This window comes from Pseudomonas sp. TH39(2020), assembly GCF_016650715.1.
Classification (GTDB): Bacteria; Pseudomonadota; Gammaproteobacteria; order Pseudomonadales; family Pseudomonadaceae; genus Aquipseudomonas; species Aquipseudomonas mandelii_C.
The window spans coordinates 330,408-441,170 of the sequence record NZ_JAEKFF010000006.1 but is presented as its reverse complement, the minus strand read 5'-3'; the positions used below and the strand labels follow the sequence as shown (position 1 = coordinate 441,170).

The window sequence follows — 110,763 nt, the reverse complement described above, 5'->3', positions numbered from 1 at the left end:
GGCCTCGTAGCCGTCGATGATCGGTAGCCGGCAGTCCATCAGAATGGCTTCAAAAATCAAACTCTCCGCACTGCGTACTGCCTGGGCGCCATCGGTGGCGACGCTGACAGTAAAGCCCAGACTGCGCAACATTGCTTCGATGACCGTCTGATTGACCGGATTGTCTTCCACCAGCAACACGTTGCGCCCTTCGCCATCACCGCTGCCGGTCGGTATGCGCGGCGCCAGTACGGGCAGCGTCTGTTTATAGAGCGCCAGCGGGATTTCCAGGGTGAACACCGAGCCGCGACCTTCCTCGCTCTGGGCGCGCAATGTGCCGCCCATGCGTTCAGCCAGCGTGCGAGCAATCGGCAGGCCCAACCCGGTGCCACCGTATCGCCTCGAAATAGAACTGTCGGCCTGCTGGAAGGCGTTGAACATCAATTCCAGGCTTTCAGCCGAGATACCAATCCCGCTGTCGCGCACCGTGCAGGTGAACCACAGCAGTTCGTGATCCAGCGACTGCCATTGCGGTTCGATGCTGACGCGGCCCTGTTCGGTGAATTTCAGCGCATTGCCAATCAGGTTGACCAGGATCTGCCGGATCCGCGTCGGGTCGCCCTGCACCTGCAACGCGCGCATGTCGTCCGGGATCGACAGCGCCAGGTCGAGCCTACGTTGCACGGCGCTGTGCGAGAACGACTGGGCGCAACTGCCGATCAGGTCTGCGAGGTTGAATGGAATGTGCTCCAGCTCCAGTTCCGAACGCTCGATGCGCGAGAAATCGAGAATGTCGTTGATGACTTTGAGCAGGTGTTCGGTGGACTCCGAGGCAAGCGCCGCGTATTCGACCTGCTCCTCGGTCATCTCGGTGGTTTCCAGCAGTTGCAGCATCCCCAGCACGCCATTCATCGGCGTGCGCAGTTCATGGCTCATCATCGCAAGGAAATCGGATTTGGCGTTGTTGGCCTTTTCCGCTTCCTCGCGAGTCTGAATCAACTGCGCCATCGCTTGATGCTGTTCGCGACTGGCTAGTTCGAGCCCGTTGGCGAGGTTGTTGATGTGTTGCGACAACGCGCCCAGTTCGGTGTCGTCGACGATCGGCAGCGGCGTTTTGTAGTCGCCGTCCTGAATCGCCTTGACCGCGTTGCCGATGTCGCGGATCGGTTGCGACAGGCTGCCGGCCAGGCGCCGGGCGAGCAGAAAAGTGAACAACAGGGCGAACAGCGCCAGGATCCCGGCCTTGAGCAGGATTTCCTGCTGACGCTGGCTGAAGGCGTCATTGGACAGGCCGACGATCACCCGGCCCAGATAATCCTCGGTGGGCGCCGTGTTGGCGACGCGGCTGCCCTGCAGGAAATCATTGTGCAGCGGGATTCGTTGCAGCCGCACCGGGGCCTGGAACACTTCGACCTGGTGCGAGCGGTTGTAGGTTTCCGACGGTTGCTCGACGTACACCAGAATCCGGTTGGCGCTGTCCTGGACTTCCAGAAAGCGCACATTGGGCGTGGCCAGAGTGGCCTTGAGCAAACTGTCGAGCACCTCGTTGTTGCCCGAGATCACCCCGTATTCGGTGGCCGGCGCCAGTTGGTTGGCGATCAGTTGCCCAGTGTGATTGAGCTCCTGACGCAGGTCCTGGATCCGCACAAAGGTGAAGAAACTGATCAACAGCAATGTCAGCAACAGGGCAGGGCCGAGGCTGATAATTTGTGTGCGGGTGTTGATGTCCCAACGGCGACGGAAGGTCATGGGCGGTTTTCTCCTTCGGCCAACTGTGTTGCGACAGACGCTTCATTCATCTGTTCAATCCCTAATGAACGAGCCACTTGCGGGTTGCTTAAGACTTTGAAGCGTTGCGGGTAGTGCGTGCGTGGCCACGTGGCCGGTGGCCGGTCGAGCAGTTCGTCGAGCATCGCCAGCCAATCACTCTGATCGCTGTAGGTGCTGGCCAAGCTCCCGGCCCTGACGAACCCGGCGTTAGGGCCGATCAGCGCCAATTGCCGTGCATAGCTGCTGAGCAACAGGTTTTTCGCGGTTTTCGGGTTGTACAGATCCGGGTCGTCGAGGCCCAGCAACACGTCGCTGTTCTTCAGCAAGGTCTGCAGCGGCCGGCTGTCGTTGGTGTTATCCCAGCGCTCGGTGACCACCTCAAGGCCCAGGGAGTGGGCGGCCTGATGCAATTCTTTCAAAAGGAATTCGCTGTGGCTGTCGAAGAGCACGCCGACCCGTTTGGCCTGAGGCAGCAGCAGTCGGGTCAGGCGCAATTGTCGTTCCAGGGGCGGATCGCTCCAAAGCAGGCTGAGGTGTGGGGGCAGGGTGGCGCCCAGATGCTGGCGAGCTTGCAGGCGGCTGATGCGCAGCACTAGCGTCGCCGGGCCCTGAGTGTCTTGCAGGCGCCAGTCGAGGCTCGGCAGGTCGAGCAGAATCAAACGGGTGCCGGCGGGCAGTTTGCCTGGCGCCGGCAGGCTGGCCAGTGGCTGGAAGCGCACGTTATCGGCAGGCCGCAAGGCGCTCAGGGCCTGGGTGAAGGATTGCATGCCCGGGCTGTCCTCGGCGCCGGTCAGCAAAATGTCCGCGGCGGTGGCCTCCAGGCTGCTCAGCAGTCCGGCAAACACCAGGCACAACCCGGCCAGCAGGCGGCCAAGAATTGGCGTCTTGCGTGACGGGCTATACAGCATCTTAGAACGCCAGCTCTGCGCTGAAGTAAAGCACCCGGCGCTCGTCGTAGTTGTTGTCGACGAAGGTCGTGGGCTGGCTGTCGAGGCGTTGCTGGAGCACACCGGCCAGTTCCAGGCTCGTCTTGCCCAGGCCGATGCGTTTGGCGATGCGCGTGTCGACCCGTTCGAAGCGGTAGCCGTTCAGGGCATCGTCACCATAGTAGAAGAGCGCGCTGTTCCAGCCGTGGCCCCAGTTGTGCAGCCAACCGGCGGAACCGCTGTTTCGAGCGGTCTGTTGTGCATCCTGCGGGTTGCTCGCCTCGGCATCGACGTAGGCATACGTCAGACGCAGGCGATCGGCGCTGCTGATTCTCCAGTCGAGCTGGGTTTCTGCCCCGGAGAAGCGGGCGCTGTTTGAGTTGCTGGCGATGTACTGATTGTTGCGCAGCGGTTCGCTGATCATCCCGGTGATTTCGTCGTAGAACAGCTTCACATCGACCGCCAGCCCCACTTCGGCAAAGTAGCCGTTATAGCCCAGCTCCCGGGAGCGCATGTGTTCCTGTTCGAGGTCGCCGGGGCCACGGGTCTTGACGAAATAACGGGCACTGGACTGGCCATAAGCGCTGGGCCGCAGGTTCTTTACCTGATAGCTCCAGTTGACGTTGTTCTCGAACATGTCCGGCGAGCGGGTGGCTTCCGAGTACACCGCTCGCAGGCCATGGCGTGGGTTGATCAGGTAGTTGACCGCCACCCGGGGGGTGAGCGAACTGCCGATCAATTGCGTGTCTTCGAACATCGCGCCGCCCTGCAGCAACCAATGCTCGGTGGCGCGCCACTCGAGTTGGCCGAACGCCCGCCAGGTGGTGTCGTCGAGGGTGCCATTGAAGTAGGTCTCGGAATCTGCCCGGTCGTAACGATAGTTCATGCCGCTGACCAGCCGCAGACTGTCGGACAGGCTGAGGGTGTCCTGTAATTCAAGGTCGTAGCGCGATTCCCGGGTGCTCTGGTCAATATCGCCACAGAGGGTTTGCCGGGCGCCGTTTCGCCATTGGTCGAGCACTTGATTGGCCAGTGCGCGCTGGGCCGGATCACCTGCGGGCGCGCCGGGGCCGGTGTAGCGCTCCATGTTGCGCGCCAGGTGTTCGGTGTAATTCGGGTTGAGCTGCCAGAGTTCGGTCAACTGCGGGCTGAACGAAACCTCGGCATCGCAGGCACGCCAGGTCTGCTGACGATCCCAGTGCTGCGCCGAGCCCTGAATGTAAAGGCTGTGATCGGGATTGATGTCGAGGTTCCAGCGCAGCGAGCCGGCGTAGTCCTTGGCGATGACGTCGGAATTGTTCCCCGCAGCCGTAATCCCCGAGAAGACCGGGCGGTAGGTATACGGACGCTGGTTGCTCCCGTCCTTGGCATTCAATTGCCAGTCAATGCTCTGGTTTTCAGTGAGCGTCTGGCTGACGGCGAGGTTGAAGCGGTTCAAGCGGCGGCTGTCGCGGTAGTCGGCGCCATTGCGGTCCGAGTCGAAGCCGTCGTCTTGTTGGCCGGACAGTGACAGGCGCAGGTCGCCGCTGTCCCAGCCCACGCCCTGGCTGGCGTAAAAGTCGTCGATGCCGCGCTGCCCACGGGTGACTTTCATTCGCGTGCCGTGGCTGTCGGCCGGGTTGCGCGTGATGATGTTGACCACCGCCATCAGCGCATTGGCGCCATAGCTGACGGTGTTCGGGCCGCGGAAAACTTCGATGCGTTCGATGTCTTCCAGGGCCACCGGAATGTCACTCCAGTCCACCGTGGCCAGGCCTGCGCGGTACACCGAGCGGCCATCGATCAACACTTGCAGGCGTCGCGCTTCGGTCGCATTGGTGCCGTGATAGTTCACCGCTGCCTGGTTGCCGTTGATGTTGCCGACCATCATTCCCGGCACCAGTCGCAGCAACTCACTGATGTCCCGGGCGCCGCTGGCGTTGATCAGTTCGCTGTCGATCACCGTCATGCTCCCCGGTACCGCGGCCGGCGACTGCTTGAGTCGCGTCGCGGTCAATACTTGCGGCAGCGGCTCGCTGTCGAGGAACAAGTCGTCGGCGAGTAATGGCGAGCTGAACATCAGCGCCAGTACCAGCGGCGAGCGAGGTGATGGAGAGCCAAACGACACAACACATCCTTGATAGCGAACAATTGGCGCGCATGTTAACCGAGCGCAATGACTTTTCCAGTCACGTTGTGGGCATTTTCCTCGGTTTTCTTGGTCTTCTTCCTACAAGTGTCGGTAATTGATGCGGGGGCTGGCCGCCACTGGGCCGCTCCGTATAATGCCGACATCGCCACTGGTATGGATTAACGGATTGCATATGACTGAACAGCGCCCAATTGCGGTCCTGGGAGGCGGAAGTTTTGGTACCGCCGTGGCTAATCTGCTGGCCGAGAACGGGCATCAGGTCCGGCTGTGGATGCGTGACCCCGAGCAGGCCGAGGCCATTCGGGTCAATCGCGAGAACCCGCGTTACCTCAAAGGCATCAAGATTCTGCCGGCCGTGGAAGCGGTCACCGACCTGCTGGCCACTCTGCAAGCCTGCGACCTGTGCTTTGTCGCCCTGCCGTCCAGCGCGCTGCGCTCGGTATTGATGCCGCACGCCGAACGTTTGAGCGGCAAATTGCTGGTGAGCCTGACCAAAGGCATCGAAGCCCACACCTTCAAGTTAATGAGCGAAATCCTCGAAGAGATCGCCCCGCAAGCGCGCATCGGCGTGCTGTCCGGGCCGAACCTGGCCCGTGAAATCGCTGAACACGCGCTGACTGCCACGGTGGTCGCCAGCGAAGACGAAGAACTCTGCCAGCGGGTCCAGGAGGCGTTGCATGGCCGGACCTTTCGCGTGTACGCCAGCGCCGACCGCTTCGGCGTGGAGTTGGGCGGGGCGCTGAAAAACGTTTACGCAATCATCGCCGGCATGGCGGTGGCGCTGGGCATGGGCGAAAACACCAAGAGCATGCTGATCACCCGGGCGCTGGCGGAAATGACCCGCTTTGCGGTGAATCAGGGCGCCAACCCGATGACCTTCCTCGGTTTGGCGGGCGTCGGCGATTTGATCGTCACCTGCTCGTCGCCGAAAAGCCGTAACTACCAGGTCGGATTCGCCCTCGGCCAGGGTTTGAGCCTGGAAGATGCCGTGACGCGCCTGGGCGAAGTCGCTGAAGGCGTGAACACCCTCAAGGTGCTCAAGGCCAAGGCTCAGGAGGTGGGCGTGTACATGCCGCTGGTCGCCGGGCTGCATGCCATCCTGTTCGAAGGGCGCACGCTGGAGCAGGTGATCGGTCTATTGATGCGTGCCGAGCCGAAAACCGACGTCGATTTTATTTCCACCAGTGGTTTCAACTAGGCATCAGGGAGAGCGAGACATGAACGATCCGAAAACAGAAGCCAAGTACGAATCCATCCTGCTGCGCGTGTTGTGGATGATCGTCTACGTGCTGGTATGGCAAGTGGCGCAATTCATCCTCGGCGCCGTGGTGTTGGTCCAACTGATCTATCGTTTGATCTATGGCGCACCAAGCGCCAGCGTGATGAACTTCGGCGACAGCCTGAGCCAGTTTCTGGCGCAGATCGGTCGATTCGGCAGTTTCCACAGTGACCAGAAGCCCTGGCCGTTCGCCGACTGGCCGACGCCGCGTACACCGGAAGGTGAAGCGCCGCACGCTGTGGCGCCGGCACCACACCCGGCCCGAGATGAGGAGCCCAAGCTATGAAACTCTGGATACTGCGTCATGGTGAAGCCGAGCCACACGGCAAGCGTCCTGATTCGGAGCGGGCACTGACCGCCCATGGTCGTGAAGAAGTGCTGCGCACTGCCGCCGAGCTGGCCGGCAAGCCGCTGACCGCGATCTATGCCAGTCCTTACCTGCGAGCGCAGGAGACCGCAGAAATTGTGCGTACAGCGCTGAATTTCGCGCCGGAGATTCGCACCGTCGACTGGCTGACTCCCGACAACCGCCCGCAAGCGGTGGCGGAGCAGTTGGTGTCTGTGGATCACGCGTTGCTGGTCAGTCATAACCCGCTGGTGGGCAACCTGTTGGGTTACTTGCAGCACGGCCATGTGCAAGACCCGGAAGCGGTGAAAACCGCCGGCCTTGCAGAACTTGAAGGTGATTTGCCGCTGGCCGGCGCGATGAAACTCAACGGCATCAAGCACCCGTAAAATAGTCAGCCGAGCAACTGCTTGGTTGGCTACGCTTGCTCCAGACCAAAAATAAAGGAGCGAGTCGCATGCCTGCTGCTTTTCGTTTGCCGCTGGACGTCTTCTACGAGCGTGAGGCCCGTCATCCTCGCCAGCGCTTTCTGGTCCAGCCCACGGGCGGCGGACAGGTCGAGACCCTGAGCTGGGCCGACGTCGGTCACCAGGCGCGCTGCGCCGCGCATTGGCTGCGCGCACGCGAACTGCCCCAAGGCAGCCACATCGCCCTGATCTCGAAAAACTGTGCGCACTGGATCATCGCCGACCTGGCGATCTGGATGGCCGGTCATGTGTCGGTGCCGCTCTACCCGAACCTCACCGCCGAGACCGTGGCCCAGGTCCTTGAACACTCCGAAGCGGCCCTGGTGTTCATCGGCAAACTCGATGACTGGCCAGGCATGTCTCGCGGGGTCAGCGCCGATCTGCCGACAATCAGTCTGCCGTTGCATCCGCCTGGTACTTTCGACTACAGCTGGGCCGATCTGCAAAAGAGTTCACCGATCCAGGACGATCCCAAGCCGTCCGCCGACCAGTTGGCGACCATCATTTACACCTCCGGCACCACCGGCATGCCCAAAGGCGTGATGCACAGTTTCGCCAATCTGGGGTTTGCCACCACTCGCGGCACGCAGTTGTTTGGCTTGAGTGAGTCGGATCGGTTGCTGTCCTACCTGCCGCTGTGCCATGTCGCCGAGCGGATGTTCGTCGAGCTGGCGTCGATCTACACCGGGCAAACGGTGTTTTTTGCCGAGAGCCTCGACACCTTCCTGACCGATTTGCGCCGTGCGCGACCGACCGCGCTGTTCGGTGTGCCAAGGATCTGGACCAAATTCCAGATGGGCGTGTACAGCAAGATCCCGGCAAAGCGCCTCGACTTCCTGCTCGGTCTGCCGATCATCGGCAAGCGGGTCGGCCACAAAGTCCTGGCCGGGCTTGGGCTGGATGCCTTGCGCATCGCCTTGTCCGGTGCCGCGCCAGTGCCGCAGACCTTACTGCTGTGGTACCGCAAACTGGGGCTGGATGTGCTGGAGGTCTACGGCATGACCGAAAGCTGCGGCTATTCGCACGTTGGCCTGCCGGGCCAGAACAAACCCGGCTGGATCGGCAAGCCCTGCCCGGAGGTCGAGGTGCGGATCGCTGAGTCGGGCGAGGTCATGGTGCGCAGCGGCGCGACCATGCTCGGGTATTTCAAGGAGCCTGAGAAAACCGCCGAAACCATCACCGAAGACGGCTTCCTGCGCACCGGCGACAAGGGCGAGGAGGACGCCGAAGGCAACCTGCGCCTGACCGGGCGACTGAAGGAAATATTCAAGACCAGCAAAGGAAAATACGTTGCTCCGGCACCGATCGAGAATCGTCTGGCGGAGCATTCGCGCATCGAGCAGGTGTGCGTGGTGGGCGATGGCCTGAGTGCGCCGCTGGGTTTGTGCGTGCTCTCGGCGGTCGGTCAGCAGGACGCCAGCGGAACGGCGCGGGCGGGCCTGCATTCAAGCCTGGAAAAACTGTTGGAGGAGGTCAACGGCGTCCTCGACAAACACGAACGCTTGCGTCGATTGGTGGTGGTCAAGGACAGCTGGGCGGTGGAAAACGGCTTTCTGACGCCGACCCTGAAGATCAAACGCAACATGATCGAAGCCGCCTACGGTGCCCGCTTCGAAGAATGGAGCGAGCGCAGCGAAGCGGTGCTGTGGCAGGATTGAGTCACGAATAGAACCAACAAAGGAAAGCAACAATGAGTCTGTGGCGTACCACTCCCAACGTCGAGCAGTTGAACGCAATCCAGAAAAACACCATCGGCGAAGTGCTGGATATTCGCTTCGAAGCCTTCGACGAAGAGTCTCTGACCGCGAGCATGGTCATCGACCACCGCACTCACCAGCCTTACGGCTTGCTGCACGGCGGCGCCTCGGTGGTGCTGGCCGAAACGGTCGGCTCGATGGCCAGTTACCTGTGCATCGACGCCAGCAAGTTTTATTGCGTGGGCCTGGAAATCAACGCCAACCATCTGCGCGGCTTGCGCAGCGGACGGGTCACGGCGGTGGCCAAGCCGATTCACATTGGCCGCACGACGCATGTCTGGGATATCCGTTTGACCAGCGATGAGGGCAAGGCCAGCTGTGTGTCGCGGTTGACGATGGCGGTGGTGCCGTTGGGTGAAAATCCGCCCGCCCGCTGAGAGTGTGTTTCTTCAATTAGATCCACCCCTAACCCTCTCCCCACAGGGGCGAGGGGACTGACCGAGTTGTTCCTGGAGCTACATCGACCTGAAATATTAAGTCGTACTCAGAGTTTGAAAAGCTTGAAGATCTGCTCCCTTTCCCCCTCTCCCCCGTGGGGAGAGGGCTGGGGTGAGGGGTGGATCTTGAGGCTTGCACCAGACTCAGAACATCCACAGTCTCGCATTCCCCTTGACCGGACTGTCATCACTCCTGTCACTTACAGTCATTGCTGTAGCCGCCAGTGTTACGGACAATCAACCCTTGTTTTCGTTGATGGATCACCGGTATGTCGCAACAGATATTTTTCGCCCACGCCAACGGCTTCCCCTCGGGCACCTATGGCAAGTTGTTCGCGGCGCTGGCGCCCGAGTATCAGGTGACGCATCTGCAGCAGCACGCCCATGACCCGCGTTTTCCGGCGGACGACAACTGGTACAACCTGGTCGACGAGCTGATTCATCACCTCAAGCAGCAACCGGAACCTGTGTGGGGGGTCGGCCATTCCTTCGGAGGCGTGCTGCATCTGCACGCGGCGTTGCGGTGCCCCGAGCTCTATCGCGGCGTGGTGATGCTTGATTCGCCGGTGCTGACCCGCGCTGATCAATGGGTGATCCGCGCCGCCAAACGCTTCGGTTTCATCGATCGCCTGACCCCGGCCGGCCGTACGTTGGGACGTCGGGAAGAGTTCGCTGATCTGGAAGCTGCACGCGTGTATTTCGCCGGTAAAACCCTGTTTCGCGGCTTCGACCCGGAATGCTTTGACGCTTACCTGCAACACGGCTTGCACAAGGTGGGCGACACGCTGCGCCTGCGCTTCGACCCGGCCACGGAAATCAGTATCTACCGCGGCGTGCCGCACACCAGTCCCGGCCGCGCACGGCAATTGAAAGTGCCGCTGGCGGTAGTGCGCGGGCACAAGAGCCGGGTGGTGATGCGTCATCACGCAAGCCTCGTGGGGCGCTTGCCGCTGGGCGAATCCCTGACCATGCCCGGCGGCCACATGTTTCCCCTCGAACGTCCCCAGGACACGGCCACGCTGCTGAAGAATCTGTTCAGCCGTTGGGAAGGTCGCCGCCAACAGGATTGCGCATGAGCAACGTCGTTGAAGAAGTTCGCCTGAGCCTGCCGCATATCGAGTTGGCAGCGCACCTGTTCGGCCCCGAAGACGGCATGCCGGTGATCGCCTTGCATGGCTGGCTGGACAACGCCAACAGCTTCGCCCGGCTGGCGCCGAAGCTCAAAGGCTTGCGCATCATCGCACTGGACATGGCCGGTCACGGTCATTCCGGGCATCGGCCGACCGGTGCCGGTTACGCACTGTGGGACTACGCCCATGACGTGCTGCAAGTGGCCGAGCAATTGGGGTGGAAGCGCTTTGGGCTGCTGGGGCATTCCATGGGCGCGATCGTTTCGCTGGTGCTGGCCGGTTCGTTACCGGAACGCGTGACCCATCTGGCGTTGATCGACGGCATCATTCCTCCTACAGACAAAGGCGAAAACGCTGCCGAACGGATGGGCATGGCCCTGCAAGCGCAGCTGGATTTGCGGGAGAAGCGCAAACCGGTTTACAACACCCTCGACCGGGCTATCGAGGCGCGCATGAAAGGCTTGGTAGCCGTCAGTCGCGAAGCCGCAGAACTGCTGGCCCAACGTGGATTGATGCCGGTGCCGGGCGGTTATACCTGGCGTACCGATAACCGACTGACATTACCGTCGCCGCTGCGTCTGACCTCTGAACAGGCGATGGCCTTCGTCCAGCGAGTCAGTTGTCCTGCAAAACTGGTGGTGGCTGCCGACGGCATGCTCGCCAAACATCCCGAGTTGCTGGAGCGTCTACCCTTTAGCCGTGAACAGCTGCCTGGCGGCCATCATTTGCACCTGAATGACGAACCCGGCGCCGACCTTGTCGCAGACTGTTTCAATCGGTTCTTCGCCGTTCCTTGACTTGCGCCGGGCAACTGTCGAGGCTGGGCGGGTTGAAATGGGAGACAACCATGATAGATCTCTACACTGCTGCGACCCCGAATGGCCACAAGGTCTCTATCGTGCTCGAGGAACTCGGCCTGCCCTACACGGTGCACGCCTTGAGTTTCGACAAAAAGGAACAGAAGTCCGAGGGCTTCCTCAAGATCAATCCCAATGGCCGGATTCCGGCGATTGTCGACCGCGCCAACGGCGATTTCGCCGTGTTTGAATCCGGTGCGATCCTGATTTACCTGGCTGAACTGAGCGGCAAACTGCTGCCAAAAGACCCCAAGGGGCGTTCAGTGGTCCTGCAATGGCTGATGTTCCAGATGGGTGGAATCGGCCCGATGCAAGGCCAGGCCAACGTGTTTTTCCGTTATTTCCCGGAGAAGCTCCAGGGCGCCATCGATCGCTATCAACATGAAACCCGCCGCCTCTATGAAGTGCTCGACACGCGCCTGCAAACCGTGGAGTTTCTGGCCGGTGAATACAGCATTGCCGACATCGCCACTTATCCGTGGGTCCGTGGCCATGAGTGGTCGGGCGTCGAGGTCGACGGTTTGCCGGCCCTGCAGCGCTGGATGGCAACCATGGAGGCGCGTCCGGCGGTACAGCGCGGTTTGCTGGTGCCTGAGCGCATCGATGACGCCAGTATCATCAAGGGTGCCCAGGCCATGCTGATCCGATGAGTCTATCCATGCGTTCACTCAATCTTCTGGCGCTGTGTTGTTTCAGTCCCCTGTTGTTTGCCGCTGATGTCCCGGGCAGTCAGGACCTGCTGATCGTGCCGCGTATGGCCGATGCGCAGATCGTCGACTATCGTCCAGTCGCCGAACTTGAGCGGATCTATCCATTGGGTTCGATCCGCAAAATCAGCGGCCAGCTGCGCTTTGACGGCCAGGTCGCTGCCCGAGGGCAAACCACTTCGGTAACCTACGAGTTGCCACCGGAGCATTCCTCCACCGAGGCCTTCACCGCCGCTCGTGAAGCCTTGCAGAAGCAGGATGCCGAGTTGCTGTTCTGGTGCCAGGCCCGTGATTGCGGCGAAAGCAGCCTGTGGGCCAATGATGTCTTCGGCAATGCCAAGCTCTATGGCGCTGATGATCAGCAAGCCTTCTTGCTGTTGCGTCTGGCGGCCCCACAGGACAACACGCTGGTGGCGCTTTACAGCATCACGCGCGGCAATCGCAAAGCTTATCTGCACGTCGAACAGTTCGACGCCGCTGCGCCGCTGGGCGATTTGCTGCCGACCTCTGCAACCTTGCTTCGAGAGCTCAAAAGCACCGGTGAGCTCGATTTCCCCAAATTGACCGGCGATCCTGACGATACCTGGCTACGCCTGATCTCTCGTGGGCTGAATCTGGACACCACGTTGCGGGTCAGTGTTTCGGGGCCGAAGGCCGAAGCCTGGCGTCAGGCACTGATCGGGCAGGGTGTGCGTACTGCCAGGATGGAAGCGGGTAGCGTCGAAGGTGCAGGCTTGCACATCCAACTGTTGCGATAAGCTTTATCAGGCGAACGTACACGCTGCGTTCGCCTACTCTTTTGCGGACTGACTTTTTTCGAGATTTAGATGATCAATAACGATCGGCTGTTGGTGCAGATCCTGCTCCTGGTGCTGTTTGGCGCGAGCTTCTGGGTGATGGCGCCGTTCTGGTCGGCGCTGTTCTGGGGCGCGGTGCTGGCATTTGCCAGTTGGCCGCTGATGCGTTTGCTGACCCGTTTGCTTAATGGTCGTGAATCGCTGGCGGCGGCTTTGCTGACGCTGGGCTGGATGTTGCTGGTGGCAGTGCCATTGGTCTGGCTGGGGTTCAACCTCGCGGACCATGTGCGCGATGCCACGGCGTTCATCAAGGATGTGCAGGTCGACGGGCTGCCGGAAGCGCCGATCTGGCTGGGCAGTATTCCCTTGGTGGGCGAGCGGCTGGTGGGGGTCTGGAACAGCATCGATCAGCAGGGCGCGGCGATGATGCTGGCGGTCAAACCTTATCTGGGTCAGGTCGGCAATTGGTTGCTGGCGCGCAGCGCGCAGATTGGCGGCGGGATTCTTGAGCTGACGTTGAGTATCGTCTTCGTGTTCTTTTTCTACCGTGACGGGCCGCGTCTGGCGGCGTTTGTCCACGGGTTGCTGGAACGTCTGATTGGTGACCGTGCCGCGTATTACATTGAATTGGTGGCGGGCACGGTGCAGCGGGTGGTGAACGGCGTGATCGGGACGGCGGCGGCCCAGGCGGTTCTGGCGTTGATCGGGTTTTTGATTGCCGGGGTACCCGGGGCGCTGGTGCTGGGGATCGTGACGTTTTTGTTGAGCCTGATTCCGATGGGGCCGCCGCTGGTGTGGATTCCGGCCACGGCCTGGCTGGCCTGGAAGGGCGAGTACGGGATGGCGGTGTTTCTCGGAATTTGGGGGATGTTCATCATCAGTGGCGTCGACAACGTGCTCAAACCGTACCTGATCAGCCGGGGCGGGAATTTGCCGTTGGTGATTGTCCTGCTCGGGGTGTTTGGCGGGCTGATTGCCTTCGGGTTTATTGGCTTGTTCATCGGCCCGACGTTGTTGGCGGTGGCCTACAGCCTGCTGAACGACTGGAGCAAGAGTCAGGCTCGGGTTGAGGATCGCCGGCCCTGAGATTTTTGTTGGGGCTTAGGGCCTCTTCGTCGGAACGCCGCCCGGAGCAAGCTCGCTCCCACATTGATTTTGTATCGATAACAAATTATGTGATCAATGCAGATCAACTGTGGGAGCGAGCCTGCTCGCGATGCTTTTGACTCAGGTCGCGACGTTCAGGTACTTACCCACGGTCGCCACGTTGTCGAGCGAGTACTGCTTGCTCAGGTTGGCGATCATTTTGTTCAGGGCTTCGGTCACGTTCGACTGATCGGTGGAGCTATCGGTGTTTCGCTCGCGGCCGGCTTGCAACGCCGCTTTCAACTCGTCGCTGCTGACGCCGCCATTACTGTCGCTATCCAGCACTTTGAGCAACGCGGCGCTGGTGTCGGTGTTGGTCGATGAGGTGCTGCTGGTCTGCAACGCGCTGGTCAGTTCGGTGGCGCTGACACTGCCATCGCTGTCCGCGTCGAGTTGGCTGAACAGTTCTTCGCTGGACACTTGTTGAGGTGGCGGCGGCGGAGGGGCGAGGCTGGCGGCGAGTTCGTCCTGGCTGACGGAGCCGTCTTCGTTCTTGTCCAGAGCCGAGAAGATTTCTGTGCTGTCGGCGCTGCTGCCGGCGCTGGTCAAGCCGTTGCTCAGTTCATCGCTGCTGATGGCGCCGTCCCCGTCGGCATCCAGGGCGCTGATCAGCGCGTCAGCCAGTTCGGTGTTCGGTGCCTGGTCCCGTGGCGGTGGCGGTGGAGGGGCCATCGCGGCCATCTCTTCACTGCTCAGGCTGCCGCTTTCGTCGCTGTCCAGGTCGGCGAAATTCTTGCTCAGGCTGACCAGCAGACCGTCGTCGGTTTTCTGCGACAGGGCGCTCTTGAGTTCATCCTGATCCACCGCACCGTCGCTGTTGCTGTCGAGTTTGGCGAGCAATTCTTTCTGAAATTGCTGGCTGCGGGCGGTGCTGGTGGTGGTGCTGTTGGTGCTGGTATAGCTCGTATAACTGCTGACGCTACCGATCATTGCGCTCACTCCTTGGAATGGATAACCGGTGGGTGCACCGGCTTATGCAGCCTCAAGGGGCAAGTTGTCGTGGGTATGTGAAATTTGTACCGAGTGGTACACAGAACACGAGGGGGCCGTGTAGCAGCTGGCGAAGCCTGCGTTCGGCTGCGCAGCAGTCGTCAATTTTCCTCCTCGATAAATCTGAAAGAACGCAGCGCTTGATTTCACGACTGCTGCGTCCGAACGCAGGCTTCGCCAGCTGCTACACCGATCGAGGTAAGCGGATCACTGCGGTCAAACCGCCACCGGGGGTTTCTTCCAGGCTCAACTGCCCACCCAGGCGTTGGGCCGCCTCGCGGGCGATGGTCATGCCCAGTCCGACGCCACCGGAGTTGCGGTTGCGCGATCCTTCCAGACGAAAGAATGGCTCGAACACGGCTTCACGTTTATCCGCCGCAATACCCGCCCCATGGTCGATAACCCGGATCACCAGGGATTCGCGCGTGTCTTCGAGCGTAATCATTGCCTGCCCGGCATACCGCAGGGCATTGTCCAGCAGGTTGTTGATGCACGAGCGCAAGGCCATCGGCTGCACTTGCAACGGTGCGCAGTGGCCGCTGGTCAGAACATCGGCGCCCTGGTCCTGGGCGTTTTCACTCAGGGATTCGACCAGCGCCTGCACATCCATCCATTGCAGGGCCTCACTGGTGCGCTGCTCGTGCAGGTAGGTGAGCGTGGCATCGAGCATGCCAATCATATCGTTCAGATCCTGACGCATCTGGCCTTGCAGTTTGTTGTCGTCGATCTGCTCCAGTCGCAGCTTGAGCCGCGACAGCGGCGTGCGCAGGTCGTGGGAGACGGCGCCAAGCATCCGCGAGCGTTGCTGCACTTGTTCACGAATGCGTTGCTGCATCTTGTTGAAGGTGTGTGCCGCTTGCCGTGCTTCCCGTGGGCCGGACTCATCCAGAGGCGGGCTGTCGAGGTTTTCGCTCAGTCGCTCGGCAGCATCGCTCAGGCGCTGGATCGGCCGGCTCAGCAGTTTGGCACCGTACCAGGCGGCGATGATCAGCGAGACCAGCTGAAAAGTCAGCGGCACCAAGGGGCCGCCGAACCACGGACGCGGCGGCCGATTTCCGAAGCGCGGGTCCATCGGCGGGCGCTGTCCCTCGAAGTTTTCGGAAAACCCCGGCGGCGGAGGGGGCGGCGGCGGGCCGTAATAGTGAAACCAGAAAAACGCCAACAAGTGCGCCAGGATGATCGCCACCAACAGCATGCCAAACAGGCGGCCGAAGAGCGTATCGAAGCGCGCACGCATCAGCCGATGTCTCTGGCGTCGAACAGATAACCCTCACCGCGAACGGTTTTGATCAGTTGGGGGCTTTCGGGTCGTCACCGAGTTTCTGGCGCAGGCGCGAGACCAGCAAGTCGATGCTGCGATCAAAGGCTTCGATCGAGCGACCGCGAGCGGCATCCAGCAGTTGTTCGCGGCTGAGTACCCGGCGCGGACGTTCGATGAACACCCAGAGCAAACGGAACTCGGCGTTGGACAGCGGCACCACCAGGCCGTCGGCAGCGATCAACTGACGCAGCACGCTGTTCAGGCGCCAGTTGTCGAAACGGATGTTCGCCCGTTGTTCGGTGCGATCGTCGCGTACCCGGCGCAGGATCGTCTGGATGCGCGCCACCAATTCTCGCGGTTCGAACGGCTTGGCCATGTAGTCGTCGGCGCCCAGTTCCAGGCCGATGATCCGGTCGGTGGGTTCGCAGCGGGCAGTGAGCATCAGAATCGGGATGTCCGATTCGGCGCGTAGCCAGCGGCACAGTGACAAACCGTCTTCGCCGGGCAGCATCAGGTCGAGCACCACCACGTCGAAATGCTCCGCTTGCAGCGCCAGGCGCATCGCGGCGCCATCGGTGACGCCGCTGGCGTGGATGTTGAACCGGGCCAGATAGTCGATCATCAGTTCGCGAATCGGGACGTCATCGTCGACGATCAGGGCGCGAATGCTCCAGCGTTTGTCGTCGCCGGGCGCTTTTTGATCGTCGTTCACAGGTGCGTGGAGGTTGTGCATGCGTGCGTTCATCTGCCAGGTAGGCTGCCAACCACAAAGATGGGCTGCGAGGTTGTGGTTTCAGCATAGGCGTCCGGCCCGGAGGCGGGAAGTGCTGTAAGGACGTGTTGCGGCTGCCGAAGGTAACGTTGAAGGGTGTTGCAGGCGTGTCATGTGTGTATCTGACTCGACACAATGGGCGCAAGGGCTAGTCTTGCTTGAGCCGCCTCGACGAATTACCGATCATCGGGTCCCGCAGAGGCGCTGGTTCCGCTACAATGCGCGCCGATTTCGACCTGCCTGAGAGCCCACTCATGTCCGCCTGCCAGACTCCTATCATCGTCGCCCTGGATTTCCCCACCCGTGACGCCGCACTGAAGCTGGCCGATCAGTTGGACCCGAAGCTGTGCCGGGTCAAAGTCGGTAAAGAACTGTTCACCAGCTGCGCTTCGGAAATCGTTGGCACCCTGCGTGACAAAGGGTTCGAAGTGTTCCTGGACCTCAAGTTCCATGACATCCCGAACACCACCGCCATGGCCGTCAAGGCGGCTGCGGAGATGGGCGTGTGGATGGTCAATGTGCACTGCTCCGGTGGTTTGCGCATGATGGCCGCGTGCCGCGAAGTGCTTGACCAGCGCACCGGTCCGAAACCACTGCTGATCGGCGTGACCGTGCTGACCAGCATGGAGCGTGAAGACCTGGCGGGTATCGGTCTGGATATCGAGCCGCAGGAGCAAGTGTTGCGCCTGGCCGCGTTGGCGGAAAAAGCCGGGATGGACGGTCTGGTGTGCTCGGCCCTGGAAGCCCATGCCCTGAAATCGGCGCACCCATCGCTGCAACTGGTCACTCCGGGGATTCGTCCAGCGGGAAGCGCCCAGGACGACCAGCGCCGCATTCTGACGCCGCGTCAGGCGCTGGATGCCGGTTCCGATTATCTGGTGATCGGCCGTCCGATCAGCCAGGCGGCGGATCCGGCCAAGGCTTTGGCAGCCGTAGTCGCCGAACTGGCCTGATCAAACACTGAAAATTCAAATGTGGGAGCGAGCCTGCTCGCGAAGACGGAGTTTCAGCCGACATCAATGTTGACTGATACACCGCTTTCGCGAGCAGGCTCGCTCCCACATTGGTTTTGTGGTCATTTCAAATATCGGGTTAAACCTTCAACACCAACTTCCCGAAATTCTCGCCGCTGAACAATTTCATCAGCGTCTCCGGGAACGTCTCCAGTCCTTCAACAATATCTTCCTTGCTCTTGAGCTGCCCCTTGGCCATCCAGCCGGCCATTTCCTGTCCGGCGGCGGCGAACTGCGCGGCATAGTCCATCACCACAAAACCTTCCATCCGCGCACGGTTGACCAGCAGCGACAGGTAGTTGGCCGGGCCTTTGACCGCTTCCTTGTTGTTGTACTGGCTGATGGCGCCACAGATCACCACCCGCGCCTTCGTGGCCAGGCGACTCAACACCGCGTCGAGGATATCGCCGCCGACGTTATCGAAATACACATCGACGCCTTTCGGACACTCGCGCTTGAGGCCGGCCTGGACGTCTTCGTTTTTGTAATCGATGGCACCGTCAAAACCCAGTTCGTCGATCAGGAACTGGCACTTGTCTGCGCCCCCGGCAATGCCGACTACCCGGCAACCTTTGATCTTGGCGATCTGCCCGGCAATGCTGCCCACTGCACCGGCCGCGCCCGACAGCACCACGGTGTCGCCAGCCTTTGGCGCGCCGACATCGAGCAGGGCGAAATAGGCGGTCATCCCGGTCATGCCCAACGCCGACAGATAGCGCGGCAGAGGCGCCAGTTTCGGATCGACCTTGTAGAAACCTCGTGGCTCGCCGAGGAAGTAATCCTGCACACCCAGGGCACCATTAACGTAGTCCCCGACCGCGAAGCCCGGATTATTCGAGGCAACGACTTTGCCTACGCCCAATGCGCGCATCACTTCGCCGATACCGACCGGCGGGATGTAGGACTTGCCCTCGTTCATCCAGCCACGCATGGCCGGGTCCAGGGACAGGTATTCGTTTTTTACCAGGATCTGACCCGCAGCCGGTTCGCCGACCGGTACTTCTTGATAGGTGAAGGTCTCGCGGGTCGCCGCGCCCACCGGACGTTTGGCGAGCAGGAACTGGCGATTGGTCTGGGTAGTCATGACAGGCACTCAAGATGAATGAAGACTTGTTGATAGACCTTCATGATCGATGCCGCAAGTTTGGCTGATGCGGCGAATGCATATCGATCCAGTGCAGTGATAGTCGAACCGGCGGTTTTATCACTGCCACTCATGGGCGACCAACCGGCCTTCTGATAGTGCTGCCGCGCCGCAGGCCCTTGTGGCTAGATTGCGAACACGCGATCCCCCGCATCTTCTCTTTGAGGACATAACAATGAGCATGACGTTTTCTGGCCAGGTCGCCGTTGTAACGGGCGCCGCCAATGGCATTGGCCGCGCGACCGCCCAGGCATTCGCTGCTGAAGGCTTGAAAGTGGTAGTGGCCGATCTGGACGCGGCGGGTGGCGAGGGCACGGTAGAGCTGATTCGTACCGCTGGCGGTGAAGCCACCTTCGTGCGCTGCAACGTCACGCTGGAAAGCGATGTAAAAAATCTGATGGACGAGGTGGTCAAAACCTACGGCCGTCTCGACTATGCCTTCAACAATGCCGGCATCGAGATCGAGAAAGGCAAACTGGCCGAAGGCACGGTCGATGAGTTCGACGCGATCATGGGCGTCAACGTCAAAGGCGTCTGGTTGTGCATGAAGTACCAGTTGCCATTACTGCTGGCTCAGGGCGGCGGTGCAATCGTCAACACCGCATCGGTAGCCGGCCTCGGGGCTGCGCCGAAGATGAGTATTTACGCGGCGTCGAAACATGCGGTGATCGGCCTGACCAAATCGGCGGCCATCGAATACGCCAAGAAAAAGATTCGGGTGAACGCGGTGTGTCCGGCAGTGATCGACACCGACATGTTCCGCCGTGCCTATGAAGCTGACCCGAAGAAAGGCGAGTTCGCCAATGCCATGCACCCCGTCGGGCGCATCGGCAAGGTCGAGGAAATTGCCAGCGCGGTGCTGTACCTGTGCAGCGACGGCGCAGAGTTCACCACGGGGCATTCACTGGCGGTGGACGGTGGCGTTACGGCGTTCTGAAACCAGGCACTGCAACGTAGGAAAAAAACCCGCATTTGTGCGGGTTTTTTTTCGGTTCCCTAAAGGGGTCGGCCAATGTGTTTCAAATGGTTAGAACCGAGGGTTTTGGCGGCGTTGTCGCACAGCTGATCGACCGCTCTTGTGATTAACTGTTTCCCGCAAAACGGACAGGAGTTTGCTTGCTCATGGAGTTGAGAATCGATCGACAGGCAATGGTGCCGGTCGTACAGCAAATCGTTGATGCGCTAGCCTGCTGGCTTCGCCGTGGCGAGATGCCGCCGGGGACGCGTTTGCCTTCCGTGCGGCAAATCGCCCGGATCAATTTGCTCAGTCAATCCAGCGTCGCTGAGGCCTGTGAGCGTCTGGTGGCTCAAGGGGTGCTGTCGTCGCGTCATGGCGCCGGTTTCATTGTCGCGATGCCAGCGCTGGCCGCTCAGGGGCAACAGGATTGCCGCTGGTTTGAGGGGGCAGAAGTGAAGCAGGGCGGCACCTCGGGCGAGCTCAAACTGGGGTGTGGCGGACTGCCCGAGAGCTGGCGTGAAACTGACGACCTGAGCTACGCGATCCGTCAGGTCAGCCGCACCGATATGGCCGGCCTGTTCAACTACAGCACACCGCTGGGCCTGCCAGCCTTGCGCCAGCAGATCCACAAACGCCTGAAACATATGGATATCGTGGTGGAGGAAAACCGGATCCTGACAACGGCGGGGGCCAGTCAGGGGCTGGACCTGATCGTGCGGACCTTGTTCAAGCCAGGTGATTGCGTGGTAGTGGAAAATCCCGGTTATTCCTTGCTGTTCGACCTGCTCAGATTGCATGGGGTCAGCATGATCGAGGTGCCGCGAACCCCGCGCGGGCCGGACATTGAAGTGCTTGAGGCGCTGCTGGTTAAGTACAGGCCCTGCGGGATCTTCATCAATAGCTTCTATCACAATCCCACTGGCAGCAGCCTGGCGCCGGCGGTGGCGCAGCGGGTTCTGCAACTGGCCAAAACCTACGGCCTTCTGGTGATCGAAGACGACGTCTATGCGGATTTTCACAGCGGCCCCGGTACGCGCCTCGCTGCGTTGGGTATCGATGACAACGTGATCTACGTCGGCAGCTACTCCAAAACCCTCAGCAGCTCGTTGCGAGTCGGTTTTGTAGTGGCCGGCGTCGGGGTTATTTCGCGGCTGGCCGAAGTCAAGATGATCAGCAGCATGGGCGCTTCACGGTTTTGCGAGTCGGTGCTGGCAAGCCTTTTAGCCAGCGGTGCCTACCGCAAACTGGTCCAGCGCCAGCGCCAGCGTTTGAGCAATGACAGGGAGGCTGCGTTGCAAGTGCTTGAAGACGCCGAGTGGGAGGTGTTTGGCAAGCCCGTCGGTGGCTTGTTCATCTGGGCGAGATCGCGGATGTCCGACTACGCTCAGGTGCGCAAACAAGCCCAGCGCTTCGGTGTCCTGTTGTCTTCTGCGACGGCATTCAGTCCCACCGCAGAGGCCAGTGACTGGCAGCGTATCAATGTGGCCTATGCCTGTGATCCGCGAGCCCGGGCGTTTTTTCAGGCTACCGCTCGGGATCGACCTCAAGCGTTCTGAAAACGACGTGAGCGTAGCTTTTTGCCATTATTCCGACGCCAGAGACTTGTGTTGATACAGGCCCGTTGCGAATCTGCGTCAACAGACTATGTCAGGGGACTAAGTGCAATGATTTCGGCCGTGCAAGGACGTTTTGCCAACCTCGGTATGGCGAAAAAACTGGGTGTCGGGTTTGTACTGGTGCTGCTGTTGACTGCCTTGGTGGCGGCCATCGGCGTATGGTCCCTGCAAACCATCAGCCTGCGCTTTGACGGGCTCAAGCAGATGTCGTCGCTCAACAGCGGTTTGCTCAAGGTGAGACTGCTCGAGCAGGAATACGCCTTGCACGGCAACCCGAAAACCGCTGATGCGCTGCGCGAGGGCGTTGACGGCCTGATCGCTCTGGCAACCCAACTGAAAGCGGCGTCTACGGCCAACGTGCCGGTGATGAATGACGTCGAGCAGTCCCTGGGGGCTTACCGCAAGGCCTTCGACGAGTTCGTCTCGCTCAGCCAGGCCAAGGACCTGGCACTGGAGATGGCCAGTTGGTCGGTGTCCAGCGTGGCCAACAACCTCGACGTGCTGCAGGCCGGGCTGGCCGATGACGGCGCTTATAGCTTGAAGGAATCCGAAGGCAAGGACGGTGGGCAGTTCATCGAACAGGCCAATCAGGTCAGCCAGGTGTCGCGGTTGATGTTGCAAGCCTTGAACGAAGCGCGTGTGCGCCTGGACCTGAGCCGCAAGGGCGACGACAGCGCAGGGCAGGGCAAGATCGAGCAGGCCGACCAGGCACTGACCCAGGCCGAGCAGCTGAAAACCACGGTCAAGGATGAGGGTTACCAGACGGTCCTCAATGAAGTGGTCGGGCACATTGGTGGATTCAGCGAAAAACTCGCTGAGTACACCGGCCTGCTGGCGCAGGAAAAAACCGTTTATCAACAGCTGCATCAGCGCGCCACTCAGGTGGTGGAACGGGTGGATCAGGCCTATGTCGCCGAAGACCAATCGATGCAGGCGGAGCTGAAAAAGAACTCGCTGCTGATCATTGGTTCCTCGGCGCTGGCGCTGCTGGTCGGGCTGATTGCGGCCTGGGTGATTACCCGGTTGATCGTGGCACCGCTGCGCAGTGTGATCCGTGTTGCTCAACAGATTGCTTCTGGCGATTTGAGTGCGACGGTTGAAGTGACCCGTCGTGATGAGATCGGGCAGCTGATGCAGGCCATGCAGCAGATGGGCGCAGGGCTTAGCAGTATTGTCAGCGGTTTGCAGGCCGGTATCGAACAGTTGGCCAGTTCAGCGCAGTCACTGTCGGCGGTGACCGAGCAGACCAATCTTGAAGTCAGCAGCCAGAAGGAAGAAACCGAACAGGTTGCTACCGCGATGAATCAGATGACCGCCACTGTGCACGACGTTGCGCGTAATGCGGAGGAGGCCGCTCAGGCAGCGCAGACGGCGGACGGCAAGGTTGAAAGTGGTCAGCAGGTGGTGCGCCAGAGTATGGCGCGGATCGAACAGTTGGCGGATTCAGCCACCTCGGCCAGTTCGAGCATCGAAAGTTTGAGTGCGGAAATCCAGAACATCGGCACGGTGCTGAGCGTCATCAAGAGTGTCGCCGAGCAGACCAATCTGTTGGCCCTCAACGCCGCGATTGAGGCGGCTCGAGCCGGCGAGCAGGGCAGGGGTTTTGCGGTGGTGGCCGATGAAGTGCGGGCACTGGCCAAGCGTACTCAGCAATCGACCGAGGAGATTGAACGACTGGTGAGCGCCTTGCGTTCGGCGGCTCGGTCTTCTGTTCAGCAGATTCAGAACAGTGGCGAGCTGGTGAAGCTGGCGGTGAGTGATGCGTTGCAGACTGAGAGTGCGCTGGGGAGTATCGCAGCGGCAGTGTCTTTGATTCAGCAGATGAACCAGCAGATCGCAGCAGCTGCCGAGGAGCAGAGTTCAGTGGCTGAGGAGATTAATCGCAGTGTCACGAGTATTCGGGCCAGTGCGGATCAGTCTTCGTTGGCGATGCAGGGGAATGCGGCTTCCAGTATTGAGTTGGCGCAGTTGGGGGTTGAGTTGAAGGGGATGGTGGGGCACTTTCGGCTCTGAGGTGGGAGCTATGTTTTGTTGACTGAGTACATATCCGTTGCTGCGGTAACGGCCACTTAGGGTTTCGCCCTTACGGCGACTCACTTTTTTTACAAGCGCCTAAAAAAAGTAAGCAAAAAAACGCTCGCCCCGAGCGTCCGGCCCCTCGCTTAGGCTCGGCGTTCCTTCGTTCCGGTATCCATCCGGGGACACTGCCCTCCGGTCTGCTTCGCGACGACCTACATGCAGCGTGTTCGACTGCGTCGAACGGCGCTGCGCGCCACTCCCCGGATGCACACCTCCACTCAGCCTCCCGAAGGGGCGGGCAGATCAAGATCAAGAGCTGCAGGCGAGCTAACGCTCGGCCTGTTGAGTGGTGAGGGGCGAAAGGCGTACGCCGATCCCCTGTGGGAGCGAGCCTGCTCGCGATGGCGGCCTGATAGCCGATGGGTGTACACGCCAAACTCAACGCAAAAAAAAAGCCACCTGTTCAGGTGGCTTTTCTGCTTTTTGTGATCAGTCGTAGATCACTTTTTTCTTCCAGTCCGCATCGGCCTCGACGTCTTTGAGGCCTTCGGTCAGCTGATTCACTTCGCCTTCTACCGGGGCGATGTTGTCCATGACTTGTGCGTTGGCGCGAGCCAGGAGTTTTTCCAGGTATTCCAGTTGTTCGGCGTAGACCTGGGGGTCCTGTTGTTTGCGCAGGTATTGCACGCCGCGTTCGAATGCCAGGCGGGCCTGGCCGGGCTGGTTCTGTTGCAGGGCGTGCTGGCCAAGGTTGTTGAAGAACTCGATGTGCAGCAGGACCAGGATGTGGCGAACTTCGCGGATCCAGCGTTTGGCTTCGTTGGTTGGCAGGAAGCCGTCCTGTGCGGCACGAGTGATTTGGCCGTGCAGGGCTTCGAGCAGGAAGCGTACGTCTTTGGCTTTAGCTTCGGTCTGGATCGGTGCTGGCGGGTTGTTGACCGGGATCGATTCGCCTTGGCCAACCAGGGCGCTCAGTTCGCCAATCCGTGCCTTGAGGTTGGAGCTGGTTTTTTCCAGATGGAGCAGGCGTTGGCAGACGTTCAATTCCAGACGGGTCAACAGCAGCTTGAGTGCCGGTGTCATCAATTGGCCGGGAAAGGTCTCGGTGATTTCGCCGCAACGACGCAGACGATCGTTGAGCTCAACTTTGGCGCGGGCCTTTTCCAGCTTATTGTTTTCCACCACATGGTTCATGTAGCCAATGGCGATCAATAGTGCGATCCCGGCTACGACTAGCAGGGTGATCATGAGTGGTGTCACCGGTAAGACCTCTTTATGGGGTTCGCGTGCGAGTGTAGTGGCTTGGCATTGGGACGCATAGCGCCACTCAGCGAGTTGAATCGGCTACTGCACTGCCTGTATCGGCCGCGTTCCTGCTTATATAAGTAATAGCGTGCGAGGTGCACATTGCCATCATCTTTGGCGTGGGTGGACTATAACGTCTTGGCGGGTGTCAGAATATAGGCGTCAAACGCCGGGCGACGGAAAAGCCCGATTAGTGTCTGAAAGCGGGGCGAAGTCATTGATTTAAATAAATTTATATCTGGGGGTTGACGCCCCCTCAATCCATCCATAGAATGCGCGCCACTTACAGCGTAAAGCACACAGCGAAACGCGGTAGGGAGTGAATGTTGTACGTGTGTCCCCTTCGTCTAGTGGCCTAGGACACCGCCCTTTCACGGCGGTAACAGGGGTTCGAGTCCCCTAGGGGACGCCATATGCGGGAATAGCTCAGTTGGTAGAGCACGACCTTGCCAAGGTCGGGGTCGCGAGTTCGAGTCTCGTTTCCCGCTCCAATTTTAAACAGCGTTGCTTTCGGGCAGGGCTGAGTGAAACCAGAACCGGTATCTTCGGATACGGATTTGGGCACTGAAATACACACCATGTGTTTCAGTTAGCGTGTCCCCTTCGTCTAGTGGCCTAGGACACCGCCCTTTCACGGCGGTAACAGGGGTTCGAGTCCCCTAGGGGACGCCATTTGCGGGAATAGCTCAGTTGGTAGAGCACGACCTTGCCAAGGTCGGGGTCGCGAGTTCGAGTCTCGTTTCCCGCTCCATATTTAACAAAACCGCCGCTCAGCAATGAGCGGCGTTTTTGTTTGTGCGTCTTTCATGAAAAAACAAAAAAAGGACCTCCGGGTCCTTCTTTGTTTGTGTTGCATTCAAGACGATCAAAGAATCGGACCCGCCAAAATAGCGGGTCCGAATAGGGCGTCAGAGTTTCGGCAACTGCCCAATGCGCCCCATCATCTCGGTCACGATCTGAAGATCCAGCAGGAACTGGTCGACAGTCTTGAACTCGTTGTCAGTGTGGCCGGTGTATTTGACTTCGGGCCTGGCCAGGCCGAACTGCACGCCGTTGGGCAGCTCATGGACCGAGGTGGCGCCAGCGGAGGAACCGAATTTGTGTTCCATGCCCAGGTTTTCAGTGGACACGGCCAGCAGGGCCTTGACCCATTCGCCCTCGGGGTTGCGGTACATCGGCTCGGCGATTGAGTAGTCGAAGGTCGCCGTAACGTGAGTTCTCTCGCTCCAGGCGCCAATCTTTTGAGCAATTTTTGCCTTGAGCGCTTCCGGGGACTCACCTTTCGGCACCCGCAGGTTGACCGCGAGCTTGAAGACTTTGTCATCCATCGCGACATAGGTCAGGGAAGTGGTAAGCGGTCCCATGAAGGCATCGGAAAAGCCGACCGCCAATTTGCCACCCAGGTAGTCCAGCCCCCAGTTGTCGGCGGCGTAGCGAGCAGCATCGGTAATGTGGTTGTGCTTGAGTGCAACTTTTCCGTCGAGGCTGTGGATGAGGTCCAGCATCCTGGATACCGGGTTAACGCCTGACTCGGGCTCGGAGGAGTGGGCCGAAACGCCGGTGACCGTCAGCTTGACGTCCTTGCCGACGACCTTGGCGGTTACCTCGAAATTGCCGCCGTTGCGCTTGGCATAATCGCTACCGGCCTTCTGCAGGCTGGCGGCTAACTTGGCAGGCTTGTCACTCAAAAGGGTGACGACCGATGTCGACGGAATCTGGTTGGTGGCCATGCCGCCCGTCATCGATATGATTTCAGCGCCCTTGCCCTCTGCCTTGCGCTTGGCGAAGTTCGCCATGACAGTGCCGTAGCCTTTCTCGGCAATCACAACCGGGTAGCCACCATCCAGCGCCAGGTTGTAGTTGGGTGTCGGATTGTTTTCGAAGTAATAGGGGATGGCGTCGCCGGTGGTTTCTTCGGTGGTGTCGACCAGCAGCTTGAAATTCCTGGCCAGCGGCAGCTTCTCTTCCTTGATGACCTTCATGGCATAGAGCGACACCACGATGCCGTTCTTGTCATCCTCGGTGCCCCGGCCATACAGGCGGTCGCCGATCAGAGTGACCTTGAACGGATCAAGTCGGGTGCCGTCTTTCAGGACCCAGTTCTCCGGCGTCACGGGCACCACGTCGGCATGCGCGTGAATGCCCACGACTTCATCGCCGCTGCCTTCCAGGGAGATCTCATAGACGCGATTGTCGATGTTTCGAAAGTTCAGGTTGAAGGCTTGGGCAAGGCTCTTGATCTTGTCGGCGATCTTGATGAATTCGGGATTGTCGTGCTGGGCCACACCGTCCACGCGGAAGGTCGGGATTGCCACCAGCTCGCGCAGAGTCTCGGTGGCGGCGCTGCCGTACTTCACGCGTGCATAGAGGCCGAGCAGGCGATGGATCTCGTTCTGCTGTTCTGAAGAAAGGGTCTTGTTGTCGAGAAAGGCACTGATAGCCGGGCCGAGGTCGTCGGTTTTGCCAAGGTCGCTTTTGGCCAGGCCTCCCAGGAACTGCCTGAAATCCGTTACCGATGCATCGCTGAAGGTCTTGAGGATTGCCGCGCTCTGTTGCGGGGTGATGTTAGCGTGCGCTGTCAGGGTGAACGACGAAAGGCTGGCCAGTATCAGGGTCGACGCGGCCAGGTGCTTGAGTGAGAAATTCATTGCTGGGGGCATTCCTTTGCAGGCGTGTGTGAGAAGTTTCTGATCGATGGGACAAGAAAACGTTCCCAAGCTAACACCCCGAGTGAGCAGTACGGGAGTCCCTGAAGTGAGATCTGTCGCACAGAAATGTAAAAGCGACGCAGAAACGAAAAAGGCCCGCCAGTCGACTGAGCGGGCCTTTTGCGTGGGCGCAGGTTTTACATCGATAGAATCAGGCGCCCCGCGAACAGGATCAGAATCACCCCCATGGAGCGTTCGAACCAGTGCCCCATGCGCATAAACAGCAGCCGTACCCGGGCACTGGAAAAGAACAGCGCGACGATCACAAACCACAGCGCATTCACAAAACACATCCAGATTCCGTAAAGCGCCTGGATCTTTAGTGGCGTTGTGGCGCTGATGATGGTGGTGAAGATCGCCAGGAAAAACAGTGTGGCTTTCGGGTTGGTCGCGTTGGTCAGGAAACCGGTGGTAAATGCCTTCAGCAACGTTTGTTCTACGACCGGTTCGTCAGGCTTATCGCCTTCCAGTACGGTCTTGGGCTTGCTGCGCAACAGGCTGACACCGAGGTACAAAATGTAAGCGCCACCCACAACCTTGGCCACCGTCAGCAGCCAAGGCGTTGTGTGCATCAGCGCGCCGACGCCGAGCAAGGTGTAAAGCACATGCACCGAAATGCCCGCGCCGATGCCCAGTGCCGTACAAATCCCGACCAGTCGGCCGAAACGCACGCTCTGACGGATGGTCACTGCGAAGTCCGGTCCGGGTGCAACCACGGCCAGAAAGTGAATAGTCGCCAGCGCCAGAAACTCGCCCAGGTAATTCGAAAGCATCTCAACTCCAGAAAGTAAGGGGTGAAGCATTGCCGCGATAGCCGACAAAGAACGAAAGGCTCAAGCGCGGATCAGCCACACCCGGTGTCACCGAGTGCATGCAGCGCGAATTGAACATGATGAAATCACCCGGTTCGGGAAGAATCTCCAGGGTCGGAGTCCCGAGCAGAGCCGGATCGATTCCGTAACTGTCGCCACGCATTTCGTCGAACTGGTCCGGGGAGATGTCGTGGTCCCACATCTGCAGTGCACCGCCTTCGGCGGGCATGTTCAGGTAAACATTGCAGGCGAACTGCGCTTCCAGGCTTTTGGCCTGGTAACTGTCCGGGGCGTCCTTGGCGAAAATGTCGTGGTGGGCCAGAAAACAGATCCCGGGTTTCACCACCCGGGACAGTCCGACATACATCTTGCGACCGTACAGATTTTCCAGGTGCGCACCCGCCGGCCAGGACTCGTCGAGCATGCAGCGCAGGGTGTCGACGGGGGACGAATAGGGCGCACACCGGTTGCGCAATTCCGCAATGTTGCGGGTGGCGCGATCGAAATAATCTTCGATCAGCAGCGGCTGGTTTTCCGCTTCATAAAACGCCATGCCGATGCGACCGATGCTCGGCGCATTGATATAGCCTTCGAAGCCCGGGGCGAGGATCTTGTCGCCAATCTGAATCGCCAGCGGCTTGGGCAACAAGCCTTTGACGCGGATGGCGAGCACTTCTTCGTTGGCCAGCTTTTTTATGCACGTCTCATCGAGACGCTCGACGTCAAGCATCATGTCTTAGGTCCATCTATCAGATAGTCAACAGAACCCGCGACCGCAGGTTCCCCCGGCGTCAGGCGATGACAGGAACGGCATCGCCCAAATGCTCAATCCACGCTGTAGTGGACTGACAGCGTTCCCTTCTTCAGTGAAAGGGACGTGATCGTGACCGTGCCCAAATCCTTCAGGCTGCGTACATGGGTGCCGCCGCAGCCGTAGGCGGGCAGTTCACCGAAACCGATTTCCCGGGCGCCTTCACGCAGCGACGTCAGGCGCGGCAGATCATTGGCGATCCACTGCTCGATGCCGTGCAGAATCATCTCGGCATCAACCTCTTTTGCCGACTCTGCCGGTTTGAATTGCACGCGTCCTTCACCCGGCCAGTGATGAGCCTTGATTGGCATCCAGCCCAGGGCCTGGACGAAATGGCCGATCAGGTGGCCGAAGGAATGCATGCGTGAATTGAACTGGCGGCGTTGTTCGTCGACACGAATCTGAGTCATGCCCGGTTTTACCGGATGGTCGACGAAATGAATGATCCGGTCCGGATCCTGAACAACCCGCAGCACCCGGCTTTCGCCGATCCAGCCGGTGTCAAAGGGTTGTCCACCGCCTTGGGGATGAAACAACGTGGCGCGCAGCACCACGGCAAATTCGTTCTCGTGGGGCGTGCAATCCAGGACTTCCACATTGGCCTTGAGGTCATCACTATGGAAAAAGAGGCGAAGCGTCATATTCCATGCCCTTATTAACAATTCTATTTTTTATTATATGAAGCGTGGAATTGCGTGATAATCCGTTCAAACATCAAAGGACTGTTGCGCTGTGAGCATAAATCTCCCACTACCGCTGCTCGGTGAAATGGCGATCTTCGTCAAGGTTGTCGAGACCGGCAGCTTCTCCGAGGCCGCTCGCCAATTGGGTTCTTCTCCCTCGGCGGTCAGTCGCAGCATTTCGCGCCTGGAGAAGGCGCTCGCCACCCGTTTGCTGCAGAGAACCACGCGCAAGTTGCGCTTGAGCGACGGTGGGGAAGAGGTGTTCAAGCGTTGCCAGGAGATGGTCAGCGCAGCCAAGTCGGTGATGGAAATCAGCGGCCAGTTCACCCATGAAGCGGAAGGACTGGTGCGCGTCAGTGTGCCGAAGGCGGTGGGGCGTTTTGTGATTCATCCGCATATGCCGGAATTTTTGCGTCGCTATCCCAAAGTGGATGTGGAGCTGTTGCTTGAGGACCGCCAGGTGGATTTGATCGACGACAACGTTGATCTGGCGATTCGTATTACAGATCGGCCACCAGCTGGACTGGTCGGGCGGCAATTGCTGACCATTGATCATTTGCTCTGTGCAACGCCGCAATACCTGGCCGAACACGGCACACCGACCCATCCCCACGACTTGCTCAACCACAGCTGCATCTACCTGGGCGAAACCCCGAGCGATGCACGCTGGAAATTCAAGAAAGGCACCAAGGCTGTCACCGTTGGCGTGCGCGGACGTTATGCAGCCAATCACACCGGTGTGCGGTTGGGCGCAGTGTTGCAGCACATCGGGATTGGCAGCCTGCCGTACTTCACCGCGCGTTATGCGCTGGAGCAGGGGCTGATCGTGCAGGTGTTGCCGGATTGGACCTTTCTGGCGTCATACCACGGCGGTGCCTGGCTGCTGCATTCACCAACCCGTTATTTGCCACCGAAGTTACGGGTGTTGATCGACTATCTGGTGGAGTGCCTGGAGAAGGAGCCGACGCTGAGCAAACCGGGTAAGCCGAGTGCGTTGGGAAAAGTCGCTGCGCAGTATGAGTTGCCCGAGAGTGATGGGTTGCTCTGACGAGCCTCATCGCGAGCAAGCTCGCGATGGCGTCAGCCAAGCCACTACATCTTTCGGCAATGCCAAAAAAAGGCCCGCATGAATCACCATGCGGGCCTTTTGCATTTCTGACCGAGGATCAGTGCTTGCTGTCGTCTTTCGACATCGCCAGCAGCTGTTTTTCCTGGTTCCAGTCGAACGGTTCGTCGTTTTGTTCAGCTTCGAAACGACGTTCTTCCAGCGCCTGGTACAAGTCGATTTCATCGTCGGGCATGTAATGCAGGCAGTCACCGGCGAAGTACCACAGCAGGTCGCGCGGGACCAGGTGGGCGATTTGCGGGTAGCGGGTGATCACCTGGCACAGAATGTCCTGGCCCAGGTATTGGCTTTCGATCGGGTCGACCGGCAGCAACGCACGCAGTTCGTCGAAGCGCTCCAGGAACAAGGCATGGCTTTCTTCGGGAACCTGTTCGGCCTCACCTACGGCGACCAGGATGCTGCGCAGGTGGTCGAGCAAGACAAGATGATCGGCAACGACATTGGACACGAGATAAGTCCTCAAGAGCAAAACGGGCGCGGGAGTATAAAGCGCCCGCGCCCTTTTTTACAGGTAGAAGGCACATGGCAGCGGGATCAGCGGACCTTTCCTTTGCCCAGCGCCAGTTCCTTTTTGTCGAAATCATCGACATCAATCACCTTGCGTCGCGCCGCTTCAGCATCACGCAGGGTCTGTGCTTCCACGGGCTGCAACACGCCAGCCTCCAGCGCGGTGTCGATGATGTGTTCCCCGGCGACCGCTTTGACCTGACCGCTTTTGAGTGCGACATGCAGCTTTTTCTGCAGCGGTTGCGCGGCACTCAGCAGGTTACACGCATGTTGCAGGGCGCCGACCGGGTCATCAGTGGATTGCGGCCGGTAGCAACCGCCGAGCAACTCTTCCAGAGTCGGATCGCCCTTGGCGCGGCCGATCACCGCCGCCACTTCTGCGCCGAGTTTGTCCGATGGCCCTTTGTGACGACGACCGAACGGGAACACGATCACCCGCAACAGGCAACCCAACACCTTGTTCGGGAAGTTGGTCAGCAGTTCATCCAGCGCTCGTTCCGACTGACCCAGGCTTTCTTCCATGGCCCAGGTAAACAGCGGTGCCATGTGCTCCGGTGAATCGAGGTCGTGGTAACGCTTGAGTGCGGCGGAGGCGAGGTACATGTTGCTGAGCACATCCCCCAGACGTGCCGACAGACGTTCGCGTCGTTTCAATTCGCCGCCCAGCAGCATCATGCTCAGGTCGGCGAGCATGGCGAACGCAGCAGCCTGGCGATTGAGGGCGCGGAAGTAACCCTGGCTGAGCTTGTCGCCTGGCGCGTGTTCGAAGTGACCGAAGCCAAGGTTCAGCACCAGCGTGCTGGCGGCGTTACTCACGGCGAAACCGATGTGTTTGAGCAGCAGGCCATCAAATTCGGTGAGGGCCTGATCCTTGTCTTCACGACCGGCGAGGGCCATTTCCTTAAGTACAAATGGATGGCAGCGAATCGCGCCCTGACCGAAAATCATCAGGTTGCGCGAGAGAATGTTCGCGCCTTCCACGGTGATGAAAATCGGCGCGCCGTTCCAGCTGCGACCGAGGTAGTTGTTCGGCCCCATGATGATTGCCTTGCCGCCATGAACATCCATGGCGTGGCTGATGCACTCGCGGCCGCGTTCAGTGAGGTGGTACTTGAGAATCGCCGACAGCACCGATGGCTTCTCGCCCAAATCCACTGCATTGGCCGTGAGCATCCGCGCCGCGTCCATCATCCAGGCGTTGCCGCCGATACGCGCCATCGCTTCCTGAATACCTTCGAAGGCCGACAGTGGAACATTGAATTGCTCACGGACCTGAGCGTACTGACCGGTCACCAGACTGGTGAACTTGGCGGCACCGGTGCCGACCGCTGGCAACGAAATCGAACGTCCGACTGACAGGCAGTTCATCAGCATCATCCAGCCTTTGCCGATCATTTCCTGGCCGCCGATGAGGAACTCCAACGGTACGAAGACATCTTTGCCAGAGTTCGGGCCGTTCATGAATGAAGCGCCCAACGGCAAGTGACGGCGGCCGATTTCGACACCGGCGGTATCGGTCGGGATCAACGCCAGACTGATCCCCAGGTCTTCCTCTTCACCCAGCAGGTGATCCGGGTCGTAGGCCTTGAACGCAAGGCCGAGCAGGGTGGCGACAGGGCCAAGTGTGATGTAACGCTTTTCCCAGTTCAGGCGCAGGCCCAAGGTTTCCTTGCCTTCCCATTCACCTTTGCAGATCACCCCGGTGTCGGGCATGGAGCCGGCATCAGAGCCGGCCAGGGGGCCAGTCAGTGCGAAGCACGGGATGTCATCGCCGCGTGCCAGTCGTGGCAGGTAGTGGTTGCGTTGCTCGTCGGTGCCGTAATGCAACAGCAGTTCAGCCGGGCCCAGGGAGTTGGGGACCATCACGGTAGAGGCAAGGTCGCCGCTGCGGGTCGCCAGTTTCATCGCCACTTGGGAATGGGCATAGGCGGAGAAACCTTTGCCGCCAAACTCCTTGGGAATGATCAGGGCGAAGAAGCCGTTTTCCTTGATGTAGGCCCAGGCTTCGGGAGGCAGGTCCATGGTTTGACCGATCTGCCAGTCGCTGACCATGGCGCAGAGTTCTTCGGTCGGGCCGTCGATAAAGGCCTGTTCCTCTTCGCTCAACTGTACTTTTGGATAGGACAGCAGTTTGTTCCAGTCCGGGCGACCGCTGAACAGTTCACCGTCCCACCACACCGTGCCGGCATCGATCGCATCGCGTTCGGTTTGCGACATCGGCGGCAGGGTTTTCTGGAACCAACTGAACAGCGGCGCGCTGAAATATTTACGGCGCAGGTCTGGCAGCAACAAGGGCGCTGCAACAGCCGCGATCAACACCCAGAAAACCAGCAGCAACCAGCCTGGCGCGCGGCTGAAAGCGCCCATCGCCACCACGTAAACGGCAACGACGCACAGGGCGGGCAGCGGGGCGACACGACGGTGGGCTAAATAAGCAATCCCGACAACCAGAACCAGTATCCACAACAGCAGCATATTTAATCCTCCGTGAAACCAGGGCAAAACCAACTTTCAGAGCTTAGACGGCATCCGCAAAACAGGGTGGTCAGAGCGATGTGATTGAATTCGTGGGAAACCATGGATGAGTTTTGTAGGCCCGGTGGGCAACAGGCCGGGGAAATCGTTCGTTGGGCGGGCGGCAAAGCGTCCATGTTTGGCCGAAACGTCGTTATCTCTGTGCTGAACGTGTCGCTAGACTCGTGGCTTCCCCAGGAGATTGTTCTCATGCACGAGTATCTGAGTCCCGGCCGCTTCATCGATAGTGACCACCCGTCGGTGGTGGAGTTCGCCGAAAAACATCGCGGCAGCCGTCGCGATCCTCTAGAGCAGGCGATCAATCTCTATTACGCCGTGCGCGAAGCCGTGCGTTACAACCCTTACACCTTCAGTCGCGACCCGGATACCTTGCGCGGCAGTTATGCGCTGGTAGCGGGGGAGAGTTATTGCGTGCCCAAAGCCACGCTGCTGGCAGGTGCAGCCCGGCATTGCGGGATTCCCGCGCGGATCGGTCTGGCGGATGTGCGCAATCATTTGTCGACGCCGCGGTTGCTCGAGTTGCTCAAGAGCGACGTGTTCGCCATGCACGGTTACACGGAGCTTCACCTGAACGGCCGCTGGGTCAAAGCCACGCCAGCGTTCAACCAAGGCTTGTGCGAACTGTTCAATGTCGCACCACTGGAATTCGACGGAATCAACGACAGCGTTTTCCATCCGTTCAATCTCGACGGCGAGCAACTGATGGAATACCTGATCGACCACGGCCAGTTCACCGACGTGCCTGAAACGTTCTTTTTCGAGCACCTGGAGAAGTGCTATCCGCATCTGTTCAGCGACACACTGCCTGCGCTGCTGGGTGACATGCAGAGCGATTTGAGTCGCGCCTGATCCGGCGTATGCTGCCTGCGCATTCATCCATAAAGAGGCGGTCATGCTGAAGATCTGGGGTCGGAAAAACTCGTCGAATGTCAGAAAACCGTTGTGGGCCGCCGAGGAGCTGGGCCTGGCTTATGAAGCCATTGATGCGGGCGGCGCCTTTGGAGTAGTCGATACGCCGGAGTACCGCGCGATGAACCCCAATGGTCGCGTGCCGGTGATTGAAGACGAGGGTTTCGTGCTGTGGGAATCCAATGCCATCGTGCGTTACCTGATGGCTCGCCACGCCAACGGCACGGCCTGGTATCCAGAGGATCTGCAGTCCCGGGCTTCTGCCGACAAGTGGATGGACTGGACCACTTCAAGTTTTGCCGGGCCGTTCCGCACGGTGTTCTGGGGCGTGTTACGTACGCCGGAAAGTCAACAAGACTGGCCCGCAATCAACGCCGCGATCAAGGAGTGCGATGGCCTGCTGTCCATGGCCGATCAGGCGCTGGCGACCCAACCCTACCTGTCCGGCGATGAGATCGGCATGGGCGACATTCCTCTGGGCAGTTTCATTTATGCCTGGTTCGAGATGCCGATCGAGCGCGCACCGCAGCCTCATCTGCAAGCCTGGTATGCACGCTTGAAACAGCGTCCGGCGTATCAGAAAGCGGTTATGACCGCGTTGACTTAATACTCACTATCGACACACTTGACTGTACTTGTGTGGCGGCGACAAGCACCATTGCGCTCGTGCGCCGTGGTTGTATTAGTCGCCGCCCGCCCTTATTTGTCCCTTTCTTCCCTTCTTGGTGCGTAAATCCGATATGAGTTCCGCTCTGTCCATCCGGCAGCTAACCAAAACCTACGGCAACGGTTTCCAGGCCTTGAGTGGTATCGATCTGGACGTCGCCGAAGGTGACTTTTTCGCCTTGCTCGGCCCTAACGGCGCTGGCAAATCCACGACCATCGGCATTCTCTCGACCCTGGTGAACAAGACCAGCGGAACGGTGAATATCTTCGGTCACGACCTGGACAAGAATCCTGCAGCACTCAAGCGCTGCATCGGCGTGGTGCCCCAGGAATTCAACTTCAACCAGTTCGAAAAAACCTTCGACATCGTCGTGACCCAGGCCGGTTACTACGGCATCCCGCCGAAAATCGCCAAGGAACGCGCCGAGCAGTACCTGACCCAACTCGGCCTGTGGGACAAGCGCGATGTGCCGTCGCGTTCACTGTCCGGTGGCATGAAGCGTCGCCTGATGATCGCCCGTGCGCTGGTTCACGAACCGCGCCTGTTGATCCTCGACGAACCGACGGCGGGTGTAGACATCGAACTGCGCCGCTCGATGTGGACGTTCCTCACAGAGCTGAACAAGAAAGGCATCACTATCATCCTCACCACCCACTATCTGGAAGAGGCTGAGCAGTTGTGCCGCAACATCGGCATCATCGACCACGGCACCATCGTCGAGAACACCAGCATGAAACAGTTGCTCAGCCAACTGCATGTGGAAACGTTCCTGCTCGACCTCAAAAACACGGTGAACGTCGCGCCGCAGTTGCTCGGTTACCCGACCAAGTTGCTCGACAGCCACACGATTGAAGTTCAGGTCGACAAGGCCATGGGCATCACCGCGCTGTTCACCCAATTGGCGCAGCAGAACATCGAAGTGTTGAGCCTGCGTAACAAAACCAATCGCCTCGAGGAGTTGTTCGTGTCCCTGGTGGAGAAAAATCTGTCGAAGGTGGCGGTATGAGTTCGGAGCTGCAACCCAACCTCGTTGCCCTCAACACCATCGTTTACCGAGAGGTCAAACGCTTTACCCGGATCTGGCCGCAGACGCTGCTGCCGCCGGCCATCACCATGGTTCTGTACTTCGTGATCTTCGGCAATCTGATCGGCCGGCAGATCGGTGACATGGGTGGTTTCACTTACATGGAGTACATCGTGCCGGGGCTGATCATGATGTCGGTGATCACCAACTCCTACGGCAACGTGGTCTCGAGTTTCTTCGGCAGCAAGTTCCAGCGTTCCATCGAAGAATTGATGGTGTCGCCCGTGTCGCCGCATACGATTCTGATCGGCTACACCCTGGGCGGCGTGCTGCGCGGCTTGATGGTCGGGATCATCGTGACCCTGCTGTCGCTGTTCTTCACCCATTTGCAGGTGCATCACCTGGGCGTGACCATTCTGGTGGTGGTGCTGACGGCGACGATCTTCTCGCTGCTGGGCTTCATCAACGCCGTGTTTGCGCGCAACTTCGATGACATCTCGATCATCCCGACGTTCGTGCTGACACCGCTGACCTACCTGGGCGGGGTGTTCTACTCGATCTCCTTGCTGCCACCGTTCTGGCAGACCGTGTCCCTGGCCAACCCGGTGCTGCACATGGTCAACGCCTTCCGTTACGGCATTCTTGGCGTTTCGGACATCAGGATCAGCGTGGCCATCACCTTCATGCTGGTGGCGACCGTGGTGTTGTACATCGGTTGTGCGCGGTTGCTGGTCAGTGGTCGCGGGATGCGCACGTAATCGCGCACTGCTCAATCAGAAACGGCACCTCAGGGTGCCGTTTTTTTATTCTTGCCCCCGTCGTTTCTGGCGCCGCCGCCACTGCCGCCCCACCCACCAGCGCCAGTACATCATGGTCAGGCAATAGGCGAGCGCGCCGAGCACCAGTCCCGTCACCACCGAACCGAGCAAAAACGGCTGCCAAAGAGTCGAGAGTTCGCCGCTGATCCATTCCCAGGTCAGCTCGTCCGGCAAATGACGGGTGGGAACGTCCATCAGCCAGGCACCGGTCTGGTAAGTGCAGAAGAACACCGCCGGCATGGTGATCGGATTGGTCAGCCAGACCAGGCTGACCGCAATCGGCATGTTTCCGCGCACCATGATGGCGAGAATGGCGGCGACCAGCATCTGCAACGGAATCGGCAGGAACGCCGCGAACAGACCCACCGCCATGGCCCGTGCGACGGAATGGCGGTTGAGGTGCCAGAGGTTCGGGTCATGCAGCAGGGTGCCGAGAAAGCGTAAGGACTTGTGTTCCCTGATGCTGGTCGGGTCTGGCATGTAACGTTTGAATAAGCGCCGGGGCATAAGGCTTCTCGGTCGGTTAAGGCGGCAAGTATGTCTGGATTCTATGAGCCGCCCATTCAGACTTTGTGACAATTAATAACGATGCCTGTGCGGTTTGCCGGCTATGCCTAGGTGGGGACTCTCAAGGACGGGCGTATGCGCACAGGGATGATGGCGCTGGCGTTGGGTCTTTTGATCCTGCGTTTTTTACCGGTATTACCGCCGGTCTGGTTATGGATAGTGCTGCCGGTCATCGGTTTGATGTTGCTGCCGTTTCGCAGCTATCCACTGGCTTTTTTGCTGTTCGGTTTCAGTTGGGCAGGCGCGAATGCACAGTGGGCGCTGGATGATCGGCTGCCGATGAGCCTCGATGGCGAAACCCGTTGGGTTGAAGGTCGGGTGACGGGATTGCCCCAGAACAATGAGGCCGTCGTGCGTTTCGAGTTGGCGGACGCCCGGTCGCGACGCAGCAAGGTGCCGCAACTGCTGCGCCTGGCCTGGTATGACGGGCCGCCGGTCAACAGCGGCGAACATTGGCGACTGGCGGTCAAGTTGAAGCGTCCTGCGGGGCTGCTCAATCCCCATGCCTTCGATTACGACGCCTGGCTGTTGGCGCAACGCATCGGCGCTACCGGGACGGTCAAGGCTGGCGAGCGGCTCAAGGAAGCCCAATGGGCCTGGCGCGACGGCATCCGTCAGCGCTTGCAGTCCGTGGATGCCCAGGGGCGAGCGGGAGCGCTGACGGCGTTGGTGCTGGGGGATGGCGCCGGACTGAGTCGCGAAGACTGGCAGGTGCTGCAAGACACCGGCACCGTGCATTTGTTGGTGATTTCCGGACAACACATCGGGTTGTTGGCAGGGCTGGTGTATCTGTTGATCGCCGGGCTGGCCCGCTATGGCCTGTGGCCGAAACGTTTGCCTTGGCTGCCGTGGGCCTGTGGACTCGCGTTCGCGGCCGCTCTCGGTTATGGGCTGCTGGCCGGTTTCGAGGTGCCTGTGCGGCGGGCCTGCGTGATGATCGGTCTGGTGCTGTTGTGGCGCCTGCGATTTCGTCACCTCGGCGCCTGGTGGCCGCTGTTGCTGGCGCTCGACGGTGTTTTGCTGCTGGATCCGCTGGCGAGTCTGCAACCGGGTTTCTGGCTGTCGTTCGCGGCGGTAGCGGTGTTGATCTTCACCTTCGGTGGTCGGCTGGGCCCATGGCGTTGGTGGCAAACGTGGACCCGCGCCCAATGGCTGATCGCGATTGGTCTGTGCCCGTTGCTGCTGGTGCTCGGGTTGCCGATCAGTCTCAGCGGGCCGGTGGCCAATTTGCTCGCGGTGCCGTGGATCAGTCTGGTCGTGCTGCCTCCGGCATTGCTGGGTACGTTGTTTTTACCCCTTCCTTATGTGGGCGAAGGGTTGTTGTGGTTGGCAGGAGGTTTGATCGACCTCTTGTTCAAGGGCCTGACGCTGATGGCCGGGTACTTGCCCGCGTGGGTACCGGTGGCCATCCCGTTATGGATATGGGCACTTGGCACACTCGGTGCCTTTCTACTATTGATGCCTCGAGGTGTGCCGTTTCGCTCGTTGGGTTGGCCGATGCTGCTGTTGCTGGTTTTTCCACCCAGGCAGGTCTTGCCTGAAGGCATCGCCGAAGTCTGGCAGCTGGATGTCGGCCAGGGTTTGGCAATCCTGGTGCGCACCCGTCATCACGTACTGTTGTATGACACCGGGCCACGTTTCGGCGATTTCGACCTGGGCGAGCGGGTGGTGCTGCCGACCTTACGCAAACTGGGGGTGGAGGGGCTCGATTTGATGCTGATCAGCCATGCTGACGCCGATCATGCGGGCGGCGCCCGGGCCGTTGCCAATGGCTTGCCGGTGAAACGGGTGGTCAGTGGCGATCCCCTGGCGCTGCCGGTCGAGTTGCAGGCAGAAGGCTGCGAGAGCGGCAAGCAATGGGGCTGGGATGATGTGAGGTTCCAGCTCTGGCAATGGTCTTCGGCCAGCGACAGCAATCAAAAATCCTGCGTTCTGCAGATAGAAGCCAACGGTGAGCGTCTGTTATTGACCGGTGATATAGACGCCGCCGCCGAGCGGGCACTGCTCGACAGTCCACTGGCCGTCACCACCGATTGGTTGCAGGCGCCGCACCATGGCAGTCGCAGTTCATCTTCCATGGCGTTGCTTACCGGGCTGCAACCCAAAGCAGTGTTGATTTCCCGCGGTCAGGGAAATTCATTCGGTCATCCCCATCCCACGATCATGGCGCGCTATCGAAAGCGCGGCATATCGATCCATGACAGCGCCGAACAGGGTGCCATCCGTCTGCAACTGGGACGCTTCAAGCCACCATGGACGATGCGTCAAGAACAGCGTTTCTGGCGCTCTGCGCAATGACTCCGTGTGATTAACGCCCGACCGGATGCGACATCGCGGTTTTCGGTGCGCCGACCCCCTATGTTAGAGTGGCGCACTTTTTCGAGGGGACTGACACTGTGTGGGAATTAGTCAAATCCGGCGGCTGGATGATGCTGCCGATCATTTTGAGTTCCATCGCGGCAATGGCGATTGTCGCCGAGCGTCTCTGGACCCTGCGAGCCAGCCGTGTGACCCCGGAGCATTTGCTCGGGCAAGTCTGGGTCTGGATCAAGGACAAACAACTCAATAAAGAAAAACTCAAGGAACTGCGCGCCAACTCGCCGTTGGGCGAAATCCTGGCGGCTGGCCTGGCGAACTCCAAGCATGGTCGCGAGATCATGAAAGAGTGCATCGAAGAGGCTGCCGCGCGGGTCATCCACGAGCTCGAACGCTACATCAACGCGTTGGGCACCATCGCCGCCATGGCCCCGTTGCTGGGTCTGTTGGGTACGGTGCTGGGCATGATCGACATTTTCAGCGCGTTCATGGGCACGGGCATGGGCACCAATGCTGCGGTGCTGGCCGGCGGTATTTCCAAGGCCTTGATCACCACAGCTGCGGGCCTGATGGTCGGTATCCCGGCAGTATTCTTCCACCGGTTCCTGCAACGCCGGGTCGATGAGTTGGTCGTGGGCATGGAGCAGGAAGCGATCAAACTGGTCGAGGTGGTACAGGGTGACCGTGATGTCGACCTGAATGGGGGCAAAGCGTGAAATTCCGCCGCAAACCGCGGGAAACGGTAGACATCAACCTCGCGTCGCTGATTGACGTGGTGTTTATCCTGCTGCTGTTTTTCGTGGTCACCACCACCTTTACCCGTGAAACCCAGTTGCGCGTTGATCTGCCGGAAGCGGTCAGCGGCTCGCCTGCCGAAGACCAGCAGGTCAAACACCTGGACGTTGCCATCAATGCTGAAGGCGCATTCTCGGTGAATAATCAGGTATTGCCCAAGAACGACCTGGCGACGCTGATGGATGCGTTGCAGAAAGAATCCAGTGGCGACACCAACCTGCCGCTGTCCATCAGCGCCGACGGCAAGACTCAGCATCAGTCCGTCATTACCGCCATGGACGCCGCCGGTAAACTCGGTTTCAGCCACCTGCGCATGACCACTGTCGAGGCGGCGCCGCCCGCGCCCTGATGGCCATGTCCGATCGCTTGCTCGCCGCGTGGTACCAAGGTCATCCGGCCCTGAAGCTGTTGCAGCCGCTGGAGTGGTTGTATCGGCGCGTGGTCAATAACAAGCGCAAGCGTTTTCTGGCGGGAGAGGGCGAGATCTATCAACCGCCGGTGCCGTTGATCGTAGTGGGTAATATCACCGTCGGCGGCACCGGCAAGACGCCGCTGATTCTGTGGATGATCCAGCACTGCCAGCGCAGCGGTTTGCGGGTCGGCGTGGTCAGTCGGGGTTATGGCGCCAAGCCGCCGCAATTGCCGTGGCGGGTTGAGGCGGATCAAAGCGCCGATACCGCAGGCGACGAACCGCTGTTGATCGTCCAGCGCACCGGCGTTCCGTTGATGATCGACCCCGACCGCAGCCGTGCCGTCAAAGCGCTGCTGGCGAGTGAGCCGCTGGACCTGATCCTGTCCGACGACGGCATGCAGCATTACCGTCTGGCCCGGGACCTTGAACTGGTGCTGATCGATGCCGCCCGAGGTTTGGGCAACCAGCGCTGCCTGCCCGCAGGGCCGTTGCGTGAGCCGGCCGAGCGCCTGCAAAGCGTCGACGCGGTGCTGTACAACGGTGCCGATGCCGATCGCGACGGCGGTTTTGCCTTCCAGCTTCAACCCACTGAACTGGTCAATCTGCACAGCGGAGAGCGGCGTCCCCTCGACCACTTTCCCGCTGGCCAGGCGCTGCATGCCGTGGCCGGGATCGGCAATCCGCAGCGTTTCTTCACAACCCTCGAAACGCTACACTGGCAGCCAGTCCCGCATGCGTTTGCCGACCACGCCGAATACAGCGTGCAGGTCTTGAATTTCACACCGTCATTGCCGTTGGTGATGACCGAAAAGGACGCGGTGAAGTGCCGTGCCTTCGCCGCCGCCGATTGGTGGTACCTGGCGGTCGATGCTGCGCCATCACCGGCCTTCGTGGCCTGGTTCGATACGCAGTTGATGCGCCTGTTGCCGGCTCGTCTTTTGCCTTAAATCCATTTATCCAGGGAATGCTCATGGACACCAAATTGCTCGATATCCTTGCTTGCCCGGTCTGCAAAGGCCCGCTCAAGCTCAGCGCCGACAAAACCGAGCTGATCAGCAAGGGCGCAGGTCTCGCTTACCCGATTCGCGACGGCATCCCGGTGATGCTCGAAACCGAAGCCCGCACCCTGACCACCGACGAGCGTCTGGATAAATGACCACAGCCTTTACCGTTGTCATTCCATCGCGTTACGCCTCCACCCGCTTGCCGGGCAAACCGCTGCTGCTGATCGCCGGCAAGCCGATGATCCAGCACGTCTGGGAACAGGCGAGCAAAAGCACTGCCCAGCGCGTGGTGGTTGCCACTGACGATGCGCGCATCGTCGAGGCCTGCAACGGGTTTGGCGCTGAAGTGGTGCTGACCCGCGAAGATCACAATTCCGGCACCGACCGCTTGGCCGAAGTCGCCGCGAAACTGGGCCTGGCGCCCGACGCCATTGTGGTCAACGTTCAGGGTGACGAGCCGCTGATCCCGCCGAGTGTGATCGATCAGGTTGCCGCCAACCTGGCCGCCCACACCGAAGCGCGCATGGCCACGCTGGCCGAGCCGATCGAAGACGTGGAAACCCTGTTCAATCCCAACGTGGTCAAGGTTGTCAGCGACCTTAATGGTCTGGCGCTGACCTTCAGTCGTGCCACGTTGCCGTGGGCCCGCGACGCGTTCGCCAAAAGCCGCGAGCAATTGCCGGAAGGCGTACCCTATCGCCGCCACATCGGCATCTATGCCTACCGCGCCGGTTTCCTGCATGACTTCGTCAGCTGGGGCCCGTGCTGGCTGGAAAATACCGAATCCCTCGAACAGCTGCGTGCCCTGTGGCACGGCGTGCGGATTCACGTCGCGGACGCGCTGATCGCACCGCCGACCGGCGTCGATACCGTCGAAGACCTTGAGCGCGTTCGTCGCCTGCTGGAGGCCTGATGCGGGTTTTGTTTGTCTGCCTGGGCAACATCTGCCGGTCACCCACGGCCGAAGGCGTGCTGCGACACAAACTGCGCGAAGCGGGGCTGGCCGATCAAATCGAAGTCGCCTCCGCGGGTACCGGTGACTGGCACGTCGGCAAGGCCCCGGACAAGCGCAGTCAGGCGGCGGCCAGGCTGCGCGGTTATGACCTGTCCGCTCAGCGCGCCCAGCAAGTGTCCCGCGCCGATTTCGCCACCTACGACCTGATTCTGGCGATGGACCACAGCAACCTGCGCAACCTCAAGGCCTTGCAACCGGCCAAGGGCAAAGCCGAGCTGGATCTGTTCCTGCGTCGCTACCAGTCGGAAATCGATGAAGTGCCGGATCCGTATTACGACGGCGACCAAGGCTTTGAGCAGGTGCTGGACCTGATCGAGCGCGCCAGTGATTTGCTGGTGATCGAATTGAAGGGACGGTTATGAGTTTGCAGGTGCATGCCCAGGTTTCGCTCAAGCCGTTCAACAGCTTTGGTGTCGACGTTCAGGCCCGGCTGTTTGCCGAAGCCCACAGCGATGCCGACGTGCGTGAAGCCCTGGCTTATGCGCTGGAACATGACGTGCCGCTGTTGGTGATTGGCGGTGGCAGCAACTTGCTGCTGACGGCCGATATCCAGTCGCTGGTGCTGCGCATGGCCACCCGCGGGATTCGCATCCTGAGCGATGACGGCAGCAAGGTCGTGATCGAAGCCGAGGCCGGCGAGCCTTGGCATCCGTTCGTGCAGCACACCTTGGCGCAGGGTTTGTCGGGGCTGGAGAACCTCAGCCTGATTCCCGGCACCGTCGGTGCGGCACCGATGCAGAACATCGGCGCCTATGGTGTGGAGATCAAGGACGTGTTCGCCGGCCTGACCGCGCTGGATCGCCAGACCGGCGACTTGCGGGACTTCACCCTGGAAGAATGCAACTTCGCCTACCGCGACAGCCTGTTCAAACAGGAACCGGGGCGTTGGTTGATCCTGCGGGTTCGTTTCATCCTGGACCGCGCCGCACACCTGCATCTGGAGTACGGCCCGGTGCGCCAGCGCCTGACCGAGCAAGGCATCGATCATCCGACCGCCACCGATGTCAGCCAGGCGATTTGCAGCATCCGCAACGAAAAGCTTCCGGACCCGGCAGTACTCGGCAATGCCGGCAGCTTCTTCAAGAATCCTTTGGTGCCAGCGGCGCTTGTCGCGCAACTCAAAGGTGAATACCCGGATCTGGTGGCGTACGCGCAACCCGACGGGCAGATGAAACTGGCGGCGGGCTGGCTGATCGAGCGGGCCGGCTGGAAAGGTTTCCGTGACGCCGATGCCGGCGTGCATAAATTGCAGGCGTTGGTGCTGGTCAACTACGGCAACGCGACAGGTCTGCAATTGCTCAACCTGGCGCAACGCATTCAGAAAGACATTTCAGAACGTTTTCATGTCGACTTGGAAATGGAGCCCAATCGGTATTGAGGCTACGCTTTCAAGACTGATCTCAAAGCCCTGCACACGTTTAATTGTGCAGGGCTTTTTTGTTAATGCTGGGTTAACTTAGCCACCTAACGATGCAAACGTTTGCTCCACCAAGGCCCGATGCAGACGCTACCGTCCGCATAAGAGAGCCTCATTAGCCTGAGCCGATCTGCGTGATGCCAACCGCCAACCCCAGGCGGCAGATTGCTCGACCCCATAACCAATAACTATGCGGGCGTGCCCATGATTACCCTGAAGCTCAATGGTCAAGACCATCAACTCGATGTCACCGAGGACATGCCGCTGCTCTGGGCGATCCGCGACGTGGCCGGTTACAACGGCACCAAATTCGGCTGCGGCATGGGCCTGTGCGGTGCCTGCACCATCCATATCGAAGGCGCCCCGGCGCGCAGTTGCATCACGCCGATCGGTTCGGTGGTCGGCCAGAACGTCACCACCATCGATAACCTGCACGCCGACCCGGTCGGGCAAGTCGTCCAGCAAGCCTGGCTCGACACCGCTGTGGCCCAGTGCGGTTTCTGTCAGGGCGGGCAGATCATGTCCGCCACGGCGCTGCTCAAGACCAACCCGAACCCCAGCGACGAACAGATCGAAGAGGCAATGGTCGGTAATATTTGCCGCTGCGGCACCTACAACCGCATCAAGACCGCCATCCGCCAGGCATCCACTCACCTGAAGGAGGCCAAGGCATGAGCCAGTTACCGAATGATTTCGCGCTGAGCAACCTCAGTCGTCGCGGTTTCTTAAAAGGCGTTGGCGCCACCAGTGCGCTGGTACTGGTGGCGAGCTGGGGCTGGCAAGACGCTTTCGCTGCCGAGAAAGAGAAGAAATTCGGCGCCGATGGCATGCCCAACGGCTGGATCGACGATCCCAAGGTATACGTCAGCATCGCTGCTGATGGCACGGTGACTGTGGTCTGCAACCGTTCGGAAATGGGCCAGGGTGTGCGCACCAGCCTGACGATGGTGGTGGCCGATGAGCTGGAAGCCGACTGGGCGATGATGAAGGTGCAACAGGCGCCGGGCGACGAAGTGCGCTTTGGCAACCAGGACACCGATGGCTCGCGCAGCATGCGCCACTGGTACGAGCCGATGCGTCGCTGCGGTGCTGCCGCGCGGACCATGCTTGAACAAGCGGCTGCCGGACAGTGGAAAGTGCCGGTCAGCGAATGCCACGCGCAACTGCATAAAGTCATTCACCAACCGACCGGTCGTGAACTGGGGTACGGCGCCTTGGCCGCCGCTGCTGGTGCGTTGGCAGTGCCGGCGCGTGACAGCCTGCGACTCAAGCAGCCGTCGGAGTTCCGCTACATCGGCAAGGAAGGCACCAAGGCCATCGACGGTGCCGACATCGTCAATGGCCGCGCCATTTACGGTGCAGACGTCCATTTCGATGGCATGCTCTACGCCACCATTGCGCGCCCTGCGGTGTATGGCGGCAAGGTCAAGTCCGTCGACTCCAGCGCCGCGATGAAAGTCCCGGGCGTGATCAAGGTCGTGCAGATCGAAGGTCATCCGCTGCCGTCGGAGTTTCAGCCGTTGGGCGGCGTGGCCGTGGTGGCCAGCAATACCTGGGCCGCGATCAAGGGCCGCGAGGCGTTGAAAATCGAGTGGGATGATGGTCCTAACGCCAGTTATGACTCAATCGCCTACCGCAAGGAAATCGAGGCAGCCTCCCTCAAACCCGGCAAAGTGGTGCGCAATACCGGCAACATCGACGAAGCCATGGGCAGTGCCAACAGCACGCTCGAAGCGTCCTATTACCTACCGCACCTCACGCAAGCCCCCATGGAACCGATGGTCGCCATCGCCCGTTTCAAGGACGGCGTGTGCGAAGCCTGGGCTCCAAGCCAGGCCCCCCAAGTCACTCGCGAACGCATTGGCGAGCGCCTCGGGATTCCGTTCGATAACGTCACCTTTAACGTCACCTTGCTGGGCGGCGGTTTCGGGCGTAAATCCAAACCGGACTTCATCATCGAAGCGGCCATCCTCGCCAAGGAATTCCCCGGCAAAGCAGTGCGGGTGCAATGGACCCGTGAAGACGACATCCACTGCTCCTATTTCCACACGGTGTCGGCCGAGTACCTGAAAGCCAGCCTGAACAAGGACGGCCTGCCGTCCGGCTGGTTGCACCGCACCGTGGCGCCGAGCATCACCGCGTTGTTTGCGCCGGGCATGAACCACGAGGCGGCCTTCGAACTCGGCATGGGTTTCACCAACATGGCCTACGCGATCCCCAACGTGCGCCTGGAAAACCCGGAAGCAGCGATTCACACACGCGTCGGCTGGTATCGCTCGGTGTCGAACATTCCTCACGGTTTTGCGATTCAAAGCTTTGTCGATGAGTTGGCGCACAAGGCCGGCCAGGATCCGCTCAAGTACCAGATCAAATTGCTTGGCCCGGACCGGCAGATCGATCCGCGCACCTTGAGTGAAGAGTGGAACTACGGCGAATCCCCCGAGCGTTATCCGATCGACACCGCGCGGATGCGCACGGTGCTGGAAACCGCCGCCAAAGCCGCCGGTTGGGGCCGCGAGTTACCCAAGGGCCGAGGTCTGGGGCTGGCGGTGCATTACAGCTTCGTGACTTATGTGGCGGCGGTGATCGAGGTCGAAGTCAAAGACGACGGCACGCTGATCGTGCACAAGGCTGACATCGCCGTGGATTGCGGCCCGCAGATCAACCCCGAGCGGATTCGCTCGCAGTTCGAAGGCGCCTGCGTCATGGGCCTGGGTAACGCGGTGCTGGGGGAAATCAGCTTCAAGGACGGCAAGGTCCAGCAGGACAACTTCCACATGTACGAAGTAGCGCGCATGTCCCTGGCGCCGAAGGAAGTTGCGGTTCATCTGGTCACACCATCGGGTGATGTGCCATTGGGCGGTGTCGGTGAGCCGGGCGTGCCACCGATTGCGCCAGCACTGTGCAACGCAATCTTTGCCGCCACCGGCAAGCGCATCCGCAACCTGCCGGTTCGCTATCAGCTGCAAGGTTGGCAGAAGGCGCAAGCCTGATGGACAGTGTCGATCTGAACGTCCTGCGCAGCGTGCTCGAATGGCGCCGCGCCGGTCAGCGGGTGGTGTTGTACAGCGTGGTCCAGACCTGGGGCACCGCGCCGCGGGCACCTGGCGCCATGCTGGCCTTGCGTGAAGATGGTGTGGTGATTGGCTCGGTGTCCGGTGGTTGTGTCGAAGACGATTTGATTGCCCGGCTGCATGACGGTCGTATTCCAGCCGATGGGCCGCCGGTGCAATTGATCACTTACGGCGTCACCCGTGAGGAGGCGGCACGCTTCGGTTTGCCGTGTGGCGGCACCTTGCGCCTGACCGAGGAGCGGGTCGGTGACCCGGCGTGGGTTGCCGAATTGCTGGCGCGCTGCGAGGCGCACGAAATCGTGGCTCGCTCGCTCAATGTCGAGACGGGTGAAGTCATGCTGCAACCGGCTGACAAGACTGATGTGCTGACGTTCGATGGCAAGACGTTGCGGGCCATTTACGGCCCGCGTTGGCGGCTGTTGCTGATCGGTGCGGGGCAGTTGTCCCGTTATGTCGCCGAGATGGCACGTTTGCTGGATTTCGAAGTGCTGATCTGCGATCCGCGCACCGAGTTCGTTTACGGCTGGGAAGAGCAGCACGGGCGATTTGTTTCGGGCATGCCCGATGACGCGGTGCTCAGCATCCAGACCGACGAACGTACGGCCATCGTCGCACTGACCCACGATCCTCGCCTCGATGACATGGCGCTGCTCACGGCTTTGGACTCTAAAGCGTTTTATGTCGGTGCGCTGGGCTCCCGGGTCAACAGCTTGAAGCGCCGGGAAAACCTCGCTCAACTAGGCTTGTCACAAGGGGCTATCTCTCGGTTGCACGGCCCGATCGGTTTGCACATTGGCAGCCACACACCGGCGGAAATCGCCTTGTCGCTGCTGGCCGAAATCGTGGCGATCAAGAACGGCGTCGAACTGAAGCAGAAGAAGCTGTTGCAGGAGGTCGTATGAGCGAACCTATCGGCGTCATCGTGTTGGCGGCGGGGCAGGGCAGTCGGTTTCGACAGGAGGCCGGTGCCGAGAGGGACAAGCTGGTGGCGGATTGTACGGGGCGCGAGGGTGCTATTCATTCAATGATCGAGCAAGTGCTGGTGAATTTGCCAGCTTCCCTTGAGAAGCGCGTCCTGGTGACCACTGTGGATCGACCGCAAGTGATTCGCATGGCCAAGGCCTATGGCTGCGAGATTGTGCTGATCGAATCGACCGGCATGGGCGACAGCATCGCGGCCGGGGTGGCGGCGTGTCCGCAGCTCAGTGGCTGGCTGATTGTGCTGGGGGATATGCCGTTCATCCTTCCAGCGAGCATTGAACGGGTGGTGGCGGAGATTGCTGATGACGCCGTCAGTGTTCCGGTGCATCAAGGCGAGTTTGGGCATCCGGTGGGATTTGGGCGCAGCTTTGGTCCGGCGTTGATGGCGTTGTCCGGTGATCGAGGTGCCAAGGCGTTGTTTGCGCAGGCGAGAGTAGTCGAGGTGGCGGTGGACGATCCCGGGGTGTTGTGGGATGTGGATGTGCCTGAGAAGCTTGTTTACCCGTAATGATCGTTCCCACGCGGAGCGTGGGAACGATCAACAGCGTGGGAACGATCGGAAGACATAAAAAAAGCCCCGCCTGGATCACCAGGCGGGGCTTTTTAGTGGCCGATGGAATCAGACGAGAGGTTTAGGCTCGTGTTCTTTTTCCAGGGCTTGCTCGTGTTGCTCTACCGCGTCCTGAACGGAGCGCGGTGCTTCGTCGATCACCGATTCAACGGGTTCGGCAGCAGTGACTTCAGCAGCCGGGGCAGGTGCTGCCTCGACGACTTCAGCGACAACCAGTGCTGGTTCGACAGCAGCCGGAGTAGCAGCGGCAGCCAGTTCAGCTTCTTTCTGCAGACGCTCGGCTTCACGCTTGCGGCGACGCACTTCACGTGGGTCGTTCGGCGCACGGCCACTTGGCGTCAGGGCGCTGACAGGGGCAGCTTCGACTTCCGGTGCGGCCACTTCGGCAACAACCGGCGCTTCAACCACCGGAGCAGGCTCGGCAGCAGCAACCACTGGCTCGGACACCATGGCCTCGGCTTCTGGCGCTTCGGCGGCGACTGGCTCGGCAACCCAGTTGAACGCGGTTTGCTCTTCGCGAACTTCACGGACAGCTTCGGTTACTGTTTCGGTGGCTGTTTCGGCAGCCGGTTCTGCGGTAACTACTGGCTCAGCGGCAGCTTCAAATACAGGCTGTGCTTCACGAACCGGTGCCACTTCGATTTCCGGGGCGGCGGTGGCTTCGACCGGAGTCGTTGCTTCAACCACTGGCGCTTCCACTGGAGCAGTTTCCAGGGTGGCGGCAGTCGCGCGTTCGGCTTGCTCGTTAGCCTGTGCTTCGGCTGGAGCGCTGATCACGGTGCTGGCAACGGCTGCGGTAACAGCCAGGCCGGCGGCCAGATCGGCAGCGCTTGGCGCTTCGTTGGTTTCAGCAGCTTCGTTACCTTCGGCGGACTCGGATTCTTCCGAACCTTCGATCACATTACCGTTGGCATCGCGTTGACGCTCGCGACGGTTGCTGCGACGACGCTGGCCACGGGAGCGGCGGCGTGGACGATCGCCTTCGGCGCCGTCCTGGCCGTCTTCCTGCAGTTGCTCTTCGTTGGTAACCAGCTCTTCTTCGGCAACGGCGGCAACGGCTTGCTCGGCACGTGGCTGACGTTCTTCACGCGGTGGGCGTGGAGCACGTTCTTCGCGTGGCTGACGGGCTGGACGCTCTTCAGCGGTAGCAGCAGCGGCGGCGGCCGGAGCGGCATCCAGAGGCTCACGCAGTTCACGAACCGGGCGTTCTTCACGATCGCCACGTGGCTTGCGATCTTCGCGAGGAGCGCGCGGTGCACGTTCTTCACGAGGGGCACGAGGTGCGCGTTCTTCACGTGGAGCGCGTTCTTCGCGGGCTACGGCTACTGCTGGCGTTTCCTCGCGGGCTTCACGTGGCTCACGTGGTGCGCGCTCTTCACGCGGTGCACGTTCCTCGCGAGGCTTGCGCTCTTCATCGCGGCGACCGTTACGGTTGCGGCTCTGCTGACGACCGTTGCGACGCTCTTCGTTACGGGCCGGACGCTCGGTGGCTGGTTTTTCAACCACAACCGGCGCAGCAGGCTCTTCTTTGGTCGCGAACAGGCTGACCAGCGACTTCACCAGGCCTTTGAACAGGCTTGGCTCTGGCGCGGCGACCGGCGCGGCAACAGGTGCGGCAGCGACGACTTCGGTCGGAACCGGAGCGTTGGCGCGGGCCGGAGCCGTCTTGACCGCGGCTTCCTGGCGAACCAGGGTGCGGGTCGCAGCGGCTGGCTGGACTTCTTCGACTTCGGCAGCGGCAGCAGCGATTTCGTAGCTGGACTGGCCGACCGCGGCTTCCGGGCTGTCATCGCGCAGACGCTGAACTTCGAAGTGCGGCGTTTCGAGGTGATCGTTCGGCAGAATGACGATGCGGGCACGGGTGCGCAGTTCGATCTTGGTGATCGAGTTGCGTTTTTCATTGAGCAGGAACGCAGCGACCGGGATCGGCACTTGGGCGCGAACTTCGGCAGTGCGGTCTTTCAGGGCTTCTTCTTCGATCAGGCGCAGAATCGCCAGCGACAGCGATTCAACGTCACGGATGATGCCGGTGCCGTTGCAACGCGGGCAAACGATGCCGCTGCTTTCGCCCAGGGATGGACGCAGGCGCTGACGGGACATTTCCAGCAGGCCGAAGCGCGAGATGCGACCGACTTGCACGCGAGCGCGGTCGGCTTCCAGGCATTCGCGGACTTTCTCTTCCACGGCGCGCTGGTTCTTGGCAGGGGTCATGTCGATGAAGTCGATGACGATCAGGCCGCCGATGTCGCGCAAGCGCAACTGACGGGCGATTTCTTCGGCGGCTTCAAGGTTGGTCTGCAGAGCGGTTTCTTCGATGTCGCTGCCTTTGGTGGCGCGCGCCGAGTTGATGTCGATGGACACCAGGGCTTCGGTCGGATCGATAACGATGGAACCACCGGAAGGCAATTCAACGACGCGCTGGAAAGCGGTCTCGATCTGGCTTTCGATCTGGAAACGGTTGAACAGCGGAACGCTGTCTTCGTACAGCTTGATCTTGCTGGCGTACTGCGGCATCACCTGGCGGATGAAGGTCAGGGCTTCGTCCTGGGCTTCAACGCTGTCGATCAGCACTTCGCCGATGTCCTGGCGCAGGTAATCGCGGATGGCGCGGATGATCACGTTGCTTTCCTGGTAGATCAGGAACGGCGCGGAGCGATCCAGCGAGGCTTCTTTGATGGCGGTCCAGAGTTGCAGCAGGTAGTCGAGGTCCCACTGCATTTCTTCGCTGCTGCGGCCCAGGCCAGCAGTGCGAACGATCAGACCCATGTCGGCTGGTGCAACCAGGCCGTTCAGGGCTTCACGCAGTTCGTTGCGCTCTTCACCTTCGATGCGACGGGAGATACCGCCGGCACGCGGGTTGTTCGGCATCAGAACCAGGTAACGACCGGCCAGGCTGATGAAGGTGGTCAGGGCTGCGCCCTTGTTGCCACGTTCTTCTTTTTCGACCTGAACGATGACTTCCTGGCCTTCGCTCAGGACGTCCTTGATGTTGACGCGGCCTTCAGGGGCTTTCTTGAAGTATTCGCGGGAGATTTCTTTAAGGGGCAGGAAGCCGTGGCGCTCAGAGCCGAAATCGACAAAGGCAGCCTCAAGGCTTGGTTCGATGCGAGTAATTCGGCCTTTATAGATGTTGGCCTTTTTCTGCTCGCGTGCACCGGATTCGATGTCCAGGTCGTAGAGGCGTTGGCCATCTACCAGTGCAACACGCAACTCTTCGGGTTGAGTTGCGTTAATCAGCATTCTTTTCATGTAGTACCGTCGGTTTCCGGGCTGCCGGAAACGGCGTTCGGCACACACGACTTCTCATGGTCGGTGTCAGGTGCGTCAGGAGTGGTTGGACACTCCAGTGTCTAGCGAACCCCGACCAATTGGGCCGGCGTCGCGACGTACGCGTCCTGCTTGCTGTGGCTACTTAAGCACTCAGTCAGGAGGAGGAATCAACCAGCGGCTGTGGACGAGATGAAGCGTCTTGATAAAGCCTATTGCTACACAGTCCAGCGGTTGTGCATCTCCACCCTACACGTATCCCTGATAATTCGGGTGCTGCCGCGCGCAGAATCCGCAGCGGGTTGGCATTTACCGTGAGCTCCGAAAGGGGGAGGTCACGCATCATGGCTAATTTAGGCGTTGTTTCCGAAGCATTCGCTCGGGGTTGTTCGTAGCTGACTGCACTTTGTGAACTGGCCGTGAATATTTGCTCGCAAGGCGAGTGAAAACTCTGCTTTGCGGCATGCTTCAGGCCTCATGTCACCTGCGCTCGTTACAACTGCAAACTCTACCGTTTCGTAGCGAAAGCCCCGTAGGACGGCCTCTCGTCCTCGTGAATTGCGTTGGTCAGGGCCGGTTTTTGACCGTTAGTCCGCTGTCCAGGCCACTTTTGGCGGCGTTCGCGACTATAGCAGCAATGATTAAGTGCTTCAATTCCATAAAAAATTGTTATCATCCGCGCCATGACGACTACTGCCCCTTCGACCCCAGCCGTACAACTGCTGGAGGTCTCGCCGGAATATGCCGGCCAACGTATTGATAACTTCCTTCTCGCTCGGCTCAAAGGCGTGCCCAAGACCTTGATTTACCGCATTTTGCGCAAAGGCGAAGTGCGAGTGAACAAAGGTCGGATCAAGCCCGAATACAAGCTGCAGGCGGGCGATATCGTGCGCGTGCCGCCGGTTCGCGTGCCTGAGCGCGACGAGCCTGTGCCACTGGCCCAAGGCCTGCTGCAGCGCCTCGAAGCCTCGATTGTGTTCGAGGACAAGGCGTTGATCGTGATCAACAAGCCTTGCGGCATCGCGGTTCACGGTGGCAGCGGCTTGACTTACGGGGTGATCGAAGCCTTTCGTCAGTTGCGTCCCGATTGCAAGGAGCTCGAACTGGTTCACCGTCTCGACCGTGACACCTCCGGCCTGTTGATGATCGCCAAGAAGCGCAGCATGCTGCGTCACTTGCACACGGCTTTGCGCGGCGATGGCGTCGATAAGCGCTACATGGCGCTGGTTCGCGGCAACTGGGCAGCCTCGATCAAGCAAGTCCGGGCGTCGCTCGGCAAGAGCAACCTGCGCTCCGGCGAGCGTATGGTCGAGGTCGACGAGGAGGAGGGCAAAGAGTCCGTGACCGTGTTCAAGGTCCTGCGTCGTTTTGGCGACTTTGCCACCCTGATCGAAGCCAAACCGATTACCGGCCGGACTCACCAGATCCGCGTCCATACCCTGCACGCCGGGCATTGCATCGCTGGCGACACCAAGTACGGCGATGAAGGCTTCAGCAAAGAGATTCGTGACCTGGGCGGCAAACGTCTGTTCCTGCACGCCTACATGCTGACCGTGCCGCTTCCGGATGGTGGTGAGCTGAAGTTGCAGGCACCGGTCGACGAGATGTGGGCCAAAACCGTGGAGCGATTGAGTGCGCCCATCTGATTACAAGCTGCTGATTTTCGATTGGGACGGCACTCTCGCCGACTCCATTGGTCGGATTGTCGAGTCGATGCATGTCGCATCCGAGCGCTCCGGGTTTCAGTTGCGCGATGATTTTGCCGTCAAGGGCATCATCGGTCTGGGCTTGCCGGAAGCGATTCGTACGTTGTATCCGCAAATCAGCGATGCCGAGCTGATCGCATTCCGTGAGCATTATGCGGATCACTACATCGCCTCGGAGGCTGTTCCTTCGCCGTTGTTCGAGGGTGTGGTCGAGTCGATGGAAGCGTTTCGTGCCGAGGGTTATCACTTGGCGGTCGCGACCGGCAAGGCCCGTCGCGGGTTGGATCGGGTGTTGAAATCTCACGGCTGGGAAGATTATTTCGATATTACCCGCGCGGCCGACGAAACCGCCAGCAAACCCCATCCGCTGATGCTGGAGCAGATCGTTGCTCATTGTGGGGTTCGCCCGGAGCAGGCGCTGATGGTGGGCGATTCGTCCTTCGACTTGCAGATGGCGCGCAACGCCGGCATGGATTCGGTGGCCGTCAGCTATGGCGCGCAATCGATCGAGGCGTTGAAATTATTCGAGCCGGCACTGGCCATTGATCGTTTTTCAGAATTGCATGCCTGGCTGAGTCAGCGGGCTTAATAGGTTTTTGCTGGGGTAGATGTCATGACCGACGAATGGAAAGCGCCCGCCAAGGCGAGCGCAGAGAGCGGTGACGAGAAAAGCTGGAAGCTGCTGGAAAAGACCCTGCTGGCCAGCGTGCAGGAGCAGCGCCGGTCCCGTCGCTGGGGGATTTTCTTCAAGCTGCTGACCTTTGTGTACCTGTTTGGTGCGTTGATCCTGTTCACGCCGCTGATGGACATGGAAAAAGCTGCCACCCGCAGTGGTAACTACACCGCGCTGATCGACGTGACCGGCATGATCGCCGACAAGGAGCCTGCCAGCGCTGACAACATCGTCGGCAGTCTGCGTGCAGCCTTCGAGGACGAGAAGGTCAAGGGTGTCATCCTGCGAATCAACAGTCCGGGCGGCAGTCCGGTGCAGTCGGGCTACGTCTATGACGAAATTGTCCGTCTGCGCGGCTTGCACCCGGATACCAAGGTGTACGCGGTGATCTCGGATCTGGGTGCTTCCGGTGCTTATTACATCGCCAGTGCGGCGGATCAGATTTACGCCGACAAGGCGAGTCTGGTCGGTTCCATTGGTGTGACGGCGGCCGGTTACGGCTTTGTCGGCACCATGGAGAAGCTCGGCGTCGAGCGTCGGACTTACACGTCGGGCGAGCACAAGTCGTTCCTCGACCCGTTCCAGCCGCAGAAGCCCGAGGAGACTCAGTTCTGGCAGGGCGTGCTGGATACGACACACCAGCAGTTCATCAATAGTGTGAAAAAGGGCCGTGGCGACCGTCTCAAGGACAAGGAACATCCGGAGCTGTTTTCCGGGTTGGTCTGGAACGGGGAGCAAGCTTTGCCGCTGGGCCTGATCGATGGTCTGGGGAATGCCAGTTCGGTGGCGCGTGACGTGATCGGCGAGAAAGAGTTGGTGGATTTCACCGTTCAGGAATCGCCGTTCGATCGCTTCTCGAAAAAACTCGGAGCCAGCGTGGCTGAGCATCTGGCGATGTGGATGGGCTTTCAGGGACCTTCGTTGCGCTGATTTTCTCGCTGCATAAAAAAACCGGCTTTTGCCGGTTTTTTTAAGTCAAAAGATCTTTAAGGTATCTGCACACCTTCGGCCAGCAACATGTCCACCAGGCAAATCAATGGCAGGCCGATCAGGCTGGTGGCGTCAGGGCCTTCGGTGCTTTTAAACAGGCTCACCCCCAAACCTTCGGCTTTGAAGCTGCCAGCGCAGTCGTAGGGCTGTTCGGCGCGCAGGTAACGTTCGATGCGTGCGGTGTCGAGTGTGCGCATGTTCACGGTGAACGGCACACAGTCGACCTGGCAATCGCCGGTCTGGCTGTTGAGCAGGGCCAGGCCGGTAAGGAAGGTCACGCGGTTGCCGCTCGAGGCCAGTAATTGTTCGCGGGCCTTTTCGAAGGTGTGCGGTTTGCCGATGATCCGATCGCCAAGTACGGCGACCTGATCGGAGCCGATGATCAGGTGAGCGGGATGGCTGCTGGCCAGCGCGCGTGCTTTTTCCTCGGCGAGGCGTTTGACCAGCTCGATGGCGGACTCGTCCGGACGATGGCTTTCGTCAATATCCGGTGAGCTGCAGGTAAACGGCAGCTGCAGGCGGGCCAGCAATTCCCGGCGATAAACCGAGCTAGAAGCGAGTAATAAAGGCAGCATGCGCATCTCCAGAAGACAGGCACGAATTCTAGCGAGGCTTCCAAGTGACGGACAGGGCTGAATTTCCTTTGACATGGCTGGGGGCATCCCTATAATGCTGCGCCTATGTTGAATGACCCGATTCCACCTCACGTTGACCCGCGCAAATTGGCTGATCGTGGCACCACCCTTCAAGGTGAACTGCTGCTGGCCGATTTGGAGAGACTCTGCGACCCGCTTTCCGATACTGTCGGTACGGTGCAGGCTAAATTCGTTTTTGAACGAGATGAACGTAAGTCTGTGGTAATCCACAGTTTTATCGACACCGAAGTCAAAATGGTTTGCCAGCGTTGTCTTGAGCTGGTCACCCTGCCGATCCATAGCGAATGCAGTTATGCTGTGGTGAAGGAGGGTGCGAATACCCAGTCGTTGCCGAAAGGTTATGACGTGCTGGAACTGGGCGAAGATCCTTTGGATCTGCAGTCACTGATCGAGGAGGAGCTTCTGCTCGCCTTGCCCATTGTGCCTGCTCATCATCCGGAAGAATGCCAGCAGCCGGCGGGTCTCGATGAGCCCGAACCGAGCGAGGACGAGGTAACGCGGTCCAACCCGTTCAGTGTATTGGCGCAGTTAAAGCGTGACCCAAACGTTTAGGAGTTAATCAATTATGGCTGTTCAGCAGAACAAAAAATCCCGCTCTGCCCGTGACATGCGTCGTTCGCACGACGCCCTGACGGCAAGCACTCTGTCTGTAGAAAAAACCACCGGTGAAATTCACCTGCGTCACCACGTATCGCCAGAAGGCGTATACCGTGGCCGTAAAGTGATCGACAAGGGCGCTGACGAGTAATCACTTGTCTGCTCAAGTCATCGCGATTGACGCAATGGGCGGGGACTTCGGTCCCCGCAGCATTGTTCAGGCCAGCCTTGCTTGTCTGTCTGCTACGCCCTCGCTGCACCTGACCCTCGTCGGTCAACCCTCCCTTCTTGAAGAATTGCTCTCTGGCCAATCGGCTGTGGATCGCTCGCGTCTGTCGATCGTGCCGGCGTCCGAAGTCATCACCATGGACGAAAAACCTGCCCAGGCCCTGCGCGGCAAGCCCGACTCGTCGATGCGCGTGGCGCTGGAGTTGCTGCGCGATGGCAAGGTCCAGGCCTGCGTCAGCGCCGGCAATACCGGTGCGCTGATGGCGTTGTCGCGGTTTGTGCTCAAGACCTTGCCAGGCATTGATCGGCCGGCGATGGTGGCGGCGATTCCGACGCAGAAGGGTTATTGCCAGTTGCTCGACCTGGGCGCCAATGTCGATTGCAGCGCCGAGCATCTATTGCAGTTCGCTGTGATGGGGTCGGTGGCGGCGGAAACCCTGGGCATCGTTCGTCCGCGAGTGGCGCTACTGAATATCGGTACCGAAGACATCAAGGGCAACCAGCAGGTCAAGCTCGCTGCAACATTGTTGCAAAGTGCCCGTGGTATCAACTACATCGGTTTTGTCGAAGGTGACGGTGTGTACCGTGGCGAGGCGGATGTGGTGGTGTGTGACGGTTTTGTCGGCAATATCCTGCTCAAATCCAGCGAAGGCCTGGCGACCATGATTGCCGCGCGCATCGAAGCCTTGTTCAAGAAAAACCTTGCGTCGAAAGTGGTCGGTGCTCTGGCATTGCCGCTGATGAAGCGCTTGCAAGCTGATCTCGCGCCTGCGCGGCATAACGGTGCAAGCTTCCTCGGGTTGCAGGGGATTGTGGTCAAAAGCCATGGTTCGGCGGGGGTCCAAGGCTTCCAGAGTGCCATTCAGCGCGCCTTGATCGAGATCCAGGAAAACCTGCCGGAACGCATTCACGGTCGTCTTGAGGATTTGTTGCTTTAGGCGTTTTCGTCGGACAATGCTTAAATGTGACCGCTCAGTTCAATTTGCCATCCAACTGTCAGTTTCTTGCGTCCCCCAAGCGGGACGTCAATTCTCCGACGACAAGATCATTAGGGGCTTGTTACATGTCTGCTTCCCTCGCATTCGTCTTTCCGGGACAGGGTTCGCAGTCCCTCGGCATGCTGGCCGAGTTGGGCGCACAACATCCGGTTGTCCTCGAAACATTCAAAGAAGCTTCCGATGCTCTGGGTTACGACCTGTGGGCACTGACCCAGCAAGGGCCGGAAGAGCAACTCAACCAAACCGATAAAACCCAGCCGGCCATTCTGACCGCCTCGATTGCCTTGTGGCGTCTGTGGCTGGCTGAAGGCGGCGCGCGTCCGGCTTATGTTGCCGGTCACAGCCTGGGCGAATACAGCGCTCTGGTCGCCGCGGGCAGTCTGAGTCTGGGCGACGCGGTGAAGCTGGTTGAACGCCGTGGTCAGTTGATGCAGGAAGCCGTTCCGGCCGGGCAAGGTGGCATGGCTGCCATTCTCGGTCTGGACGATGCTGATGTGCTGGCAGCCTGTGCCGAAGCGGCGCAAGGCGAGGTGGTCAGTGCGGTCAACTTCAACTCCCCTGGCCAAGTGGTCATCGCCGGTGCCAAGGCAGCGGTCGAGCGTGCCATCGAAGGCTGCAAGGCCCGTGGTGCCAAGCGCGCCATGCCTTTGCCGGTCAGCGTGCCGTCCCATTGCGAGCTGATGCGTCCGGCAGCCGAGCGTTTCGCCGAGTCGATCGCAGCGATCGACTGGCAGGCGCCGCAGATCCCGGTGGTTCAGAACGTCAGCGCCCATGTGCCGGCTGATCTGGAAACCCTCAAGCGCGATCTGCTTGAGCAGCTTTACAAGCCTGTACGCTGGGTCGAATCGGTTCAAGCGTTGGCTGCCAAAGGCGCTACCCAGTTGGTCGAATGCGGCCCAGGTAAAGTGCTGGCTGGCCTGAACAAGCGCTGCGCCGAAGGCGTGTCGACATCCAACCTCAATACCCCCGACGCCTTCGCTGCCGCTCGCGCAGCGTTGGCCTGAATCAGGAGAAGCCTGCATGAGTCTGCAAGGTAAAGTTGCACTGGTCACTGGCGCGAGCCGCGGTATCGGCCAGGCTATCGCCCTGGAACTGGGTCGTCAGGGCGCCATCGTTATCGGCACCGCGACGTCTGCCTCGGGTGCCGAGCGCATTGCGGCAACCCTGAAGGAAAACGGGATTCAAGGCACTGGCCTGGAACTCAATGTCACCAGCGACGAATCCGTTGCGGCAGTACTGGCGAGCATTACATCGCAGTTCGGTGCGCCGGCGATCCTGGTCAACAATGCCGGTATCACCCGCGATAATCTGATGATGCGCATGAAAAATGACGAATGGCATGACGTCGTCGATACCAACCTGAACAGTCTGTTCCGCCTGTCCAAGGGCGTTTTGCGCGGTATGACCAAAGCCCGTTGGGGACGAATTATCAGTATTGGCTCAGTTGTGGGTGCCATGGGCAACGCAGGCCAAGTAAACTACGCAGCCGCCAAGGCCGGTCTGGAAGGTTTCAGCCGTTCATTGGCGCGTGAAGTCGGTTCGCGTTCGATTACGGTAAACTCGGTGACCCCTGGGTTCATCGACACCGATATGACCCGCGAACTGCCCGAGGCACAGCGTGAAGCCTTGCAGACGCAGATTCCGCTGGGCCGTCTGGGGCAAGCTCAAGAGATCGCGTCTGTGGTCGCTTTTCTTGCGTCCGACGGTGCGGCTTACGTTACTGGGGCTACAATCCCGGTGAACGGCGGGATGTACATGAGTTAAATGTGACGGGTTGCTTCAAAAAAATGTCATACGAGCTGTCTAAAATCCGTTATAAAGCTGCAATCTATTTATAGGCAGAGGGTCGTCGGGTTTGAGGAGTGAAGCTTTCAGTTGAAAAACTGAAAAGTCTTTCTATACACTTACCCACTGGCCAGCTGCCTGAATTTGTCCATTAGGAGTGAAAACAAGGTATGAGCACCATCGAAGAGCGCGTCAAGAAAATCGTTGCTGAGCAACTGGGCGTTAAAGAAGAAGAAGTGGTCAACACTGCTTCCTTCGTTGAAGACCTGGGTGCCGACTCCCTTGACACCGTTGAGCTGGTGATGGCTCTGGAAGAGGAATTCGAGACCGAAATCCCTGACGAAGAAGCTGAGAAGATCACTACTGTACAAGCCGCAATCGATTACGTTACTAACCACCAGGCTTAATAGCTTGTAATCGTTGCTTGCTGTCATGGAAAAACCGCACTGCCATCACGGCGTGCGGTTTTTTCTTTAGGCCTGATGCAAAGTCGTCATTTGAAAAAGGAGAGTGCTGTGTCGCGTAGACGCGTCGTAGTCACCGGTATGGGTATGTTGTCGCCACTGGGCACGGATGTGCCGAGCAGTTGGCAGGGCATTCTGGCTGGCCGCAGTGGCATTGGTCTGATCGAACACACCGACCTTTCTGCCTATTCCACCCGCTTTGGCGGCTCGGTAAAGGGCTTCAATGTCGAGGAATACCTGTCGGTCAAGGAAGCTCGCAAGCTCGACCTGTTCATTCAATACGGTCTGGCCGCAGGTTTTCAGGCAGTTCGTAACTCCGGTCTGGAAGTCACCGACGCCAACCGTGAGCGCATCGGCGTGGCCATGGGGTCGGGTATTGGCGGACTGACCAATATCGAAGAAACCAGCCGCACGCTGCATGATTCCGGCCCACGACGGATTTCTCCGTTTTTCGTGCCTGGCTCGATCATCAATATGATTTCCGGTTTCCTGTCCATCCATCTGGGCGCACAGGGACCTAACTACGCCATCGCCACTGCGTGTACCACCGGTACGCACTGCATCGGCATGGCGGCACGCAACATCATGTACGACGAAGCCGACGTGATGATTGCCGGCGGCGCTGAAATGGCAGCTTGCGGTTTGGGCATGGGCGGCTTCGGTGCCTCCCGCGCACTGTCGACCCGCAACGATGAGCCGACCCGCGCCAGCCGTCCATGGGACAAGGGCCGTGATGGCTTCGTGCTGTCCGACGGTGCCGGGGCTCTGGTTCTGGAAGAGCTGGAGCACGCCAAGGCCCGTGGTGCGACGATCTACGCCGAGCTGATCGGCTTTGGCACCAGTGGCGATGCGTACCACATGACTTCGCCACCGGCTGATGGTGCAGGTGCTGCACGTTGCATCACCAATGCGCTGCGCGATGCCAGGATCAATGGCGATCAGGTTCAGTACGTCAACGCCCACGGCACCTCGACGTCGGCCGGCGACCTTGCCGAAGCCTGTGCGCTCAAGTCGGTATTCGGCGATCACGCTTACAAACTGGCGGTCAGTTCGACCAAGTCCATGACCGGTCACCTGTTGGGTGCGGCTGGCGCGGTCGAGGCGATCTTCAGTGTGCTGTCGATCAACAGTCAGGTAGCGCCGCCGACCATCAACCTTGATGAGCCGGACGAAGGTTGCGACCTCGATTTCGTACCGCATACCGCGCGCAATATGGATATCGATGTGGTGCTGTCCAACTCCTTCGGGTTTGGCGGCACCAACGGCTCGCTGGTGTTCCGCCGGTTCGCTGACTGATGGAGAGCTGGGTCGACGGTCAGCCGGCTGACGCTTTGTCGCTGAAGGATCGCGGCCTGGCTTACGGCGATGGTCTGTTCGAGACCATTGCCGTGCGCAACGGCGCTCCGGTGTTGCTGGATCGGCATCTGGTGCGTTTGGTCAAAGGTTGCCAGCGGCTGGCAATTAATCTCGATCATGCGGCTGTCTGCACAGAGTTACTGGCCTATGCCCAAGCGTTGGGCGAAGGTGTGCTCAAGCTCATCGTCACGCGTGGCGAAAGCGCGCGCGGTTATGCGCCCGATCCTTCGGCTCAGGCGCGCCGCATCATGCTGGGCAACCCTCCTGCGGTTTATCCTGCTGCCAATGCGGAGCAGGGCGTTCGCCTGTTCCCCTGTGCGACGCGACTTTCCAAGCAGCCTCTGCTCGCCGGACTCAAACACCTGAACCGTCTTGAGCAGGTCATCGCCCGCTCCGAATGGCAAGACACCGATCATGCCGAAGGCTTGATGCTCGATCAGGCCGGGCGCGTCATTGAAGGCGTGTTCAGCAACCTGTTCCTGATCCGCGATGGCGTGCTGATCACGGCTGATTTGAAGCGCTGTGGCGTGGCCGGCGTGATGCGTGCCGAATTATTGTTTCAAGCCGAGTCATTGGGGATCCCCACACAAATCACCGACATCACCCTCGATCAGCTGCAATGGGCTGATGAAGTCTTTGTCTGCAACAGCGTGTATGGCGTTTGGCCGGTGCGCGCCTATGCAGCACTGAGCTGGCCGGTTGGTCCGCTCACCCGTAAACTCCAAACCATTGCCCGCGCGCTACTGGATGCTTGATACGTGAGACGTAAATTCTTGCTGCTGCTGGAAACCGGATTGGTTCTGGCAGGGCTGTGTCTGGGCGCTTCCGCCTGGAAAATCCATTCGGCGCTGGAACAGCCGCTGAACATCACCCAGGAAGAGCTGCTGGAAGTGCCCAAAGGCACGACACCGACCCGCACCTTCTATCGACTCGAAGCCGATGGCGTCATCAAGGACGCTTTCTGGCTGCGGGTGTATTGGCGCTTCAATCTTGCCAAGCAACCGTTGCACAAGGGCGAATACCGCATGCTACCCGGCATGACCGTCGAAGGCCTGATTGACCTGTGGAAGCGCGGGGAAATGGTTCAGTACAGCCTGACCCTGGTCGAGGGCTGGAATTTCCATCAGGTCCGCGCTGCTCTGGCCAAGGATGAAAAACTCGAAAAGACCCTCGACGGTTTGAGTGATAGCGAGGTGATGGACAAACTCGGCCACAGCGGGATTTTTCCGGAAGGGCGATTCTTCCCTGACACCTATCGCTTCGTGCGCGGCATGACCGATGTCGAGCTGCTGAAAAAAGCCTACGACCGCCTCGACGAAGTCCTTGCCAAGGAGTGGAGTCAGCGCGCCGCTGATGTGCCGTACACCGAACCCTATCAGGCGCTGATCATGGCCTCGCTGGTGGAGAAGGAAACCGGCGTGCCGCAGGAGCGCGGGCAAATCGCTGGCGTGTTCGTGCGTCGCATGGAAATGGGCATGCTGCTGCAGACCGATCCGACCGTGATCTACGGCCTCGGTGATCGTTACACCGGCAAATTGACTCGCGCTCATCTCAAGGAAGCGACGCCGTACAACACCTACATGATTTCGGGACTGCCGCCGACCCCGATCGCCATGGTCGGCCGCGAAGCGATTCATGCAGCGCTGAATCCGGTGGCTGGCAATAGCCTCTATTTCGTTGCTCGTGGTGATGGCAGCCACGTGTTCTCCGATGATCTGGACGCGCACAATAACGCTGTGCGTGAGTTCCAGATCAAGCGCCGTGCCGACTACCGCTCCAGCCCCGCGCCCACCACGGCGCCAGAGGCGACGGATGAGCAGGCACCGATTCCGGCTGCTTCGCCCGACACAGCCCCCGAGGCTTTGCCGCAAGTGGCGCCGCAAGAGCCTGCTCAGGCGGCGCCACCAGAGCCGCAAGCGCCTGAACAGTCGCCATCACCGGAGCCGGCGCAAGAACCCGCTCAAGAACCCGCAGCCGCACCCGCGCCCGAACCGGATGCAACCGCTCCGCAAAGCCCGCAATGACTCTGACTAAGGACTGCCTGTGACTGGCTTGTTTATTACCCTGGAAGGCCCGGAAGGGGCCGGCAAGAGCACCAATCGCGAATACCTCGCCGAGCGCCTGCGCGCCGCGGGTATCGAGGTCGTGCTGACTCGCGAACCAGGCGGTACGCCGTTGGCCGAGCGGATCCGCGAAGTGTTGCTGGCGCCGGTTGACGAAGTCATGAACCCCGACACCGAGTTGCTGTTGGTGTTCGCCGCGCGAGCCCAGCATCTGGCCGAGGTGATTCGCCCGGCACTGGCCCGCGGTGCGGTGGTCCTGTGTGATCGCTTTACCGATTCGACCTATGCCTATCAGGGGGGCGGTCGCGGCCTGTCGCTGGAGCGCATCGCGACTCTGGAAGCCTTTGTCCAGGGCGATTTGCGCCCGGACCTGACGTTGATTTTCGATCTGCCGGTGGAAGTGGGCCTGGCCCGCGCCAGCGCTCGCGGTCGTCTGGATCGCTTCGAACTGGAAGGCCGAACCTTTTTTGATGCGGTGCGCGGTGCTTTCCTCAAGCGTGCTGAAGCGGATCCTGCGCGTTATGTCCTGGTCGATGCCGCCCAGCCGCTGACGCAGGTTCAGCAGTCACTGGATGCCTTGCTGCCACGTCTGCTGGAGTTGACCCGTGGCTGAAGCCTATCCGTGGCAGGACAGTCTCTGGCAGCAGTTGGCCGGTCGCAAGCAACATGCTCACGCCTATCTGCTCCATGGCCCCGCCGGGATCGGCAAGCGCGCGCTGGCCGAGCGCTTGATGGCCAGTTTGTTGTGCCAGCGTCCGAGTGCGGCCCACGATGCTTGCGGCGAATGCAAATCCTGTCTGTTGCTCAAGGCCGGCAGTCACCCTGACAACTACATTCTGGAACCGGAAGAAGCCGATAAGGCGATCAAGGTCGATCAGGTTCGTGATCTGGTCAGCTTCGTGGTTCAGACCGCGCAGATGGGTGGGCGCAAAGTGGTGCTGATCGAACCGGCGGAGTCGATGAACGTCAACGCCGCCAACGCCTTGCTCAAAAGTCTTGAAGAACCGTCCGGTGATACCGTGTTGCTGCTGGTCAGTCACCAGACCAGTCGTTTGCTGCCGACGATCAAGAGCCGCTGCCAGCAACAGGCTTGTCCGCTGCCGAGCGAGGCGATGAGTCTGGCGTGGTTGGCGAAGGCGTTGCCGGATTGTTCGCAAGACGAACGCGTCGAACTGCTGACCCTGGCCGCCGGTTCGCCACTGGCCGCCGTCAACTTGCAGGCCCAGGGCGTGCGTGAGCAACGGGCGCTGGTGGTCGATGGCGTGAAGAAGTTGCTCAAGCAGCAACAGTCACCGACGCAACTGGCCGAAGGCTGGAATGCGATTCCGCTGTTGCTGTTGTTCGACTGGTTCTGCGACTGGTCGAGCCTGATACTGCGCTATCAGCTGACTCAGGACGAAGAAGGCCTGGGACTGACGGACATGCGCAAGGTGATTCAGTACCTGGCGCAGAAAGCTGGCCAGGACAAAGTCCTGAATATTCAGGACTGGATTCTCGCCCAGCGCCAGAAGGTAATGAGCAAAGCCAACCTCAATCGGGTGTTGTTGCTGGAGGCGCTGTTGGTGCAATGGGTGGGTTTGCCTACCCAGAAGTGACCGTCTGTGCCTAGACTCTGGTCATCAGCAATGGAGGTCAGCATGAATGAAGCCGTTAATCCGGGGCCGCGCAATGGCATTTTGTCCCTGACGATCAAGGACAAGTCCGTGCTTTACGCGGCCTACATGCCGTTCATCAAGAACGGTGGCCTGTTTATCCCGACCAACAAGAGTTACAAGTTGGGCGATGAGGTATTCATGCTGTTGAACCTGATGGACGAGCCGGAGAAGATTCCGGTCGCCGGCAAGGTCACCTGGATCACCCCCAAAGGTGCGCAGGGTAACCGGGCCGCCGGGGTCGGTGTACAATTCAACGATGGCGACAATACCGCGCGCAGTCGAATCGAAACCCATCTGGCCGGAGCCCTGAAGTCCGACCGTCCCACTCATACGATGTAAGTTGCAGCCCTTTTATGCTCGTAGATTCCCATTGCCACCTTGATCGCCTCGACCTCGCCGCCCACGACGGCTCTCTGGATGCCGCACTGGATGCGGCCCGTCTGCGCGGGGTAGGGCACTTTCTGTGTATCGGCGTCAGTGTCGAGAATGCCGCCGACGTCAAAGCCCTGGCCGAACGTTACGACGACGTCGACTGTTCGGTTGGCGTGCATCCGCTGGACGTGCAGCCGGGCGCCGCGCCCGCACTGGATTGGCTGTTGCGCGAGCTCAACCACCCGCGTGTGGTGGCGATTGGTGAAACCGGTCTGGATTATCACTACGAGCCTGAAGCCGCGGAGTTGCAGCAGGAGTCGTTTCGCCTGCATCTGCAAGCGGCACAGCAGACGGGCAAACCGGTGATCATCCACACCCGTGGTGCCCGCGCCGACACGTTGAACCTCCTGCGTGAAGCGGCGCTGCCCCAGGCTGGCGTGCTGCATTGTTTCACCGAAGACTGGGACATGGCCAAAGCAGCATTGGATATGGGGTATTACATTTCCTTGTCCGGGATTGTCACTTTCCGCAATGCCGACGCTCTGCGTGACGTAGCCAGTAAAGTGCCGGCTGACCGATTGCTGGTGGAAACCGACTCGCCTTACCTGGCGCCGATTCCTCATCGCGGCAAGCCGAACCTGCCGCAGTACGTGCGCGACGTAGCGGAATTTCTGGCAATGTTGCGAGGTGAGCCCTACGAGCGGTTTGCCGAACAAACCACCGAGAATTTCAAGCGACTGTTTCCGCTGGCGCATGTGAAAGGTTAAATCGCAGGCAAAAAAAACCCGGGTTCTGGGGGGTGAATCCGGGTTAAGACCATTAGGAGTAAAACAAAGGCACGCGGTCCGTTGGTACCTATATCGGCGCAACACTTGGGGGAGATGTCCCGCCGACAGTTGAAGTATTGATCAGTATTGCGCCGAGTCCAGTTTACTGATCGCGGTTTTTAAACAAATTTGGAATACGGGCGCTTCGGTTGAGTTCTCATTGATCTGCGAGGCTGCCGTAATTCATCAAGAAACACATATATGGTCGGATGATCCGTGCATTTTTGCGCAAGTTAGGCATAATACGCGGCTTCGAATTTTGACCCCTACAGACCTTTTCTTATGCATAAAGAACCTCGTAAGGTCCGTGAGTTTCGTCGCCGCGAGCAAGAAATTCTCGATACCGCGCTCAAGCTGTTCCTCGATCAAGGTGAAGACAGTGTCACCGTCGAGATGATTGCTGATGCCGTCGGTATCGGTAAAGGCACGATCTACAAGCACTTCAAATCCAAGGCCGAGATCTATCTGCGCCTGATGCTCGATTACGAGCGCGATTTGAACGAGCTGTTGCATTCGGCCGATGTCGACAAGGACAAGGAAGCCCTGTCCCGGGCCTACTTCGAATTCCGCATGCGCGATCCACAACGCTATCGGTTGTTCGATCGCCTGGAAGAAAAGGTGGTCAAGGGCAATCAGGTGCCGGAGATGGTCGAGGAGCTGCACAAGATTCGCGCCTCGAACTTCGAACGTCTGACCCTGCTGATCAAGGGCCGGATCAGTGAAGGCAAACTTGAAGACGTACCGCCTTACTTCCATTACTGCGCATCCTGGGCGCTGGTGCACGGCGCCGTGGCGCTGTATCACTCGCCGTTCTGGAGCAATGTGCTGGAAGATCAGGAAGGTTTCTTCCAGTTCCTGATGGACATCGGCGTGCGCATGGGCAACAAGCGCAAGCGCGATAGCGACACCCCGAGCAGCTGAACCATTCAGTTGCCTTATTGCGCCATTATTTCGCTACGTGGCGCAGTACCGCAGGAATATACTCAGGCATAGGACTTGCTAAAACTTGATTTGTGAGTCAAGTTTTAGCGGTCCGAATATTCTTCCGCCGGAGTAATCCATGATCGTTGACCGTCAAGGCAGGCGTTTTCGCAATTTGCGGATCAGTCTGACTTCAGCCTGCAATTACGCGTGTACCTACTGCGTGCCCAACGGCAAGCGGTTGGTCGCTGCGCAGGATGAATTGTCGGCTGAGGCCATGGCGCGTGGCGTGGCCTATCTGATTGAAGCGGCGGGCATTGAGCGTTTGCGCATCACCGGCGGCGAGCCGCTGGTCAGCCCCAAACTCGAAGCCTTCATGACCGCTGTCGGGCAGATGGGCCTGGCGGACATCAGCCTGACCACCAACGGTCAGCTGCTGGCGAAAAAGCTGCCACTGCTGGTGGATGCCGGCATTCGTCGCATCAACGTTTCCCTCGATACCCTGGATGCCAGCGCCTTTCGCAGCATTGCCCGTGGTGGCGATCTGGCGACTGTGCTCGACGGAATGGATCAAGCCAGCGCCGCCGGCCTGAAGATAAAGGTCAATATGGTGCCGCTGCGTGGACAGAACCTCGATCAAGTGATGCCGCTACTCGATTACTGTCTGGAGCGCGGCTATGAGCTTCGTTTCATCGAGTTGATGCGCATGGGCCACCTGGCAAGCGACTCCAATGCTTTCCTGCAGCAGTTTGTCAGCCTTCAGCAGTTGCTCAGCCTGATCGGCGAGCGCTACGAATACCTTCAGGCCGATGCGCCGGTAGACGCCACCGCCGTGCGTTACGAAATTCCGGGGCAGGGCTACTTCGGCGTAATCGCCAACGAAAGCGTTCCTTTCTGCCGCACCTGCTCGCGGCTGCGTCTGTCCTCTACGGGCTGGCTGCATGGCTGCCTGTCGTCGAGCAACCGCCACTATGTCGGCGATCTGCTGGACAAGCCCCGTCATCAAGCTTTGCCCGCCTTGCAGAGACTCTTGGTGAAAGCCTTGGGCGATAAGCAGGAAGTAGCGTTCTCCGGTGGCGCGACCATCATGAAAATCATCGGCGGCTAAACACGATCCCTGTAGCAGCTGCCGAGCCTGCGAGGCTGCGTTCGGCTGCGCAGCCGAACGCGTCCTTTGGCAGCGGCAACGAGATTGTGTTTCTCCCGAGCTGGCGCGGAAGCTGCATCCCATGGCCATTCGCCGGTTTTCCGTCACCGGCCTCTGGAGGGTAGGATGCGTAGCCTGGTTTTGCTGCTGGCCGTTTTGGCGCTTGGTGGCTGCATGAATGTCAGCGATCTGGCTGAAGGGACTCGCTACCACATGAGCGACGCAGGGTTGCTCGACCATAGCGACAGCCGCCGTGTGAATAACCTGCGCATCCAACCGGACTCATTCGTCTATATCGCCCAGGGCGCCTTTGTGCCGCCAGGCAGTACTGTCTACCCACGACCTAACGTGATAGCCGAAGTCGCCTTCGATGGCTTTGTCGAATACTTTCCCATGGTCCGTCGCGCCCGTGCCCCGGAAGGTCTTGATCAAGCCATGGGCGAAGCCCGTGCCGCCGGTGCCCATTACCTGCTCTATACCCGGTTCGCCAAGTCTGATGACCGTATCGGCAACTCGGACGAATGGCTCGATCAGGAAGCCCTGGATCGCCTCGGTATCGATGGCGGCGTGATTCAGATCATGTTGATCGAGACCAGCACCCAGTATTTGATTGATACTGCACGTATCAAGGGTCGTGGCGGTTTACTGACGTTCCACGACAAAAAGCCAGAAGACCTGATGGGCCCGCCGCTGGAACAATACGCGCGCAGCCTGCTGGGGCTCAGCGACCAGTAATTCAAAAGGAGAACGCCATGAGTGGCCCGCAAAAAGCCAACGATCTGTTGGGGCAAATCCCCAAAACCAAAGGCTTGCCGCCGGTCCACCTATGGAACCCCGACTTCTGCGGCGACATCGACATGCGTATCGCCCGTGACGGCACCTGGTATTACCTGGGTACGCCAATCGGGCGCAAGCCGATGGTCAAGCTGTTCTCCACCATCATTCGTCGCGATGGTGACGATTACTTCCTCATCACCCCGGTCGAGAAGGTTGGCATCAAGGTCGACGACGCGCCTTTCGTGGCGATTGCCGTGGATGTCGAAGGCGAAGGTGAAACCCAGGTCTTGCGTTTCACCACCAATGTTGACGAGACCGCCGACGCCGGCCCCGAACACCCCATGCGCGTGGTGATCGACCCGGTCACGCAGGAGCCTGCGCCCTACGTGCATGTGCGCACCAACCTTGAAGCGCTGATCCATCGCAATGTGTTCTATCAATTGGTGGAGTTGGCGGTGAGTCGTGAAATCGACGGGCAACGTTGGTTGGGCGTGTGGAGTGGTGGCGAGTTCTTTCCCATCGGGCTTGAGCCGTAACGCGCGATGATTTTTGTTCTGGAAAAATGGCCCGCGGTTCAAGCGGGCCATTTTTTTGCCTACAAACCTTTGTCCTTGAGTCGGGCCGCATGCTCAAGATAGAGGTGGACCGGGCTTACGTTCCAACTCGTGATCCCGGCCATTTGATTGACTGCGTCGAAATGGTCCATCGGGTAATCCGAACGAATGACTTTGCCCAGGTGCGAGCTGTACTGTCCGACGAGCCCATCGTTGGCGTGTTTCTCTTTATAAAATAACTTCGACAGCACGATACAGTTCAAATGGGACGGATCGAGCGGTTGCAGGCTTTGAAAGTTCTGCACGATCCCACTCCAGGAGTAGTAATACACGCCGTTTTCAACTTCGTTGCCTTCACCGCCCCAGTGTTTCGGCACCCCTTGCGGGTACTTTTTATTAAAGGCTGCCAAACCCTCGCTGGTCAACGATTCGAAGGCCGCGCGGGCATCTTGAGGGTTTTCCGGGTGGCCACTGATCAGCGATATAAAAGTGCCAACCGCGGCAAACAGCGCCAGCACGAACGCTTCCGGCAACTCTCCGGGCGTCAAAGCCTTATGCAACTGATCGGCAATTTCGGAACCATGGTTGGGACAGCTGACCGAGGTGACTGACGCTACCTTTTCCGGGTGCAGCGCTGCTACGTAGCGTGCAGCCAATGGACCTTGGCTGTGGCCGATCAGATTGACCTTGGTGGCTCCCGTTTCCTGCAAAATACGGTTGACGTGTTCGAGCAGTTTTTTGCCGCGCTCCTCGTTTCCGTTAACGGTTGGAATGTTGACGGAAAACACCTTGGCCCCAGCATGTTCCAGCGCTTCCTTGATCTCGAAGAAGTAGGGATAACCGGCAATTTTATCGAAGCCAAAGAGGCCGTGGACCAAAACAATCGGGTATTGAGTAGACGCATCCATGTTCATGCTTATACCTGTCGATAGCGGACTTGAGTGGAACAGATGCTATTGACTGCTTGATCTGTCGCGGCTAACCGTAGGTCACAATAGGGGTTCGTTCAAATTGCTCGCTTGGACGCCATCAGACAGAAAAATTCAAATTGACACTCAATCGTATGATGATTAGCGTGGACACTCATCGCGAACGGCTTTGTGCTGTCCCTGAATTGAGGTGTCCATGTCCAGCAGTTTTCATGCGTCGACGGTCGATTGGCTGGGTTGCTGGATCGCCACGGGGCAGGTCAAACCGGGTGAGACGCTCAAGGTCGAAGCCGACCTGGGCGAGCAACTCGGTGTCAGTCGCACCGTTATCCGCGAAGCCATCAAAACTCTGGTCGCCAAGGGCATGCTCGAAGTCGGGCCGAAGGTCGGCACGCGGGTGCTGCCGGTGCGCCGCTGGAACCTTTTCGATCCGCAAGTCGTAGGCTGGCTGTCGCGCAGCGGCTTGCCGGAAAACTTCGTCGACGACTTGCTCGACCTGCGCCGCACCATCGAACCCATGGCCGTACGCTGGGCTTGCGAGCGCGCTACCGTCGAGCAGGTTCACGCCATCCTTCAGGCTTACAACGCATTGGAACGGGCAGTGGACAGCGGCATTGATTACAACCGTGCCGACCAGTTCTTCCACGAGTGCATCCTCGCTGCCAGCCACAATCAATTTATCGAACAAATGGTCCCGGCCCTCGGCGCGCTGCTGGCGGTGTCGTTCGAAGTGTCCGCCGCCGACCCGGACGAACTGCGCCGCACGCTACCGATTCACAAAGACATGGCCGAGGCCATCGCCGCCCGGGATGCCGCGCGGGGAGTCTGGGCCTGCATGACCCTGATCGATAACGCCGACCTGGCCATCAAGCGCTTCTACCCGCAAGTCATGGCCGACAAGAAGGCCAGCTGACAATGCAGAATCCTGTGGGAGTGAGCCTGCTCGCGAAAGCGGTGTGTCAGTTAACAGTGATGTTGAATGTGCTGACGCTTTCGCGAGCAGGCTCGCTCCCACAAAAAACAAGAACAATGCAGGAGGTTTCATGACGTGGACTGCGGTTACCGAACACCGGGCACGGCTGGGTGAAGGCCCGTTCTGGGACGCGCCGACCCAGGCGCTGTACTGGGTTGATATCGCCGGTCAACAGGCGCTGCGGCTGATTGGCGCCAACGTGCAGATCTGGCAGATGCCCGAGCATGTGTCCGCCTTCATCCCCTGCGAAAGCGGCGATGCACTGGTGACGTTGAGCAGCGGCGTGTATCGACTCGATCTGGATTCCCCAGGCCTGGAGCCGCGACTGACCTTGCTCTGCGTCGCCGATCCGCAACCCGGCAATCGCGCCAATGAAGCTCGCTGCGATGCTCTGGGCCGGCTCTGGCTCGGCACCATGCAGAACAACATCGGCGAGCAGGGCGAAGACGTGCCTATCGTCCGGCGTTCCGGTGGCCTGTTTCGCATCGATCGCGATGCTCGGGTCACGCCGTTGCTTCGCGGGTTGGGCATTCCTAACACGTTGCTGTGGAGCGAAGACGCAACCACCGTGTATTTCGCCGACAGTCTCGACAGCACGCTCTACCAGTACTTCATCCGCACCGACGGCAACCTCGACCCGGCCCAAGTCTGGTTCGGGCCCCATGAACGCGGCGGGCCGGATGGCTCGGCGATGGATGCCGAAGGTTACCTCTGGAACGCCCGTTGGGATGGCAGCTGTCTGCTCAGGCTGACCCCGGACGGACAGGTTGATCGCGTGATCGAGTTGCCAATCAGCCGCCCCACCAGTTGCGTATTCGGGGGTGAAGACCTAAAAACCCTTTACATCACCAGCGCCGCGAGCCCGCTCAACCATCCGTTGGACGGCGCTTTGCTGTCGATTCGAGTTGATGTGCCCGGAAAAACCTGTACTCGGTTCGCGGGATAAATCCCAAAATATGGGATGTAAAATTATATATTGAGATTATTTGGCGGTCGGGTTTATAGTCGGCTCCATCAGTTACACGCACTCACACTTAAAAAAACAAAACAGGTGAAGTGATGCAGCGATTTTCCAAAAAGCCTTTTGACCGGACATCGACAGATGCCCGGTTTTTGTCGTGCCTTCAAAAAGGAGTCTTGATCCATGGCTGAACCTCTTTCCTTGCCATCGGTGCCCGAACCGCCGAAGGGCGAGCGCCTGAAAAACAAGGTCGTGCTGCTGACCGGTGCTGCTCAGGGTATTGGCGAGGCGATTGTCGCGACCTTCGCTTCCCAGCAGGCCAAGCTGATCATCAGCGATATTCAGGGTGAGAAAGTCGAAAAGGTCGCGGCGCACTGGCGAGACAAGGGCTACGACGTTCAGGCAATCAAGGCTGACGTTTCCAACCAACAAGACCTGCACGCCATAGCCAGACTGGCGATCGAGCGTCACGGACGGATCGATGTGCTGGTCAACTGCGCCGGGGTCAATGTGTTCCGCGATCCGCTGGAAATGACTGACGAAGACTGGCGCCGCTGCTTCGCCGTCGACCTCGACGGCGCCTGGTTCGGCTGTAAAGCCGTGCTGCCGCAGATGATCGAGCAGGGCATTGGCAGCATCATCAACATCGCCTCGACCCATTCCACTCACATCATTCCCGGCTGCTTTCCGTACCCGGTGGCCAAACATGGCTTGCTCGGCCTGACCCGCGCCCTGGGCATCGAGTACGCGCCGAAAGGCATTCGCGTCAACGCCATCGCGCCGGGTTACATCGAAACCCAGCTGAACGTCGATTACTGGAACGGTTTTGCCGACCCGCATGCCGAGCGTCAGCGCGCTTTCGATCTGCACCCGCCACGTCGCATCGGCCAGCCGATTGAAGTGGCCATGACCGCCGTTTTCCTGGCCAGCGATGAAGCGCCGTTCATCAATGCCTCGTGCATCACCATCGATGGCGGTCGCTCGGTCATGTACCACGACTGAGTCAATCGGGTCTCAGGCGCGGAACTACGCCTGAAATCCAATCATCATACGATATGACTATTAGCTGTACGGTTTGATTGGCTTTCAAATAACGCTCAAAAAAAATAACAAGGAGTCAGCTTATGAATCGTCGTCGTGGGATCCGTTCCCTGTGCTGTGCCGCTTTGGCGGTCACCGCGGTCAGCCTGAGCAGTTCGTTGCTGGCGGCCGAGGAAGTGAAAATCGGTTTTCTGGTCAAGCAGGCGGAAGAGCCCTGGTTCCAGACCGAATGGGCCTTCGCGGAAAAGGCCGGCAAGGACAAAGGCTTCACCGTGATCAAGATCGCCGTGCCGGATGGCGAGAAAACCCTCTCGGCAATCGACAGCCTGGCAGCCAACGGCGCCAAGGGCTTTGTGATTTGCCCGCCGGACGTCGGCCTCGGCCCGGCCATCGTCGCCAAAGCCAAGGCCAACGGTTTGAAAGTGATTGCGGTCGATGACCGTTTCGTCGATGCCAACGGCAAGTTCATGGAAGACGTGCCTTACCTCGGCATGGCGGCGTTTGAAGTCGGTGAGAAACAGGGCAATGCCATGGCCACCGAAGCGAAAAAACGCGGCTGGGACTGGAAAGAAACCTACGCGGTGATTAACACCTTCAACGAACTCGACACCGGCAAGAAGCGCACCGACGGTTCGGCCAAGGCGCTGACAGATGCCGGCTTCCCGAAAGACCACATCCTCTTCACTGCACAGAAAACCCTCGACGTCCCTGGCAGCATGGACGCCACCAATTCGGCGCTGGTGAAACTGCCCAGCGGCGCGAAAAACCTGATCATCGGCGGCATGAACGACAACACTGTGCTGGGCGGCGTGCGCGCCACCGAAAGCGCCGGTTTTGCCGCGGCCAACGTGATCGGCATCGGCATCAACGGCACTGACGCCATCGGCGAATTGAAGAAGGCCAACAGCGGCTTCTTCGGCTCGATGCTGCCGAGCCCGCACGTCGAGGGCTACAACACCGCCAGCATGATGTACGAGTGGGTCACCACCGGCAAAGAACCGCCGAAGTACACCGCGATGGACGACGTTACGCTGATCACTCGCGAGAACTTCAAGCAGGAACTGGAAAAGATCGGCCTCTGGAACTGAGGCGCGGTTGATTTCACGGCGGCCCTGGCGACGGGGCTGCCTGATCTGTGTGATGAGGTGGTTATGGCGCAAACAACAACACAACAACACAGCGGCTGTTCTTCTAGTGGCAGCTTGCGCTTCAACGGGATCGGCAAGACCTTTCCCGGGGTGAAGGCGCTGGATAGCATCAGCTTCGTCGCCCACCCGGGGCAGGTTCATGCCTTGATGGGCGAGAACGGCGCCGGTAAATCGACCTTGCTGAAAATCCTCGGCGGTGCTTACACCCCGAGCAGCGGCGACCTGCAGATCGGCGAGCAGACGATGGTCTTCAAGTCCACCGCCGACAGCATCGGCAGTGGCGTCGCCGTGATCCATCAAGAGCTGCATCTGGTCCCGGAAATGACCGTGGCAGAGAACCTCTTCCTGGGGCATCTGCCGGCCAGTTTCGGCCTGATCAATCGTGGCGCACTGCGGCAACAGGCATTGGCTTGCCTCAAGGGCCTGGCCGATGAAATCGATCCGCAAGAGAAAGTAGGGCGCCTGTCCCTCGGTCAGCGGCAACTGGTGGAAATCGCCAAGGCCTTGTCCCGTGGTGCGCATGTGATCGCGTTTGACGAACCGACCAGCAGCCTCTCGGCACGGGAGATCGATCGTTTGATGGCGATCATCGGTCGCCTGCGCGACGAAGGCAAAGTGGTGCTTTACGTCTCCCATCGCATGGAAGAAGTGTTCCGCATCTGCAACGCGGTGACGGTGTTCAAGGACGGTCGCTTTGTGCGCACGTTCGAGGACATGAGCGAGCTGACTCATGATCAGTTGGTGACCTGCATGGTCGGTCGCGACATTCAGGACATCTACGACTACCGCCACCGTCAGCGTGGCGCAGTGGCGCTCAAGGTCGACGGCCTGCTGGGTCCGGGTTTGCGTGAGCCAGTGAGTTTCGAGGTGCACAAAGGCGAGATTCTCGGGCTGTTCGGTTTGGTCGGCGCCGGTCGTACCGAGCTGTTCCGCATGCTCAGTGGCCTTGAGCGCAACACCGCCGGACGCCTGGAATTGCGCGGTCATGAACTGAAGTTGCGTTCACCCCGCGATGCGATCGCCGCCGGGATTCTGCTGTGCCCCGAGGACCGCAAGAAAGAGGGCATCCTGCCGCTCGCCAGCGTCGCCGAGAATATCAACATCAGCGCCCGCGGCGCCCACTCCACCTTTGGCTGCCTGTTGCGTGGCCTGTGGGAGAAGGACAACGCCGACAAGCAGATCAAGGCGCTGAAAGTGAAGACCCCCAACGCGGCGCAGAAAATCATGTACCTGTCCGGCGGCAATCAGCAGAAGGCCATTCTCGGCCGCTGGCTGTCGATGCCGATGAAAGTGCTGCTGCTCGACGAACCGACTCGCGGCATCGACATCGGCGCCAAAGCCGAGATCTACCAGATCATCCACAACCTGGCCGCCAGCGGCATCGCGGTGATCGTGGTGTCCAGCGACCTGATGGAAGTGATGGGTATTTCCGACCGCATCCTGGTGCTCTGCGAAGGCGCGATGCGCGGCGAGTTGTCTCGCGCAGAGGCCAATGAATCCAACCTGCTGCAACTGGCTTTGCCGCGCCAACGCGCTGACGGCGTGGCGAACTGAGAGGTGACTATGACAATCCAAAACAACGCTTTGCCCACCCAGCGCAAACCTCTGGACCTTCGGCGCTTTCTCGATGACTGGGTGATGCTGCTGGCGGCCGTCGGGATCTTCGTGCTCTGCACCTTGCTGATCGACAACTTCCTCTCGCCGCTGAACATGCGTGGCCTGGGCCTGGCGATTTCGACGACGGGGATTGCGGCGTGCACCATGTTGTATTGCCTGGCGTCCGGGCACTTCGATTTGTCGGTGGGCTCGGTGATTGCCTGCGCCGGCGTGGTTGCAGCGGTGGTGATGCGCGACACCGACAGTGTGTTTCTCGGTGTGGTGGCGGCGCTGTTCATGGGGCTGATCGTCGGGTTGATCAATGGCATCGTGATCGCCAAGCTGCGGGTCAATGCGTTGATTACCACACTGGCGACCATGCAGATCGTTCGCGGCCTGGCTTATATCTTCGCCAACGGCAAAGCGGTGGGCGTGTCGCAAGAGCAGTTCTTCGTCTTCGGTAACGGCCAGTTGTTGGGTGTACCGGTGCCGATCCTGATCACCATCGTTTGTTTCCTGTTTTTCGGCTGGCTGCTGAATTACACCACCTACGGGCGCAACACCATGGCCATCGGCGGTAACCAGGAAGCGGCGCTGCTGGCCGGGGTGAACGTTGACCGGACCAAGATCATTATCTTTGCCGTGCACGGCGTGATCGGGGCGTTGGCTGGGGTGATCCTGGCGTCGCGCATGACGTCCGGTCAGCCGATGATTGGCCAGGGTTTTGAGCTGACGGTGATTTCTGCCTGTGTGTTGGGCGGGGTGTCGTTGAGCGGCGGGATCGGCATGATCCGGCATGTGATTGCCGGGGTGCTGATTCTGGCGATCATCGAAAACGCGATGAACCTGAAGAACATCGATACGTTTTATCAGTATGTGATTCGGGGTTCGATCTTGCTGTTGGCTGTCGTCATTGACCGTCTCAAACAACGCTAGCCCCCCGCTAACTGATCGTTCCCACGCTCCGCGTGGGAATGCCTCAATGGACGCTCCGCGTCCGCTTTGGCAGGGACGCGGAGCGTCCCGGGCTGCATTCCCAAGCAGAGCGTGGGAACGATCATGTGTAACTCCTTCCGTCACTTCCCCTAAATATTCCTTGCTCGCCCCAGCCCGTTTCGGTTATCACTTTGTACATGATTAGACAGGTACGATTTGACAAGAAACAACGGGTGGTCGATGAACTCATCCGGCGCATCGAAAGCGGCCTCATGGAGGACGGCTTTCTGTTGCCGGGCGAGCATCAGTTGGCTCAAGAATTCAAAGTCAGCCGCGGCACGCTGCGCGAAGCCCTGGCTGAATTGAAACGGCGCAATTACATCGCGACCCAGAGCGGGGTGGGTTCCATCGTCACCTTCGACGGCGTGGTGCTTGATCAGCGCAGCGGCTGGGCACAGGCCCTGGCCGACAGCGGGGCGCTGATCAATACCGAAGTGCTGCGGCTGGAGGCGGTCACTCGTCCTGATCTGTTGCCGCGTTTCGGCACCGACCAATTCATCACCCTCGACCGTCGCCGCCGTTCCAACGAAGGCAAGCTGGTCTCCCTTGAACGCTCATTGATGCCCGCCACCGGAGGCCTGGAAAGCCTGCCGCGGGTCGGCCTTATCGACAACTCCCTGACCATCACCCTGGCCGCTTACGGTTATATCGGCGAGCGTGGCGATCAATGGATCGGCGCCGAACCCTTGAACGCCGAAGACGCCGAACTGCTGGGCCGTCCGCAAGGCACGGTGTTCCTCAAGGCCTTGCGCACCACCTACGACCGGCAAAACCGATTCATGGAGCAGGTCGAAAGCTTGCTCGACCCAGTGCATTTTCGCCTGCACTTGCAGTTTGGAGAGTCAAAGTGACCGCGCTCAACCGTGCCCTCGGCGCGTTCTACGGACTGGCCCTGGGCGATGCGCTGGGCATGCCAACTCAATCGCTGAGCCGTGCCGAGATCAAGGTGCGCTTCGGCGAGATCACTGGCCTGGAAGATGCGGGCCCCGATCAACCGATCGCCGCCAACATGCTCAAAGGCTCGATCACCGATGACACCGAACAGGCGATTCTGGTCGGCCAATTGCTGGTTGAAGGCGAGGGCCGGATCGAACCGTCGGTGCTCGCCCAACGGTTGATCGAATGGGAAGCCGCGATGCAGGCCAAGGGCTCGCAAGACTTGCTCGGCCCTTCGACAAAGCGTGCCATCGAAATGATCCTCGCCGGCCACTCGCCGGAAGAAGCGGGGCGCTACGGCACCACCAATGGCGCGGCAATGCGCATCACGCCGATCGGGATCGCGGCGGATGTCGCCAACCCTGAGCGTTTCATCGACGCTGTCGTGCAGGCTTGCCAGGTCACCCACAACACCACGCTGGGCATTTCCAGCGCGGCGGCGGTGGCGGCGGTGGTTTCGGCCGGTATCAACGGCATGGACCTGGGCGAGGCGTTGAACCTCGGCCAGCAAATCGCTCAGCAAGCTGAAAGCCACGGTTACTGGGTGGCTGGCGGACGCATCGCCTCGCGCATCAGCTGGGCGCGGACCATCAGTGTCGACAGCGACAAGGCATTGCTGGCGGATTTGATGTACGACGTGATCGGCACTTCGGTGGCTTCACAGGAATCGGTAGTGGTCTCGTTTGCCCTGGCCCAGCAAGTGGCCATAGGCGAAATGAACGCTTTCGAAGCGCTGTGCATGGCCGCGAGCCTTGGCGGTGACACTGACACCATCGCGGCGATTCTCGGTGCCATGCTCGGGGCCTGCCTGGGCCTTGAGAGTTGGCCGGCGGCAATGATCGACAAGGTCAAAACCGTTAACCATCTGGAGCTGGAACCGTTGGTGCAGGGGCTTTTAGCTTTGCGTTGACTGGACTGACGCTTTCGCGAGCAGGCTCGCTCCCACAGGGATAGTGCAAACCTTAAGGGACGCGCCGTACCTGTGGGAGCGAGCCTGCTCGCGAAGGACGCGCTGCGCACTCAAATTCTTTCACCCGCAACGGAAAGCACGAATACGGCCAGGACCGCCGGGATGTTATGACGACTTCCGAAACTGCCCACAACCACAACAAAGGCAACAGGAGCATTTCACATGAGTTCATCAAACGCCGGGCAAAGCGCCGGGCAACTGGAAACCCGAGGCATCGAGCCGGTGCCGGAAGCGGAGTGCAACGGTCATCCGTTGCAACTGTTCTGGGTCTGGTTTGCCGCCAACATCTCCATCCTCGGCCTGCCGCTGGGCGCGACCCTTGTCGCCTTTCGCGGCTTGGCGATCTGGCAGGCGATCATCGTCGCGATCCTGGGTGCTGCAGGCTCCTTCGCAGTGGTCGGGATCATCTCCATTGCCGGTCGCCGTGGTCGCGCACCGAGCCTGACGTTGTCGCGAGCGATCTTCGGCGTACGCGGCAACATCGGTCCGACCCTGGTCTCGCTGATGTCGCGTCTGGGCTGGGAAACCGTCAACACCACCACCGCCGCATTCGTGTTGCTGTCGTTGTGCTCGATCCTGTTCGGCTCGCCCGTGGAAGCCAAAAGCGCACCCGTGCTGACGTTGATCTTCATTGCGATTTTCGTGCTGCTGACCCTGTCGGTGTCGGGCCTCGGTCACGCCACCTTGCTGGTGATCCAGAAGTGGGCGACCTACGTGTTCGGCGCACTGAACATTCTGGTTGGCAGTTTCCTCTGCGCCACCATCGACTGGAGCGCGGTGTTCAATGCCACACCGGCACCGTTGAGCGCGATGATCATCGGCGTCGGCACCATGGCTGCGGGCACCGGGATCGGTTGGGCCAACGCCGGTGCCGACATGTCGCGTTATCAGCATCGCAGCGTCAAAGCCGCGCGCCTGGTGGCCTCGGCGGCGTTCGGTGCGGGGATTCCGCTGGTGCTGCTGATCACCCTCGGCGGTCTGCTGTCAGTGGGCAACAATGACCTGGCCTCGGCCACCGACCCGATCATCGCGATCCGCGACATGCTGCCGACCTGGATGGCCGTGCCGTACCTGATCACCGCGTTCGGCGGGCTGCTGCTGTCAAACAACCTGTCGGTGTACTCCGCCGGTTTGACCACGCTGACCCTCGGCCTGAAGGTCAAGCGCGTCTATGCAGTGGTGGTGGACATCGTCGCGATCTTCGCTGGCTCGATCTATTTCATGCTGATCGCCGACAGTTTCTACGGCCCGTTCATTACCTTCATTTCGCTGCTGGCCGTGCCGATCACCGCGTGGGTCGGGATCTTCGTCGTCGACCTGATTCACCGTCACTACTACAGCCCCAAAGACCTGCTGGACGTCAGCCCGAGCAGCGCTTACTGGTACAGCGGCGGTGTCGAGTGGCGTGCTTTCGGTGCGTGGGCATTGGCGATCACGCTGGGCTTCAGCTTCACCACCATCGGTACGACCGAACAAACCGTGTGGTTCCGCGGTTTCCTGTCCGACTCCTGGCTGGGCCATAACGGCCTCGGCTGGATCGTGACGTTCCTGGTGGCCGGCGGCATTTATTTTGTACTCGGCGGGGCCAAGGATCGCCGCGCCGCGATGACCGAGAACGCTCATGCCTAGATTGCTGCACACCGGCCAGGTCATGATCGACCTGGTCATGGCCGTGGATAAACTGCCGCATTCGGGCGGTGACGTGCTGGCGCAATCTGCCAGTTTCGAGGCTGGCGGTGGCTTTAATGTGATGGCTGCTGCCCAGCGCAATGGCTTGCCGGTGGTTTACCTTGGGCGCCACGGTACCGGGCGTTTCGGCGATCTGGCACGAGAGGCGATGAAGGCTGAAGGCATTCGGATCGGCATCACTCACCGCGCCGAACGGGATACGGGATTGTGCGTCGCGTTGACCGAAGCCTCGGCCGAGCGCAGTTTCATTTCCTATATCGGTGCGGAAGGTGAGCTGACGGCCGAGGATTTGTCCAGCATGCCGGCCGAGGCGGGTGACTATGTCTACGTCAGCGGCTACAGCCTGCTGCATGGCGGCAAAGCCCAGGCGCTGGTGGATTGGGTGCTGGATTTACCGAGGGGGATCAACGTGGTGTTCGATCCCGGCCCGCTGGTGGATTCGCCGGATGAGCCGTTGATGCAAGCCTTGCTGGCGCGCATCGATTTGTGGACCAGCAACAGTGTCGAGGCGTTGAAGTTTACCGGTGCGGCGGACATTGCCGAGGCGTTGAACCGGTTGGCCGATCACCTGCCGGCCGACGTGTTGATGGTGGTTCGTGACGGCCCGCAAGGGTGCTGGATCAGCCAGCGTGGAGACCGCCAGCATGTGCCGGGTTTCAAGGTTGAGGCGGTGGACAGCAATGGTGCGGGGGATGCGCATGCCGGGGTATTTGTGGCCGGGTTGGCGCAAGGATTGGTACCGGTTGACGCGGCGCGGCGGGCTAATGCGGCGGCTGCGTTGGCGGTGACTCGATGGGGGCCGGCGACTTCGCCGGGGACTGCCGAGGTGGATGAGTTGATCCGCAAGACCGTTGGCGGCGTTCCGACGATGGGGCCATCAAATTAAACAAAAATCCTGACCTTACCCAGCCTTGCGCAACGCCTCGATCAACGCCTGCTTGCGCATGCTCGACCGCCCCGGAATCTTCTTCGCCCGGGCTTCTTTCATCAAACTGTCGACGGTCTGGGTTTCGCGCGAAGCCTTGCTGTTACGCGAATGACCTTCACGGCTGACCACCGCACGACGAGCTGATTCCTGGCGATCTTGCGACTTGGCACTTGCGGGTTTCTTGCGGCCGGACCCACCTTTGCGCTCACCGCCACCCGACTGCTTGTTGACGGTCGCCCAGGCCCGGGCTTCGGCTTCTTCTTTCGAGACACCTTTGTGCTCGTAGCTCTCTTCGATGTGCTCGGCCTTGCGCTTCTGCTCGGCGGTGTATTTGTCTTTGCTTCCACGAGGCATGGGATTTCTCCTGCTGCTTGTAGAGTCTGTCAAACGGTCGCAGCCGCGCACGACTGCGACCTGATTCGTCTTGTTAAACGTCCAGCTTGCGCGCCGCCTCAACCCCTGCAGCACTGAGTTTGATCGGCAAGTTCAACGAGTGCTCACCGGCCTCGTTGCAGATCACATGACCATGCTGGATCAATCCACGATCCTGCAGCGTGGCGAGGGTGCTGGCCACGACTTTCTCCCCCCGGTAATTGTCCAGGACCTCTTTGCCCATGCCGCTTGGATGGGCATGCAGCAGACGGGTCAGGACTTCTTTCTCAAGGTTTTTATCGACGTTCATGGTTACCTCTTCATGGATGTGGATAGGTCCATTTAATTAGAGTCCTTACCTGGGTTGGTCCGCCCCCGATTTGGATTGGTGCCTGATGAACGACGAACGGTCTAGGCCTGCTGCAACGTTTTGCGGGTAACGGCTCGGCGCCAGACTAGCCGGCCGACGCTGATCAGCCAATTCAGTACAGCAACCGCCAATACCGTGAGCAACAGCGTCGCCATCCCCTGTTCCACGATGATTTTCCCGGCCAGCAACGGAAAGCCGAACACGCCGATGAAGTAGGACAGACTGAACAGCAGCAAGGATTGTGCGGTGGTGCCGCTCGGCGCTTCGTTGGCTGCCAGGCCGTTGATCACCGAATAGGTCAGCCCGTAACCGACCCCGAGCATCACCGCCGCCAGCACGTAGCTGAACCCGTCGTCGACGACAAACCCGAACATCAGGATTGAGCCCATCATCAAGCCCGACAGCAGGCAGGACGCCCAGAACGGGTCGCGCTTGACCACGAAACCGGCGATCAGCATGCGGCTGCTGATCGCTGCGCTCATGAAGCCGAGGAAGAACAGTGAATAGTCGAGTGAACGCGCCGCCGCGTAGCTGGTTTGAAAACTCGACAGACCGCCGAAAACACAACCGCCAAGCCCGACCATGATGATCGGAAACACCGCTCTGGACGACAGCACTTGCGCCGCTGCACACCAGGAAATTCGCGACACCGCCGCCGAGTGGGCCGGCGCTTTTTTCAGCTGCGAATCCAACCGCCAGAACAGCAACACGCCGATCAGGCTGGCCAGCGCCGCGAGGTAAAACGCCGCGGTGATCGGATACCCGAGGGCACTGGCAGCGCGGCCTAACAAGGGACCGCTGCCGATCCCGGTCATCATGCTGCCCGACAACAGCGCAAAGTATTTCGCGCGTTGGGCAGGCGTTACCAGACTCGCCACGATGATCGGCCCGAGGGTGTAGAACACGCCCCAACCCAGCCCCAGCAATAGCCCGAAAAACAACAGCAAATTGCCGAAGCCTGGCGCCAAGGCGAAGCCCAGGCTGGCGGCCACCAGCAAGACGCCGAACAGCGCAATCGAGCGCGCCGCGCCGAGCAAATCGGACAAGTGCCCGGAGACGATCACCGCTGCAAACGTACTGAGCATCGCCGCCGAAATCACACTGCCGGCATCGTGCTCGTTACCGCCGCGGGAACCGATCAACAACGACAGCAAAAAAGTCGAGCCATAGGACAGCGACAGCAAATAGCTGGCCAGGCAAAACAGGCCGAACAACCTGCTTGAGACTTGGGGTGTTGCGCTAGGCATGACGCGGTTCCTTGACCCGATAGAAGAGAGCTTCATCTATCTATCACGCAAGGCGTCGATGTTAGGTCTGAGGTTATCGATTTCAGGGTTAGTGTTGGCCGGAGTAAAGCCTTTAGCAGACGCCTATTTCTTCCTTGAACAGCTCCATGAACACCTTCAGGCGCTCGTGACGAATCCGCGCCGGACGTTGGCCGGTGGTCGTTTTGAATCCGTCCGCCAGGTGCAGCAGCTTGGTCTGGAAATGGTCGAGGCAAAAACGTTTGTCATCGTATTCCCGTGCCTTCGCCTCAGGGTCCTGCGGATCGTACAACGCGCTGCCCATACGTCCGGCGATGTAAAAGGTGCGCGCCACGCCGAGCATGCCGAGGGAATCGAGGCGGTCGGCGTCCTGCAAAATTTTGGCTTCGAGCGTGGTTGGCGCGATGTTAGCGGAAAAACTGTGTGCTTCGATGGCATGGGCAACCGCGCTGACTTTTGCGTCTGGCCAGGCCAGGCCCGCCAGCGTGATCGATGCCTTTTTGGCCGCCAGTCGTGACGCCTGAGAACGCAGTGGCGAGTTCTTTTCTACCGCCACGCAATCGTGCAAGAGCACCGCCGCCAGCAGCACCTCAAGATCGCCACCCTCTTCAGTGTGAAGCGTACGCACGTTGTGCCAGACCCGCTGCAAGTGCGACAGATCATGGGCACCATCTTCCGACGGCTCAAGCGCGTGGGGCAGCAGTTGCGCAGCGAGGAATTGCAGTGGCGCGAAAGCATCAGTGTTCATAAACATCCTGTTAAGTAAAAACGTCTTTTGCCGCGACCTAGCCCTGTAGCAGCCGAACGCAGGCTTCGCCAGCTGCTACACATGCTCCATGGATCAGCTTTGAATTTCCAGTGTGACGAGCGCCGCTTGCCGACTTAGTATGGCGTTTTCAACTTTTGACGAAGGCACGTCCATGACGATCGAGATCCGCCCGGCGACCCCGAGCGATGCACCGCAAATCCTCGGGTTCATCACCGAACTGGCCGACTACGAACGTGCCCGCCACGAAGTCATCGCCAGCGTCGCCGACATCGAGCGCAGCCTGTTCAGCGAAGGCGCCACCGCCCACGGCCTGATCTGTCTGCGCGACGGCCAGCCGATCGGTTTCGCGGTGTTCTTCTTCAGCTATTCCACGTGGCTCGGCAGCAACTGCCTGTACCTCGAAGACCTCTACATCACCCCCGATCAGCGCGGCGGCGGCGCGGGCAAAACCTTGTTGCGCCACCTGGCGAAAATCGCCTGCGCCAATGATTGCGGTCGATTTGAGTGGAGCGTGCTGGACTGGAATAAACCGGCGATCGAGTTCTACAAGTCATTGGGCGCGCAGCCGCAGGAAGAGTGGGTTCGGTATCGGATGGATGGGGCGGTGTTGCGGGAGTTTGCCGAGGGCTGATCGCAACCGGCGTCTATTAAAGATCGCAGCCTTCGGCAGCTCCTGCACCTATCCGTAGGAGCTGCCGAAGGCTGCGATCTTTTTTTGACTGTATCCCGATATATGGGAATGATATTTATATATTGAGATTTTGCTGCGTCCGGGTTTATAGTCCAGCTCACTCACTGCCAATAAACAAAACAGGTGAAGCGATGCTGGCGCAATTGATCGCGCTCGATTGGGGGACAACCTCATTACGTGCTTACAAACTCGCCGCGGGTGACCAGGTGCTCGAACAGCGTTCGCTGTCGTCGGGGATCATGCAGCTGCCCAGGACGCCGCGAATGATTGCGGGTCAGGAATGTACCGACGGTTTTGAACTGGCCTTCGATGAGGCCTGCGGTGACTGGCTCGACGCGCAGCCCGATCTACCGGTGATTGCTTGCGGCATGGTCGGCAGCGCACAAGGCTGGCGTGAAGCGGCTTACCGCGATACGCCGGCGAACGTCGCCAATCTCGGAACTTCCCTACAAACGGTTCGCAGTCTTCGCGGTGTCGATGTGCACATTGTGCCGGGCGTGATTCAGCGGTCTCGTTTGCCAAACGTGATGCGCGGCGAAGAAACCCAAGTGCTCGGCGTGCTCCAGAATCTACCGGCCGAGGCGGGTGATGATCTGTTGATCGGCCTGCCGGGCAGTCATTCGAAATGGGTGGAAGTGGCCGACGGCTGCATCGTGCAGTTCGATACCTTCATGACTGGCGAAGTCTTCGCCGTGCTCAGCGAGCACAGCATTCTGGGGCGCACCCAGCAAAAGGGCGCGTCCTTCGATGGCCAAGCCTTTGATCGTGGTGTGCAGGTGGCGCTATCGGTGGATGGCGAGATCGGGCCGTTGTCGACATTGTTCAGTGCCCGCAGCCTCGGGTTGACTGGCGAACTCAGCGCCACTGCTCAACCGGATTACTTATCCGGTCTGTTGATCGGCCATGAACTGTCAGCGTTGGCGACTGTTCAGCGACGCCGACGCAACAGCGTTCATCTGCCTTCGATCATCCTCATCGGTAATGCCCAGCTCTGTGCCCGCTACAGCCGGGCGCTCGACGCCTGTGGTTTTGCCCGGGTGACCCTGGCCGAGCAGGCCACCGAACGTGGCTTGTGGCAGCTGGCGGTTGCCGCCGGACTGATCACACCCAACCCATCCCGTTAAACCTGACTGGAGGTCTGACATGCTCAAGCAAGCATTGGCGCAAAACGGTCTGATCGCGATTTTGCGTGGCCTGCGCCCGCAAGAAGCGGCAGCCATCGGCGAAGTCCTTTACGCCGCCGGATTTCGCGTCATCGAAGTGCCGCTCAATTCCCCTGAACCGTACGAAAGTATCCGCATCCTGCGCAGTACTTTGCCCGCCGATTGCCTGATCGGTGCGGGCACGGTGTTGACGCCGGAGCAGGTTGAGCAAGTGAAAGCGGCGGGCGGTCAGGTGATCGTCATGCCGCACAGCGATGCCAAGGTGTTGCGCGCAGCGAAAGCGGCGGGGTTGTTCCTGTCGCCGGGTGTGGCGACACCGACTGAAGCCTTTGCGGCATTGGCCGAAGGGGCGGACGTGCTGAAGATGTTCCCGGCCGAGCAGATGGGCCCGGCAGTCGTCAAAGCCTGGCTCGCGGTGCTGCCAGCGGGAACGATTCTGGCGCCGGTCGGCGGGATCACGCCGGACAACATGCAGGTGTTTATCGACGCGGGCGTCAAAGGCTTCGGCCTCGGTTCCGGGTTGTTCAAACCGGGCATGACGCCAGAGGAAGTGGCGGTAAACGCCAAGGCATATGTCGCTGCATGGAACGCTCTGCGTTAAGACTTTTTGGCGCCGAGCGCGCTGCATCTATAAGAGCTGCACTTATAAAAAGAGAGCAAAAGATGAAAATCACCAAACTGACCACCTTCATCGTTCCGCCGCGCTGGTGCTTCCTCAAGGTCGAAACCGACGAGGGCGTAACCGGCTGGGGCGAACCCGTAGTCGAAGGCCGCGCTCACACGGTTGCCGCCGCCGTTGAAGAATTGTCCGACTACCTGATCGGCAAAGACCCACGCAACATTGAAGACATCTGGACCGTGCTTTACCGCGGCGGCTTCTACCGGGGCGGCGCGATCCACATGAGTGCGCTGGCCGGTATTGATCAGGCGTTGTGGGACATCAAGGGCAAGGCCCTGGGTGTGTCGGTCAGCGATCTGCTGGGCGGTCAGGTACGGGACAAGATTCGCGTCTATTCGTGGATCGGCGGCGACCGGCCGGCGGACACCGCTCGCGCTGCGAAGGAAGCCGTCGAGCGTGGTTTCACTGCGGTGAAAATGAATGGCACCGAAGAGCTGCAATTCCTCGATTCCTTCGAGAAAGTCGACCTGGCCCTGGCCAACGTCGCCGCCGTACGCGATGCGGTGGGCCCGAACGTTGGCATCGGCGTGGACTTCCATGGCCGGGTGCACAAGCCCATGGCCAAGGTGCTGATGAAGGAACTTGATCCGTACAAGCTGATGTTCATTGAAGAGCCGGTACTCAGCGAAAACTACGAAGCGCTGAAAGAGTTGGCGCCGCTGACCAGCACCCCGATTGCCCTCGGTGAGCGGCTGTTCTCGCGCTGGGATTTCAAGCGTGTGCTCAGCGAAGGTTACGTCGACATCATCCAGCCGGACGCGTCTCACGCCGGCGGTATCACCGAAACCCGCAAAATCGCCAACATGGCCGAAGCCTACGACGTGGCGCTGGCGCTGCATTGCCCGTTGGGCCCGATTGCACTGGCGGCGTGTTTGCAGCTGGATGCGGTTTGCTACAACGCGTTCATCCAGGAGCAGAGCCTGGGCATTCATTACAACGAGAGCAATGACCTGCTGGATTACGTCAAGGATCCGCGGGTGTTCGACTACGACAAAGGCTTCGTGAAAATCCCGAATGGCCCGGGCCTGGGGATCGAGATCAACGAGGAATACGTCATCGAACGCGCGGCCGTCGGCCATCGCTGGCGTAACCCGATCTGGCGCCATGCCGATGGCAGTTTTGCTGAGTGGTGAGTTCTCCCTGACCCACCGCAAGTCCCTGTGGGAGCCAGCCTGCTGGCGATTTGGTCGGCACCCCCAGCATTCTTGGTGACTGACACACCGCTATCGCCAGCAGGCTGGCTCCCACAGTTTGATCTCCATGGACAGGGAGATTTGCGGCAACCCCGGATTTCACATCGACCTCAATAAACATAAGAAGAGGCATTCCCCATGCAACCGCAAACCCTCACCGGGCAGGCGTCGTTGGTGACGCCCAGTCGCAAGCGTTTTTTCATCATGGTGCTGCTGTTTATCACCGTGGTGATCAACTACCTGGACCGCAGCAACCTGTCTATCGCCGCCCCGGCACTCACCAGCGAACTGGGCATAGACCCGATTCACGTCGGGCTGATTTTCTCGGCATTCGGCTGGACCTACGCGGCCATGCAAATCCCCGGCGGCTGGCTGGTGGATCGGGTTCCGCCGCGGATTCTTTACAGCGTCGCACTGCTGCTATGGTCGATCGCCACCGTCATGCTCGGCTTCGCCGCCAGCTTCATCGCACTGTTCGTGTTGCGTATGGCAGTCGGTGCACTGGAAGCGCCGGCGTACCCGATCAACAGCCGTGTGGTCACCACCTGGTTTCCTGAGCGCGAACGCGCCACGGCCATTGGTTTCTATACCTCCGGGCAATTCGTCGGTCTGGCGTTCCTGACGCCGGTTTTGGCCTGGCTGCAGCATCAATATGGCTGGCACATGGTGTTTGTCAGCACCGGTGCGGTGGGCATTCTCTGGGCGGTCATCTGGTACGCGGTGTATCGCGAGCCACGGGATTTCAAAGGTGCCAATGACGCCGAAATCGAGCTGATCCGCGAGGGCGGCGGACTGGTGGATATCCAGGCTGAACAAGCCAAAGTCAAAGCCAAATTCAGCTGGATCGACCTCGGCATCGTTCTGACCAAACGCAAGTTATGGGGTATCTACCTCGGCCAGTTTTGCCTCAACTCGACGTTGTGGTTTTTTCTGACGTGGTTCCCGACCTACCTGGTGAAATATCGCGGTATGGACTTCATCAAGTCCGGCCTGTTGGCGTCGCTGCCGTTTCTCGCCGCCTTCGTCGGTGTGCTTTGTTCGGGGTTCTTCTCCGACTGGCTGATCCGCCGCGGCTACACCGTGGGTTTTGCCCGCAAGTTGCCGATCATTGGCGGCCTGCTGATTTCCACTTCGATCATCGGCGCCAACTTCGTCGAGTCGACACCGCTGGTGATTGCCTTCCTCGCGTTGGCGTTCTTCGGCAACGGGCTGGCTTCGATCACCTGGTCGCTGGTGTCAACGTTGGCCCCGGCGCGATTGCTCGGGTTGACCGGTGGGGTGTTCAACTTCATCGGCAACCTGTCGGCGATTACCACGCCGATTGTCATCGGTTTCCTTGCTACCGGTGATTCGTTCGCTCCCGCGATCACCTATATCTCGGTTCTGGCGTTGATTGGCGCGCTTTCCTACATCTTGCTGGTCGGCAAAGTCGAGCGTATCAAGTTGTAGTTGCGGCATTCGGGCGACCATAATGCCGCCCGTTCACTCGCTCAACGGTAAAGGCTGGATATGCAGGAAGACGCCCCAAAAATCGCCAAGGATGCCGCACCGACCGGCACTCAGACACTGCTTCGTGGATTGGGTGTGGTTCAGGCCGTGGCCAGTGGTGCCCGCGATCTCAAGGAGATCGCCCGGCTGATCGGCACCACGCGCAGCACCACTCATCGTCTGGCCAGTTGCCTGGTGGACGAGCGTTATCTGCGGGTGGTGCCGCAAGTCGGTTATCTATTGGGGCCGAAGTTGATCGAGCTGGGCTTCCAGGCGCGTGAAGAACTGCCACTGGTGACCTTGGCCGGGCCGTATCTGGATGAGTTGTCGGCGTTGACCGGCGACACCATTCACCTGGCGATTCGTGAAGGCGACGAAGTGCTGTACCTGCACAAGAATCCGGGGCGCAATGGCCCGGAAATGCGTTCGCGGGTCGGCCATCGCATGCCGTTGGCGCGCACCGGGATCGGCAAGGCGCTGATGCTCGATGACACGCAGGAAGAATGGCAGCGGCTGTACGAAGTCAGCTTGCCGGCGGGTGGGAAAAATCAGTTCTGGCCACAGCACCCGGAGCAGTCATGGGAGCAGTTTCAGCAGCGCATGGTCGAGTATGTGGCGGGCGGTTATGCGTTCGATCTGGAAGATAACGAACCGTCGATCCGCTGTGTGGCGGCGCCGATCCGTGATGCCAGCAAACGCATCGTTGCCGGCATCAGTATCGCCAGCACCGTGCCGTATATGCCGCTGGAGAAAATGGCCGAGCTGATTCCCCTGATCAAAGGGGTCACGGCTCGGCTTTCGGCGGAGCTTGGCGCTAAGGTTTAGACCTTCAGCGTTGCCATGTCGATCACGAAACGGTACTTCACGTCGCCGGCGATCATGCGGGCGAACGCTTCGTTGATCTGATGGATGTTCAGCATTTCAATGTCGCAGGTGATGTTGTGCTCGGCACAGAAATCCAGCACTTCCTGGGTTTCTGCGATGCCGCCGATCAGCGAGCCGGCCAATACGCGACGGCTCATCACCAGTTTGCCGGCGTGGACCGGTGGATCGACTGGTTCGATCAATCCCACCAGAATGTGCACGCCGTCGAAACGTAGCGTATCGAGGTAGGGATTGAGGTCGTGCTGCACCGGAATGGTGTCCAGCAGGAAGTCGAAATGTCCTGCGGCAGCCTTCATCTGTTCGGCATCGGTGGACACGATCACGTGGTCCGCGCCTTGGCGACGACCTTCTTCAGCCTTGCTCGCCGAGCGGGTGAATAACGTGACTTCAGCGCCCATCGCCTTGGCGAATTTGATGCCCATGTGGCCGAGGCCGCCCATGCCGAGAATCCCGACCTTGTCGCCCGCCTTCACGCCGTAGTGCTTGAGCGGCGAGTAGGTGGTGATACCGGCGCAGAGGATTGGCGCGGCGCTGGCCGGGTCGAGTTTCTCGGGAATGCGCACAACGAAATGTTCGCTGACCACGATGCTGTCGGAATAGCCGCCCATGGTGTTGCTGCCATCGACGCGGTCCGGGGTGGCGTAGGTCATGGTCGGACCTTCGAGGCAGTATTGTTCGAGGTTCGATTGGCAGGCTTCGCAGCTGCGGCACGAATCGACCATGCAGCCGACGCCGACCAGATCGCCGACTTTATGTTGGGTGACGTTCGCACCGACGGCGGTAACTTTGCCTACGATCTCGTGGCCGGGCATCAGTGGGTAAACGGCAATGCCCCACTCGTTGCGTGCCTGATGGATGTCGGAATGGCAGACGCCGCAGTAGAGAATATCGATCGCAACGTCGTCAGCACGTGGGCTGCGGCGCTCGAATTTCACGGGGGCGAGGGGAGTGGTGGCCGACTGGGCGGCGTATCCGATGGCGGTGTACATGATGAACCTCGCAAAAAGCTGTGACGGGTGAGGTGGCGCATTCTGGGCGCCGTACCGGCCACCGGCCATGGCGATTCCTCCGGGTGTCATGCCTAATCCTCCGGCATCAGCCTTCAATGGGTCGCATTGGCCATCAGACCTGCGATGATGCTTTCATCCCGATTTCTGCGACTTTTTCTGTGAAGAGCTCCTCATGTTGTTGACCCGTCATCTCGATGCCAATGCCACCCTGGTTTCATTGATCCAGCCGCTGACCACGCGTGACGGTTTCGCGCCTACGGCATTGCCGGGCGTGCAGGTTTTGCGGGCCAGTTGTGATGTGGCTCGCGGCCCGCAGATTTACGAGCCGAGTCTGGTCATCATCGCCCAGGGCAGCAAGTTGGCGTATCTGGGGCCGCGTACGCTGGAGTACGGCGCCGGGCATTATTTGATTCAAGCATTGCCGGTGCCGTTCGAATGCGAGACGTTTTCAGCCCCTAATGGCCCGATGCTGGGCGTTTCCATCGCCATTGACCGGGTGTTGCTCGGTGAGTTGGTCTTGGCCATGGGGCTGGCGCCGGGGCGTAGTATTGCGGCGCAAACGCCAGAGTCCATGACCTCGGCGGTGCTCGACGATGCGATGCGTGGTTGTGTTGAACGGCTGCTGCGTTGCCTGCACGATCCGCTGGAATGCCAGGTTATGGGGCAGGCGCGATTGCGCGAGTTGTTGTTCGTCGCCTTGCGCGGGCCGCAAGCCGATGTGCTGCGGGCGCTAGTCGAGCAACAGGGGCAATTTGCCCGGATCGCGGCGTCGCTCAGCCATCTGCATGCGCATTACACCGAGCCGCTGAACGTCGAAACCCTGGCCAGTTGCGCGAACATGAGTGCGTCGACCTTTCATGAGCATTTCAAACGCAGCACGCTGTTATCGCCCGTGCAGTACTTGAAGCGCTTGCGCTTGCTGAAGGCGCAGACGTTGCTGGTGGCCGAAGGTTTGGGCGTGGCACAGGTGGCGCATCGAGTGGGGTATCAGAGCACGTCGCAGTTCAGTCGCGAGTACAAGCGCTACTTCGAGCGTAATCCCGGTGACGAACGCGCTGCCTGACACGGCGATGTCCCTTGTGGGAGCGAGCCTGCTCGCGATAGCAGTGTGTCAGTCGACATCTATACCGGATGATAAACCGCTATCGCGAGCAGGCTCGCTCCCACAGGGGATTGGGGTGAGTTCTGGATTTCGGGCAACAAAAAGGCCCCCGTTCGGGAGCCTTGATGTTCAGGCATTCGACTTACATGTTCGGGTAAGTCGGGCCGCCAGAACCTTCCGGCGCCACCCAGGTAATGTTCTGTGCAGGGTCCTTGATGTCGCAGGTCTTGCAGTGAACGCAGTTCTGGGCGTTGATCTGGAAGCGCTTCTCGCCGTCTTCCGTGGTCACCACTTCGTACACGCCGGCCGGGCAGTAACGCTGGGCAGGCTCATCGTAGAGCGGCAGGTTCTTGGCGATCGGGATGCTCGGATCGGTCAGCTTCAGGTGGCAGGGCTGTTCTTCTTCGTGGTTAGTACCGGAGATGAACACCGAGCTGAGTTTGTCGAAGCTGATCTTGCCGTCCGGCTTCGGGTAGTCGATCTTCTTGCAGTCGGCCGCAAGCTTGAGGCAAGCGTAATCCGGCTTGGTGTCGTGCAAGGTGAACGGCAGTTTGCCGCCGAAGATGTTCTGGTCGAGCCAGTTGAAACCGCCGCCGACGATGGCACCGAACTTGTGGATCGCCGGGCCGAAGTTGCGGCTGGCGAACAGTTCGTCGTAGAGCCAGCTCTTCTTGAACGCGTCGACGTAAGTGGTCAGCTCTTCGGTGCCGTCCTTTTCAGCGAACAGCGCTTCGGCCACGGATTCAGCGGCGAGCATGCCGGACTTCATGGCGGTGTGGCTGCCTTTGATCTTGGCGAAGTTCAGGGTGCCGAGGTCGCAACCGATCAGCGCGCCGCCCTTGAAGACCATTTTCGGCAGCGAGTTCAAGCCGCCTTTGCTGATGGCGCGAGCGCCGTAGCTGATGCGCTTGCCGCCTTCCAGGTACTGCCTGAGCACCGGGTGATGCTTGAGGCGCTGGAACTCGTCGAACGGCGACAGGTAAGTGTTGCTGTAGGACAGGTCGACGATCAGACCGACTACGACCTGGTTGTTTTCCAGGTGATAGAGGAACGAGCCACCGGTGTTCTCGGTGCCCATGATGTCCAGCGGCCAGCCGGCGGTGTGGACCACCAGACCTGGTTGATGCTTGGCCGGGTCGATTTCCCAGATTTCTTTCAGGCCGATGCCGTAGTGCTGGGCGTCGGCATCGCTGTCGAGGTTGAAGCGCTTGATCAACTGCTTGCCGATATGGCCGCGGCAACCTTCGGCGAACAGCGTGTACTTGCCACGCAGTTCCATGCCTGGGGTGTACAGGCCTTCTTTCGGGTTGCCTTCGCGGTCAACGCCCAGATCGCCGGTGATGATCCCGCGAACCACGCCGTTTTCGTCGAACAGTGCTTCCTGTGCGGCGAAGCCTGGGTAGATTTCAACGCCCAGGTTCTCGGCCTGCTGGGCCAGCCAGCGGCACAGGTTGCCCAGGGAGATGATGTAGTTGCCTTCGTTGTGCATGGTCTTGGGCACAAAGAGGTCAGGAATCTTCTGCGCGCTGTCAGCGTTCTTGAGAACGAAGATTTCATCGCGGGTGACTGGCGTATTCAGCGGGGCGCCGAGTTCTTTCCAGTCAGGGAACAATTCGTTCAGGGCGCGTGGTTCGAACACGGCGCCGGACAGGATGTGAGCACCGACTTCGGAGCCTTTTTCGACCACGCAGACGCTGATTTCCTTACCGGCTTCAGCAGCCTTCTGCTTCAAGCGGCAGGCGGCGGAAAGACCCGCGGGGCCGGCACCGACGATGACCACGTCGAATTCCATGTATTCGCGTTCCACAGGTTATCTCCTACTCAAGGCTCAACAGTTTTTTTTCTAATTGGAGGTTTGGTGTCGCATCCATGAATCCCTGCGTAATGCAGGAAGAGGACAATCGATGAGCCACCTTTCTCTCTAAGGTGGCGCATTATATCTACACCACTCCTAGCGTCCAATACAAACGTTTGTTTGAATCGGCTCAAAGCCAGAGAAATCAAAGTCACGCGGCTTATGACTGGCCATTTTGCCGTATTGACCGGAATAGGTGTTCCGGTCAAGATACGGTCGGTTTTGCGCTCGCCGTAGGCTGACTGTAGGTTTCAAGAGCACCTCTAAAGACAGGGCGATGGCAGTACAAGGTGATGCGCAGCGCAGGTTCTGGCGCGCAGTTTACACGTCGCGATAATGAATGACTCGTCAGTCACCACTGACGAACGGTCATCTTCATCGTGAGCGCTTGTCACTTGACACCTTTGCCAGCGTTTTTAGAGGTGCCCTTGCGCCGATGAGCATCAAACCGCCAGGTTCGCCTAGGCGACTTTCTTTTCACCGGAGAGTAACGAGGAATCCATGAAGGTTCTTGTAGCTGTCAAACGCGTTGTGGATTACAACGTCAAGGTTCGCGTCAAGGCGGACAATTCCGGCGTCGACCTCGCCAACGTCAAGATGTCGATGAACCCGTTCTGCGAAATCGCAGTGGAAGAAGCCGTACGCCTGAAAGAGAAAGGTGTTGCGACTGAAATCGTCGTCGTCTCCGTCGGCCCGTCCACCGCTCAAGAGCAACTGCGCACCGCGCTGGCTCTGGGTGCCGACCGCGCCATCCTCGTCGAATCCGCTGAAGACCTGACTTCGCTGGCCGTTGCCAAGCTGCTCAAGGCTGTTGTCGACAAGGAACAGCCTCAGCTGGTGATCCTTGGCAAACAAGCCATCGACAGCGACAACAACCAGACTGGCCAGATGCTTGCGGCATTGAGCGGCTACGGTCAGGGCACCTTCGCGTCCAAAGTCGAAATCAGCGGCGACACCGTTGCCGTGACTCGCGAAGTCGACGGCGGCGCGCAGACGGTTTCCCTGAAACTGCCGGCCATCGTCACCACTGACCTGCGTTTGAACGAGCCGCGTTACGCGTCCCTGCCAAACATCATGAAAGCCAAGAAGAAGCCTCTCGAAGTGCTGACTCCGGACGCTTTGGGCGTTTCCACCGCCTCCACCAACAAGACCGTGAAAGTCGAAGCGCCAGCTGCACGCAGCGCGGGTATCAAGGTCAAGTCGGTGGCTGAACTGGTCGAGAAACTGAAAAACGAAGCGAAGGTAATCTAAATGACTATCTTGGTTATTGCTGAACACGACAACAAAGTGCTGGCCCCGGCCACGCTGAACACCGTGGCTGCCGCCGTCAAAATCGGTGGTGACATCCACGTGCTGGTTGCAGGTCAGGGCGCTGGCGCCGTGGCTGAAGCCGCGGCGAAAATCGCTGGTGTGAGCAAAGTCCTGAACGCTGACAATGCCGCTTACGCGCATCAGCTGCCGGAAAACGTCGCTCCACTGGTCGCTGCTCTCGTTCAAGAAGCGGGGGGCAAGGGCTACAGCCACATCCTGGCTGCTGCCACTTCCAACGGCAAAAACATCCTGCCGCGCGTTGCCGCTCAGCTGGACGTTGACCAGATCTCCGAGATCATCTCGGTCGAAAGCGCTGACACCTTCAAGCGCCCGATCTACGCCGGTAACGCCATCGCGACCGTTCAATCGAACGCTGCGGTGAAAGTGATCACCGTGCGTGCCACCGGTTTCGACCCGGTTGCTGCTGAAGGTGGATCTGCTTCGGTTGAAGCCGTTGGCGCTGCACACGATGCGGGTATTTCCAGCTTCGTCGGTGAAGAACTGGCCAAGTCCGATCGTCCGGAACTGACCGCTGCCAAGATCGTCGTTTCCGGCGGCCGTGGCATGCAGAACGGCGACAACTTCAAACACCTGTACGCCTTGGCTGACAAGCTGGGCGCTGCTGTCGGTGCTTCCCGCGCCGCAGTCGACGCCGGTTTTGTACCCAACGACATGCAGGTCGGTCAGACCGGCAAGATCGTTGCTCCACAGCTGTACATCGCCGTCGGTATCTCCGGCGCGATCCAGCACCTGGCCGGCATGAAAGACTCCAAAGTGATCGTTGCGATCAACAAGGACGAAGAAGCGCCGATCTTTCAGGTGGCCGATTACGGCCTGGTGGCGGACTTGTTCGAAGCCATCCCTGAGTTCGAGAAGCTGGTCTAATCCAGCGGCCTGACTTATAAAGAGCCCGACCTTTTGGTCGGGCTTTTTTTTGTTCCGGATTTGAGTGGGAGAGTGATGCCATGGATCTGCGCCGCGTTTACGGCTGGTCATTGCTGCTGGGGCTGACGGTATTACCGGCGCTGTCCGTCGCCGCGGGCAAGTGCGAGCGCCTGGTGGTGACCGGCAGCCCGGACGCGCCGCCGTACCTGTGGCAAGACCCGCAACACCCCAAGCACCTGATCGGCGCCAGTGCTGACCTGTTGCAGCAAGTGGCGGGAGAGCTGGGGATCAAGGTCGAACTGCTTTACGCCGGCAAACGCTCCCAGGCCCTGGACGAAGTGCGCAGTGGACGAATGGACATGCTGGCAGATGCGTCATTGACGGTCAGTGAGCTGGACACTCTGGATTACATTCATCCTCCGTTGCTGGAAAACGATTACCTGGTCTGGACCCGCAAAGACTCGACGCTGGTCTACAACGAAGCGCAGGACCTTCACGGTCATCCTGGCGCGTTGTCGGAAAAGTCTCGTATGACCCCGGCATTTGGCACCTTCGCCGAGCAGCAATTGACCCTTACGCGCACGCCTAACCTGACCCAGGCCTTTCAGAAATTGCTGCTGGGCGAGGTGGAATTTGTCCTTGCCGGACGCTACTCGGGCGTGGCGGCTGCGCAGGCACTTAACCTGGCCAACGACCTGACTGCCCGTCCCCAACCTATCGACAAACCCGGCCTGTTCCTCGCGGTTTCCCACAACTCCGCCTGCAACGATCCGTGGTTGCGCGGACAGCTGGCCAAAAAGATGACAGAATTGCCCGCGTCCGGACTGACGGAAGCCGTGCTGCAACGCAATATCGAGCGCTGGAAGGCGCAACTGTCACAACCGCAGCAACAACCTGTCAGTACCCCAAAACAGTAGGGATTTTTAGTGAGTATTCGACCTCTTTTCGCTGCCCTGGCCGTTCTGGCTCTGGCGGGTTGTGCAGCCGATCCGGCGCCGAATGAACAAATGCGCCTGACCGAACAGGCACTCGAACAGGCCAAGGCAGTAGGCGCCACCGCCGCCGACGTGCCGGAAATGAAACTGGCCGAAGACAAGTTCAACCGCGCCAAGGGCAGCATGAACGACCAATCCTTCAAGAACGCGCGCATGCGGGCCGAGCAGGCCGAGCTGGATGCGCGTCTGGCCGAAGCCCGGGTTCTGACCCTCAAGAGCGAGGAGCAGTTGAACGTGCTAAATACCCGCATCACTCGCCTGCGCAAGCAACTGGGAGATGCCCAATGAGCCTCAAGACCAAAGCCCTGAGCGGTTTGATCCTGGCAGGCTGCGCCAGCCTCTATGGTTGTGCCGGTCAGCACAGCGAGGCCGCGTTGCAACAGGCCAGTACTGACTTCCAGAAGGTCAAGGAAGATTCCAATGTGCTGCGAATCGCGCCCAAGGACGTGATTCGCGCCGGTGAGTCGCTGGCCCGTGCCGATCGTCTGTCCAGTTACTGGGGCAGTGGATCGGACGTGCTGCATTACGCTTACCTGAGTGAGCGCTATAGCGAAATCGCGCGCGAACACACCAATCAGGTGCTCAACGAAGAACGTGCGGCGAAGCTCGAACTGGAGCGTCAGCGCCTGCAGCTGGCCCTGCGCGAATCCAAACTGCTCAGCGTGCAGCAGCAGGGCAAGTGGCTCGAAGAACAGATTGTCGCGTTGGCGACCACCCAGACCGACCGCGGGCTGGTGATGACCTTGGGCGACGTGCTGTTCGACACGGGCGAAGCAGAGTTGAAAAACTCGGCGAACCGCGTGGTGTTGAAGATCGTGCAGTTCCTGCAACTCAACCCCAAGCGCGTGGTGCGCATCGAAGGCTACGCCGACAGCACTGGCGGCAAGCAGGAGAACCTCAGGCTGTCCCGTGACCGTGCGCAATCGGTGGCAGACGTGCTGATGGATTTGGGCATCGACGACAAACGTATTCAGGTCGAAGGCTACGGTGATGAATACCCGGTCGACGTGAACGCCTCCGAGCGGGGTCGTGCACAGAACCGCCGGGTAGAAATTGTGTTCTCTGACGAAAAAGGCCAGCTCGGCGCTGCCCGCTAAGGGCTGCGTCACTGGAAAACCCGGCCTGTCCGTCAGCGCCGGGTTTTTTTACGCCTGCTAATCAACTCACAAAACAGTACAGTTTTTGCTGACACTGCACTGTACGGTCGACTATTGTGGCAACTGTCCCAGTACACTTCTAAACTGTTCCGGTATTGTTTCACACAAGAATAAAATGCCCGTGAAATCGAGTGCTGCGTCATGACCAATCTCTTGCTCTACCAACGTATTGCTCAACAACTGGCCGAAGACATCCGCCGTGGCGTCTATCAACCGGGGGAGCGCGTGCCTTCGGTGCGCAAGATGAGCTCGCAGCTCAACGTCAGCCATGCGACGGTGTTGCAGGCTTACGCCAACCTCGAGGATCAGGGGCTGATCCGCGCCCGGCCGCAGTCCGGTTACTACGTGCACCAGACCCCGGCCTTGACCGCGCCGACACCGGACATCGCCCGGGTCGAGCGTCCAGGTCTGGTCACTCGCAGCAGCATCATCCAACAAGTTCTGGTCGAATCCCGCCGCGAGGGTGTGTTTCCCTTGGGCGCGGCGGTACCGAGCGTTGATTATCTTCCGGTGCGGGCGCTGCATCAGCAACTGGCCAAAGTCACCCGTTTCCATAGCCCGCGGGCGTTCAGCTATATGTTCAGCCCGGGTTTCGAACCGTTGCGCCGACAAGTGGCGATCCGCATGCGCGATGCCGGCGTGGTGGTCGATCCGTCGGAAGTGGTGATTACCCACGGCTGCGTTGATGCCTTGCAGATGTCCCTGCGGGTGCTGACCCGCCCAGGCGACCTGATCGCCGCCGAGTCGCCGACCTACTACGGTTTGCTGCAACTGGCTGACCTGCTGGGCCTCAAGGTCATCGAGATTCCGAGCGATCCGGCCACCGGTATGAGCCTCGAAGCTTTGCAGCTGGCGGCCAACCAGTGGTCGATCAAGGCGCTGGTGCTGACCACTCGTCTGAGCAATCCATTGGGCGGCACCATGCCCGAAGAGCGGCAGAAGCAACTGCTGCGCCTGGCCTCGGATTTCGATATCCAGATTGTCGAAGACGATATCTACGGCGAACTGATGTTCGAGCAGGGGCGCACCAAATCACTTAAAGCCTACGATCGGCTGGATCGGGTGATCTATTGCTCAAGCTTCTCCAAAACCCTGTCGCCGGGCGTGCGGATCGGCTGGATGATTGCCGGCAAGTACCAGCAGGAAATCCAGCGTTTGCAGACATTCAGCACCCATTCTGCCTGCAGCGTCACGCAGATGGGCATTGCGGCGTACCTGGAGAACGGTGGTTACGACCGGCATTTACGCTACATCCGTCAGGAGTACCGCAAGAACCTCAGCGCTTTCCAGTTGGCGGTGCAGCAATACTTCCCGGAAGGCACGCAGATGACCCGGCCGACCGGCGGCTTCATTCTGTGGGTCAGCCTGCCGGGGCGGGTCAACACGCAGGAGCTGCACGTTCGTGCGTTGCAGCAGGGCATCAGTATCGCGCCGGGGCTGATTTTCAGTAACACCGAGCAGTTCAATCACTGCATTCGGCTGAACTGCGGCACACCCTGGAACCGTGAAGCCGAACGTGCATTGATGACCCTGGGCATGCTCGCCACCCAGCTCTGTCAGGAGATGGCCAACGGCTTTTGACGGGGCGGGCAGGTTGTTCCTGTCCGTGCTTGTCTTGTTGCGTGCAACAGGCGAGCATATGGCCTCCTGCCGTTTGCGCTGTTGGGTCCATGAAATCGATTTTCCCCGCCGTTTGGCTATCGCTCTGCCTGCTGATGACCTTCCAGGCGGAAACCGTCATGGCGGCCTCCGTTCAGGAAAAACCGACAGCCAGCGTCACTCCCGCTAAAAAAGCCACGCCGGTCAAAAAGAAAGCGGCCCCGGTGAAAAAGCGACCGCCGATTGCCTCCAAGTCCAAACCCGCCAGTGAGGTCGTGAAAACCAAGCTCCCTTCGGCCGACCTGGATTTGAGCCTGCCCCAAGGCATGGTCGAGGAACTGAAACCGATCGGTACGGTACCGTTGCCCCGACACGATGCGGTATTGCCACAAATGTTTGGTGACAAGGCCGGCAGCTCTCCATTTCAGCTCAACGGAAGGCTGATCAGCAACGAAATGAAGTTGCAACTGCGCAACGACGAGCGCCGCGAAGTCGAAGGCGCCGCCCTGGAATTCGAGTTCAAACGATAATTCCTTCCTATCTGTGACCCGCTGGCCAGACGCTTTGTCGGAGACTGGTCAGTCACGCTCGTTTAAGCGTAAAAAGCTGGTCCAGGTAATTTTAAACAAGTGTTTTAGCGGTTACTCTGTGCCCCGTCCTTTAACACATCGCCCGTCGCGAGGAGCTCGTCGTCATGAAATGCCGTGAAGGCTGTGGCGCCTGTTGCATTGCCCCTTCCATCAGTTCACCGATTCCCGGCATGCCCAATGGCAAACCCGCCGGAGAACGTTGCGTACAACTCTCTGTCGAAAACCTGTGCAGTATTTTCGGCAATCCCGAACGACCAGCCGTTTGCTCGGCATTCGAAGCCGACGTCGAAGTCTGCGGAAGCAGCAGCGATGAAGCGATCAAATTGCTGGGTTGGTGGGAGCAAATGACGGCGGCGTGATGTGTTCAACGAACGGAACTTCAACAATAAGGAATAAGACTATGGGTTCGCTGCAACGTATGGCTGTGCTGTGTGGTTTGACGGTTTTGCTGGTCACCACGGCCGCTCAGGCCGAAGACTGGAAAGTCGCCAAGAACGAAGACGGCATCAAGGTTTCCCTGAGTGAAGTGCCTGGCTCCGATTACAAGGCCTACCAGGGCGTCACCCTGATGAAGACCACCATGGCCAAACTGCGCGCGTTGCAGGAAGACGTGCCAGGCGCTTGCGCCTGGATTCACGACTGCAAAACCCAGAAATTGCTCAAGCACGAAGGCGATCAAAACTGGACCTACACCCAGTTCAATACTCCTTGGCCGGTTACCGCGCGTGACTCTGTGTTGCATGTCACCACCATCGAGGGGGCTGACGGCAGCCTGACCCGCAAACTCGAAGGTGTGCCAAAGTACATTCCTGAAGAAAAAGGCTTTGTGCGGGTTACCAAGGTTGATGGTTTCTGGAAGTTCGTACCCAAGGGCGATCAGATCGAAGTGACTTATCAGGTGCACACCGAGCCGGGCGGTAGCATACCGTCGATGGTGGCCAACAAGTTTGTGGTGGATGCGCCGTTCAATACCTTGAAAGCCCTGAAAGAACGCGCTGAGAAATAATTGCTCTTTTGATAAAGCGCCCTGACTGGTTCGGGGCGTTTTCTATTGGGTAGGGCGGTTTATTTGATCGGGGGCATATCCGTTTCTGCGGTAACGGCCGCTTAGGGTTCCGCCCTTACGGCGGGTCACTTGGAAAAGCCCCAAGTAACCAAGGGCTCTTGCCCCTGACGTTCAGTGCCTCGCCCAGGCTCGGCATGCCCTCGCTCCGGTCCTGCTCCGTGGGCCCGCCGCCATCGGCCATCTATGGCCGGGGGCGGCGGGTTGACGGAGAGGCTCAGGGCGTGAGGGGGCGAGTACCGCAAAAGCACCACGAGGCGGCCTTACCGGCCGACCTGCCTCTTTAAGTGTACGCATTCCCCTGTGGGAGCGAGCCTGCTCGCGAAAGACGTGAACGATAACGCGTGCTGTCTGAATGAACGCGGTGTCCGGACGTTTTTCGCGAGCAGGCTCGCTCCCACAGGTACAACGCCGGGCTTTGGCTTTTGATCTTGATCTGCCTGCCCCTTTCCCAGAGGCCGAACGCAGGTATTGCGCAGGGGGCACCGCGGCAAGGATGCCGCGGTAGCCGCCCCCGGCCATGGATGGCCGATGGCGGCGGGCCCCTGGAGCAATGCCGGAGTGAGGGCATGCCGAGCCACAGCGAGGCACCGAATGGCGGGGCAGGAGCCCTTGGTTACTTGGGGCTTTTCCAAGTGACTCGCTGTAAGAGCGAAACCGCCCGTCGCCGTTACCGCAGAAACGGATACGCCCCCGAGCTAACGGGCATCAGGAGCTGGGGACTTTAATTTGTTTCCGAATATGCGTTGCACGAAATTTTCACAAAGCCTCCAAGACAATTCGCCCGCGCCAAACATGCCGGACAGTAATCAATGGCAATGCCGCGAGTGATCGTGCAACATTTGCGCATCGTGCAAGCCCCGGGGCCGAGTACTGGCCAACAGAGGGCAAGGCGCAGCCGTATTTTTGAAACTTCAACTTCCAATGGGTCCTAAAACGACATGGCAAACCCGGACGCCCTGAGTCAGCAGCGAGCTTCTAGTCGCCTGCTGCAACCGACCGTCAAATCGCATCTGGCCTACACGCTGCTGTGTGCCCTGGTCATGATGGTCATGTTCAGCCTGCTGCGCGTTGCGCTGCTGGTTTACAACCGCGAGATGATCCTCGACACCCCGGCCTCGACCTTTCTCGAAGCGTTCGCCAACGGTCTGCGTTTCGACCTGCGCCTGGTGGTCTACCTCAGCATTCCATTGCTGCTGGCGCTGTTCAGCGCCCGGGCGATGGCCGCACGCGGATTCTTCCGGTTCTGGCTGACCATTGCCTCGAGCATCGCCCTGTTCCTCGGTCTGATGGAGATGGACTTCTACCGCGAGTTCCACCAGCGCCTCAACGGCCTGGTCTTCCAATATGTAAAGGAAGACCCGAAGACCGTGATGAGCATGCTCTGGTACGGTTTCCCGGTGGTTCGCTACCTGCTGGCCTGGGCCGTGGGCACGTTGATCCTGACCCTGGCGTTCAAGGGCGCCGACCGCGCCACCCGTCCTCGGGGTCCATTCAGTGGCGGCAGCATTGGCACGCGCCAGATCGCCCCATGGTATGCACGCATCACGGTGTTCGTCGTCTGCCTGATGGTTTGCGTGGTAGCCGCTCGTGGCACCCTGCGTCAGGGCCCGCCACTGCGTTGGGGTGACGTCTACACCACCAACTCGAACTTCGCCAACCAGTTGGGCCTCAACGGCACCTTGTCGCTGGTCGCCGCGGCCAAGAGCCGGATATCCGAAGATCGCGACAACGTCTGGAAGGCCACCTTGCCACAGGCTGAAGCGCAGAAAGTCGTGCGTGACATGCTGGTGATGCCGGACGACAAACTGGTAGATGCGGAGATCGCCGCCGTGCGTCGCGATTACACGCCGCCGGCCGACAAGACCCTGCCGATCAAGAACGTCGTCGTGATCCTGATGGAAAGCATGGCCGGTCACTCGGTGGGCGCCTTGGGTGCACCGGGCAACATCACGCCGTACCTCGACAAATTGTCGAAGGAAGGCCTGCTGTTTGACCGCTTCTTCTCCAACGGCACCCATACCCACCAGGGTATGTTCGCCACCATGGCCTGCTTCCCGAACCTGCCAGGTTTCGAATACCTGATGCAGACGCCGGAAGGCAGCCACAAGTTGTCCGGCCTGCCGCAATTGCTCAGTGCCCGTAAATATGACGACGTGTACGTCTACAACGGCGACTTCGCCTGGGACAACCAGTCGGGTTTCTTCAGCAACCAGGGCATGACCAACTTCATTGGTCGTAATGACTTCGTGAACCCGGTGTTCTCTGATCCGACCTGGGGCGTGTCCGACCAGGACATGTTCGACCGTGGTCTGGTCGAGCTCAAGGCGCGGGAAAACGGCAAGCCGTTCTATGCGTTGCTGCAAACCCTGTCCAACCACACGCCATACGCCTTGCCCACCCCATTGCCGGTTGAACGCGTGACCGATCGCGGTAGCCTGAACGAGCATTTGACCGCTATGCGTTATGCGGACTGGGCGCTGGGCCAGTTCTTTGAAAAGGCCCGCAAGGAACCGTATTACAAGGAGACCCTGTTTGTCATCGTCGGCGACCACGGCTTTGGCAACGAGCGTCAGATCACCGAAATGGACCTGGGCCGCTTCAACGTGCCGATGTTGATGATCGCGCCGGGCATCCAGGAAAAATTCGGCCAGCTTGACCATACCGTGGGCACGCAGATCGACATCGTGCCGACCATCATGGGCCGCATTGGTGGCGAAGTGCGTCATCAGTGCTGGGGTCGTGATTTGCTCAATCTGCCTGAAGGCGACGCCGGTTTTGGCGTGATCAAGCCATCGGGTAGCGAGCAGACCACCGCCATCATCACGGCTGATCAGATTCTGGTGCTGCCGAAAGAAAAGGAAATGGCGCCGAAGATGTACCAGTACGAACTGGGCGCGACACCTCACGCCGAGATCGTTCCAAATGCACCGCGTACCGCTGAGCTGAAGCTCAAGCTCGAAGCGTTCCTGCAAACGGCGACCAAGAGCCTGATCGACAACACCGCCGGTGTGGTTGACGGCAAGCCGGACTAAGTCTTGATGCAATAAAAAAGAGGCCCTTGAAAAGGGCCTCTTTTTTTTGCCTGTTAAACCTTTATATCTTGCCGAGCAACAGCAGGATCAACAGCACCACCAACACCACGCCGATGATACCCGACGGGCCATAACCCCAACTTCTGGAGTGCGGGAAGACTGGTAAACCACCAATCAGCAAGAGGATCAGGATTACGATAAGAATTGTGCCCATGTCTATTTCCTTGTTGGAAGTGTTCTGGATTACCTGGCGTTTAAGTGTCAGCCGGGATGCTAAAAACCAGGCTGCTTACAAAATCCGACTGTCGAGCATGAAAGAAAATTCCAAGTTTTTTTAATGTTTTTCGAAGAAAGGCTTATTCCGTTTTTTATTACTCTAGTTGGTTCAGACGCTCCCACGGTTTGCTCGGGCCATTCAGCAATCTGATGGAGCGTGGGTCGGGCATTGTCCTTCGCTACACTCGACGCATCTTCCCCGGAACAACAAGGCTGTTTGCTATGCAAAATCGCATGATGATCACTGGCGCGGGCTCAGGCTTAGGTCGCGAAATCGCGCTGCGCTGGGCGCGTGAAGGCTGGCAGCTGGCCTTGTCGGATGTCAGCGAACCCGGTCTGCAAGAAACCCTGAAGCTGGTTCGCGAAGCCGGTGGCGACGGTTTTATTCAGCGTTGCGACGTGCGCGATTACAGCCAGCTGACCGCCTTCGCCCAAGCCTGTGAAGAGAAACTCGGTGGCATCGATGTCATCGTCAACAACGCCGGCGTTGCCTCGGGCGGGTTCTTCAGTGAACTGTCCCTGGAAGACTGGGACTGGCAGATCGCGATCAACCTGATGGGCGTGGTCAAGGGCTGCAAGGCCTTCCTGCCGCTGCTGGAAAAAAGCAAAGGCAAGATCATCAACATCGCGTCGATGGCCGCCCTGATGCAAGGCCCGGCCATGAGCAACTACAACGTGGCGAAGGCTGGCGTGGTGGCGTTGTCCGAAAGTCTGTTGATCGAGCTGGCGCAGGAGGAAATTGGTGTGCATGTAGTGTGCCCATCGTTCTTCCAGACCAACCTGCTGGACTCCTTCCGTGGCCCGACACCGGCCATGAAAGCCCAGGTCGGCAAGTTGCTGGAAAGCTCGCCGATCACCGCGGCCGACATTGCGGACTACATCTATCAGCACGTCGCTGCCGGCGAATTCATGATTCTGCCTCACGAACAGGGCCGCATGGCCTGGGCGCTCAAGCAGAAGAACCCGCAACTGCTCTACGACGAAATGACCGTCATGGCCGACAAAATGCGCGCCAAGGCCAAGCAAACCGCAGGTTGAGCTTGCCCCCAACACAACACCGTCGTTAGGGTGGCCGCCATCGGCCATCCTCACGAGACGTTTGCATGCTCAATTACCTGTGGTTTTTTCTCGCCGCGCTGTTCGAAATTGCCGGCTGTTTCGCCTTCTGGATGTGGCTGCGCCAGGGTAAAAGCGCCTGGTGGGTCGTGCCGGCTCTGCTCAGTCTGACCTTGTTTGCGCTGCTGCTGACCCGCATCGAAGCGACCTACGCCGGTCGCGCCTATGCCGCTTACGGTGGCATCTACATCATCGCGTCGATCGGCTGGCTGGCGGTGGTCGAGCGGGTTCGTCCGCTGGGCTCGGACTGGCTCGGCGTGGCGCTGTGTGTGATCGGGGCGAGCGTCATCCTTTTCGGCCCGCGCTTCTCCGCTTCCTGAAGGATCGGTCCTTCATTTAATGAGTTTGTCAGACGTTTCCATAGGAGCTGTTCGGAGTGCGCTGTAGGGCGGGACTGATTTGTTGCTGTCGCATTGTAGGCCCGTTGAGCGCAGGGCATCTTCAGGGTTCGATAACCCTAAAGGACGAATGCCATGCTTGTACTCAGTCGCGTTGTGGGCGAGTTGATTTCCATCGGTGACAACATTTCCGTGCGCATTCTTGCCGTCAACGGAGGCAGTGTGCGCTTCGGTGTCGAAGCGCCGCAAAACGTCAACGTGCACCGGGCCGAGGTCTACGACCGCATCCAGCTCAAACTGGCGAAAAACAAAAGACGCTGAGGTCTCAGTCGAACAGGTGCTTGGGCACATCGTGCTTGAGCATCAACTGGCATTGCTCGCTTTCCGGGTCGAAGACAATCAGCGCCTGGCCCTTGGTCAATGCCTGGCGAACACGCAGAACACGGGTTTCCAGCGGCGTGTCATCGCCGTTGTCCGTACCGTCACGGGTCACGAAATCCTCGATCAGGCGGGTGAGGGTGTCGACTTCAAGTTGGTCGTGGGGGATCAGCATAGGCACCTCGGCTAAACAATGGCGCGATGCTACGGCGAATGAAGGGATGCGGCTAGCTTGGGAACTGTGTTGTCTGATCTGGCGCCTTCGCGAGCAGGCTCGCTCCCACAGGTGACCGCCTACTCCTGTGGGAGCGAGGCTGCTCGCGATGGCAATCTTTCAATCACAGCCTATCTCAAGCAAGACTCAGCTATCGGAGCGCTGCCCCACCAGGCTATCCACCGACGGCACCCGCGTATCACTTTCCATCTGCGTCTCATGTTCGATCTGATGACTGAACCGGTCCAGCGACCCCTTGGCCGGTTGTGCATCACTGGCAAACACCGGCGGACTCAGAATGTAGGCGCCGAGCAGGCGGCTGAGGGCGGCGAGGCTGTCGATGTGGGTGCGTTCGTAGCCGTGAGTGGCGTCGCAGCCGAAGGCGAGCAGGGCGGTGCGAATGTCATGCCCGGCAGTGACCGCCGAATGGGCATCGCTGAAGTAGTAGCGGAACAGGTCACGGCGCACTGGCAATTCGTTGTCACTGGCCAGGCGCAGCAGATGCCGCGACAGGTGATAGTCGTAGGGGCCGCCGGAATCCTGCATTGCCACGCTCACCGCGTGTTCGCTGGAATGCTGACCTGGCGCGACCGGGGCAATGTCGATGCCGACGAATTCGCTGACGTCCCACGGTAACGCCGCTGCCGCGCCACTGCCGGTTTCCTCGGTAATGGTGAACAGCGGATGACAGTCGATCATCAGCTCTTGGCCGCTGTCGACGATCGCTTTCAGCGCCGCCAGCAATGCGGCAACGCCGGCCTTGTCATCGAGATGACGGGCGCTGATGTGGCCACTTTCGGTGAATTCCGGTAAAGGGTCGAAGGCGACAAAATCACCGACGCTGATGCCCAGCGAGTCGCAATCGGCACGTGTAGCGCAATAGGCGTCCAGGCGCAGCTCGATGTGATCCCAACTGATCGGCATTTCATCCACGGCGGTATTGAACGCATGCCCGGAAGCCATCAGCGGCAGCACGCTGCCACGGATCACGCCGTTGTCGGTAAACAGGCTGACCCGGCTGCCCTCGGCAAAACGGCTGGACCAGCAGCCGACAGGCGCCAGGGTCAGACGACCGTTGTCCTTGATCGCGCGAACCGCCGCACCGATGGTGTCGAGGTGAGCGGAGACCGCGCGGTCGGGACTGTTCTTCTTGCCCTTGAGGGTGGCGCGGATAGTGCCGCGGCGGGTCATCTCAAAGGGAATGCCCAGCTCTTCAAGCCGTTCGGCGACGTAACGCACGATGGTGTCGGTGAACCCGGTCGGGCTGGGAATGGCGAGCATTTCCAGCAGGACTTTTTGCAGGTAGTTCAGATCCGGTTCCGGAATTTTGCTGGTCATGGAAACTCCTGATGAGTTAAGCGTTGATCGTTCCCACGCTCTGCGTGGGAATGCCTCACTGGACGCTCCGCGTCCGCTTTTGGGACGCAGAGCGTCCCTGGCTGCATTCCCACGCGGAGCGTGGGAACGATCAGGAAGGGGGGCTAAGCCGCCGGCTGACTGTGCGGAAACAACAAATCCACAAACCGCTCGGCCGTCGGCTGCGGTTCATGGTTGGCCAGGCCTGCGCGCTCATTGGCTTCGATAAACACATACTCCGGCTGATCGGCAGCAGGCACCATCAGGTCGAGCCCGACCATCGGAATGTCCAGCGCCCGCGCCGCGCGTACCGCCGCATCCACCAACGTCGGATGCAGGATCGCCGTGACATCCTCAAGAATGCCGCCGGTATGAAGATTCGCCGTACGCCGTACGAACAAATGCTCCCCGGCCGGCAGAATGCTGCTGTAGTCATAACCCGCCGCGTGCAAGGTGCGCTCGGTCTCGTGGTCCAGCGGGATTTTGCTTTCACCGCTGGTAGCCGCCTGACGACGCCGGCTCTGCGCTTCGATCAGCGCACCGATGGAATGTTGACCATCACCGACTACTTCTGCCGGACGACGAATCGCCGCGGCGACCACCTCAAAACCGATCACCAGAATCCGCAAATCGAGGCCTTCGTGGAAACTCTCCAGCAGCACTCGACTGTCGAACTGGCGGGCGGATTCGATGGCTTGCTGGACCTCTTCGATACTCCGTAAATCCACCGCGACGCCCTGGCCCTGTTCGCCATCCAGTGGCTTGACCACGACCCGTTCGTGCTCGTCGAGAAACGCCAGATTGTCGTCGGCGTTGCCGGCCAGTTGCTGCGACGGCAGGTTCAAA

General features: G+C 59.7%; 109 protein-coding genes, 4 tRNA genes and 2 pseudogenes (2 of these 115 running past the window's edge). 86 read left to right on the top strand and 29 right to left on the bottom strand.

Annotation, left to right across the window (positions count from 1 at the left end; genetic code table 11):
• The 3 genes in view from JFU47_RS10015 to JFU47_RS10005 are tightly spaced (at most 1 nt apart) and all read right to left on the bottom strand, a layout consistent with a single transcriptional unit that may run on beyond the window.
• Positions 1-1,728, bottom strand: partial view of an ATP-binding protein gene (locus JFU47_RS10015; RefSeq protein WP_140895602.1) — the 5' portion only. It extends 174 nt beyond the left edge of the window; only the first 1,728 of its 1,902 coding nucleotides appear in the window; its start codon is at positions 1,726-1,728; its stop codon lies beyond the left edge, outside the window.
• Positions 1,725-2,657 carry an ABC transporter substrate-binding protein gene (locus JFU47_RS10010; protein ID WP_201182738.1) on the bottom strand — a complete coding sequence of 311 codons (933 nt, stop codon included), beginning with the start codon at positions 2,655-2,657 and terminating at the stop codon, positions 1,725-1,727. The genes JFU47_RS10015 and JFU47_RS10010 overlap by 4 nt, the downstream gene beginning before the upstream one ends.
• Before the next feature lies 1 nt (position 2,658).
• Positions 2,659-4,782, bottom strand: coding sequence for a TonB-dependent receptor domain-containing protein (locus tag JFU47_RS10005; RefSeq protein WP_201182736.1), 2,124 nt, complete (start codon positions 4,780-4,782; stop codon positions 2,659-2,661).
• Between the two features lie 196 nt (positions 4,783-4,978).
• On the opposite strand from JFU47_RS10005, the gene JFU47_RS10000 reads away from it, so the two are divergent.
• The 10 genes from JFU47_RS10000 (at position 4,979) to JFU47_RS09955 (ending at position 13,669) form a co-directional block, all read left to right on the top strand.
• Entirely contained in the window at positions 4,979-6,004 is a 1,026-nt protein-coding gene (locus JFU47_RS10000) for an NAD(P)H-dependent glycerol-3-phosphate dehydrogenase (protein ID WP_134419054.1), read from the top strand.
• Between the two features lie 19 nt (positions 6,005-6,023).
• A complete protein-coding gene (locus JFU47_RS09995; protein ID WP_201182734.1) occupies positions 6,024-6,371 on the top strand; it encodes a DUF4389 domain-containing protein in 348 nt (115 codons plus the stop codon).
• A complete protein-coding gene (gene sixA / locus JFU47_RS09990; protein ID WP_123364752.1) occupies positions 6,368-6,820 on the top strand; it encodes a phosphohistidine phosphatase SixA in 453 nt (150 codons plus the stop codon). The genes JFU47_RS09995 and sixA overlap by 4 nt, the downstream gene beginning before the upstream one ends.
• A gap of 68 nt (positions 6,821-6,888) precedes the next feature.
• On the top strand, positions 6,889-8,556 hold the full coding sequence (locus tag JFU47_RS09985) for an AMP-binding protein (RefSeq protein ID WP_201182732.1): 1,668 nt from the start codon (positions 6,889-6,891) through the stop codon (positions 8,554-8,556).
• Between the two features lie 32 nt (positions 8,557-8,588).
• Entirely contained in the window at positions 8,589-9,032 is a 444-nt protein-coding gene (locus tag JFU47_RS09980; RefSeq protein ID WP_109633914.1) for a hotdog fold thioesterase, read from the top strand.
• Positions 9,033-9,361: 329 nt separating this feature from the next.
• Complete coding sequence (locus JFU47_RS09975) at positions 9,362-10,168, top strand: alpha/beta fold hydrolase (RefSeq protein WP_201182730.1); 807 nt, start codon at positions 9,362-9,364, stop codon at positions 10,166-10,168.
• A complete protein-coding gene (locus JFU47_RS09970; RefSeq protein WP_201182728.1) occupies positions 10,165-11,019 on the top strand; it encodes an alpha/beta hydrolase in 855 nt (284 codons plus the stop codon). Before JFU47_RS09975 ends, JFU47_RS09970 begins: the two co-directional genes overlap by 4 nt.
• Positions 11,020-11,069: 50 nt before the next feature.
• Positions 11,070-11,729, top strand: coding sequence for a glutathione S-transferase family protein (locus JFU47_RS09965; protein WP_201182726.1), 660 nt, complete (start codon positions 11,070-11,072; stop codon positions 11,727-11,729).
• Positions 11,730-11,737: 8 nt separating this feature from the next.
• Entirely contained in the window at positions 11,738-12,544 is an 807-nt protein-coding gene (locus JFU47_RS09960) for a DUF4892 domain-containing protein (RefSeq protein WP_201182724.1), read from the top strand.
• A 69-nt stretch (positions 12,545-12,613) separates the two neighbouring features.
• Positions 12,614-13,669, top strand: coding sequence for an AI-2E family transporter (locus JFU47_RS09955; protein WP_123364757.1), 1,056 nt, complete (start codon positions 12,614-12,616; stop codon positions 13,667-13,669).
• 141 nt (positions 13,670-13,810) lie between these two features.
• Here the strand turns inward: JFU47_RS09955 and xopAW are convergent, their stop codons facing one another.
• The 3 genes and pseudogenes from xopAW to JFU47_RS09940 all read right to left on the bottom strand — a co-directional run bounded on the left by xopAW (position 13,811) and on the right by JFU47_RS09940 (position 16,713).
• The gene (gene xopAW / locus JFU47_RS09950) at positions 13,811-14,659 is read right to left on the bottom strand and encodes a XopAW family type III secretion system calcium-binding effector (protein WP_201182722.1); all 849 of its coding nucleotides are present in this window, start codon (positions 14,657-14,659) and stop codon (positions 13,811-13,813) included.
• A gap of 244 nt (positions 14,660-14,903) precedes the next feature.
• Positions 14,904-15,956: a sensor histidine kinase gene (locus tag JFU47_RS09945; protein WP_201182720.1), complete on the bottom strand. Its 1,053-nt coding sequence runs from the start codon at positions 15,954-15,956 to the stop codon at positions 14,904-14,906.
• A pseudogene (locus JFU47_RS09940) lies at positions 15,956-16,713 on the bottom strand (response regulator). The gene JFU47_RS09945 and the pseudogene JFU47_RS09940 overlap by 1 nt, the downstream one beginning before the upstream one ends.
• Positions 16,714-17,006: 293 nt before the next feature.
• Between JFU47_RS09940 and pyrF the strand changes: the two are divergent.
• Positions 17,007-17,705, top strand: coding sequence for an orotidine-5'-phosphate decarboxylase (gene pyrF / locus JFU47_RS09935; protein ID WP_161990885.1), 699 nt, complete (start codon positions 17,007-17,009; stop codon positions 17,703-17,705).
• A 139-nt stretch (positions 17,706-17,844) separates the two neighbouring features.
• Here the strand turns inward: pyrF and JFU47_RS09930 are convergent, their stop codons facing one another.
• Together JFU47_RS09930 and JFU47_RS09925 are read right to left on the bottom strand one after the other, a co-directional pair.
• Positions 17,845-18,849: an NADP-dependent oxidoreductase gene (locus JFU47_RS09930; protein WP_201182718.1), complete on the bottom strand. Its 1,005-nt coding sequence runs from the start codon at positions 18,847-18,849 to the stop codon at positions 17,845-17,847.
• Positions 18,846-18,983: a hypothetical protein gene (locus JFU47_RS09925; RefSeq protein ID WP_161600319.1), complete on the bottom strand. Its 138-nt coding sequence runs from the start codon at positions 18,981-18,983 to the stop codon at positions 18,846-18,848. Before JFU47_RS09925 ends, JFU47_RS09930 begins: the two co-directional genes overlap by 4 nt.
• Before the next feature lie 101 nt (positions 18,984-19,084).
• Between JFU47_RS09925 and JFU47_RS09920 the strand changes: the two genes are divergently transcribed.
• The 4 genes and pseudogenes from JFU47_RS09920 (at position 19,085) to JFU47_RS33555 (ending at position 23,496) form a co-directional block, all read left to right on the top strand.
• A complete protein-coding gene (locus JFU47_RS09920) occupies positions 19,085-19,846 on the top strand; it encodes an SDR family oxidoreductase (protein WP_201182716.1) in 762 nt (253 codons plus the stop codon).
• Positions 19,847-20,031: 185 nt separating this feature from the next.
• The gene (locus JFU47_RS09915) at positions 20,032-21,423 is read left to right on the top strand and encodes an aminotransferase-like domain-containing protein (RefSeq protein ID WP_201182714.1); all 1,392 of its coding nucleotides are present in this window, start codon (positions 20,032-20,034) and stop codon (positions 21,421-21,423) included.
• Between the two features lie 108 nt (positions 21,424-21,531).
• Positions 21,532-22,635, top strand: a pseudogene (locus tag JFU47_RS33560) (HAMP domain-containing protein); the annotation flags it as partial.
• On the top strand, positions 22,615-23,496 hold the full coding sequence (locus JFU47_RS33555) for a methyl-accepting chemotaxis protein (RefSeq protein WP_446739636.1): 882 nt from the start codon (positions 22,615-22,617) through the stop codon (positions 23,494-23,496). The pseudogene JFU47_RS33560 and the gene JFU47_RS33555, both read left to right, overlap by 21 nt.
• 495 nt (positions 23,497-23,991) lie before the next feature.
• On the opposite strand, the gene JFU47_RS09905 is transcribed toward JFU47_RS33555, so the two are convergent.
• The gene (locus JFU47_RS09905) at positions 23,992-24,750 is read right to left on the bottom strand and encodes a hypothetical protein (protein ID WP_185049184.1); all 759 of its coding nucleotides are present in this window, start codon (positions 24,748-24,750) and stop codon (positions 23,992-23,994) included.
• A gap of 393 nt (positions 24,751-25,143) precedes the next feature.
• Here JFU47_RS09905 and JFU47_RS09900 point away from each other — a divergent pair.
• The 4 genes from JFU47_RS09900 (at position 25,144) to JFU47_RS09885 (ending at position 25,558) form a co-directional block, all read left to right on the top strand.
• Positions 25,144-25,219 (top strand) — tRNA-Glu (locus JFU47_RS09900).
• A gap of 3 nt (positions 25,220-25,222) precedes the next feature.
• A tRNA-Gly gene (locus tag JFU47_RS09895) sits at positions 25,223-25,298 on the top strand.
• Positions 25,299-25,403: 105 nt separating this feature from the next.
• Positions 25,404-25,479, top strand: a tRNA-Glu gene (locus JFU47_RS09890).
• 3 nt (positions 25,480-25,482) lie between these two features.
• Positions 25,483-25,558, top strand: a tRNA-Gly gene (locus tag JFU47_RS09885).
• Between the two features lie 157 nt (positions 25,559-25,715).
• Here the strand turns inward: JFU47_RS09885 and JFU47_RS09880 are convergent.
• From JFU47_RS09880 to JFU47_RS09865, 4 genes are all read right to left on the bottom strand, one after another.
• The gene (locus tag JFU47_RS09880) at positions 25,716-27,455 is read right to left on the bottom strand and encodes a dipeptidase (protein ID WP_201182710.1); all 1,740 of its coding nucleotides are present in this window, start codon (positions 27,453-27,455) and stop codon (positions 25,716-25,718) included.
• A 197-nt stretch (positions 27,456-27,652) separates the two neighbouring features.
• The gene (locus JFU47_RS09875; RefSeq protein WP_201182708.1) at positions 27,653-28,288 is read right to left on the bottom strand and encodes a LysE family translocator; all 636 of its coding nucleotides are present in this window, start codon (positions 28,286-28,288) and stop codon (positions 27,653-27,655) included.
• A 1-nt stretch (position 28,289) separates the two neighbouring features.
• Positions 28,290-29,060, bottom strand: coding sequence for a 2OG-Fe(II) oxygenase (locus JFU47_RS09870; protein ID WP_201182706.1), 771 nt, complete (start codon positions 29,058-29,060; stop codon positions 28,290-28,292).
• Between the two features lie 92 nt (positions 29,061-29,152).
• The gene (locus JFU47_RS09865) at positions 29,153-29,779 is read right to left on the bottom strand and encodes an alanyl-tRNA editing protein (protein WP_201182704.1); all 627 of its coding nucleotides are present in this window, start codon (positions 29,777-29,779) and stop codon (positions 29,153-29,155) included.
• A 91-nt stretch (positions 29,780-29,870) separates the two neighbouring features.
• Between JFU47_RS09865 and JFU47_RS09860 the strand changes: the two genes are divergently transcribed.
• A complete protein-coding gene (locus tag JFU47_RS09860) occupies positions 29,871-30,869 on the top strand; it encodes a LysR family transcriptional regulator (RefSeq protein WP_150657074.1) in 999 nt (332 codons plus the stop codon).
• A gap of 118 nt (positions 30,870-30,987) precedes the next feature.
• Here the strand turns inward: JFU47_RS09860 and JFU47_RS09855 are convergent, their stop codons facing one another.
• Complete coding sequence (locus JFU47_RS09855; protein WP_008152400.1) at positions 30,988-31,395, bottom strand: PA2817 family protein; 408 nt, start codon at positions 31,393-31,395, stop codon at positions 30,988-30,990.
• Between the two features lie 86 nt (positions 31,396-31,481).
• A complete protein-coding gene (locus tag JFU47_RS09850) occupies positions 31,482-33,929 on the bottom strand; it encodes an acyl-CoA dehydrogenase (RefSeq protein ID WP_201182702.1) in 2,448 nt (815 codons plus the stop codon).
• A gap of 249 nt (positions 33,930-34,178) precedes the next feature.
• On the opposite strand from JFU47_RS09850, the gene JFU47_RS09845 reads away from it, so the two are divergent.
• The 4 genes from JFU47_RS09845 to JFU47_RS09830 all read left to right on the top strand — a co-directional run bounded on the left by JFU47_RS09845 (position 34,179) and on the right by JFU47_RS09830 (position 37,347).
• Positions 34,179-34,838 (top strand): transglutaminase-like domain-containing protein, encoded by a 660-nt coding sequence (locus JFU47_RS09845; protein WP_201182700.1) that lies wholly within the window; start codon positions 34,179-34,181, stop codon positions 34,836-34,838.
• A 43-nt stretch (positions 34,839-34,881) separates the two neighbouring features.
• Positions 34,882-35,505: a glutathione S-transferase family protein gene (locus JFU47_RS09840; protein WP_201182697.1), complete on the top strand. Its 624-nt coding sequence runs from the start codon at positions 34,882-34,884 to the stop codon at positions 35,503-35,505.
• A gap of 133 nt (positions 35,506-35,638) precedes the next feature.
• Complete coding sequence (locus JFU47_RS09835; RefSeq protein ID WP_123364779.1) at positions 35,639-36,571, top strand: ABC transporter ATP-binding protein; 933 nt, start codon at positions 35,639-35,641, stop codon at positions 36,569-36,571.
• Positions 36,568-37,347 (top strand): ABC transporter permease, encoded by a 780-nt coding sequence (locus JFU47_RS09830; RefSeq protein WP_140676293.1) that lies wholly within the window; start codon positions 36,568-36,570, stop codon positions 37,345-37,347. Before JFU47_RS09835 ends, JFU47_RS09830 begins: the two co-directional genes overlap by 4 nt.
• Positions 37,348-37,392: 45 nt before the next feature.
• On the opposite strand, the gene JFU47_RS09825 is transcribed toward JFU47_RS09830, so the two are convergent.
• Positions 37,393-37,914 carry a DUF2062 domain-containing protein gene (locus JFU47_RS09825; RefSeq protein WP_140676290.1) on the bottom strand — a complete coding sequence of 174 codons (522 nt, stop codon included), beginning with the start codon at positions 37,912-37,914 and terminating at the stop codon, positions 37,393-37,395.
• A gap of 135 nt (positions 37,915-38,049) precedes the next feature.
• On the opposite strand from JFU47_RS09825, the gene JFU47_RS09820 reads away from it, so the two are divergent.
• From JFU47_RS09820 to JFU47_RS09765, 12 genes are all read left to right on the top strand, one after another.
• Positions 38,050-40,272 carry a DNA internalization-related competence protein ComEC/Rec2 gene (locus tag JFU47_RS09820; protein WP_201182696.1) on the top strand — a complete coding sequence of 741 codons (2,223 nt, stop codon included), beginning with the start codon at positions 38,050-38,052 and terminating at the stop codon, positions 40,270-40,272.
• 98 nt (positions 40,273-40,370) lie between these two features.
• On the top strand, positions 40,371-41,006 hold the full coding sequence (locus JFU47_RS09815) for a MotA/TolQ/ExbB proton channel family protein (protein WP_201182695.1): 636 nt from the start codon (positions 40,371-40,373) through the stop codon (positions 41,004-41,006).
• Complete coding sequence (locus JFU47_RS09810) at positions 41,003-41,434, top strand: ExbD/TolR family protein (protein WP_140676281.1); 432 nt, start codon at positions 41,003-41,005, stop codon at positions 41,432-41,434. Before JFU47_RS09815 ends, JFU47_RS09810 begins: the two co-directional genes overlap by 4 nt.
• Positions 41,434-42,444, top strand: coding sequence for a tetraacyldisaccharide 4'-kinase (gene lpxK, locus JFU47_RS09805; RefSeq protein WP_201182694.1), 1,011 nt, complete (start codon positions 41,434-41,436; stop codon positions 42,442-42,444). The genes JFU47_RS09810 and lpxK overlap by 1 nt, the downstream gene beginning before the upstream one ends.
• A 23-nt stretch (positions 42,445-42,467) precedes the next feature.
• On the top strand, positions 42,468-42,653 hold the full coding sequence (locus tag JFU47_RS09800; RefSeq protein WP_007945752.1) for a Trm112 family protein: 186 nt from the start codon (positions 42,468-42,470) through the stop codon (positions 42,651-42,653).
• Positions 42,650-43,414, top strand: a complete 765-nt coding sequence (kdsB, locus tag JFU47_RS09795; RefSeq protein WP_201182693.1) for a 3-deoxy-manno-octulosonate cytidylyltransferase — start codon at positions 42,650-42,652, stop codon at positions 43,412-43,414. The genes JFU47_RS09800 and kdsB overlap by 4 nt, the downstream gene beginning before the upstream one ends.
• A complete protein-coding gene (locus JFU47_RS09790) occupies positions 43,414-43,878 on the top strand; it encodes a low molecular weight protein-tyrosine-phosphatase (RefSeq protein WP_201182692.1) in 465 nt (154 codons plus the stop codon). The genes kdsB and JFU47_RS09790 overlap by 1 nt, the downstream gene beginning before the upstream one ends.
• A complete protein-coding gene (gene murB / locus JFU47_RS09785) occupies positions 43,875-44,894 on the top strand; it encodes a UDP-N-acetylmuramate dehydrogenase (protein WP_201182691.1) in 1,020 nt (339 codons plus the stop codon). The genes JFU47_RS09790 and murB overlap by 4 nt, the downstream gene beginning before the upstream one ends.
• Before the next feature lie 243 nt (positions 44,895-45,137).
• Entirely contained in the window at positions 45,138-45,608 is a 471-nt protein-coding gene (locus tag JFU47_RS09780; protein WP_008152370.1) for a (2Fe-2S)-binding protein, read from the top strand.
• The gene (locus JFU47_RS09775) at positions 45,605-47,926 is read left to right on the top strand and encodes a xanthine dehydrogenase family protein molybdopterin-binding subunit (RefSeq protein ID WP_201182690.1); all 2,322 of its coding nucleotides are present in this window, start codon (positions 45,605-45,607) and stop codon (positions 47,924-47,926) included. The genes JFU47_RS09780 and JFU47_RS09775 overlap by 4 nt, the downstream gene beginning before the upstream one ends.
• Positions 47,926-48,909 carry an XdhC family protein gene (locus JFU47_RS09770; protein ID WP_201182689.1) on the top strand — a complete coding sequence of 328 codons (984 nt, stop codon included), beginning with the start codon at positions 47,926-47,928 and terminating at the stop codon, positions 48,907-48,909. Before JFU47_RS09775 ends, JFU47_RS09770 begins: the two co-directional genes overlap by 1 nt.
• Positions 48,906-49,496, top strand: a complete 591-nt coding sequence (locus JFU47_RS09765) for a nucleotidyltransferase family protein (RefSeq protein WP_201182687.1) — start codon at positions 48,906-48,908, stop codon at positions 49,494-49,496. The genes JFU47_RS09770 and JFU47_RS09765 overlap by 4 nt, the downstream gene beginning before the upstream one ends.
• A 111-nt stretch (positions 49,497-49,607) precedes the next feature.
• On the opposite strand, the gene rne is transcribed toward JFU47_RS09765, so the two are convergent.
• Positions 49,608-52,808, bottom strand: a complete 3,201-nt coding sequence (gene rne, locus JFU47_RS09760) for a ribonuclease E (protein ID WP_201182685.1) — start codon at positions 52,806-52,808, stop codon at positions 49,608-49,610.
• A 701-nt stretch (positions 52,809-53,509) separates the two neighbouring features.
• Here rne and rluC point away from each other — a divergent pair.
• The 3 genes from rluC to JFU47_RS09745 are packed head-to-tail and all read left to right on the top strand — an operon-like array spanning position 53,510 to position 56,135.
• A complete protein-coding gene (rluC, locus tag JFU47_RS09755) occupies positions 53,510-54,472 on the top strand; it encodes a 23S rRNA pseudouridine(955/2504/2580) synthase RluC (RefSeq protein WP_046049069.1) in 963 nt (320 codons plus the stop codon).
• Positions 54,459-55,121: an HAD-IA family hydrolase gene (locus JFU47_RS09750; RefSeq protein ID WP_201182684.1), complete on the top strand. Its 663-nt coding sequence runs from the start codon at positions 54,459-54,461 to the stop codon at positions 55,119-55,121. The genes rluC and JFU47_RS09750 overlap by 14 nt, the downstream gene beginning before the upstream one ends.
• Positions 55,122-55,145: 24 nt before the next feature.
• Positions 55,146-56,135: a S49 family peptidase gene (locus JFU47_RS09745; RefSeq protein ID WP_140676255.1), complete on the top strand. Its 990-nt coding sequence runs from the start codon at positions 55,146-55,148 to the stop codon at positions 56,133-56,135.
• Positions 56,136-56,191: 56 nt separating this feature from the next.
• On the opposite strand, the gene JFU47_RS09740 is transcribed toward JFU47_RS09745, so the two are convergent.
• Positions 56,192-56,770: a Maf family protein gene (locus JFU47_RS09740; protein ID WP_201182682.1), complete on the bottom strand. Its 579-nt coding sequence runs from the start codon at positions 56,768-56,770 to the stop codon at positions 56,192-56,194.
• 105 nt (positions 56,771-56,875) lie between these two features.
• Here JFU47_RS09740 and JFU47_RS09735 point away from each other — a divergent pair, with 105 nt between their 5' ends.
• The 17 genes from JFU47_RS09735 (at position 56,876) to JFU47_RS09655 (ending at position 70,577) form a co-directional block, all read left to right on the top strand.
• Positions 56,876-57,403: a YceD family protein gene (locus JFU47_RS09735; protein ID WP_004371317.1), complete on the top strand. Its 528-nt coding sequence runs from the start codon at positions 56,876-56,878 to the stop codon at positions 57,401-57,403.
• A gap of 13 nt (positions 57,404-57,416) precedes the next feature.
• Positions 57,417-57,599, top strand: a complete 183-nt coding sequence (rpmF, locus tag JFU47_RS09730; RefSeq protein WP_008152339.1) for a 50S ribosomal protein L32 — start codon at positions 57,417-57,419, stop codon at positions 57,597-57,599.
• A 4-nt stretch (positions 57,600-57,603) separates the two neighbouring features.
• Positions 57,604-58,614, top strand: a complete 1,011-nt coding sequence (gene plsX, locus JFU47_RS09725) for a phosphate acyltransferase PlsX (protein WP_074878985.1) — start codon at positions 57,604-57,606, stop codon at positions 58,612-58,614.
• Between the two features lie 125 nt (positions 58,615-58,739).
• Positions 58,740-59,678, top strand: coding sequence for an ACP S-malonyltransferase (fabD, locus tag JFU47_RS09720; protein ID WP_123364795.1), 939 nt, complete (start codon positions 58,740-58,742; stop codon positions 59,676-59,678).
• Positions 59,679-59,694: 16 nt separating this feature from the next.
• On the top strand, positions 59,695-60,438 hold the full coding sequence (gene fabG / locus JFU47_RS09715; RefSeq protein WP_123364796.1) for a 3-oxoacyl-ACP reductase FabG: 744 nt from the start codon (positions 59,695-59,697) through the stop codon (positions 60,436-60,438).
• Positions 60,439-60,629: 191 nt separating this feature from the next.
• Positions 60,630-60,866 (top strand): acyl carrier protein, encoded by a 237-nt coding sequence (gene acpP, locus JFU47_RS09710; RefSeq protein ID WP_003442511.1) that lies wholly within the window; start codon positions 60,630-60,632, stop codon positions 60,864-60,866.
• 108 nt (positions 60,867-60,974) lie between these two features.
• Positions 60,975-62,219, top strand: coding sequence for a beta-ketoacyl-ACP synthase II (fabF, locus tag JFU47_RS09705; protein ID WP_201182681.1), 1,245 nt, complete (start codon positions 60,975-60,977; stop codon positions 62,217-62,219).
• Positions 62,219-63,034, top strand: a complete 816-nt coding sequence (gene pabC, locus JFU47_RS09700; RefSeq protein WP_201182680.1) for an aminodeoxychorismate lyase — start codon at positions 62,219-62,221, stop codon at positions 63,032-63,034. Before fabF ends, pabC begins: the two co-directional genes overlap by 1 nt.
• 3 nt (positions 63,035-63,037) lie before the next feature.
• Positions 63,038-64,303 (top strand): endolytic transglycosylase MltG, encoded by a 1,266-nt coding sequence (gene mltG, locus JFU47_RS09695; RefSeq protein ID WP_201182678.1) that lies wholly within the window; start codon positions 63,038-63,040, stop codon positions 64,301-64,303.
• 19 nt (positions 64,304-64,322) lie between these two features.
• A complete protein-coding gene (gene tmk / locus JFU47_RS09690) occupies positions 64,323-64,955 on the top strand; it encodes a dTMP kinase (protein ID WP_201182677.1) in 633 nt (210 codons plus the stop codon).
• On the top strand, positions 64,948-65,937 hold the full coding sequence (locus JFU47_RS09685; RefSeq protein WP_123364801.1) for a DNA polymerase III subunit delta': 990 nt from the start codon (positions 64,948-64,950) through the stop codon (positions 65,935-65,937). The genes tmk and JFU47_RS09685 overlap by 8 nt, the downstream gene beginning before the upstream one ends.
• Before the next feature lie 42 nt (positions 65,938-65,979).
• Positions 65,980-66,336, top strand: a complete 357-nt coding sequence (locus JFU47_RS09680; RefSeq protein WP_150744430.1) for a PilZ domain-containing protein — start codon at positions 65,980-65,982, stop codon at positions 66,334-66,336.
• Between the two features lie 14 nt (positions 66,337-66,350).
• Positions 66,351-67,136, top strand: a complete 786-nt coding sequence (locus JFU47_RS09675) for a TatD family hydrolase (RefSeq protein WP_033056960.1) — start codon at positions 66,351-66,353, stop codon at positions 67,134-67,136.
• 342 nt (positions 67,137-67,478) lie between these two features.
• Positions 67,479-68,117 carry a TetR/AcrR family transcriptional regulator gene (locus JFU47_RS09670; protein ID WP_007945721.1) on the top strand — a complete coding sequence of 213 codons (639 nt, stop codon included), beginning with the start codon at positions 67,479-67,481 and terminating at the stop codon, positions 68,115-68,117.
• A gap of 139 nt (positions 68,118-68,256) precedes the next feature.
• On the top strand, positions 68,257-69,225 hold the full coding sequence (locus JFU47_RS09665; RefSeq protein ID WP_140676231.1) for a GTP 3',8-cyclase MoaA: 969 nt from the start codon (positions 68,257-68,259) through the stop codon (positions 69,223-69,225).
• A 165-nt stretch (positions 69,226-69,390) separates the two neighbouring features.
• The gene (locus tag JFU47_RS09660) at positions 69,391-69,999 is read left to right on the top strand and encodes a DUF4823 domain-containing protein (RefSeq protein ID WP_033056964.1); all 609 of its coding nucleotides are present in this window, start codon (positions 69,391-69,393) and stop codon (positions 69,997-69,999) included.
• A 17-nt stretch (positions 70,000-70,016) separates the two neighbouring features.
• Positions 70,017-70,577, top strand: a complete 561-nt coding sequence (locus JFU47_RS09655; protein ID WP_140894264.1) for a DUF1285 domain-containing protein — start codon at positions 70,017-70,019, stop codon at positions 70,575-70,577.
• A gap of 59 nt (positions 70,578-70,636) precedes the next feature.
• On the opposite strand, the gene JFU47_RS09650 is transcribed toward JFU47_RS09655, so the two are convergent.
• Positions 70,637-71,509 carry an esterase/lipase family protein gene (locus JFU47_RS09650; protein ID WP_201182676.1) on the bottom strand — a complete coding sequence of 291 codons (873 nt, stop codon included), beginning with the start codon at positions 71,507-71,509 and terminating at the stop codon, positions 70,637-70,639.
• Between the two features lie 211 nt (positions 71,510-71,720).
• Here JFU47_RS09650 and JFU47_RS09645 point away from each other — a divergent pair, with 211 nt between their 5' ends.
• From JFU47_RS09645 to JFU47_RS09600, 10 genes are all read left to right on the top strand, one after another.
• Positions 71,721-72,437 (top strand): FadR/GntR family transcriptional regulator, encoded by a 717-nt coding sequence (locus JFU47_RS09645; protein WP_008152308.1) that lies wholly within the window; start codon positions 71,721-71,723, stop codon positions 72,435-72,437.
• Positions 72,438-72,567: 130 nt separating this feature from the next.
• Complete coding sequence (locus JFU47_RS09640) at positions 72,568-73,443, top strand: SMP-30/gluconolactonase/LRE family protein (RefSeq protein WP_201182675.1); 876 nt, start codon at positions 72,568-72,570, stop codon at positions 73,441-73,443.
• Between the two features lie 198 nt (positions 73,444-73,641).
• On the top strand, positions 73,642-74,460 hold the full coding sequence (locus JFU47_RS09635; RefSeq protein ID WP_201182674.1) for an SDR family oxidoreductase: 819 nt from the start codon (positions 73,642-73,644) through the stop codon (positions 74,458-74,460).
• A gap of 122 nt (positions 74,461-74,582) precedes the next feature.
• Positions 74,583-75,587, top strand: a complete 1,005-nt coding sequence (locus JFU47_RS09630; protein WP_201182673.1) for a substrate-binding domain-containing protein — start codon at positions 74,583-74,585, stop codon at positions 75,585-75,587.
• Positions 75,588-75,650: 63 nt separating this feature from the next.
• Positions 75,651-77,201: an L-arabinose ABC transporter ATP-binding protein AraG gene (gene araG / locus JFU47_RS09625; RefSeq protein ID WP_140676213.1), complete on the top strand. Its 1,551-nt coding sequence runs from the start codon at positions 75,651-75,653 to the stop codon at positions 77,199-77,201.
• A gap of 9 nt (positions 77,202-77,210) precedes the next feature.
• Positions 77,211-78,179, top strand: coding sequence for an L-arabinose ABC transporter permease AraH (araH, locus tag JFU47_RS09620; protein WP_111451791.1), 969 nt, complete (start codon positions 77,211-77,213; stop codon positions 78,177-78,179).
• Positions 78,180-78,376: 197 nt separating this feature from the next.
• Positions 78,377-79,090: a GntR family transcriptional regulator gene (locus JFU47_RS09615; protein ID WP_140676209.1), complete on the top strand. Its 714-nt coding sequence runs from the start codon at positions 78,377-78,379 to the stop codon at positions 79,088-79,090.
• Positions 79,087-80,085, top strand: a complete 999-nt coding sequence (locus JFU47_RS09610) for an ADP-ribosylglycohydrolase family protein (protein ID WP_201182672.1) — start codon at positions 79,087-79,089, stop codon at positions 80,083-80,085. The genes JFU47_RS09615 and JFU47_RS09610 overlap by 4 nt, the downstream gene beginning before the upstream one ends.
• A 222-nt stretch (positions 80,086-80,307) precedes the next feature.
• Positions 80,308-81,774 (top strand): purine-cytosine permease family protein, encoded by a 1,467-nt coding sequence (locus JFU47_RS09605; RefSeq protein WP_201182671.1) that lies wholly within the window; start codon positions 80,308-80,310, stop codon positions 81,772-81,774.
• Positions 81,767-82,720 carry a PfkB family carbohydrate kinase gene (locus JFU47_RS09600; RefSeq protein ID WP_201182670.1) on the top strand — a complete coding sequence of 318 codons (954 nt, stop codon included), beginning with the start codon at positions 81,767-81,769 and terminating at the stop codon, positions 82,718-82,720. Before JFU47_RS09605 ends, JFU47_RS09600 begins: the two co-directional genes overlap by 8 nt.
• Before the next feature lie 15 nt (positions 82,721-82,735).
• On the opposite strand, the gene JFU47_RS09595 is transcribed toward JFU47_RS09600, so the two are convergent.
• The 4 genes from JFU47_RS09595 to JFU47_RS09580 all read right to left on the bottom strand — a co-directional run bounded on the left by JFU47_RS09595 (position 82,736) and on the right by JFU47_RS09580 (position 85,517).
• Positions 82,736-83,116, bottom strand: coding sequence for a Rho termination factor N-terminal domain-containing protein (locus tag JFU47_RS09595; RefSeq protein ID WP_201182669.1), 381 nt, complete (start codon positions 83,114-83,116; stop codon positions 82,736-82,738).
• 73 nt (positions 83,117-83,189) lie between these two features.
• A complete protein-coding gene (locus tag JFU47_RS09590; protein ID WP_123364814.1) occupies positions 83,190-83,444 on the bottom strand; it encodes a hypothetical protein in 255 nt (84 codons plus the stop codon).
• Positions 83,445-83,545: 101 nt separating this feature from the next.
• Complete coding sequence (locus JFU47_RS09585) at positions 83,546-84,751, bottom strand: MFS transporter (protein WP_201182667.1); 1,206 nt, start codon at positions 84,749-84,751, stop codon at positions 83,546-83,548.
• A gap of 112 nt (positions 84,752-84,863) precedes the next feature.
• Complete coding sequence (locus JFU47_RS09580) at positions 84,864-85,517, bottom strand: HD domain-containing protein (RefSeq protein ID WP_201182665.1); 654 nt, start codon at positions 85,515-85,517, stop codon at positions 84,864-84,866.
• Positions 85,518-85,689: 172 nt separating this feature from the next.
• Between JFU47_RS09580 and JFU47_RS09575 the strand changes: the two genes are divergently transcribed.
• From JFU47_RS09575 to JFU47_RS09550, 6 genes are all read left to right on the top strand, one after another.
• On the top strand, positions 85,690-86,169 hold the full coding sequence (locus JFU47_RS09575) for a GNAT family N-acetyltransferase (RefSeq protein WP_095132089.1): 480 nt from the start codon (positions 85,690-85,692) through the stop codon (positions 86,167-86,169).
• Between the two features lie 191 nt (positions 86,170-86,360).
• Positions 86,361-87,353: a 2-dehydro-3-deoxygalactonokinase gene (locus JFU47_RS09570; protein ID WP_201182664.1), complete on the top strand. Its 993-nt coding sequence runs from the start codon at positions 86,361-86,363 to the stop codon at positions 87,351-87,353.
• A gap of 19 nt (positions 87,354-87,372) precedes the next feature.
• Complete coding sequence (locus JFU47_RS09565; RefSeq protein WP_095132093.1) at positions 87,373-87,993, top strand: 2-dehydro-3-deoxy-6-phosphogalactonate aldolase; 621 nt, start codon at positions 87,373-87,375, stop codon at positions 87,991-87,993.
• A gap of 62 nt (positions 87,994-88,055) precedes the next feature.
• Positions 88,056-89,204 (top strand): galactonate dehydratase, encoded by a 1,149-nt coding sequence (dgoD, locus tag JFU47_RS09560; protein WP_008152275.1) that lies wholly within the window; start codon positions 88,056-88,058, stop codon positions 89,202-89,204.
• Positions 89,205-89,402: 198 nt separating this feature from the next.
• Positions 89,403-90,713: an MFS transporter gene (locus tag JFU47_RS09555; protein ID WP_123364820.1), complete on the top strand. Its 1,311-nt coding sequence runs from the start codon at positions 89,403-89,405 to the stop codon at positions 90,711-90,713.
• Between the two features lie 60 nt (positions 90,714-90,773).
• On the top strand, positions 90,774-91,577 hold the full coding sequence (locus JFU47_RS09550) for an IclR family transcriptional regulator (RefSeq protein ID WP_008152270.1): 804 nt from the start codon (positions 90,774-90,776) through the stop codon (positions 91,575-91,577).
• Here the strand turns inward: JFU47_RS09550 and JFU47_RS09545 are convergent.
• Positions 91,574-92,626 (bottom strand): NAD(P)-dependent alcohol dehydrogenase, encoded by a 1,053-nt coding sequence (locus JFU47_RS09545; RefSeq protein ID WP_140894311.1) that lies wholly within the window; start codon positions 92,624-92,626, stop codon positions 91,574-91,576. The two genes, JFU47_RS09550 and JFU47_RS09545, sit on opposite strands and share 4 nt — an antisense overlap.
• Positions 92,627-92,819: 193 nt before the next feature.
• On the opposite strand from JFU47_RS09545, the gene JFU47_RS09540 reads away from it, so the two are divergent.
• Positions 92,820-93,710 (top strand): AraC family transcriptional regulator, encoded by an 891-nt coding sequence (locus JFU47_RS09540; protein WP_201182662.1) that lies wholly within the window; start codon positions 92,820-92,822, stop codon positions 93,708-93,710.
• Positions 93,711-93,891: 181 nt separating this feature from the next.
• Here the strand turns inward: JFU47_RS09540 and JFU47_RS09535 are convergent, their stop codons facing one another.
• Positions 93,892-95,556, bottom strand: coding sequence for a 4Fe-4S dicluster domain-containing protein (locus JFU47_RS09535; RefSeq protein ID WP_201182661.1), 1,665 nt, complete (start codon positions 95,554-95,556; stop codon positions 93,892-93,894).
• A gap of 549 nt (positions 95,557-96,105) precedes the next feature.
• Here JFU47_RS09535 and JFU47_RS09530 point away from each other — a divergent pair.
• The 10 genes from JFU47_RS09530 to JFU47_RS09485 all read left to right on the top strand — a co-directional run bounded on the left by JFU47_RS09530 (position 96,106) and on the right by JFU47_RS09485 (position 106,239).
• Entirely contained in the window at positions 96,106-96,855 is a 750-nt protein-coding gene (locus JFU47_RS09530) for an electron transfer flavoprotein subunit beta/FixA family protein (RefSeq protein ID WP_140676162.1), read from the top strand.
• Positions 96,856-97,800, top strand: a complete 945-nt coding sequence (locus JFU47_RS09525) for an electron transfer flavoprotein subunit alpha/FixB family protein (protein WP_201182659.1) — start codon at positions 96,856-96,858, stop codon at positions 97,798-97,800.
• Positions 97,801-97,880: 80 nt separating this feature from the next.
• The gene (locus tag JFU47_RS09520) at positions 97,881-98,717 is read left to right on the top strand and encodes a substrate-binding periplasmic protein (protein ID WP_201182656.1); all 837 of its coding nucleotides are present in this window, start codon (positions 97,881-97,883) and stop codon (positions 98,715-98,717) included.
• Between the two features lie 9 nt (positions 98,718-98,726).
• Positions 98,727-99,083 carry a DUF4398 domain-containing protein gene (locus JFU47_RS09515; protein ID WP_008147008.1) on the top strand — a complete coding sequence of 119 codons (357 nt, stop codon included), beginning with the start codon at positions 98,727-98,729 and terminating at the stop codon, positions 99,081-99,083.
• Positions 99,080-99,892 carry an OmpA family protein gene (locus tag JFU47_RS09510; RefSeq protein WP_201182654.1) on the top strand — a complete coding sequence of 271 codons (813 nt, stop codon included), beginning with the start codon at positions 99,080-99,082 and terminating at the stop codon, positions 99,890-99,892. The genes JFU47_RS09515 and JFU47_RS09510 overlap by 4 nt, the downstream gene beginning before the upstream one ends.
• Positions 99,893-100,093: 201 nt before the next feature.
• A complete protein-coding gene (locus JFU47_RS09505) occupies positions 100,094-101,533 on the top strand; it encodes an aminotransferase-like domain-containing protein (protein WP_123364828.1) in 1,440 nt (479 codons plus the stop codon).
• An 89-nt stretch (positions 101,534-101,622) separates the two neighbouring features.
• Positions 101,623-102,081 carry a translation initiation factor 2 gene (locus JFU47_RS09500; RefSeq protein WP_201182652.1) on the top strand — a complete coding sequence of 153 codons (459 nt, stop codon included), beginning with the start codon at positions 101,623-101,625 and terminating at the stop codon, positions 102,079-102,081.
• A 164-nt stretch (positions 102,082-102,245) separates the two neighbouring features.
• Positions 102,246-102,500: a YkgJ family cysteine cluster protein gene (locus tag JFU47_RS09495; protein ID WP_123364830.1), complete on the top strand. Its 255-nt coding sequence runs from the start codon at positions 102,246-102,248 to the stop codon at positions 102,498-102,500.
• Between the two features lie 41 nt (positions 102,501-102,541).
• Positions 102,542-103,147: an START domain-containing protein gene (locus JFU47_RS09490; RefSeq protein ID WP_201182650.1), complete on the top strand. Its 606-nt coding sequence runs from the start codon at positions 102,542-102,544 to the stop codon at positions 103,145-103,147.
• Between the two features lie 998 nt (positions 103,148-104,145).
• On the top strand, positions 104,146-106,239 hold the full coding sequence (locus JFU47_RS09485; protein ID WP_201182648.1) for an LTA synthase family protein: 2,094 nt from the start codon (positions 104,146-104,148) through the stop codon (positions 106,237-106,239).
• A 61-nt stretch (positions 106,240-106,300) separates the two neighbouring features.
• Here JFU47_RS09485 and JFU47_RS09480 read toward each other — a convergent pair whose 3' ends face one another.
• Positions 106,301-106,459 (bottom strand): DUF3309 family protein, encoded by a 159-nt coding sequence (locus tag JFU47_RS09480; RefSeq protein WP_172901242.1) that lies wholly within the window; start codon positions 106,457-106,459, stop codon positions 106,301-106,303.
• Positions 106,460-106,737: 278 nt separating this feature from the next.
• Here JFU47_RS09480 and JFU47_RS09475 point away from each other — a divergent pair, with 278 nt between their 5' ends.
• The 3 genes from JFU47_RS09475 to csrA all read left to right on the top strand — a co-directional run bounded on the left by JFU47_RS09475 (position 106,738) and on the right by csrA (position 108,290).
• Positions 106,738-107,553 (top strand): SDR family oxidoreductase, encoded by an 816-nt coding sequence (locus tag JFU47_RS09475; RefSeq protein ID WP_140683314.1) that lies wholly within the window; start codon positions 106,738-106,740, stop codon positions 107,551-107,553.
• Positions 107,554-107,618: 65 nt separating this feature from the next.
• The gene (locus tag JFU47_RS09470) at positions 107,619-107,951 is read left to right on the top strand and encodes a YnfA family protein (protein WP_123369004.1); all 333 of its coding nucleotides are present in this window, start codon (positions 107,619-107,621) and stop codon (positions 107,949-107,951) included.
• A gap of 153 nt (positions 107,952-108,104) precedes the next feature.
• Positions 108,105-108,290, top strand: coding sequence for a carbon storage regulator CsrA (gene csrA, locus JFU47_RS09465; protein ID WP_123369003.1), 186 nt, complete (start codon positions 108,105-108,107; stop codon positions 108,288-108,290).
• A 4-nt stretch (positions 108,291-108,294) separates the two neighbouring features.
• On the opposite strand, the gene JFU47_RS09460 is transcribed toward csrA, so the two are convergent.
• The 3 genes from JFU47_RS09460 to ngg all read right to left on the bottom strand — a co-directional run.
• Positions 108,295-108,522: a YheU family protein gene (locus JFU47_RS09460; RefSeq protein WP_003199186.1), complete on the bottom strand. Its 228-nt coding sequence runs from the start codon at positions 108,520-108,522 to the stop codon at positions 108,295-108,297.
• Positions 108,523-108,708: 186 nt separating this feature from the next.
• The gene (locus tag JFU47_RS09455) at positions 108,709-109,899 is read right to left on the bottom strand and encodes an osmoprotectant NAGGN system M42 family peptidase (RefSeq protein WP_201182646.1); all 1,191 of its coding nucleotides are present in this window, start codon (positions 109,897-109,899) and stop codon (positions 108,709-108,711) included.
• 143 nt (positions 109,900-110,042) lie between these two features.
• A protein-coding gene (gene ngg, locus JFU47_RS09450) for an N-acetylglutaminylglutamine synthetase (RefSeq protein ID WP_201182644.1) crosses the window boundary here: on the bottom strand, positions 110,043-110,763 show its 3' end. 1,025 nt of this gene lie beyond the right edge of the window; 721 of the gene's 1,746 nt are visible here — the last part of the coding sequence; its start codon lies beyond the right edge, outside the window; it ends in the stop codon at positions 110,043-110,045.

What these genes read in the sequence shown, in the direction of transcription:
- JFU47_RS09765 (WP_201182687.1), top strand. Translation starts at nt 48,906, where the DNA reads ATGAGCGAACCTATCGGCGTCATCGTGTTGGCGGCGGGGCAGGGCAGT.
- JFU47_RS10000 (WP_134419054.1), top strand. Translation starts at nt 4,979, where the DNA reads ATGACTGAACAGCGCCCAATTGCGGTCCTGGGAGGCGGAAGTTTTGGT.
- JFU47_RS09845 (WP_201182700.1), top strand. Translation starts at nt 34,179, where the DNA reads ATGCACGAGTATCTGAGTCCCGGCCGCTTCATCGATAGTGACCACCCG.
- JFU47_RS09495 (WP_123364830.1), top strand. Translation starts at nt 102,246, where the DNA reads ATGAAATGCCGTGAAGGCTGTGGCGCCTGTTGCATTGCCCCTTCCATC.
- JFU47_RS09875 (WP_201182708.1), bottom strand. Translation starts at nt 28,288, where the DNA reads ATGCTTTCGAATTACCTGGGCGAGTTTCTGGCGCTGGCGACTATTCAC.
- JFU47_RS09800 (WP_007945752.1), top strand. Translation starts at nt 42,468, where the DNA reads ATGGACACCAAATTGCTCGATATCCTTGCTTGCCCGGTCTGCAAAGGC.
- araG (WP_140676213.1), top strand. Translation starts at nt 75,651, where the DNA reads ATGGCGCAAACAACAACACAACAACACAGCGGCTGTTCTTCTAGTGGC.
- JFU47_RS09600 (WP_201182670.1), top strand. Translation starts at nt 81,767, where the DNA reads ATGCCTAGATTGCTGCACACCGGCCAGGTCATGATCGACCTGGTCATG.
- JFU47_RS09675 (WP_033056960.1), top strand. Translation starts at nt 66,351, where the DNA reads ATGCTCGTAGATTCCCATTGCCACCTTGATCGCCTCGACCTCGCCGCC.
- JFU47_RS09565 (WP_095132093.1), top strand. Translation starts at nt 87,373, where the DNA reads ATGCTCAAGCAAGCATTGGCGCAAAACGGTCTGATCGCGATTTTGCGT.
- JFU47_RS10010 (WP_201182738.1), bottom strand. Translation starts at nt 2,657, where the DNA reads ATGCTGTATAGCCCGTCACGCAAGACGCCAATTCTTGGCCGCCTGCTG.
- JFU47_RS09870 (WP_201182706.1), bottom strand. Translation starts at nt 29,060, where the DNA reads ATGATGCTTGACGTCGAGCGTCTCGATGAGACGTGCATAAAAAAGCTG.
- JFU47_RS09555 (WP_123364820.1), top strand. Translation starts at nt 89,403, where the DNA reads ATGCAACCGCAAACCCTCACCGGGCAGGCGTCGTTGGTGACGCCCAGT.
- kdsB (WP_201182693.1), top strand. Translation starts at nt 42,650, where the DNA reads ATGACCACAGCCTTTACCGTTGTCATTCCATCGCGTTACGCCTCCACC.
- JFU47_RS09925 (WP_161600319.1), bottom strand. Translation starts at nt 18,983, where the DNA reads ATGAGTGGCAGTGATAAAACCGCCGGTTCGACTATCACTGCACTGGAT.
- JFU47_RS09905 (WP_185049184.1), bottom strand. Translation starts at nt 24,750, where the DNA reads ATGATCACCCTGCTAGTCGTAGCCGGGATCGCACTATTGATCGCCATT.
- JFU47_RS09550 (WP_008152270.1), top strand. Translation starts at nt 90,774, where the DNA reads ATGCAGGAAGACGCCCCAAAAATCGCCAAGGATGCCGCACCGACCGGC.
- JFU47_RS09960 (WP_201182724.1), top strand. Translation starts at nt 11,738, where the DNA reads ATGCGTTCACTCAATCTTCTGGCGCTGTGTTGTTTCAGTCCCCTGTTG.
- dgoD (WP_008152275.1), top strand. Translation starts at nt 88,056, where the DNA reads ATGAAAATCACCAAACTGACCACCTTCATCGTTCCGCCGCGCTGGTGC.
- JFU47_RS09575 (WP_095132089.1), top strand. Translation starts at nt 85,690, where the DNA reads ATGACGATCGAGATCCGCCCGGCGACCCCGAGCGATGCACCGCAAATC.
- araH (WP_111451791.1), top strand. Translation starts at nt 77,211, where the DNA reads ATGACAATCCAAAACAACGCTTTGCCCACCCAGCGCAAACCTCTGGAC.
- JFU47_RS09530 (WP_140676162.1), top strand. Translation starts at nt 96,106, where the DNA reads ATGAAGGTTCTTGTAGCTGTCAAACGCGTTGTGGATTACAACGTCAAG.
- pyrF (WP_161990885.1), top strand. Translation starts at nt 17,007, where the DNA reads ATGTCCGCCTGCCAGACTCCTATCATCGTCGCCCTGGATTTCCCCACC.
- rne (WP_201182685.1), bottom strand. Translation starts at nt 52,808, where the DNA reads ATGAAAAGAATGCTGATTAACGCAACTCAACCCGAAGAGTTGCGTGTT.
- JFU47_RS09865 (WP_201182704.1), bottom strand. Translation starts at nt 29,779, where the DNA reads ATGACGCTTCGCCTCTTTTTCCATAGTGATGACCTCAAGGCCAATGTG.
- JFU47_RS09995 (WP_201182734.1), top strand. Translation starts at nt 6,024, where the DNA reads ATGAACGATCCGAAAACAGAAGCCAAGTACGAATCCATCCTGCTGCGC.
- JFU47_RS09965 (WP_201182726.1), top strand. Translation starts at nt 11,070, where the DNA reads ATGATAGATCTCTACACTGCTGCGACCCCGAATGGCCACAAGGTCTCT.
- JFU47_RS09930 (WP_201182718.1), bottom strand. Translation starts at nt 18,849, where the DNA reads ATGACTACCCAGACCAATCGCCAGTTCCTGCTCGCCAAACGTCCGGTG.
- JFU47_RS33555 (WP_446739636.1), top strand. Translation starts at nt 22,615, where the DNA reads ATGCAGGCCATGCAGCAGATGGGCGCAGGGCTTAGCAGTATTGTCAGC.
- JFU47_RS09880 (WP_201182710.1), bottom strand. Translation starts at nt 27,455, where the DNA reads ATGAATTTCTCACTCAAGCACCTGGCCGCGTCGACCCTGATACTGGCC.
- JFU47_RS09545 (WP_140894311.1), bottom strand. Translation starts at nt 92,626, where the DNA reads ATGTACACCGCCATCGGATACGCCGCCCAGTCGGCCACCACTCCCCTC.
- JFU47_RS09745 (WP_140676255.1), top strand. Translation starts at nt 55,146, where the DNA reads ATGACCGACGAATGGAAAGCGCCCGCCAAGGCGAGCGCAGAGAGCGGT.
- JFU47_RS09780 (WP_008152370.1), top strand. Translation starts at nt 45,138, where the DNA reads ATGATTACCCTGAAGCTCAATGGTCAAGACCATCAACTCGATGTCACC.
- JFU47_RS09455 (WP_201182646.1), bottom strand. Translation starts at nt 109,899, where the DNA reads ATGACCAGCAAAATTCCGGAACCGGATCTGAACTACCTGCAAAAAGTC.
- JFU47_RS09970 (WP_201182728.1), top strand. Translation starts at nt 10,165, where the DNA reads ATGAGCAACGTCGTTGAAGAAGTTCGCCTGAGCCTGCCGCATATCGAG.
- JFU47_RS09630 (WP_201182673.1), top strand. Translation starts at nt 74,583, where the DNA reads ATGAATCGTCGTCGTGGGATCCGTTCCCTGTGCTGTGCCGCTTTGGCG.
- JFU47_RS09510 (WP_201182654.1), top strand. Translation starts at nt 99,080, where the DNA reads ATGAGCCTCAAGACCAAAGCCCTGAGCGGTTTGATCCTGGCAGGCTGC.
- JFU47_RS09645 (WP_008152308.1), top strand. Translation starts at nt 71,721, where the DNA reads ATGTCCAGCAGTTTTCATGCGTCGACGGTCGATTGGCTGGGTTGCTGG.
- murB (WP_201182691.1), top strand. Translation starts at nt 43,875, where the DNA reads ATGAGTTTGCAGGTGCATGCCCAGGTTTCGCTCAAGCCGTTCAACAGC.
- JFU47_RS09985 (WP_201182732.1), top strand. Translation starts at nt 6,889, where the DNA reads ATGCCTGCTGCTTTTCGTTTGCCGCTGGACGTCTTCTACGAGCGTGAG.
- JFU47_RS09485 (WP_201182648.1), top strand. Translation starts at nt 104,146, where the DNA reads ATGGCAAACCCGGACGCCCTGAGTCAGCAGCGAGCTTCTAGTCGCCTG.
- JFU47_RS09735 (WP_004371317.1), top strand. Translation starts at nt 56,876, where the DNA reads ATGTTGAATGACCCGATTCCACCTCACGTTGACCCGCGCAAATTGGCT.
- JFU47_RS09640 (WP_201182675.1), top strand. Translation starts at nt 72,568, where the DNA reads ATGACGTGGACTGCGGTTACCGAACACCGGGCACGGCTGGGTGAAGGC.
- JFU47_RS09665 (WP_140676231.1), top strand. Translation starts at nt 68,257, where the DNA reads ATGATCGTTGACCGTCAAGGCAGGCGTTTTCGCAATTTGCGGATCAGT.
- xopAW (WP_201182722.1), bottom strand. Translation starts at nt 14,659, where the DNA reads ATGATCGGTAGCGTCAGCAGTTATACGAGCTATACCAGCACCAACAGC.
- JFU47_RS09570 (WP_201182664.1), top strand. Translation starts at nt 86,361, where the DNA reads ATGCTGGCGCAATTGATCGCGCTCGATTGGGGGACAACCTCATTACGT.
- sixA (WP_123364752.1), top strand. Translation starts at nt 6,368, where the DNA reads ATGAAACTCTGGATACTGCGTCATGGTGAAGCCGAGCCACACGGCAAG.
- JFU47_RS09525 (WP_201182659.1), top strand. Translation starts at nt 96,856, where the DNA reads ATGACTATCTTGGTTATTGCTGAACACGACAACAAAGTGCTGGCCCCG.
- JFU47_RS09460 (WP_003199186.1), bottom strand. Translation starts at nt 108,522, where the DNA reads ATGCTGATCCCCCACGACCAACTTGAAGTCGACACCCTCACCCGCCTG.
- JFU47_RS09500 (WP_201182652.1), top strand. Translation starts at nt 101,623, where the DNA reads ATGAAATCGATTTTCCCCGCCGTTTGGCTATCGCTCTGCCTGCTGATG.
- JFU47_RS09840 (WP_201182697.1), top strand. Translation starts at nt 34,882, where the DNA reads ATGCTGAAGATCTGGGGTCGGAAAAACTCGTCGAATGTCAGAAAACCG.
- JFU47_RS09615 (WP_140676209.1), top strand. Translation starts at nt 78,377, where the DNA reads ATGATTAGACAGGTACGATTTGACAAGAAACAACGGGTGGTCGATGAA.
- rpmF (WP_008152339.1), top strand. Translation starts at nt 57,417, where the DNA reads ATGGCTGTTCAGCAGAACAAAAAATCCCGCTCTGCCCGTGACATGCGT.
- JFU47_RS09605 (WP_201182671.1), top strand. Translation starts at nt 80,308, where the DNA reads ATGAGTTCATCAAACGCCGGGCAAAGCGCCGGGCAACTGGAAACCCGA.
- JFU47_RS09850 (WP_201182702.1), bottom strand. Translation starts at nt 33,929, where the DNA reads ATGCTGCTGTTGTGGATACTGGTTCTGGTTGTCGGGATTGCTTATTTA.
- JFU47_RS09830 (WP_140676293.1), top strand. Translation starts at nt 36,568, where the DNA reads ATGAGTTCGGAGCTGCAACCCAACCTCGTTGCCCTCAACACCATCGTT.
- csrA (WP_123369003.1), top strand. Translation starts at nt 108,105, where the DNA reads ATGCTTGTACTCAGTCGCGTTGTGGGCGAGTTGATTTCCATCGGTGAC.
- JFU47_RS09670 (WP_007945721.1), top strand. Translation starts at nt 67,479, where the DNA reads ATGCATAAAGAACCTCGTAAGGTCCGTGAGTTTCGTCGCCGCGAGCAA.
- JFU47_RS09475 (WP_140683314.1), top strand. Translation starts at nt 106,738, where the DNA reads ATGCAAAATCGCATGATGATCACTGGCGCGGGCTCAGGCTTAGGTCGC.
- JFU47_RS09825 (WP_140676290.1), bottom strand. Translation starts at nt 37,914, where the DNA reads ATGCCCCGGCGCTTATTCAAACGTTACATGCCAGACCCGACCAGCATC.
- JFU47_RS09520 (WP_201182656.1), top strand. Translation starts at nt 97,881, where the DNA reads ATGGATCTGCGCCGCGTTTACGGCTGGTCATTGCTGCTGGGGCTGACG.
- JFU47_RS09790 (WP_201182692.1), top strand. Translation starts at nt 43,414, where the DNA reads ATGCGGGTTTTGTTTGTCTGCCTGGGCAACATCTGCCGGTCACCCACG.
- JFU47_RS09740 (WP_201182682.1), bottom strand. Translation starts at nt 56,770, where the DNA reads ATGCTGCCTTTATTACTCGCTTCTAGCTCGGTTTATCGCCGGGAATTG.
- JFU47_RS09920 (WP_201182716.1), top strand. Translation starts at nt 19,085, where the DNA reads ATGAGCATGACGTTTTCTGGCCAGGTCGCCGTTGTAACGGGCGCCGCC.
- JFU47_RS09585 (WP_201182667.1), bottom strand. Translation starts at nt 84,751, where the DNA reads ATGCCTAGCGCAACACCCCAAGTCTCAAGCAGGTTGTTCGGCCTGTTT.
- fabG (WP_123364796.1), top strand. Translation starts at nt 59,695, where the DNA reads ATGAGTCTGCAAGGTAAAGTTGCACTGGTCACTGGCGCGAGCCGCGGT.
- JFU47_RS09580 (WP_201182665.1), bottom strand. Translation starts at nt 85,517, where the DNA reads ATGAACACTGATGCTTTCGCGCCACTGCAATTCCTCGCTGCGCAACTG.
- JFU47_RS09655 (WP_140894264.1), top strand. Translation starts at nt 70,017, where the DNA reads ATGAGTGGCCCGCAAAAAGCCAACGATCTGTTGGGGCAAATCCCCAAA.
- JFU47_RS09660 (WP_033056964.1), top strand. Translation starts at nt 69,391, where the DNA reads ATGCGTAGCCTGGTTTTGCTGCTGGCCGTTTTGGCGCTTGGTGGCTGC.
- JFU47_RS09595 (WP_201182669.1), bottom strand. Translation starts at nt 83,116, where the DNA reads ATGCCTCGTGGAAGCAAAGACAAATACACCGCCGAGCAGAAGCGCAAG.
- JFU47_RS09775 (WP_201182690.1), top strand. Translation starts at nt 45,605, where the DNA reads ATGAGCCAGTTACCGAATGATTTCGCGCTGAGCAACCTCAGTCGTCGC.
- JFU47_RS09650 (WP_201182676.1), bottom strand. Translation starts at nt 71,509, where the DNA reads ATGAACATGGATGCGTCTACTCAATACCCGATTGTTTTGGTCCACGGC.
- JFU47_RS09540 (WP_201182662.1), top strand. Translation starts at nt 92,820, where the DNA reads ATGTTGTTGACCCGTCATCTCGATGCCAATGCCACCCTGGTTTCATTG.
- JFU47_RS09835 (WP_123364779.1), top strand. Translation starts at nt 35,639, where the DNA reads ATGAGTTCCGCTCTGTCCATCCGGCAGCTAACCAAAACCTACGGCAAC.
- JFU47_RS09915 (WP_201182714.1), top strand. Translation starts at nt 20,032, where the DNA reads ATGGAGTTGAGAATCGATCGACAGGCAATGGTGCCGGTCGTACAGCAA.
- acpP (WP_003442511.1), top strand. Translation starts at nt 60,630, where the DNA reads ATGAGCACCATCGAAGAGCGCGTCAAGAAAATCGTTGCTGAGCAACTG.
- JFU47_RS09635 (WP_201182674.1), top strand. Translation starts at nt 73,642, where the DNA reads ATGGCTGAACCTCTTTCCTTGCCATCGGTGCCCGAACCGCCGAAGGGC.
- JFU47_RS09770 (WP_201182689.1), top strand. Translation starts at nt 47,926, where the DNA reads ATGGACAGTGTCGATCTGAACGTCCTGCGCAGCGTGCTCGAATGGCGC.
- JFU47_RS09680 (WP_150744430.1), top strand. Translation starts at nt 65,980, where the DNA reads ATGAATGAAGCCGTTAATCCGGGGCCGCGCAATGGCATTTTGTCCCTG.
- JFU47_RS09955 (WP_123364757.1), top strand. Translation starts at nt 12,614, where the DNA reads ATGATCAATAACGATCGGCTGTTGGTGCAGATCCTGCTCCTGGTGCTG.
- JFU47_RS09945 (WP_201182720.1), bottom strand. Translation starts at nt 15,956, where the DNA reads ATGCGTGCGCGCTTCGATACGCTCTTCGGCCGCCTGTTTGGCATGCTG.
- JFU47_RS09470 (WP_123369004.1), top strand. Translation starts at nt 107,619, where the DNA reads ATGCTCAATTACCTGTGGTTTTTTCTCGCCGCGCTGTTCGAAATTGCC.
- JFU47_RS09490 (WP_201182650.1), top strand. Translation starts at nt 102,542, where the DNA reads ATGGGTTCGCTGCAACGTATGGCTGTGCTGTGTGGTTTGACGGTTTTG.
- rluC (WP_046049069.1), top strand. Translation starts at nt 53,510, where the DNA reads ATGACGACTACTGCCCCTTCGACCCCAGCCGTACAACTGCTGGAGGTC.
- JFU47_RS09590 (WP_123364814.1), bottom strand. Translation starts at nt 83,444, where the DNA reads ATGAACGTCGATAAAAACCTTGAGAAAGAAGTCCTGACCCGTCTGCTG.
- pabC (WP_201182680.1), top strand. Translation starts at nt 62,219, where the DNA reads ATGGAGAGCTGGGTCGACGGTCAGCCGGCTGACGCTTTGTCGCTGAAG.
- JFU47_RS09820 (WP_201182696.1), top strand. Translation starts at nt 38,050, where the DNA reads ATGCGCACAGGGATGATGGCGCTGGCGTTGGGTCTTTTGATCCTGCGT.
- JFU47_RS09980 (WP_109633914.1), top strand. Translation starts at nt 8,589, where the DNA reads ATGAGTCTGTGGCGTACCACTCCCAACGTCGAGCAGTTGAACGCAATC.
- JFU47_RS09505 (WP_123364828.1), top strand. Translation starts at nt 100,094, where the DNA reads ATGACCAATCTCTTGCTCTACCAACGTATTGCTCAACAACTGGCCGAA.
- JFU47_RS09975 (WP_201182730.1), top strand. Translation starts at nt 9,362, where the DNA reads ATGTCGCAACAGATATTTTTCGCCCACGCCAACGGCTTCCCCTCGGGC.
- fabD (WP_123364795.1), top strand. Translation starts at nt 58,740, where the DNA reads ATGTCTGCTTCCCTCGCATTCGTCTTTCCGGGACAGGGTTCGCAGTCC.
- lpxK (WP_201182694.1), top strand. Translation starts at nt 41,434, where the DNA reads ATGGCCATGTCCGATCGCTTGCTCGCCGCGTGGTACCAAGGTCATCCG.